Annotated in this window: 119 protein-coding genes, 1 tRNA gene and 1 pseudogene (1 of these 121 cut by a window edge); 57 read left to right on the top strand and 64 right to left on the bottom strand. The window is 33.9% G+C overall.

The genetic code is table 11. The features are described 5' to 3' along the window. Positions 1-341: 341 nt before the first annotated feature. Both SYN6308_RS22410 and SYN6308_RS23430 read right to left on the bottom strand, forming a co-directional pair. Positions 342-1,202: a S1 family peptidase gene (locus SYN6308_RS22410; protein WP_017294836.1), complete on the bottom strand. Its 861-nt coding sequence runs from the start codon at positions 1,200-1,202 to the stop codon at positions 342-344. A gap of 66 nt (positions 1,203-1,268) precedes the next feature. Further along, entirely contained in the window at positions 1,269-2,027 is a 759-nt protein-coding gene (locus SYN6308_RS23430; RefSeq protein ID WP_017294835.1) for a COP23 domain-containing protein, read from the bottom strand. Between the two features lie 168 nt (positions 2,028-2,195). Between SYN6308_RS23430 and SYN6308_RS12740 the strand changes: the two genes are divergently transcribed. After that, positions 2,196-3,374 (top strand): glycoside hydrolase family 10 protein, encoded by a 1,179-nt coding sequence (locus tag SYN6308_RS12740; RefSeq protein WP_017294834.1) that lies wholly within the window; start codon positions 2,196-2,198, stop codon positions 3,372-3,374. 42 nt (positions 3,375-3,416) lie between these two features. Here the strand turns inward: SYN6308_RS12740 and SYN6308_RS12735 are convergent, their stop codons facing one another. After that, positions 3,417-3,734, bottom strand: coding sequence for a putative quinol monooxygenase (locus tag SYN6308_RS12735; protein ID WP_017294833.1), 318 nt, complete (start codon positions 3,732-3,734; stop codon positions 3,417-3,419). A 151-nt stretch (positions 3,735-3,885) separates the two neighbouring features. On the opposite strand from SYN6308_RS12735, the gene folK reads away from it, so the two are divergent. Together folK and SYN6308_RS22400 are read left to right on the top strand one after the other, a co-directional pair. After that, positions 3,886-4,371 (top strand): 2-amino-4-hydroxy-6-hydroxymethyldihydropteridine diphosphokinase, encoded by a 486-nt coding sequence (gene folK, locus SYN6308_RS12730; RefSeq protein WP_017294832.1) that lies wholly within the window; start codon positions 3,886-3,888, stop codon positions 4,369-4,371. 82 nt (positions 4,372-4,453) lie between these two features. Next, on the top strand, positions 4,454-4,672 hold the full coding sequence (locus tag SYN6308_RS22400; protein ID WP_017294831.1) for a hypothetical protein: 219 nt from the start codon (positions 4,454-4,456) through the stop codon (positions 4,670-4,672). Between the two features lie 4 nt (positions 4,673-4,676). Here the strand turns inward: SYN6308_RS22400 and SYN6308_RS12720 are convergent, their stop codons facing one another. The 3 genes from SYN6308_RS12720 to tnpA all read right to left on the bottom strand — a co-directional run bounded on the left by SYN6308_RS12720 (position 4,677) and on the right by tnpA (position 7,776). Further along, on the bottom strand, positions 4,677-5,150 hold the full coding sequence (locus tag SYN6308_RS12720) for an SH3 domain-containing protein (RefSeq protein ID WP_017294830.1): 474 nt from the start codon (positions 5,148-5,150) through the stop codon (positions 4,677-4,679). A 103-nt stretch (positions 5,151-5,253) separates the two neighbouring features. Further along, on the bottom strand, positions 5,254-7,140 hold the full coding sequence (locus tag SYN6308_RS12715) for a DNA-directed RNA polymerase subunit gamma (protein ID WP_017294829.1): 1,887 nt from the start codon (positions 7,138-7,140) through the stop codon (positions 5,254-5,256). Positions 7,141-7,326: 186 nt separating this feature from the next. Further along, entirely contained in the window at positions 7,327-7,776 is a 450-nt protein-coding gene (tnpA, locus tag SYN6308_RS12710) for an IS200/IS605 family transposase (protein WP_017294828.1), read from the bottom strand. Between the two features lie 75 nt (positions 7,777-7,851). On the opposite strand from tnpA, the gene SYN6308_RS12705 reads away from it, so the two are divergent. From SYN6308_RS12705 to thyD, 5 genes are all read left to right on the top strand, one after another. Continuing rightward, entirely contained in the window at positions 7,852-9,225 is a 1,374-nt protein-coding gene (locus SYN6308_RS12705; protein ID WP_017294827.1) for an RNA-guided endonuclease InsQ/TnpB family protein, read from the top strand. A gap of 152 nt (positions 9,226-9,377) precedes the next feature. Further along, a complete protein-coding gene (gene ndk / locus SYN6308_RS12700; protein ID WP_017294826.1) occupies positions 9,378-9,827 on the top strand; it encodes a nucleoside-diphosphate kinase in 450 nt (149 codons plus the stop codon). 72 nt (positions 9,828-9,899) lie between these two features. Further along, positions 9,900-10,436 (top strand): peroxiredoxin, encoded by a 537-nt coding sequence (locus tag SYN6308_RS12695; RefSeq protein ID WP_017294825.1) that lies wholly within the window; start codon positions 9,900-9,902, stop codon positions 10,434-10,436. A gap of 3 nt (positions 10,437-10,439) precedes the next feature. Next, positions 10,440-10,754 (top strand): DUF3593 domain-containing protein, encoded by a 315-nt coding sequence (locus SYN6308_RS12690; RefSeq protein WP_017294824.1) that lies wholly within the window; start codon positions 10,440-10,442, stop codon positions 10,752-10,754. 123 nt (positions 10,755-10,877) lie between these two features. After that, a complete protein-coding gene (thyD, locus tag SYN6308_RS12685; protein WP_017294823.1) occupies positions 10,878-11,804 on the top strand; it encodes a thylakoid membrane protein ThyD in 927 nt (308 codons plus the stop codon). Positions 11,805-12,069: 265 nt separating this feature from the next. Here the strand turns inward: thyD and fabD are convergent, their stop codons facing one another. Beyond that, entirely contained in the window at positions 12,070-12,951 is an 882-nt protein-coding gene (gene fabD / locus SYN6308_RS12680; RefSeq protein ID WP_017294822.1) for an ACP S-malonyltransferase, read from the bottom strand. A gap of 139 nt (positions 12,952-13,090) precedes the next feature. Between fabD and SYN6308_RS12675 the strand changes: the two genes are divergently transcribed. Beyond that, positions 13,091-14,188 (top strand): NAD(P)/FAD-dependent oxidoreductase, encoded by a 1,098-nt coding sequence (locus SYN6308_RS12675; protein ID WP_017294821.1) that lies wholly within the window; start codon positions 13,091-13,093, stop codon positions 14,186-14,188. Positions 14,189-14,328: 140 nt separating this feature from the next. Continuing rightward, positions 14,329-15,798 (top strand): DUF3084 domain-containing protein, encoded by a 1,470-nt coding sequence (locus tag SYN6308_RS12670; protein WP_017294820.1) that lies wholly within the window; start codon positions 14,329-14,331, stop codon positions 15,796-15,798. 154 nt (positions 15,799-15,952) lie between these two features. Here the strand turns inward: SYN6308_RS12670 and SYN6308_RS12660 are convergent, their stop codons facing one another. The 4 genes from SYN6308_RS12660 to glyQ all read right to left on the bottom strand — a co-directional run bounded on the left by SYN6308_RS12660 (position 15,953) and on the right by glyQ (position 19,706). Beyond that, entirely contained in the window at positions 15,953-17,314 is a 1,362-nt protein-coding gene (locus tag SYN6308_RS12660) for an IctB family putative bicarbonate transporter (RefSeq protein ID WP_017294818.1), read from the bottom strand. A 114-nt stretch (positions 17,315-17,428) separates the two neighbouring features. Then, positions 17,429-18,205 carry a type 1 glutamine amidotransferase gene (locus tag SYN6308_RS12655; protein WP_017294817.1) on the bottom strand — a complete coding sequence of 259 codons (777 nt, stop codon included), beginning with the start codon at positions 18,203-18,205 and terminating at the stop codon, positions 17,429-17,431. 103 nt (positions 18,206-18,308) lie between these two features. Beyond that, complete coding sequence (locus SYN6308_RS12650) at positions 18,309-18,728, bottom strand: helix-turn-helix domain-containing protein (protein WP_017294816.1); 420 nt, start codon at positions 18,726-18,728, stop codon at positions 18,309-18,311. Between the two features lie 75 nt (positions 18,729-18,803). Further along, a complete protein-coding gene (gene glyQ, locus SYN6308_RS12645; protein WP_017294815.1) occupies positions 18,804-19,706 on the bottom strand; it encodes a glycine--tRNA ligase subunit alpha in 903 nt (300 codons plus the stop codon). Between the two features lie 210 nt (positions 19,707-19,916). On the opposite strand from glyQ, the gene SYN6308_RS12640 reads away from it, so the two are divergent. The 8 genes from SYN6308_RS12640 (at position 19,917) to SYN6308_RS12605 (ending at position 30,450) form a co-directional block, all read left to right on the top strand. Beyond that, on the top strand, positions 19,917-21,053 hold the full coding sequence (locus tag SYN6308_RS12640; RefSeq protein ID WP_237741214.1) for a response regulator: 1,137 nt from the start codon (positions 19,917-19,919) through the stop codon (positions 21,051-21,053). Between the two features lie 220 nt (positions 21,054-21,273). Further along, entirely contained in the window at positions 21,274-23,013 is a 1,740-nt protein-coding gene (locus SYN6308_RS12635; RefSeq protein ID WP_026102051.1) for a M61 family metallopeptidase, read from the top strand. Between the two features lie 313 nt (positions 23,014-23,326). Continuing rightward, a complete protein-coding gene (locus SYN6308_RS12630) occupies positions 23,327-23,686 on the top strand; it encodes a hypothetical protein (protein WP_017294812.1) in 360 nt (119 codons plus the stop codon). A 182-nt stretch (positions 23,687-23,868) separates the two neighbouring features. After that, a complete protein-coding gene (locus SYN6308_RS12625) occupies positions 23,869-24,213 on the top strand; it encodes a hypothetical protein (protein ID WP_017294811.1) in 345 nt (114 codons plus the stop codon). 67 nt (positions 24,214-24,280) lie between these two features. After that, positions 24,281-25,801 (top strand): stress-responsive protein Ycf46, encoded by a 1,521-nt coding sequence (ycf46, locus tag SYN6308_RS12620; protein ID WP_017294810.1) that lies wholly within the window; start codon positions 24,281-24,283, stop codon positions 25,799-25,801. Between the two features lie 106 nt (positions 25,802-25,907). Beyond that, positions 25,908-26,258 carry a DUF1257 domain-containing protein gene (locus tag SYN6308_RS12615; protein ID WP_017294809.1) on the top strand — a complete coding sequence of 117 codons (351 nt, stop codon included), beginning with the start codon at positions 25,908-25,910 and terminating at the stop codon, positions 26,256-26,258. Between the two features lie 246 nt (positions 26,259-26,504). Further along, on the top strand, positions 26,505-27,698 hold the full coding sequence (locus SYN6308_RS12610; RefSeq protein ID WP_017294808.1) for a pentapeptide repeat-containing protein: 1,194 nt from the start codon (positions 26,505-26,507) through the stop codon (positions 27,696-27,698). Between the two features lie 127 nt (positions 27,699-27,825). Further along, complete coding sequence (locus SYN6308_RS12605) at positions 27,826-30,450, top strand: EAL domain-containing protein (protein WP_192816136.1); 2,625 nt, start codon at positions 27,826-27,828, stop codon at positions 30,448-30,450. Between the two features lie 51 nt (positions 30,451-30,501). Here the strand turns inward: SYN6308_RS12605 and SYN6308_RS12600 are convergent, their stop codons facing one another. Next, positions 30,502-31,197 (bottom strand): response regulator transcription factor, encoded by a 696-nt coding sequence (locus SYN6308_RS12600; protein WP_017294806.1) that lies wholly within the window; start codon positions 31,195-31,197, stop codon positions 30,502-30,504. A 68-nt stretch (positions 31,198-31,265) separates the two neighbouring features. On the opposite strand from SYN6308_RS12600, the gene SYN6308_RS12595 reads away from it, so the two are divergent. The 3 genes from SYN6308_RS12595 (at position 31,266) to SYN6308_RS12585 (ending at position 32,905) form a co-directional block, all read left to right on the top strand. Further along, positions 31,266-32,021 carry a PD-(D/E)XK nuclease family protein gene (locus SYN6308_RS12595; protein ID WP_017294805.1) on the top strand — a complete coding sequence of 252 codons (756 nt, stop codon included), beginning with the start codon at positions 31,266-31,268 and terminating at the stop codon, positions 32,019-32,021. Positions 32,022-32,246: 225 nt separating this feature from the next. Continuing rightward, complete coding sequence (locus tag SYN6308_RS12590; RefSeq protein ID WP_017294804.1) at positions 32,247-32,489, top strand: hypothetical protein; 243 nt, start codon at positions 32,247-32,249, stop codon at positions 32,487-32,489. Further along, the gene (locus tag SYN6308_RS12585; RefSeq protein ID WP_017294803.1) at positions 32,489-32,905 is read left to right on the top strand and encodes a type II toxin-antitoxin system VapC family toxin; all 417 of its coding nucleotides are present in this window, start codon (positions 32,489-32,491) and stop codon (positions 32,903-32,905) included. The genes SYN6308_RS12590 and SYN6308_RS12585 overlap by 1 nt, the downstream gene beginning before the upstream one ends. Before the next feature lie 61 nt (positions 32,906-32,966). On the opposite strand, the gene SYN6308_RS12580 is transcribed toward SYN6308_RS12585, so the two are convergent. The 3 genes from SYN6308_RS12580 to SYN6308_RS12570 form a co-directional block, all read right to left on the bottom strand. Continuing rightward, positions 32,967-33,263 carry a type II toxin-antitoxin system HicB family antitoxin gene (locus SYN6308_RS12580; RefSeq protein ID WP_017294802.1) on the bottom strand — a complete coding sequence of 99 codons (297 nt, stop codon included), beginning with the start codon at positions 33,261-33,263 and terminating at the stop codon, positions 32,967-32,969. A 384-nt stretch (positions 33,264-33,647) separates the two neighbouring features. Then, positions 33,648-33,773: a type II toxin-antitoxin system HicA family toxin gene (locus SYN6308_RS23945; RefSeq protein WP_017294801.1), complete on the bottom strand. Its 126-nt coding sequence runs from the start codon at positions 33,771-33,773 to the stop codon at positions 33,648-33,650. 25 nt (positions 33,774-33,798) lie between these two features. Continuing rightward, positions 33,799-34,692: a phosphatidate cytidylyltransferase gene (locus SYN6308_RS12570; RefSeq protein WP_017294800.1), complete on the bottom strand. Its 894-nt coding sequence runs from the start codon at positions 34,690-34,692 to the stop codon at positions 33,799-33,801. Positions 34,693-35,053: 361 nt separating this feature from the next. On the opposite strand from SYN6308_RS12570, the gene SYN6308_RS12565 reads away from it, so the two are divergent. The 4 genes from SYN6308_RS12565 (at position 35,054) to SYN6308_RS12545 (ending at position 38,462) form a co-directional block, all read left to right on the top strand. Continuing rightward, positions 35,054-36,283, top strand: a complete 1,230-nt coding sequence (locus SYN6308_RS12565) for a methionine gamma-lyase family protein (RefSeq protein WP_017294799.1) — start codon at positions 35,054-35,056, stop codon at positions 36,281-36,283. Positions 36,284-36,484: 201 nt separating this feature from the next. Continuing rightward, positions 36,485-36,898, top strand: coding sequence for a hypothetical protein (locus tag SYN6308_RS12555; RefSeq protein ID WP_017294797.1), 414 nt, complete (start codon positions 36,485-36,487; stop codon positions 36,896-36,898). 97 nt (positions 36,899-36,995) lie between these two features. Beyond that, a complete protein-coding gene (locus SYN6308_RS12550; protein WP_017294796.1) occupies positions 36,996-37,514 on the top strand; it encodes an SH3 domain-containing protein in 519 nt (172 codons plus the stop codon). Positions 37,515-37,664: 150 nt separating this feature from the next. Then, positions 37,665-38,462, top strand: coding sequence for an EI24 domain-containing protein (locus tag SYN6308_RS12545; RefSeq protein ID WP_017294795.1), 798 nt, complete (start codon positions 37,665-37,667; stop codon positions 38,460-38,462). 9 nt (positions 38,463-38,471) lie between these two features. Here the strand turns inward: SYN6308_RS12545 and SYN6308_RS12540 are convergent, their stop codons facing one another. Both SYN6308_RS12540 and SYN6308_RS25545 read right to left on the bottom strand, forming a co-directional pair. Beyond that, a complete protein-coding gene (locus SYN6308_RS12540; protein ID WP_017294794.1) occupies positions 38,472-39,344 on the bottom strand; it encodes a hypothetical protein in 873 nt (290 codons plus the stop codon). 410 nt (positions 39,345-39,754) lie between these two features. Beyond that, positions 39,755-39,880 (bottom strand): annotated as a pseudogene (locus SYN6308_RS25545) (Rpn family recombination-promoting nuclease/putative transposase); the annotation flags it as partial. A gap of 58 nt (positions 39,881-39,938) precedes the next feature. On the opposite strand from SYN6308_RS25545, the gene SYN6308_RS12530 reads away from it, so the two are divergent. Further along, entirely contained in the window at positions 39,939-40,640 is a 702-nt protein-coding gene (locus SYN6308_RS12530; protein ID WP_017294792.1) for a hypothetical protein, read from the top strand. A gap of 62 nt (positions 40,641-40,702) precedes the next feature. Here SYN6308_RS12530 and SYN6308_RS12525 read toward each other — a convergent pair whose 3' ends face one another. Next, positions 40,703-42,763, bottom strand: a complete 2,061-nt coding sequence (locus SYN6308_RS12525) for an AAA family ATPase (RefSeq protein WP_017294791.1) — start codon at positions 42,761-42,763, stop codon at positions 40,703-40,705. A gap of 198 nt (positions 42,764-42,961) precedes the next feature. Then, positions 42,962-43,141, bottom strand: a complete 180-nt coding sequence (locus SYN6308_RS12520) for a hypothetical protein (protein ID WP_017294790.1) — start codon at positions 43,139-43,141, stop codon at positions 42,962-42,964. Positions 43,142-43,297: 156 nt separating this feature from the next. Between SYN6308_RS12520 and SYN6308_RS12515 the strand changes: the two genes are divergently transcribed. Further along, entirely contained in the window at positions 43,298-44,215 is a 918-nt protein-coding gene (locus SYN6308_RS12515) for a cation diffusion facilitator family transporter (protein WP_017294789.1), read from the top strand. 80 nt (positions 44,216-44,295) lie between these two features. Here the strand turns inward: SYN6308_RS12515 and SYN6308_RS12510 are convergent, their stop codons facing one another. Continuing rightward, entirely contained in the window at positions 44,296-46,551 is a 2,256-nt protein-coding gene (locus SYN6308_RS12510; RefSeq protein WP_017294788.1) for a RelA/SpoT family protein, read from the bottom strand. A 250-nt stretch (positions 46,552-46,801) separates the two neighbouring features. Between SYN6308_RS12510 and patD the strand changes: the two genes are divergently transcribed. Continuing rightward, the gene (gene patD, locus SYN6308_RS12505) at positions 46,802-47,167 is read left to right on the top strand and encodes a heterocyst frequency control protein PatD (RefSeq protein WP_017294787.1); all 366 of its coding nucleotides are present in this window, start codon (positions 46,802-46,804) and stop codon (positions 47,165-47,167) included. 102 nt (positions 47,168-47,269) lie between these two features. On the opposite strand, the gene SYN6308_RS12500 is transcribed toward patD, so the two are convergent. From SYN6308_RS12500 to SYN6308_RS12490, 3 genes are all read right to left on the bottom strand, one after another. Then, positions 47,270-47,968, bottom strand: coding sequence for a hypothetical protein (locus tag SYN6308_RS12500; protein WP_017294786.1), 699 nt, complete (start codon positions 47,966-47,968; stop codon positions 47,270-47,272). A 255-nt stretch (positions 47,969-48,223) separates the two neighbouring features. Beyond that, complete coding sequence (locus tag SYN6308_RS23425; protein ID WP_017294785.1) at positions 48,224-49,447, bottom strand: PP2C family protein-serine/threonine phosphatase; 1,224 nt, start codon at positions 49,445-49,447, stop codon at positions 48,224-48,226. 252 nt (positions 49,448-49,699) lie between these two features. After that, complete coding sequence (locus SYN6308_RS12490) at positions 49,700-50,467, bottom strand: transporter substrate-binding domain-containing protein (protein WP_017294784.1); 768 nt, start codon at positions 50,465-50,467, stop codon at positions 49,700-49,702. A gap of 289 nt (positions 50,468-50,756) precedes the next feature. On the opposite strand from SYN6308_RS12490, the gene SYN6308_RS22390 reads away from it, so the two are divergent. Together SYN6308_RS22390 and SYN6308_RS25540 are read left to right on the top strand one after the other, a co-directional pair. Further along, the gene (locus tag SYN6308_RS22390; protein ID WP_017294783.1) at positions 50,757-51,302 is read left to right on the top strand and encodes a transposase; all 546 of its coding nucleotides are present in this window, start codon (positions 50,757-50,759) and stop codon (positions 51,300-51,302) included. After that, a complete protein-coding gene (locus SYN6308_RS25540; RefSeq protein ID WP_237741213.1) occupies positions 51,242-51,511 on the top strand; it encodes a transposase in 270 nt (89 codons plus the stop codon). The genes SYN6308_RS22390 and SYN6308_RS25540 overlap by 61 nt, the downstream gene beginning before the upstream one ends. Before the next feature lie 42 nt (positions 51,512-51,553). On the opposite strand, the gene SYN6308_RS12480 is transcribed toward SYN6308_RS25540, so the two are convergent. From SYN6308_RS12480 to SYN6308_RS12465, 4 genes are all read right to left on the bottom strand, one after another. Next, positions 51,554-51,793, bottom strand: coding sequence for a 2Fe-2S iron-sulfur cluster-binding protein (locus SYN6308_RS12480; protein WP_017294782.1), 240 nt, complete (start codon positions 51,791-51,793; stop codon positions 51,554-51,556). 72 nt (positions 51,794-51,865) lie between these two features. Next, entirely contained in the window at positions 51,866-52,630 is a 765-nt protein-coding gene (gene hisA, locus SYN6308_RS12475; RefSeq protein ID WP_017294781.1) for a 1-(5-phosphoribosyl)-5-[(5-phosphoribosylamino)methylideneamino]imidazole-4-carboxamide isomerase, read from the bottom strand. Between the two features lie 490 nt (positions 52,631-53,120). Next, positions 53,121-53,276 carry a PCP reductase family protein gene (locus SYN6308_RS12470; protein ID WP_017294780.1) on the bottom strand — a complete coding sequence of 52 codons (156 nt, stop codon included), beginning with the start codon at positions 53,274-53,276 and terminating at the stop codon, positions 53,121-53,123. Positions 53,277-53,310: 34 nt separating this feature from the next. After that, positions 53,311-54,627, bottom strand: coding sequence for an ABC transporter substrate-binding protein (locus SYN6308_RS12465; protein WP_017294779.1), 1,317 nt, complete (start codon positions 54,625-54,627; stop codon positions 53,311-53,313). A 181-nt stretch (positions 54,628-54,808) separates the two neighbouring features. On the opposite strand from SYN6308_RS12465, the gene SYN6308_RS12460 reads away from it, so the two are divergent. Both SYN6308_RS12460 and SYN6308_RS12455 read left to right on the top strand, forming a co-directional pair. Continuing rightward, positions 54,809-56,296 carry an AAA family ATPase gene (locus tag SYN6308_RS12460; protein ID WP_017294778.1) on the top strand — a complete coding sequence of 496 codons (1,488 nt, stop codon included), beginning with the start codon at positions 54,809-54,811 and terminating at the stop codon, positions 56,294-56,296. Positions 56,297-56,483: 187 nt separating this feature from the next. After that, positions 56,484-56,750 carry a hypothetical protein gene (locus SYN6308_RS12455; RefSeq protein WP_017294777.1) on the top strand — a complete coding sequence of 89 codons (267 nt, stop codon included), beginning with the start codon at positions 56,484-56,486 and terminating at the stop codon, positions 56,748-56,750. Positions 56,751-56,757: 7 nt separating this feature from the next. Here SYN6308_RS12455 and SYN6308_RS12450 read toward each other — a convergent pair whose 3' ends face one another. Continuing rightward, positions 56,758-57,489, bottom strand: coding sequence for a hypothetical protein (locus SYN6308_RS12450; protein WP_144051438.1), 732 nt, complete (start codon positions 57,487-57,489; stop codon positions 56,758-56,760). A gap of 207 nt (positions 57,490-57,696) precedes the next feature. Continuing rightward, the gene (gene ilvD, locus SYN6308_RS12445; RefSeq protein WP_017294775.1) at positions 57,697-59,385 is read right to left on the bottom strand and encodes a dihydroxy-acid dehydratase; all 1,689 of its coding nucleotides are present in this window, start codon (positions 59,383-59,385) and stop codon (positions 57,697-57,699) included. A 569-nt stretch (positions 59,386-59,954) separates the two neighbouring features. Here ilvD and SYN6308_RS12440 point away from each other — a divergent pair. The 3 genes from SYN6308_RS12440 to SYN6308_RS12430 all read left to right on the top strand — a co-directional run bounded on the left by SYN6308_RS12440 (position 59,955) and on the right by SYN6308_RS12430 (position 62,576). After that, the gene (locus tag SYN6308_RS12440) at positions 59,955-61,436 is read left to right on the top strand and encodes a glutamate synthase subunit beta (RefSeq protein ID WP_017294774.1); all 1,482 of its coding nucleotides are present in this window, start codon (positions 59,955-59,957) and stop codon (positions 61,434-61,436) included. Positions 61,437-61,533: 97 nt separating this feature from the next. Further along, the gene (locus SYN6308_RS12435; RefSeq protein WP_017294773.1) at positions 61,534-61,821 is read left to right on the top strand and encodes a hypothetical protein; all 288 of its coding nucleotides are present in this window, start codon (positions 61,534-61,536) and stop codon (positions 61,819-61,821) included. A gap of 17 nt (positions 61,822-61,838) precedes the next feature. Further along, positions 61,839-62,576 carry a 16S rRNA (uracil(1498)-N(3))-methyltransferase gene (locus SYN6308_RS12430; RefSeq protein WP_017294772.1) on the top strand — a complete coding sequence of 246 codons (738 nt, stop codon included), beginning with the start codon at positions 61,839-61,841 and terminating at the stop codon, positions 62,574-62,576. 190 nt (positions 62,577-62,766) lie between these two features. Here SYN6308_RS12430 and ribE read toward each other — a convergent pair whose 3' ends face one another. The 4 genes from ribE to SYN6308_RS12410 all read right to left on the bottom strand — a co-directional run bounded on the left by ribE (position 62,767) and on the right by SYN6308_RS12410 (position 65,177). After that, positions 62,767-63,453, bottom strand: a complete 687-nt coding sequence (gene ribE, locus SYN6308_RS12425; protein ID WP_017294771.1) for a riboflavin synthase — start codon at positions 63,451-63,453, stop codon at positions 62,767-62,769. Positions 63,454-63,532: 79 nt separating this feature from the next. Next, positions 63,533-64,114: a rhomboid family intramembrane serine protease gene (locus SYN6308_RS12420; RefSeq protein ID WP_017294770.1), complete on the bottom strand. Its 582-nt coding sequence runs from the start codon at positions 64,112-64,114 to the stop codon at positions 63,533-63,535. 141 nt (positions 64,115-64,255) lie between these two features. Next, positions 64,256-64,720, bottom strand: coding sequence for a GNAT family N-acetyltransferase (locus tag SYN6308_RS12415; RefSeq protein ID WP_017294769.1), 465 nt, complete (start codon positions 64,718-64,720; stop codon positions 64,256-64,258). Positions 64,721-64,832: 112 nt separating this feature from the next. Further along, positions 64,833-65,177 (bottom strand): DUF760 domain-containing protein, encoded by a 345-nt coding sequence (locus SYN6308_RS12410; protein ID WP_017294768.1) that lies wholly within the window; start codon positions 65,175-65,177, stop codon positions 64,833-64,835. 329 nt (positions 65,178-65,506) lie between these two features. Between SYN6308_RS12410 and SYN6308_RS24895 the strand changes: the two genes are divergently transcribed. Then, positions 65,507-65,653 carry a hypothetical protein gene (locus SYN6308_RS24895; RefSeq protein ID WP_017294767.1) on the top strand — a complete coding sequence of 49 codons (147 nt, stop codon included), beginning with the start codon at positions 65,507-65,509 and terminating at the stop codon, positions 65,651-65,653. Between the two features lie 9 nt (positions 65,654-65,662). Here SYN6308_RS24895 and SYN6308_RS12400 read toward each other — a convergent pair whose 3' ends face one another. From SYN6308_RS12400 to SYN6308_RS12380, 4 genes are all read right to left on the bottom strand, one after another. After that, a complete protein-coding gene (locus SYN6308_RS12400) occupies positions 65,663-65,890 on the bottom strand; it encodes a type II toxin-antitoxin system HicA family toxin (RefSeq protein WP_017294766.1) in 228 nt (75 codons plus the stop codon). Then, positions 65,887-66,111: a type II toxin-antitoxin system HicB family antitoxin gene (locus tag SYN6308_RS12395; RefSeq protein ID WP_017294765.1), complete on the bottom strand. Its 225-nt coding sequence runs from the start codon at positions 66,109-66,111 to the stop codon at positions 65,887-65,889. Before SYN6308_RS12395 ends, SYN6308_RS12400 begins: the two co-directional genes overlap by 4 nt. A 121-nt stretch (positions 66,112-66,232) precedes the next feature. Further along, complete coding sequence (gene cofH, locus SYN6308_RS12390) at positions 66,233-67,324, bottom strand: 7,8-didemethyl-8-hydroxy-5-deazariboflavin synthase subunit CofH (protein WP_017294764.1); 1,092 nt, start codon at positions 67,322-67,324, stop codon at positions 66,233-66,235. Positions 67,325-67,711: 387 nt separating this feature from the next. After that, entirely contained in the window at positions 67,712-68,653 is a 942-nt protein-coding gene (locus SYN6308_RS12380; RefSeq protein WP_017294762.1) for a glycosyltransferase family 2 protein, read from the bottom strand. Positions 68,654-68,862: 209 nt separating this feature from the next. On the opposite strand from SYN6308_RS12380, the gene SYN6308_RS12375 reads away from it, so the two are divergent. From SYN6308_RS12375 to SYN6308_RS12365, 3 genes are all read left to right on the top strand, one after another. After that, a complete protein-coding gene (locus SYN6308_RS12375; protein ID WP_017294761.1) occupies positions 68,863-69,618 on the top strand; it encodes an SDR family oxidoreductase in 756 nt (251 codons plus the stop codon). 75 nt (positions 69,619-69,693) lie between these two features. Next, the gene (locus SYN6308_RS12370) at positions 69,694-69,948 is read left to right on the top strand and encodes a hypothetical protein (RefSeq protein ID WP_017294760.1); all 255 of its coding nucleotides are present in this window, start codon (positions 69,694-69,696) and stop codon (positions 69,946-69,948) included. Between the two features lie 216 nt (positions 69,949-70,164). After that, positions 70,165-70,470 (top strand): hypothetical protein, encoded by a 306-nt coding sequence (locus SYN6308_RS12365; protein WP_017294759.1) that lies wholly within the window; start codon positions 70,165-70,167, stop codon positions 70,468-70,470. Positions 70,471-70,636: 166 nt separating this feature from the next. Here the strand turns inward: SYN6308_RS12365 and SYN6308_RS12360 are convergent, their stop codons facing one another. Beyond that, positions 70,637-72,055: a TolC family protein gene (locus SYN6308_RS12360; protein WP_071590985.1), complete on the bottom strand. Its 1,419-nt coding sequence runs from the start codon at positions 72,053-72,055 to the stop codon at positions 70,637-70,639. Positions 72,056-72,655: 600 nt separating this feature from the next. On the opposite strand from SYN6308_RS12360, the gene SYN6308_RS12355 reads away from it, so the two are divergent. After that, positions 72,656-74,245, top strand: coding sequence for a glycoside hydrolase family 57 protein (locus SYN6308_RS12355; protein WP_017294757.1), 1,590 nt, complete (start codon positions 72,656-72,658; stop codon positions 74,243-74,245). A gap of 576 nt (positions 74,246-74,821) precedes the next feature. Here SYN6308_RS12355 and SYN6308_RS12350 read toward each other — a convergent pair. Together SYN6308_RS12350 and SYN6308_RS12345 are read right to left on the bottom strand one after the other, a co-directional pair. Next, positions 74,822-75,952: a sodium-dependent bicarbonate transport family permease gene (locus SYN6308_RS12350; RefSeq protein ID WP_017294756.1), complete on the bottom strand. Its 1,131-nt coding sequence runs from the start codon at positions 75,950-75,952 to the stop codon at positions 74,822-74,824. Positions 75,953-76,286: 334 nt separating this feature from the next. Next, complete coding sequence (locus SYN6308_RS12345; protein ID WP_026102050.1) at positions 76,287-76,529, bottom strand: hypothetical protein; 243 nt, start codon at positions 76,527-76,529, stop codon at positions 76,287-76,289. A gap of 267 nt (positions 76,530-76,796) precedes the next feature. On the opposite strand from SYN6308_RS12345, the gene SYN6308_RS12340 reads away from it, so the two are divergent. After that, positions 76,797-77,111: a P-II family nitrogen regulator gene (locus SYN6308_RS12340; protein WP_017294754.1), complete on the top strand. Its 315-nt coding sequence runs from the start codon at positions 76,797-76,799 to the stop codon at positions 77,109-77,111. Positions 77,112-77,183: 72 nt separating this feature from the next. Then, complete coding sequence (locus tag SYN6308_RS12335) at positions 77,184-77,639, top strand: DUF2996 domain-containing protein (protein ID WP_017294753.1); 456 nt, start codon at positions 77,184-77,186, stop codon at positions 77,637-77,639. A gap of 142 nt (positions 77,640-77,781) precedes the next feature. Here SYN6308_RS12335 and SYN6308_RS12330 read toward each other — a convergent pair whose 3' ends face one another. Both SYN6308_RS12330 and SYN6308_RS23420 read right to left on the bottom strand, forming a co-directional pair. Then, on the bottom strand, positions 77,782-80,628 hold the full coding sequence (locus SYN6308_RS12330; protein WP_017294752.1) for a DNA methyltransferase: 2,847 nt from the start codon (positions 80,626-80,628) through the stop codon (positions 77,782-77,784). 157 nt (positions 80,629-80,785) lie between these two features. Beyond that, entirely contained in the window at positions 80,786-82,534 is a 1,749-nt protein-coding gene (locus tag SYN6308_RS23420) for an ATP-binding protein (RefSeq protein WP_017294751.1), read from the bottom strand. Between the two features lie 414 nt (positions 82,535-82,948). Between SYN6308_RS23420 and SYN6308_RS12320 the strand changes: the two genes are divergently transcribed. Beyond that, positions 82,949-84,058: a hybrid sensor histidine kinase/response regulator gene (locus SYN6308_RS12320; protein ID WP_017294750.1), complete on the top strand. Its 1,110-nt coding sequence runs from the start codon at positions 82,949-82,951 to the stop codon at positions 84,056-84,058. 78 nt (positions 84,059-84,136) lie between these two features. Here SYN6308_RS12320 and SYN6308_RS12315 read toward each other — a convergent pair whose 3' ends face one another. Beyond that, entirely contained in the window at positions 84,137-84,814 is a 678-nt protein-coding gene (locus tag SYN6308_RS12315; protein WP_017294749.1) for a hypothetical protein, read from the bottom strand. Positions 84,815-84,895: 81 nt separating this feature from the next. Here SYN6308_RS12315 and SYN6308_RS12310 point away from each other — a divergent pair, with 81 nt between their 5' ends. Then, positions 84,896-86,116 (top strand): potassium/proton antiporter, encoded by a 1,221-nt coding sequence (locus tag SYN6308_RS12310; RefSeq protein ID WP_017294748.1) that lies wholly within the window; start codon positions 84,896-84,898, stop codon positions 86,114-86,116. Between the two features lie 103 nt (positions 86,117-86,219). Here SYN6308_RS12310 and SYN6308_RS12305 read toward each other — a convergent pair whose 3' ends face one another. The 5 genes from SYN6308_RS12305 to recN all read right to left on the bottom strand — a co-directional run bounded on the left by SYN6308_RS12305 (position 86,220) and on the right by recN (position 90,700). Continuing rightward, positions 86,220-86,399, bottom strand: coding sequence for a hypothetical protein (locus tag SYN6308_RS12305; RefSeq protein WP_017294747.1), 180 nt, complete (start codon positions 86,397-86,399; stop codon positions 86,220-86,222). 106 nt (positions 86,400-86,505) lie between these two features. Further along, positions 86,506-87,945 (bottom strand): Fe-S cluster assembly protein SufB, encoded by a 1,440-nt coding sequence (gene sufB / locus SYN6308_RS12300; RefSeq protein WP_026102049.1) that lies wholly within the window; start codon positions 87,943-87,945, stop codon positions 86,506-86,508. 181 nt (positions 87,946-88,126) lie between these two features. After that, complete coding sequence (locus SYN6308_RS12295; protein WP_017294745.1) at positions 88,127-88,411, bottom strand: type II toxin-antitoxin system RelE/ParE family toxin; 285 nt, start codon at positions 88,409-88,411, stop codon at positions 88,127-88,129. Then, positions 88,392-88,604, bottom strand: a complete 213-nt coding sequence (locus SYN6308_RS12290) for a hypothetical protein (protein WP_017294744.1) — start codon at positions 88,602-88,604, stop codon at positions 88,392-88,394. Before SYN6308_RS12290 ends, SYN6308_RS12295 begins: the two co-directional genes overlap by 20 nt. A 362-nt stretch (positions 88,605-88,966) precedes the next feature. Continuing rightward, entirely contained in the window at positions 88,967-90,700 is a 1,734-nt protein-coding gene (recN, locus tag SYN6308_RS12285) for a DNA repair protein RecN (RefSeq protein ID WP_017294743.1), read from the bottom strand. A gap of 245 nt (positions 90,701-90,945) precedes the next feature. On the opposite strand from recN, the gene SYN6308_RS12280 reads away from it, so the two are divergent. After that, on the top strand, positions 90,946-91,170 hold the full coding sequence (locus SYN6308_RS12280) for a type II toxin-antitoxin system HicB family antitoxin (protein WP_017294742.1): 225 nt from the start codon (positions 90,946-90,948) through the stop codon (positions 91,168-91,170). A 37-nt stretch (positions 91,171-91,207) separates the two neighbouring features. Here the strand turns inward: SYN6308_RS12280 and SYN6308_RS12275 are convergent, their stop codons facing one another. From SYN6308_RS12275 to SYN6308_RS23415, 3 genes are all read right to left on the bottom strand, one after another. Then, a complete protein-coding gene (locus SYN6308_RS12275) occupies positions 91,208-92,581 on the bottom strand; it encodes an aromatic ring-hydroxylating dioxygenase subunit alpha (protein ID WP_017294741.1) in 1,374 nt (457 codons plus the stop codon). Positions 92,582-92,643: 62 nt separating this feature from the next. Then, positions 92,644-93,165, bottom strand: a complete 522-nt coding sequence (locus tag SYN6308_RS12270) for an adenine phosphoribosyltransferase (RefSeq protein WP_017294740.1) — start codon at positions 93,163-93,165, stop codon at positions 92,644-92,646. Between the two features lie 90 nt (positions 93,166-93,255). Beyond that, positions 93,256-94,830, bottom strand: coding sequence for a sensor histidine kinase (locus SYN6308_RS23415; protein ID WP_017294739.1), 1,575 nt, complete (start codon positions 94,828-94,830; stop codon positions 93,256-93,258). Positions 94,831-95,308: 478 nt separating this feature from the next. On the opposite strand from SYN6308_RS23415, the gene SYN6308_RS12260 reads away from it, so the two are divergent. Further along, positions 95,309-95,998: a DUF4230 domain-containing protein gene (locus tag SYN6308_RS12260; RefSeq protein ID WP_017294738.1), complete on the top strand. Its 690-nt coding sequence runs from the start codon at positions 95,309-95,311 to the stop codon at positions 95,996-95,998. A 53-nt stretch (positions 95,999-96,051) separates the two neighbouring features. Here SYN6308_RS12260 and pstB read toward each other — a convergent pair whose 3' ends face one another. After that, positions 96,052-96,861: a phosphate ABC transporter ATP-binding protein PstB gene (gene pstB / locus SYN6308_RS12255; RefSeq protein ID WP_017294737.1), complete on the bottom strand. Its 810-nt coding sequence runs from the start codon at positions 96,859-96,861 to the stop codon at positions 96,052-96,054. A gap of 176 nt (positions 96,862-97,037) precedes the next feature. Between pstB and SYN6308_RS12250 the strand changes: the two genes are divergently transcribed. After that, complete coding sequence (locus SYN6308_RS12250; protein WP_026102047.1) at positions 97,038-97,283, top strand: HNH endonuclease; 246 nt, start codon at positions 97,038-97,040, stop codon at positions 97,281-97,283. 247 nt (positions 97,284-97,530) lie between these two features. Here the strand turns inward: SYN6308_RS12250 and SYN6308_RS12245 are convergent, their stop codons facing one another. Then, entirely contained in the window at positions 97,531-98,364 is an 834-nt protein-coding gene (locus tag SYN6308_RS12245) for an alpha/beta fold hydrolase (RefSeq protein WP_017294735.1), read from the bottom strand. Positions 98,365-98,567: 203 nt separating this feature from the next. On the opposite strand from SYN6308_RS12245, the gene SYN6308_RS12240 reads away from it, so the two are divergent. Beyond that, positions 98,568-98,879, top strand: coding sequence for a DUF2499 domain-containing protein (locus SYN6308_RS12240; protein ID WP_017294734.1), 312 nt, complete (start codon positions 98,568-98,570; stop codon positions 98,877-98,879). 32 nt (positions 98,880-98,911) lie between these two features. Here SYN6308_RS12240 and SYN6308_RS12235 read toward each other — a convergent pair whose 3' ends face one another. Together SYN6308_RS12235 and SYN6308_RS12230 are read right to left on the bottom strand one after the other, a co-directional pair. Continuing rightward, positions 98,912-99,727, bottom strand: a complete 816-nt coding sequence (locus SYN6308_RS12235; protein ID WP_017294733.1) for a DUF3598 family protein — start codon at positions 99,725-99,727, stop codon at positions 98,912-98,914. A gap of 142 nt (positions 99,728-99,869) precedes the next feature. Then, positions 99,870-100,700 (bottom strand): carbohydrate ABC transporter permease, encoded by an 831-nt coding sequence (locus SYN6308_RS12230; RefSeq protein WP_017294732.1) that lies wholly within the window; start codon positions 100,698-100,700, stop codon positions 99,870-99,872. Between the two features lie 454 nt (positions 100,701-101,154). Between SYN6308_RS12230 and speB the strand changes: the two genes are divergently transcribed. The 3 genes from speB (at position 101,155) to SYN6308_RS12210 (ending at position 105,305) form a co-directional block, all read left to right on the top strand. Further along, positions 101,155-102,036 (top strand): agmatinase, encoded by an 882-nt coding sequence (speB, locus tag SYN6308_RS12225; protein ID WP_017294731.1) that lies wholly within the window; start codon positions 101,155-101,157, stop codon positions 102,034-102,036. 335 nt (positions 102,037-102,371) lie between these two features. Beyond that, a complete protein-coding gene (locus tag SYN6308_RS12220) occupies positions 102,372-104,276 on the top strand; it encodes a hypothetical protein (RefSeq protein ID WP_017294730.1) in 1,905 nt (634 codons plus the stop codon). 177 nt (positions 104,277-104,453) lie between these two features. Beyond that, positions 104,454-105,305, top strand: a complete 852-nt coding sequence (locus SYN6308_RS12210) for a YaaW family protein (protein WP_017294728.1) — start codon at positions 104,454-104,456, stop codon at positions 105,303-105,305. Positions 105,306-105,662: 357 nt separating this feature from the next. Here SYN6308_RS12210 and SYN6308_RS12205 read toward each other — a convergent pair whose 3' ends face one another. Further along, a complete protein-coding gene (locus SYN6308_RS12205) occupies positions 105,663-106,229 on the bottom strand; it encodes a metal-binding protein (RefSeq protein ID WP_017294727.1) in 567 nt (188 codons plus the stop codon). 45 nt (positions 106,230-106,274) lie between these two features. Here SYN6308_RS12205 and SYN6308_RS12200 point away from each other — a divergent pair. The 5 genes from SYN6308_RS12200 to SYN6308_RS12180 all read left to right on the top strand — a co-directional run bounded on the left by SYN6308_RS12200 (position 106,275) and on the right by SYN6308_RS12180 (position 109,967). Next, a tRNA-Val gene (locus SYN6308_RS12200) sits at positions 106,275-106,346 on the top strand. Positions 106,347-106,557: 211 nt separating this feature from the next. Further along, positions 106,558-107,637: a phospho-N-acetylmuramoyl-pentapeptide-transferase gene (mraY, locus tag SYN6308_RS12195; RefSeq protein WP_040467237.1), complete on the top strand. Its 1,080-nt coding sequence runs from the start codon at positions 106,558-106,560 to the stop codon at positions 107,635-107,637. Between the two features lie 67 nt (positions 107,638-107,704). Beyond that, on the top strand, positions 107,705-109,135 hold the full coding sequence (locus SYN6308_RS12190; RefSeq protein ID WP_017294725.1) for a Ni/Fe hydrogenase subunit alpha: 1,431 nt from the start codon (positions 107,705-107,707) through the stop codon (positions 109,133-109,135). Positions 109,136-109,179: 44 nt separating this feature from the next. After that, the gene (locus SYN6308_RS12185; RefSeq protein WP_026102045.1) at positions 109,180-109,434 is read left to right on the top strand and encodes a (2Fe-2S) ferredoxin domain-containing protein; all 255 of its coding nucleotides are present in this window, start codon (positions 109,180-109,182) and stop codon (positions 109,432-109,434) included. A gap of 32 nt (positions 109,435-109,466) precedes the next feature. Continuing rightward, positions 109,467-109,967, top strand: a complete 501-nt coding sequence (locus SYN6308_RS12180) for a PAS domain S-box protein (protein ID WP_017294723.1) — start codon at positions 109,467-109,469, stop codon at positions 109,965-109,967. Between the two features lie 28 nt (positions 109,968-109,995). Here SYN6308_RS12180 and SYN6308_RS12175 read toward each other — a convergent pair whose 3' ends face one another. The 8 genes from SYN6308_RS12175 to SYN6308_RS12135 are packed head-to-tail and all read right to left on the bottom strand — an operon-like array spanning position 109,996 to position 113,473. Then, complete coding sequence (locus SYN6308_RS12175; protein ID WP_017294722.1) at positions 109,996-111,189, bottom strand: DNA-methyltransferase; 1,194 nt, start codon at positions 111,187-111,189, stop codon at positions 109,996-109,998. A gap of 3 nt (positions 111,190-111,192) precedes the next feature. After that, complete coding sequence (locus tag SYN6308_RS23410) at positions 111,193-111,981, bottom strand: ApaLI family restriction endonuclease (protein WP_017294721.1); 789 nt, start codon at positions 111,979-111,981, stop codon at positions 111,193-111,195. A gap of 17 nt (positions 111,982-111,998) precedes the next feature. Then, a complete protein-coding gene (locus tag SYN6308_RS12160) occupies positions 111,999-112,211 on the bottom strand; it encodes a type II toxin-antitoxin system HicB family antitoxin (protein ID WP_017294720.1) in 213 nt (70 codons plus the stop codon). A gap of 26 nt (positions 112,212-112,237) precedes the next feature. Next, complete coding sequence (locus SYN6308_RS12155; protein WP_017294719.1) at positions 112,238-112,483, bottom strand: type II toxin-antitoxin system HicA family toxin; 246 nt, start codon at positions 112,481-112,483, stop codon at positions 112,238-112,240. Continuing rightward, positions 112,483-112,707: a type II toxin-antitoxin system HicB family antitoxin gene (locus SYN6308_RS12150; RefSeq protein WP_202803906.1), complete on the bottom strand. Its 225-nt coding sequence runs from the start codon at positions 112,705-112,707 to the stop codon at positions 112,483-112,485. The genes SYN6308_RS12155 and SYN6308_RS12150 overlap by 1 nt, the downstream gene beginning before the upstream one ends. A gap of 44 nt (positions 112,708-112,751) precedes the next feature. Continuing rightward, positions 112,752-112,985 carry a type II toxin-antitoxin system HicB family antitoxin gene (locus SYN6308_RS12145; RefSeq protein ID WP_017294717.1) on the bottom strand — a complete coding sequence of 78 codons (234 nt, stop codon included), beginning with the start codon at positions 112,983-112,985 and terminating at the stop codon, positions 112,752-112,754. A 7-nt stretch (positions 112,986-112,992) separates the two neighbouring features. Then, the gene (gene brnA / locus SYN6308_RS12140; RefSeq protein WP_017294716.1) at positions 112,993-113,223 is read right to left on the bottom strand and encodes a type II toxin-antitoxin system BrnA family antitoxin; all 231 of its coding nucleotides are present in this window, start codon (positions 113,221-113,223) and stop codon (positions 112,993-112,995) included. Further along, positions 113,213-113,473 carry a BrnT family toxin gene (locus SYN6308_RS12135; protein WP_017294715.1) on the bottom strand — a complete coding sequence of 87 codons (261 nt, stop codon included), beginning with the start codon at positions 113,471-113,473 and terminating at the stop codon, positions 113,213-113,215. The genes brnA and SYN6308_RS12135 overlap by 11 nt, the downstream gene beginning before the upstream one ends. A 94-nt stretch (positions 113,474-113,567) precedes the next feature. Between SYN6308_RS12135 and alaS the strand changes: the two genes are divergently transcribed. Further along, on the top strand, positions 113,568-113,919 hold the 5' end (the start) of the coding sequence (gene alaS / locus SYN6308_RS12130) for an alanine--tRNA ligase (RefSeq protein WP_017294714.1). The gene runs 2,315 nt beyond the window's last position; the window shows 352 of its 2,667 coding nt (coding positions 1-352); its start codon is at positions 113,568-113,570; the stop codon falls past the right edge of the window.

Here is a 113,919-nt window from a genome sequence, read left to right as displayed (position 1 = left end):
TTATGGTAGTTTACAATATTTTGCTCTCAAGGTAAAGATTTGTAAATAGGAGTTACTGAAAAAACCTGAGTGAACCATAAAATTTTAGATAAGGGTAGGAGATAGGAGATAGGAGACAGGAGATAGTAGTAAAAATTGATTTAAACTTATGTAAAATTCATTTTTGGCAATTATTTACTTTTGTTTAATTATTTTCTTTGACTAAAATTTGAACAGTTATTACTCAATAACCCTTATTTTAAAAGGTTTTTAATCTCGAACTCAGGTGAAAAAATATTTTGATCAAGCAGTTGATTTGATCTAGGGTATTGTTGTTATGTTGACTTAGAAAAAACTAATTTTCAGAATTTATCGGCTAATTCTGGGGCAAATTTGAGAAAACTGGCAATGGGAATTGCCCAACTGGAATGACTCATTTCTGCTTTTTTTTGTGGGTTTGCCATCGAGCCATCTTCAAATATATAAGGATTACCCCAAGCGGGATATTTATGTCTGCCATTAATACCAATAATTTGTCCTTTTGAGTTTAATAAAGGACCTCCACTCATGCCTTTTTTTATATCATTACTATAGCCAATTTGATAACCGCCTCGAAAAGATAAATCACTGATTAAATTAATTTTTCCAGTGGTAAAAGTTAATGTCTCATTCTCTAAATTATTACTTGATGTATAGATAAAACCTGCTCCATAAACGACCTCATCGATCGAGGGAAATGGAACTTTAGAAAGTTCTGCAACTTGATAATGATTTAGGGTGGTAAACTCTAAAATTCCTAGATCATAGTTTTGAAAATTATAATTATTAACTTTTTTTGCTAAGTGAATTTTACCGTCTGAAGTTTTAATTTTATACGCATTATTTTGCTTACCAAATAGTAAAACATGATCGTTAGTTAATACTCGATAAGTGTTATTTTTTCGATCGATAATAATGCCCGAACCTGAATTTTCTCCCGATAATACTTTAACGGTAATTCGTTGGGCATAGCCTTTAATTTCTTCTTCTTTAAACTCCATAGAAGTATCTATATTAGAATCGGAATTTAGAGTTATAGTCTTTGTTTGATCGTATTGGGAAACAGGGATTTCTTGACATTCAATTTGTGTGTCAATACTTTGAACTGGGAGAAGATATTGAGTAAAAATACCACTCCCAAAACAAATTAAACCAAATAACCCCGTTTTCACTATTTTTTTCATTATTTTTTTGATCGATCGTCACAACAATTAACAATTAGCTCCCTAATCCTCTACTTAGTACTATGCTTACCATGCTCTACGAGGTAATGTAGTAGGTGTTACGGTGGGAATATTAATCTGAGGAATTGTCACAGAAGGAACGGGAGACACAGAAGGCACAGGGGAAACACTAGGAGCTGGGGAAACAGTTGGGGCAGGAGAAACAGTTGGAGCGGGAGAAACACTAGGTATATTTGTGTTTTTGTTGTCAGTGCCAAGATTTTGTGAGAAATTGTTTTGAAGTTTAGGAGCTGTTTGAATATGTCGGGTTAAGTTGAGGGCTAAAGAACCATCTGAGGTTCTGCTTAGATTACTTCTTTTAAAGTTATTGAGTATGTTAGAAGAACCATTGAACTGCATAGAGGGACCTCCTGCACCGTCTCTGGTGTTATCAATTTCTTGTAGTACTTGAGCTGGATTTTGATCAGGGCGTAAAGTTAAGAGAATATTACGACCATTTTGATCGCAACTCATACCAGCACAAATAACGTTATAATTATTAACTCGTCCCGTGACTAAATAATCAGGTTGAAATTGATTCATTCTTTGGGTAACTTCTAAACATCTTTGTACGGGAGTATAGGGTCCTTGAAAATAGGTACTTCTCCATTTAAAAATTTCGACAACTCCTCCTTGAGTTTCCACATAGGTTGTAGGAATATCTTGATAATCTGCACCACATTGAAATTGAACTGATTGCGCTTGACTGGGAGGAGCAAAACTCATAAATCCGCCTAACATAGAGCCTGTAATGAGAGTAAGAGCAGTATTTTTTGTAATTTTCATAATTTTTATTTAATTATATTTAAGGTTTGAATAATCTCGATCAATTCGATCGAGTTTGTTATATAGATTCAATTTATTTTCAATTGTTCCCATTATGGGTAAATCCTTCATTTTATTGATTAATTGCTATAGTTATGATGTTTTAATTCTGCATCCTCAATTATTACTATGAAATTCCTGCGATTAATTTTTCTGTTTTTTGTTACTTGTATTTTTATTTATAGCTTCAGTCAATTTTCCCACAGTCAATCCCTAAAAAATAGGGAAATTCGAGGGGTTTGGTTAACCAATATTGATAGTGATGTTTTATTTTCTCAGGAAAAAACCAAAAGTTCGATCGAAACTTTACACCAATTAAATTTTAATACCGTATATCCTGCGGTATGGAATTGGGGTTATACCTTATATCCTAGTCAAGTGGCAAAAAATATCACAGGAATCAAAATTGATCCCACAGAAGGATTACAAAACCGAGATTTATTAGCAGAAATTATCACCGAAGCCCACGATAAAAAAATGGCGGTGATTCCTTGGTTTGAGTTTGGATTTATGGCGCCTGCGGATTCACAATTAGCGAAACTTCATCCCGAATGGTTAACAAAAAGACCTGATGGCAGTACTATTTGGTTAGAAGGAAATGTCCATGAAAGAGTGTGGTTAAATCCTCTTAATCCTCAAGTACAAAGTTTTATCTCCGATTTAATCTTAGAAATTGTGACTAAATATGATATTGATGGTATCCAAGTTGATGATCATTTTGGTTATCCTTCGGAGTTTGGCTATGATGATTATACTGTCGGATTATATCGTCAAGAACACAATGGAAAATTACCGCCTTTAGACAAAAAAAATCCTGAGTGGGTACAGTGGAGAGCAGACAAAATTACTAATTATATGGAGACTTTATTTCACTTAATTAAAAAGGTAAAAAATAATGTAATTGTATCGGTATCCCCTAACCCTCAAGAATTTTCTAAAAATGAGTTTTTAATGGATTGGGCAAAGTGGGAAAGAAAGGGTTTAATTGAGGAATTAATTGTCCAAATTTACCGTAATAATATGGATTCTTTTAATAGAGAATTAGCTCAAAAAGATTTACAATTAGCTAAAGATCATATTCCCACAGCTATCGGTATTTTATCTGGTTTAAAAGGTCGATCGATCGGCTTTGATTTAATTAATGAACAGGTTAATTCTACAAGGGAAAAAGATTTTTCTGGAGTGAGTTTTTTCTTTTATGAAAGTTTGTGGAATTTTGGACCTGAAACAGTACAAGAAAGACAATCTTCTTTTCAAAATTTGTTCTCTCAAAAGCTCGATCGATTGACTATTTACAATAAATCTTAAAATTATTAGACTAAATTCAAGCTAAATTTTACTGGATAAAAATTAATTTAAACCCGTAGAATAATGGGCTACATCATAAATTTTTATATCCGCAGTAGTTTCGATTAAATCAGCAAATTCATCTAATAAAGGGATAATATAAGGTTGTTTTAAATGAGACATTAAGGCTTCCTTATTTTCCCATTCTTCAAAATAAAGAAAGGAGTTAGGAATACCCACTTCTTCAAAAAAAGCATAACTGATATTACCAGATTCTTGACGAGTTGGTTCAAGTCCTGCCATGGCTAATTCTAAAAATCTTTCTCTTTTTTCGGGCTTGATTTTATATCTACCTGCTAACACGATAAATGGATTACTCATTTCGATCGAATTTAATTAATAATTATGGATTATATCAAATTTGGATAATTAGTTATAAAAGCATTTAGTTATAATCTTCATAATAAATCTCATTTTTAATTTTTTACCCTCATCAAGATAAAATTATTTTCTTGTTTACTATATATTGAGTATGAATAGTTCGATCGAACCTAACAAAGAGAAAAATTATTGTGCCATTGCCTTGGGAAGTAATTTAGGAGACAGTTTAAGTATTCTCAACGACAGCGTGAATAGACTAGTAAATAGTGAAGGAATTGAGGTTATTTTGCGTTCTACATGGCATAAAACCAAGCCGATGGGTCCCCCCCAGCCTGATTATTTAAACGGTTGTATCGTCATCAAAACCAGTTATTCACCCCAAGAATTATTAATGTACTTAGGCTCGATCGAACAGGAATTTGGACGAGAAAGAAAAGAAAGATGGGGGGCTAGAACTTTAGATTTAGATATAATTTTTTATAATGATGTAGTGATGAAAACTGATAAATTAGAAATACCTCATCCCAGAATGAGAGAAAGGCTTTTTGTGTTAATACCTTTAGCGGAAATAGCACCCCAATGGATTGATCCCATCACAAAATTAACCGTAAGTCAACTTTTAGATTTATGTTTATAATAGTAAGTTTTATTAATGGCTCGATCGTTATTGATGCTATCTATATCAAAAGTTAAAATTAAAGCAAATTCAGGCGGAAAAAATGAATCAGATTATCGAAGTTAATATTGCTGATGTCTTATTAAGACTTGAGGCAAAAATGGACAAGTTAGAAGGCAAAATAGATCAAGTTTCAAAAGAATTGTCAGACTTTAAAACAGAGATAAAAACAGATATTGGGCGACTTGATGAAAAGGTAAGTGGTATTAGTAAGCGTCTGGATAATTTAGCTCGTTATCTTTTCCCTAACGTTACTTTATAAACCTTTATTCATTGATTTTTTCTACGTTACCCGACTTAACCCAACCTTCTTCCCCACTATTAGGAAGACGGACTTTTTGCCATTGTTTATCGTCACTGGTGCTTAAAATAATAATTTCAGCATTGTAACCTACTCCTCCTACTCTTTCCGCACTGGTATTAGGTTCAGCCCTTAAACTTAAGCCTGTTGACCATGTAACCTTTGCCTTATATGCTCCAGCAGGTAATTTTTCTGTCTCCGAAGGAGAATCTTCTTTTTTGGCTTCCTCTGGTTTCGGGGATTCTTCTTTTTTAGCTTCCTCTGGTTTAGGAGTTACTTTTTTTTCTGGGGTAGATTTTTCTTCCGTAAACAAATGTTTAGGGGGATTTGTCGCTACACTGGTTAAGAAAAAATAAGCCCCTCCGGCGATTCCAGCACCAAATAAGATAATACCTAAAAAGAAACCAACAATAAATTGGAAAAAGCTAGATGGACTCATAATTCACTAATCTAAATTACGCAGAAATTATAACACCTCCCTAAGAATTTCCCCACACTTGTTTAATATTTTCGGAGAAAACAAACTGTGGGAATCTCAGGAATTAAACTAAATCGAAATCTAAGGCATCAATAATGGTTTTATTATAGATGATTCTTCCGGGGGTGGTGTGGACATATTGGGCAATTTGTTCACCGTCGGCAGTTTCTCTTACTTTATGTCCTTGATAGTATTTCCAAACACTACCATCGCTTAAAGTTTCTTCTTTAATGAGTTCATTACTACCCTTTCCTCCATCTACTTCTCCTTCAAAACGTACCCAGATATAGGCGTGTAAATCCACTAAACCTTGTTCATAGGCGCGTAAAGCATCATCCAGATTGGCGTAATAAGTATCCTTACCTTTGACAGCGGCAGGATTTTCGGCGGTTAGGTAATAACAACCTAAAACCATGTCTTGAGATGGTGCAATAATGGGTTTTCCTGTAGCAGGAGATAAAATATTATGACAAGCCATCATTAATAATCTAGCTTCCGATTGTGCTTCGATCGAAAGAGGAACGTGTACCGCCATTTGATCTCCGTCAAAGTCAGCGTTGAAAGGAGGACAAACTAAAGGATGTAACTGAATTGCTCTACCTTCTACTAACACAGGTTCAAAAGCCTGAATACCGAGACGGTGTAAGGTGGGCGCACGGTTTAACAATACGGGGTGTCCTGCGATAACTTCTTCTAATACTTTCCAAATACTTGGATCAGCTTTTTGAATCAGTTTTTTCGCCGCCTTGATATTATTCACAATACCTAAACGGATTAAACGGTTAATCACAAAGGGTTGGAAAAGCTCGATCGCCATTTCACGGGGTAAACCACATTGGTATATCTCCAAATTAGGACCGACTACAATTACCGAACGTCCAGAGTAGTCAACCCGTTTACCGAGTAAGTTTTGACGGAAACGTCCTTGTTTACCTTCGATAATATCAGAAAGAGATTTGAGGGGGCGACTATTACCACCAACAACCGTTCTTCCTCGTCTGCCGTTATCAATTAAAGCGTCCACGGCTTCTTGTAACATCCGTTTTTCGTTACGGATAATAATTTCAGGAGCAAGAATTTCCTGTAAACGATTTAAACGATTATTTCTGTTAATAACACGACGATATAAATCATTCAAGTCAGAAGTAGCAAAACGTCCACCATCTAACTGTACCATCGGGCGCAAATCAGGAGGAATCACTGGAATAACACTTAAAACCATCCATTCTGGTTTAGAACCTGTTGCGATAAAATTATCAATTAAGCGTAATCTTTTAATTAATTTCGCTCTTTTTTGCCCTTTACTCTTAACAATTTCTTCTCTTAATTTTTCCGCTTCTTCTTCTAGTTGTATTTCTTGTAAAAGACGTTCAACCGCTTCTGCACCAATACCGACTTCAATGCCTTCTAACTGAGAATCTTCGGCATAAATTTGTTCTTCAATTTCAATCCACTGATCTTCCGATAGTAATTGACGATAGCTCAAGTTTGTCGCATTACCCGGATCAAGAACTACATGAGAGTTGAAATATACCACTTGCTCTACATCCCGCAAAGGCATATCTAACAAGATACTCAGGTAGCTGGGAATACCTTTTAAATACCATACATGGGTGACAGGAGCGGCTAGTTTAATATAACCCATACGATGACGACGAACTCTCGACTCGGTTACTTCGACACCACAACGCTCACAGACGATACCTCTGTGACGCACTCTTTTATATTTTCCACACCAACACTCCCAATCTTTGGAAGGACCAAAAATTTTCTCACAAAATAACCCGTCCATTTCTGGTTTTTGGGTACGATAGTTAATGGTTTCTGGAGTGGTTACTTCTCCTACCACAATACCGTTAGGTAGTGTTCTTTGTCCCCATTCTCGAATACGATCGGGGGAAGCAATGCCAATTTTAACGTAGTCGAACTGTCTCTCTTGTTGATGATTCATGCTATTTCCGAGCTTACTCAACCCTTTAATTATATTCCGTTAGCTTATAATTTGATATGCAATTATTAGTCACGAAGATCCATAATATCATTTTTTCGACTTTATTTTGTGATATTTTGCTATTTATTTTCTCAACTTAGCTTCTTCGGTGAGAAGCCCCACGCAGTAAACACTATCAAAAAGCAACTATGTTTCGGCGTGGGATGAGTCACCGTCAGGGTTTAATGAGTCAGGACGACTCTGGTTTTCGATATATTTACGAAGTGTTGTTATAGTTACTCCCCCACAAGAGGCGATAAAATATGAACTATTCCAAAAGACTTCTTGACCATAAAACTTTTTGATTTGTTCAGGAAATTCTTGTCTTAATTTTCTACTCGATACACTTTTAAAATTATTGACAAATTTACTTAATTCCATAGCAGGATGGTATTGGAAAAGAATATGGACATGATCTTCTTCTCCGTTTATCTCTACCAACCTACATTCCCACTGTTCTAATAAGCCTTCAGTGATTTCATGGAGACGAGTGAGCATTTCTGCTGTAAATACGTTTCTTCTATATTTGGTAGTTAAGACTAGGTGAGCTTTTAAGTCACTCACGGATCTACCTCGACTATAAAAATCATTTTTCATTTGACACTTTCTTTTTCTTTATGTTATTATCAGTGATAGTAATTATATTAACACTAATATACAGTAATCAAATAAATGATCCTTAATTATCAGTACCGATGCTATCCTGAAGTGCCTCAAAAAAGCCAGTTAAATAACTGGTTACGGGTGTCACAGTATTGGTATAATTGGCAATTAGGAGATCGTTTTCGTTGGTGGCAGGAAAATCGTAGTAACTATGTCATTCCAAGTGGCGACTGCTGTTATATCTCATGTAGTCTCCCACCATTGGAGTTAAAAGAAAAACCAAGTTTTTACTCACAGAAAAAGTTATTACCTGAGAAGAAAAAAGACTTAATTATAGTAAAACATTCAGGGGAATTACTTGATTTATCTACTGTACCTTCTCAGACTTTACAAGACGTATCAAAAAGGGTGGATCAAACTTTTGAAAGGTATATTAAAGGTGATTGTAATGGGAAAAGAAGCGGTAAACCACGTTTTAAAAGTCGTTATCGAACTTTAAAGGTAGAAGCTCAAGCCATTCAGATTAAAAGGGTTGAGAAAGATTGGCTTTATTTGTCTTGCTCAAAACTTAACGGATGGCTAAAAATTAGGCTACATCGTGGTTTACCTCAAGGTTTTTCTCTTAAAAATATCCTTATTTCTAAAAAGGCTGATGGTTGGTATTGTACTTTGTGTTTAGATGCTCCTACTGTACCTATTTTTACACCTGATAAAATTGTGCCAACTTGGGATAATTCAATGGGAATAGATGCAGTATTATCAGGCGATGATTATCTTGCTACTTCTGAAGGACAAAAACTACCTTCTCTCAAGTCTTTTCGTAAACATCAAAAAGAATTAGCAAAGATTTCTCGCCTGAAAAACCATCAGAAAAAAGGTAGTAAAGGGAGAAAAAAACTTGCCTTAAAAGAAGGTAAAAAACATCAACAAATAGCCAGAGCGAGAAAGGATCATGGTTACAAAACAGCCCATAATTTAATTCGTACGGATAAAAAAGTCTTCTTTGTCGAAAACTTGAATCTTAAAGGATTATCAAAACGAAATAAAGTCAAAAAAGATATTGAAGGTAAATACTTACCCAATGGGCAATCTGCTAAGTCAGGGTTAAATAAATCTTGGCTAGATGCGGCTTTTGGGAATTTTTATGAAATACTGTCGTACATAGCCGAAAAAGCTGGTGCAGTGGTAATAAAAGTCAATCCTGCTTATACATCACAAGTCCTTTCTTATCGTGATGAAATAGTATTTACTGATTGTTCTATACGAGAATATTACGATCTTATTGAAGATATAAGGGTTGATCGTGACATTAATTCAAGTATAAATATAAAAAGAGTCGGGCTGGATCTGTTCCTGACTATAAATCGGCGTAGTGGGAAAATAACCAAGTCCAAGACTGGTAGTACCACAAAGCAAGTTCTAGCAGTCCTTAAAAGATACTAGAAGCCTACACTGTCACGAAGTGCAGTGTGGGTAGTTCACGTAATTTACAGAAAAATCAATATACCAGAATTTACGGGATAATTGACAATTGCTCAGGGACAATTGACAATAAAATTATCGAAAAATTATAATTCTGAAGATATAGAAACATTATGGAACGCACTTTTTTAATGGTAAAACCCGATGGTGTACAGCGTAATCTCGTGGGAGAAGTCATCAAACGCTTAGAAAATAAAGGTTTTACCCTAGTAGGTTTAAAATTAATGAGTGTTTCTCGTGAATTGGCTGAAAAACACTATGACGTACATAAAGAAAGACCTTTTTTCAGTGGTTTAGTGGATTTTATTGTTTCTTCTCCTGTGGTGGCTATGGTATGGCAGGGTGAAGGTGTGGTGGCTTCTGCTCGTAAAATCATTGGTGCTACTGATCCTTTAGCTGCAGAACCGGGTACGATTAGGGGTGATTATGGTGTTAATATTGGACGTAATCTTATTCATGGTTCAGATGCGATCGAAACTGCCCAAAGAGAGATAGCATTATGGTTTAAGGAAGATGAGCTGGTTTCTTGGGAAAACGCCATGCACCCTTGGTTATTTGAGTAATGATTAATAAGTAATAAGTAATAAAAAAATTTTTTCCCTAATCTCCTAGCCTCTCATTCTTCCCTGTTAATTATGATTAATTCTAAATTATCTATTCTATTAACTGTCATTATTTGTTTATTCATCGGTTTCGTTAATCCTGTTTTGGCTTTAGGGGGAGTGCAACCTCCTTTAAATCAACCTGCACCACAATTCACTTTATCCAGCAATACGGGAGATGGAGAAATTTCTTTAACCGATTATCAAGGTAAATGGGTAGTTTTATATTTTTATCCCCAAGATTTTACCCCCGGATGTACCCTTGAAGCTCAAAGATTTCAAAAAGATTTGATGCAATATCACGACATCAATACGGAAATTATTGGGGTAAGTGTGGATGATGTTAACTCTCATCAAGAATTTTGCGATGAGGAGGGTTTAAAATTTCCTCTGTTAGCGGATACTGATGGTAAGGTTAGTAAGGCTTATGGTTCATGGTTAAGTGGTCGATCGATCCGTCATACTTATATTATCAATCCTGAGGGCATTTTAGTTGCTCAATTTTTGGGAGTGCGCCCTGCTATTCATTCTCAGGAGGTATTGTCTAAGTTACAAGAATTACAGAGTTAAATCATGGAATCTTTTACCCTCAGTTTTTTCAGCAAAGAAACTTTATTTGCGGTTTCCCTATTTCCCTATCTAGGGTTTTTATGGTTTCTCACCAAGTCAAAGAAAACTCCAAAACTTGCGTTAATGGGTTTTTATCTGTTATTGCTATTTGTGGCGATTACCATTCCTGCAGGAATTTATGCAGAAACTCATTTTCATACTTCCTTAGCCAACGTAGATTGGTTACATGGTGGTGCGGAATTTTTCCTTACTTTATCAAATATTTTTGTGGTGTTAGGATTTCGTCAAGCAGTAATGGAAAAAGAAAAAACTCTTTAATTAATAGAGAATAGAGAATGAATCATTAATAAAAAAAAGTTCAATAAATTGAACGATAAATATTAGCCGTGTAATTCATTGCAGGGTGAGTTATTGATTAACACCTTATTAAGTATAAAATTTATGAAAATTGCGATCGCAGGTGCGACAGGTTTTGTTGGCACAAAATTAGTGGAAAAATTGGCTTCTGATAACCAAATAATTATTTTAACTCGTAATATAGAGAAAGCTCGAGCTACATTCTCTCCGAAAATATTACCTAACTTGGAATTTGTTAACTATAATCCCAAAGAGTTGGGAGATTGGCAACAGAAAATTGATGGTTGTGACGCTGTTGTCAACTTAGCTGGTGCGCCCATTGCTGAAAGGTGGAATGATAGTTATAAACAAGAAATTCTTGATAGTCGCCAGTTAGGCACTAAAACTATTGTAAGCTCGATCGAGCAATCAAGTCAAAAACCAAAAGTATTAATTAACGCCTCCGCCATCGGTTTTTATGGTACAAGTGAAGAACAAACTTATACAGAAATTAGTCCATCAGGTAAGGATTTTCTCGCTGAAGTTTGTCAGGCATGGGAAGCAGAAGCCGAAAAAGTCAAAAATAGTGGCGTGAGATTAGTAATTTTTCGCTTAGGCATAGTATTAGGCAATGGTGGCGCTTTAGCTAAAATGATACCACCTTTTAAGATTTTTGCGGGAGGACCCATCGGGGAAGGGAAACAATGGTTTTCATGGATACATCGAGAAGATGTGGTAGAAATGATCATCCAAGCCCTCAATGATAGTAACCTGAATGGTACTTTCAACGCCACTGCTCCTTATCCTGTCACTATGAATGAGTTATGTCAAACGTTAGGAGATGTGCTAAAGCGCCCCTCATGGCTTCCTGTACCTAGTTTTGCTTTAGAGTTACTCTTAGGTGATGGAGCAAAAGTAGTTTTAGAAGGTCAAAAAGTATTACCTCAAAAAACGATGGATGTTATGAATTATAGTTTTCGTTTTCCCCAACTAAAATCAGCTTTACAACATATCATCACCAACGAATTTTAACACGATTATTGAAACGAGGCAATATGGTATTGAGAAAATTTTATTAATTCCAAAGTCCACAATCTATTTTACCTCAGTTCGACATAAAGAAAATGATGAAAACTAGACAGGTGGACAAGTGGACAAGTGGACAGGGAGAAAAATTCTCAATATTTGATGTACTTTTGAGAGAATTTTATTCATTCATCAGAAATACAATCTTCCTGTCTTCCTGTCTTCGGAGTCTTCCAAGTCAGCCCTCACCTATTTTTATATCGAACTCAGGTTATTTTGCATCAGTACTTATAGTTTCAACGTTAAGTAAATTAACCCCTTTAAGAGTGCGTTTGATTAATCCTGTAAGCACTTTACCAGGTCCTACTTCTACCACTTGAGTTACATTTTCTAGGGGTAATTGCAACATAATCTCGCGCCAACGCACTCCTCCTGTCATTTGTTGCACTAATCTTTGTTTAATGATTTCTGCATCGGTGCTAGGAATGGGGTCAATGTTGCTTAAAATGGGTATAGTCGCATCACTAAAATTAACGGTGTCTAACACTTGGGAAAATTCGGCGGCGGCGGTTGCCATTAAGGGAGAATGAAACGCTCCCGATACTTTTAGTGGTACTGTTAATTTAGCTTTTACTTGACTAACTACCGCATCAACGGCATTAGGCTCTCCAGAAATTACAACTTGTCCTTCGTTATTATCATTGGCAATGACGACATTTTCTGTTTGAGAGACGATCGAATTTAAAATATCACGATCAAACTTCATGAGAGCCACCATTTTACCGCCTTCGGCTTTATCCATCAACTCTCCTCGTTTTTGCACTAACTTTAAACCTGTGGCAAAATCATAAACTCCTGCAGTGTAAACAGCTACATATTCCCCTAAGCTATGCCCAGCAACCACATCGGGGCTTTTTCCCTGTTCTCGCAATAAATCGACTAAAATAGTTTCAATGGTATAAAGACAAGGCTGAGTGTAAAGAGTTCGAGACAATATTTCTTCATCACCCTGACATATTTCTAACACAGACCAACCTAATATTTCCTCTGCTTGTTTAAATTTTTCTAGGGCGATCGAACTATTTTGTAATTCAACTCCCATACCTTGTGCCTGTGAACCTTGTCCGGGAAATACCCACGCTGTTTTAGTCATTTATATTACAATTTCTCTGATACTTTCAACGCCATATTATACCAAGTCTTAGGTATAATATGACCTCAGTTGGACAAAAGAAAAATGGAGTAATCATTAAATCCAAGGGGCATGAAGCAAAAATCCTTTGTTACAATCTATGAGTAAAATTATTGTTATTGGTAGTGGTATTGTTGGAAGTACGATCGCCTATGAATTAAGTCATAATCCCCATTTAGATATTACCTTAATTGATGAAAAAAATCCGGGTACTGGGGCAACGGGAGCGGCATTAGGTATTTTAATGGGTATTATTAGTCACAAAACTAAGGGGAAAGCATGGCGACTCAGAGAAGCGAGTATTAAAAGATATGATACCCTTATCCCTGAGTTAGAAACTTTGACGGGGTTACAGATTCCCTATAATAAACAAGGAATTGTTAAGTTACTTTTTGCTGATGATGATTTAAGCAAGTGGGAAAAATTAGCTCAAGTTCGATCGAATCAAGGGTATGATCTTTTTGTCTGGAGTTGTGATGAGTTAAAAAATCGTTGTCCTGAAGTTAATGTAGATGGTTTGTTAGGTGCTGTATATTCACCGTGCGATCGACAAATAAATCCCACTTTTCTGACAAAGGCTTTAGTCAAAGGAGCGTCCTTAAAGGGGGTACACTGTATTTTTGGGGAAAAAGTGATCAGCTTAACAACAGTGGATGAAGGAAATAATCGATATTGTCGTGAAGTTAAGTTAGAAACTCGATCGATCGACGCAGATTGGGTTATCTTAGCTACAGGATTAGGCACTTCACCTCTCATCGAATCTTTAGGTTCTAATATAATGGTTGCACCAGTATTAGGACAAGCATTATTGCTTAAACATTCCTCATGGCAAATCAAAGATAACTTTTCCCCTGTCATTACTGGGAATGATATTCATATTGTACCGATGGCAAATGATGAATTATGGTTAGGTGCTACTGTTGAATTTCCTGATAATGTAGGGGAAACTATACCCAACGAAGAATTATTAAAGAATTTACAACAAAAAGCCATCGAATTTTGTCCCAGTTTAGCCGATGCTCCTATAATGTTATCATGGACAGGCAAAAGACCAAGACCCGAAGGCAAATCTGCACCCATCATCGAAAAACTAGACAACTACGATAATATTATCCTTGCTACGGGTCATTATCGCAACGGCATTTTATTAGCACCAGCCACCGCCTTATCGATTCTTGAATTACTAACAACTACTTAAAATTTATACTTGGCAAGGGGATAAAGAGTTTTTAGTTTTCAATTCTCAATTTTCAATTCTCAATTCGAGTTTTCTCATTGTTCGTTAGACTAAGAATAGGTGTGAAAAAATCTGTGAGGAGTGTTTAACTCGATAAATTAATGACAAGTGCCTATATTCTGGTAATAGCAGTTTTGATCTTAGGAGGTTTAATTGCGGCATTGGGCGATCGCATTGGAACGAAAGTTGGCAAAGCAAGATTAAGATTATTTCAATTACGCCCCAAACAAACTGCAATAGTGATTACGATCGGTACAGGAATACTAATTTCTGCATCTACTTTGTTGATCTTATTTAGTTTAAGTAGTTCGTTACGACAAGGGATTTTTGAGTTAGATGAAATCTTACAAAAAAGGCGAGAAATTACTCAGCAATTAGAAACTGTCGAAAAAGAAAAAGAAAAAGTTGAAAAAGAATTAATTGAGGCTCAAACTAGACAAAATTCTGCAAGGGAATTATTAACTAAAACGGGCAAAGAATTAACTAAAACTCAAGCTCAATTAAAAAATATTTCTAGTCAGAGTGAACAATTAAAAAAAGAAGTATTAAAAATTATTGCCGAAAAATCATTACTGTTAGAGGAAAAAGAAAATATTGAAAAACAAAGAGAAAAGTTAGAAATTTCCATCGCTCAAAGGGATCAAGAGTTAAAAGATAATCAACTGCAAATAGAAGAACAAAGGGATATTTTAGAACAACAAAAGCAAACTTTAACACAGCAAAAATTAAGTTTAGAAGAACTAAAAAAGCGACAAAATCAATTACAATTAGAGATAAAATCTAGGGATGAACAAATTGCTAATTTAGATAAAAATATTTTGGCAAAAGATCAAATTTTAAAAAATAAAGAGACAGAATTATTATCTTTAGAAAAAGAATTAGCATTTTATCGCCGAGAAGTAGAGATTTTAGAACAATATTACCAAACTTATCAGGATTTGAGGGAAAGACCGATCGCTGTAGTCAAAGGGCAAGTTTTGACGGTAACTCTAGTGAAAACCGATAAAAATACTGATTTAGAAGAATTAATCGATGGTATTTTAAATGAGGCGAATCGTGGTGTCATGTTAATTTTAGGCTATGGTAATCAATCTCCTCATCAAAGATTTGTACAAATTACGAAGGGGCAAGTCGAACAAATGAAGCAACAATTATCTCAGAATGGAGAGTATTTAATCAGAATTTTGTCTGCTAGTAATTATGTGCAAGGAGAAGAAAGTGTGAGGATTTTTGCAGATGTTACTCCTAATCAGCAAGTTTACGCTAAAAATGAGACTATTGCGTCTATTTCGATCGAACCTAAAGATTTTCAAAGTACCGAATTACAACAGAAACTAGATTTTTTAATTTCTGTGACTCAATTTCGGGCAAGGAGAGAAGGGATATTAGGTAAAATTATCATCGGTGATGGTAAGATTGTCTCCTTAATCAACTTTATTCAAAAGTTAGAGTTATCAGATCAAAGCATTACTGAAATTATTGCTATCGCCGCTAATGATACTAACACATCAGGCCCTTTACAAGTCAACTTAGTAGTTATTTCCAACGGGGAAGAAATCCTTAGACTTTAATTAAGAATTAAGAATTAAGAATTAAGAATTAAGAATTAAGAATTTTTTCTCTAGTTTCCCCTTCTTCCTGTCCACTTGTCCACCTGTCCACTTGTCCACCTGTCCACCTGTCCACCTGTCCACCTGTCTCCCTGTCCACCTACCTATCCATCGATTACTCTTTGCTTAACTGTAAGGGAAAAGAAGCCACTACGGCTATACATAACCACCATAAAGTGTTAACTTGTGGGCGATACCACACAGTATCAAATAATCCTTGAGTAGCTAAACCGGCGATCGCACCTAATGCACCAATTACCCACATAGCTAGTAAATTGTTCTCAGGTTTAAGATTTTTAATGACTTGTATGCCCCGTTGAAAAGTGCTTGTAACGATACCTAGAAAGGCAATAAGACCGATTAAACCAGATTCGATCGCAATTTCAAGTAAAACGCAATAGGTACTTAAAGCCGTGAATTTTGTTTGCATATAAGTAGGATAAATTTTATTAAAAACCTGATTACCCAACCCAATGCCCGTTAAAGGATAATCAGCTAACATTTTTAGCCCAGAAGTCCAAACATTAATCCTAAAATTATTACTACTGTCACCACGCCACGAAAAAAGACTTGTGATTCTCAATCTTAAAGGTTCACTAATTAAAGCACCCATTAATACAAGTAGAATAAAACTACCGATTACGATGGGAATCAACCACTTACGCCAAAAAGGAGTTAGATATTCACCCCACCAAAACTTAAACGCCAAAAGAAAGACAACTCCCGTTGCTATCAATGCTAACCATGCACCACGACTTCCTGTAAAATAAATACAGGCACTGTGCATAATTAAGCTAAAACCAGCAAACACTTTTAACGGGATAGTTTGCCAGATGATTAAACCCACCACGGAAAAAGCCACCGCAGGAATTAAATAACTACCCAATAAATTGGGATTACCTAAATAACTATAAACCCTAGTCGTATCCGCAAGGGGAGAAGTGGGATCAGTCCATGTAGCAAGAGGTTTTACACCTATAAATTGTTGCCTCACTCCATAGGCACTAACGATTATAGAGACTAATAAATAAACTCCCGTCACCCAAGATAACAGTTTCGGATGTCGAAAAATACGACTAGCTAAGGCAAAGAAAAGTAAGTATAAAGTAAATTTGAATAACCCTGATAATGCTTCCATTTTGAGGGGAGAAAAAGCCGTTGCCACCACCGAAATTAACCAATAGGCAAAAATCCATAGATGAATTGGAGTAATTTGATTTTGTTTCACTTCCGCAAGGGTTAACAATGCCCAAAATCCGCTACTTGCCATTAAGATAATACCGACTAAAGTATTATTCGTAAAAGGGGCGGCAATGATGACAAGACAAATTAACACCGTTGCAATGACATCGGAGTAACTAAGTAGATAACTACCTGATTCCCAAGGGGAAACAATGCCGATTATTTTGCCTAATAAACTGGTTTTGCGCCAATTTAATAGGGGTGATTTTTCTTCTTTTAAAATTCCTTGATTCATAATTAGATGATGTTTTATGATGTTTTGGCAAGAGTGTCTGGAAGTGAGAGAATTACAGAGTTGGGGAAGTTATTAATTCTTAATTCTTAATTCTTAATTCTTAATTCTTAATTCTTAATTGCTTAAAATGCGTTTTAACATAGTTTTCCTGCCCTGATGGGCTAAACTGTCATCTAAGGGAGTTAAAGTAATTTTTTCTTGGTACTTATGTTCGATCGACTTGATAATTAACCAGTCAGCAAGAAAGGGATTTTTCGGTAAAAGTGGCCCATGGGCATAGGTTGCGATCGCATTCTGATAAAAAGCGCCTTCAAAACCATCCTCTCCATTATTGCCATAACCACTAACTACTTTACCTAAGGGTGACACTTCCCCTAAATATGTTCTTCCGCCGTGATTCTCAAAACCGATGACAGTGGGAGACTCCCCTAACATTTCCTTTAAATCTTGGGCTAAAGGTTCGGCTACAATATCAAAAGCAACATTCCCAATACAGCGAGGCACATTTTGCCCCGGATGTTTAGTAACTAAATCTAAGATACCTAATCCATCAATTCTTTGACCAAGGGCTGGTTCGTAGTATTTCCCTAGTAGTTGAGGAGAACCACAGGTAAAAACCCCCGGAATCCCCTCACTAATTTTGGTTTTCATTATTTCTGCTTTTTCGCCTTGCAAATCTCGCATGACAATTTCTTGTTGTCTATCCTGCGCACCTCCTCCTACGATAATGTCAAATTCTTGAAAGGTTTGAATATCGGTGTCTTGATCTAGCGGTAATATAGAGACATCTAAATTGCGCCATTGACATCTGCGTTCTAAACAGATAACATTACCTCGATCGCCATAGGTACTCATTAGTTTAGGATAAAGCCAACCGATAGTTAAGTGCATAGTCATTTGCTGATAGAGAATTTAAGCTCTGATATTTTTACAAAAAAGCAATTTTATTGTACAACAAAACCTAAAAACTATTAAAAGAAGTTATCAAAAAATTTTAAATAAATAATTCTGCTGGTACATTTAAAAAATTGCCTAAGGCTTTAGCCTGATTTATGCTAATATTTCTTTTTCCATTAATAACTTCAGAAATTACTCCACTCGAACCAATAATTCCTACTAAATCAGCTTGACGAAGATTATTAGAATCCATTAAATGAAGTAAAATTTCCTGGGGTTTTGCTTTTTCGATCGAGTAATTTTCTTGTTCATATTGTTCAATTAATAATACCAACAATTTTAATAAATTTAACTCTTCTAAAGTTTTATTTTTCTTAAACGTTAACTGTTCGACTTTTTCTAAGGTTTGTTGATATTCTGTTTCTGTTTCGATAATTTTTGGTAAAGTTTTACTTAAAAGATGACTATATATTTTAGTATCAATAGTAGGGATCATTTTTCCAATAGTTTTTGTCATAATAACAATTTTAACGTTAATAAAAATGTAAGTTGAATTAACACACTTTGTAACCCAACCTAAGATAATAAAATGTTAAGTATTGACTAAAATTTTTGCTGAATTATCTCTCATTAAAGGAAAATTTAACGACTCTCTTTGACTTAAATATTGTTGAGCAACTTCACGAGCTAAATTACGGATTCTGCCAATATATCTAGTTCTTTCTGCTACCGCAATAACTCCCCTAGCATCTAATAAGTTAAAGCAATGGGAACATTTTAAAACATAGTCTAAACTAGGCAAAACAAGATTTTTTTCGATTAGTTGTTTCGCTTCTTGTTCGTATAAATTAAACAGTTTTAATAATAAATCTGGATTGGATGCTTCAAAGTTGTAGATACATTGTTCAACTTCCCCTTGTAAAAATATATCGCCGTATTTTATGTCATCATTCCATTGAATATCATAAATGCTATCCACATCTTGTAAATACATCGCCAATCTTTCTAAACCGTAGGTAATTTCGATCGAAACAGGATGACAGTCAATACCGCCACATTGTTGAAAATAGGTAAACTGCGTAATTTCCATACCGTCTAACCACACTTCCCAACCGACACCCCAAGCGCCAAGGGTAGGAGATTCCCAGTTGTCTTCCACAAAGCGAATATCATGATCTTCCGTGTGTATTCCCAATGCCTTCAAAGAATCTAAATATATCTCTTGAATATTGTCAGGAGAGGGCTTAATTAACACTTGATATTGATAATAATGCTGGACTCGGTTAGGGTTTTCGCCGTAACGCCCATCGGTGGGTCTTCTACAAGGTTCTATATATGCCACAGACCAAGGTTCAGGACCGATCGCGCGTAAGAAGGTATTATGACTCATAGTACCTGCCCCTTTTTCGGTATCATAGGGTTGAGCAATGAGGCAGTTTCTGTCACTCCAAAATTGATTTAAGGTAGTGACGATCGATTGAAAATTAATACTCATGAACTATAGTTAAGATATTTTAAAATATATATAGAATATATAACAATCATCTTTTAGAATAAGAATAAATGCTCAAGAGTTATGACTTAGAAATCAGACAAACTCTGAATTTTATACTAAGATCAAAAAAATGATTATCAGCTTACTTCTAATTTATCATTGATGGATACGCCAAATAAAGAAAACTATAGTATTCCAATCAAGGGGTTTGTGGCTTCAAAACAAACCTATCTTTTCAACACCCTCAAAAAACATCAATTTAGTGGACTCGTAAAATTAGTGTATCCGGGGAAAACCCAATGGCATTTTTATCTGTCTATGGGGCGCTTAATTTATGGTACAGGGGGAGAGCATTCTGTCAGACGGTGGCGGCGCAATTTAGCCGCTTATCTTCCTAATATCGCTACCGATGCCAGTTATTTAGAAACAGAAATTCGATCGATTTCTGCCGATACCATTAAATTTTGTTGGGAATATGAATTAGTGCGCCGTTGGTTAGTCAATGGTAAAGCCGACAGAGAAGGAGTTATGAAGATGATTAATGGTATTCTCACAGAAATTTTTTTCGATCTCAATCAAACCACAGAAATTACTTTTCATCTCGATAATAAAATTCAAATTCCCCTATCAGAACAAATTTTTCTGGTGGATGCCAATCAATTCATTGTACCAGCTTGGCAACAATGGCAAACTTGGATTAGTATTAGGTTAGGAGATCGATCGCCCAATAAAGCCCCCGTAATTCGATCGGGCGAACAATTACAAGAACATACATCCCCCAAAACCTACGCCGCTTTCACAAAATTATTTAACGGTAGAAATACCCTCAGAGATTTATCCCTACAATTGAAACGGGATTTAAACCAGTTTAGCAGTTCCTTATTACCTTACATTCAGCAAGGCTATATCGATTTAGTCTCCGTAGCTGACTTACCCGCCCCTATTTCCCCTCCCACAGTCATACAAGTTGACGAAAACGCGCCTATCATTGCCTGTATTGATGATAGCCCTCTCATTTGTGACACTATGAATAATATCCTCAAAAAAGCAGGATACCAGTTCATCGGTATTACCGAACCCATGAAAGCGATCGCCAAAGTATTGGCAACGAAACCAGATTTAATTTTTTTAGATTTAGTAATGCCCCATACCAACGGTTATGAAATTTGTGCTAGTTTAAGAAAACTGTCTTTCTTTCGTCAAACTCCAATTATCATTGTAACATCTAATGATGGCATGATCGAACGAGTGAAAACAAAAATGGCAGGCGCTTCCGATTTTATTGCAAAACCCATTAATCCTGATGAATTATTAAATATAGTAACTAAATATTTGTCTTCTAAATAGGAACAGGAAGATTATATTTTGCTTGAATCAATAAAATTATTTTAAAGGACATCGAAATATTAGGAATTTTTCTACCTGTCCACTTGTCCACTTGTCCACCTGTCTCGTTTTCACCACTTTTCTTATATCGAACTGAGGTAAAGTTGGCGGAATTAAAAGGGGGATTGTCCAGAAATCATTTAGAACTGTTATAACAACCACAATTATTATTAAATAAACGATGAATAAATTTAGTCCAAATATCCATTATTTTGTTTCCATGGCTTGTCCAGAATCTCATTTATTTACCATCACATTAAATATTGAAAATTGGCAAGAAAATATCTTAGATTTAAAAATGCCTGTGTGGACTCCCGGTTCTTATTTAGTCAGAGAATACTCACGACATCTACAAAATTTTAGAGCAAACTCTACAGAAAATCACAATAAATTAAGTTGGCAAAAAAAAGCTAAAAATCACTGGCAAATTAACACAAAAAATCAAGAAAATATCACCATAAAATATCAAATTTATGCTAATGATTTAACCGTTAGAACTAATCATTTAGATGCAACCCATGGTTATTTTAATGGGGCAGCATTATTTTTTTATCTTCCTGATTATGAAAAATTACCATTCAAAATCTCGATCGAACCACCCTTTCCGCACTGGCATATTAGCACCTCATTACCAAGAATTTCCGACACAAAAAATACATTTTTAGCGGAAGATTTTGATACCTTAGTCGATAGCCCTTTTGAAATTGGTACACAAAAAATAGCTCATTTCACCGTAGAAAATAAACCTCATCAATGGGTAATTTGGGGAGAAGGAAATCTTAAACTAGGCAAACTAATTCAAGACACCATCAAAATTATTGAAACTGAAGCAAAAATATTTGGAGAATTACCCTATGAAGATTATTTTTTCTTGTTACACTTATCCGCTAGTGGTTTTGGTGGACTAGAACATAAAAACTGTTGTGTCTTAAATTATCCCCGTTTTGGCTTTCAAAAAAAAGAAAAGTACGATCGATTTATTCAGTTAGTAGCCCATGAATTTTTCCACCTTTGGAATGTCAAAAGAATCCGCCCTAAAGCCTTAGAAACCTTCGATTATGACCAAGAAAATTATACTTCTTCTCTGTGGTTTTCAGAAGGCTCAACTAGCTATTATGACATGATTATACCCCTAAGAGCAGGTATTTATAACCGACAAACTTTTTTTGAATTATTAAGTAAAGATATAAGCCAATATTTAAGCACTCCCGGCAGACAAATTCAACCTTTAAGCGAATCAAGTTTTGACGCTTGGATTAAATTATATCGCCGAGATGCTTATAGTAATAATTGTCAAATTTCCTATTATTTAAAAGGGCAATTAGTCACCTTATTATTAGACTTATTAATTAGAAAAAATAGTGATAATGAGAAATCTTTTGATAATGTCATGTTAACCATGTGGCAAAAATTTGGTAAACAAGAAATCGGCTTTACTCCCGAAGATTTAAAACAAGAAATAGAAGTAATTGCCAATACAGATTTAACCGAATTTTTTAACTTATATTTAGAGAGTACGATCGAGCTACCATTTAACGAATATTTTGAACCCTTTGGCTTAAAATTAGAAGCAAGAATAGACAATAATATGCCCCCCTATTTAGGTTTAAAAACTCAAAAAGATGGAGGTATAGAAAAAATAACCTTTGTCGATGCCAATTCTCCCGCAGGAAAAGCAGGAATTGATGCCGACGACGAATTATTAGCCATCGATAACTTTAGAGTCAATAGCGATAATTTAATGGACAGATTACAAGACTATCAAACAGGAGACATCATCAAATTAACCTATTTTCACCAAGAAGAATTAAAAACCGTAGAAGTGACATTAGAAACACCTCAACCCCTAGGCTATCAAGTCAAAATCATTGATAACCCCTCGAAAAAACAACAGGAAATGTTGCATAAATGGCTTAAATAATTGAGAATTGAAAATTGAAAATTGAGAATTAAACCACCCTCAAAAATTTTTATTTTGTTTGTAGTAAGGGCTTTAGCCCTCATTCTTCATTCTTCATTCTTCATTCTCCATTCTTTTATGTTGTTTTGTTAAGAAAATTAACATTTTCTTACACTATGTTGGTAAAAATACCAAGTTTTTTAATGTTTTTTTAAGATTCTTGACAAAGTGATGACAAATCAGGATTTTAGCTTTAATCTAAATAATAGTTAGTATAAAAAAATGCTATGACCTTTTAAATTTTAGAACTTCCGTGTTCAAGGAAGTAAAAGCAATGAATATATGGCTATCTCTATTTTTCTCCCTTTTCTTAACTACCCTTGTTAGTTTCGCTGTACCCGTAGTTTTTTGCACTGCAATATTAGCGGGTTTAGTTGTTCTATCTCATTTACCATTAATCGGTATCTGGGGAACAAATCTTTATGAACAAGTGTGGAATTTCTTAGCAGTTTTTGGGGAAGGTTCTGGTACAATCGGTATCTTAACCATCGCGCTTACCTGTGCTATTGTCGGATTTTTATTTGAATCCTTAAATTTTTACCGTTATCGTATTCTCATCAAACAGCCTCTCAACACCTCATGGCAAAAAAAAGCTCCCGAAATGATCTCTAAAATTACTAATTATCGACAATGATCGATCGAACCGAAAAATCAACACAATCAACGTCACTCAAAAGGTTTGAGTGATTTTTTTTCAAAACAATTGTTAAGAAATGTAACAATATTGCCATTAAAATGGGGTAACGTCTTGACAGTAGAAAAAAAAGAAGTTAAAGTAATGAATATCGCACTAGGGCATATTAAATAAAAGCGAATATGCAAGAAAAGCAAAAAGTTACTCTTTATCTTCCACCAACACTGCATCGTCAACTCAAAGTAAAAGCGGCGATCGATACTGATTCTATGTCAGCATTAGTCGAGAAAGCCATTAGTTTTTATCTGAGACATCCAGACACAGTGGAGGAAGTAGAAGCGAGTTACGGAAAAACCCATCAAGTCCATGTTTGCCCTGAATGCGATGCCGCAATGGTAATGCGTGACGGAGAAATGATTTCCCTGAAAAATCAACCGAATATAGTGGATGAACAATTCCCCTTAATCGGTGAAGGAAGCGAAATCAATGCAGATAAGGAAGCACAAGAGGAGTTAATCCCCTGCTGATAACTGGCAACAGTAAATAAAAATCAGTGATTACCGCCAACCGCAAAACTCAAGAGAGGCAGACACCATGAAAGAAGAGTTAAACATTCTCATCAAAGCTCAATATCCTCTGATTTACCTAGTAACATCAGAAGAAGATAGAGCGGAAGAATCCATAGCAACTATAGTAAATGAGTCGTCCTCTCAAGAACATCGTCGAGTGTATTTGTGGACTGTCACTAGAGGAATTGTTGAATATAGTCAACAAGGTAATCAGTCAGTACAACATAATACTGTATCGCCCGAAGCAGCGATCGAGTGGGTAATCCGTCAAAAAGAAGCAGGAATTTACATCTTCAAAGACTTACATCCTTATTTGGAATCGCCCCCTGTAACCCGTTGGTTAAGGGATGCCATCGCCACCTTCAAGGGAACAGATAAAATCATTATCTTAATGTCACCCTATCAGCAAACACCCCTAGAACTAGAAAAAGATTTAGTGGTGTTAGATTTTCCCTTACCTCAAGCTCACGAGCTAGACGAAGTATTGGAAAGAGCCTTAAAGCAAAGCAGAGGCAAACGTCTCACTCCCGAAGTCAAAGAAAAATTACGCAGAGCAGCTCTCGGTTTAACCATCGATGAAGCAGAAAAAGTCTATAGAAAAGCTCAGATTAAAGCAGGACAATTGACAGAAAATGAAGTGGAAATCGTCCTGTCTGAGAAAAAACAACTGATTCGGCGTAATGGCATTCTTGACTATATGGAAGAAGACGAAACCATTAATGGTGTCGGGGGTTTAGAAGAACTCAAACACTGGTTAAAACAACGATCGGAAGCCTTCAGCGAAAAAGCTAGAACCTACGGATTACCGCAACCGAAAGGAATGTTAATCTTAGGAGTCCCCGGCTGTGGAAAGTCTCTCATTGCCAAAACTACCTCGAAACTATGGGGTTTACCCCTATTAAGGTTAGACATGGGCAGGGTTTATGACGGTTCAACAGTAGGAAAATCGGAAGCAAATCTGCGCAGTGCCTTGAAAACTGCTGAGTCTATTTCACCCGCAATCTTATTTATTGACGAGTTAGACAAGGCTTTTGCAGGAAGCTCAGGATCAGCCGATTCCGATGGTGGTACATCTAGTCGCATTTTCGGCTCATTTTTAACATGGATGCAGGAAAAAACCTCCCCCGTGTTTGTAATGGCAACGGCAAACCGTATCGAAAAGTTACCAAGTGAGTTTTTGCGCAAAGGTCGTTTCGATGAAATCTTTTTTGTGGATTTACCCAGTGTTGCGGAACGGGAAGCAATTTTTAGGATACATCTTACTAAACGTCGATCGGACATCGCCCGTTTTGATACGGAGGAGTTAGCTAAGACATCCGAAGGTTTTTCTGGGGCAGAGATTGAACAAGCAATTATTGCAGCTATGTATGAGGCTTTCGCTCAAGATCGAGAGTTTCACCAATTAGATATAATTGCCGCTATCAAGTCCACACTACCTCTGTCCCGTACTATGACTGAGCAGGTAACAGCGCTACGAGACTGGGCTAGACAAAGAGCCAGAACTGCTTCAGCCTCCATTGCGGAATATCAACGCATGGAGTTTTAACAGGCTTTCTCTATCAGGGAAAGATTAGCTTTAGGGCTAATTAATTTCAAGCACTTTATGTGCATCTATCATACTATTGTCTTTAATCTCTTAGGAGGAAATTCCAATGTCTCACTTTAGCACTTTACGCACCAAGATTACTTCTGCCGAAATTTTAACCAGTTCCTTACGGGATTTAGGTATCAACGTAACCACCGATGCTGATGTGCGCGGTTATAACGGTCAACGTCTTCGTGCTGATATTGTAGCCGTTTTAGAAGGTGAATATGATCTCGGTTGGTCTCGCAATGCTGATGGTAGCTTTGATTTAATCGCTGATCTCTGGGGTGTTGCTAAAAAACACAATCAAACTGAGTTAATCAATTCCATCAACCAAAAATACGCAGTAAACAAAACTTTAACTGAAGTAAAACAAAGAGGATTACAAAACGCTAATGTTAAGTTAGTTCTCAAATAATGGAGTTTTTTTACTAAAAGTGTATTTTCCATTAATTATTCAAGGGTTAATCGATCGAATTCGGTTAGCCCTTTTTTTCTTCAAAATATAAAGTTGGGGATTTAGGGGCGGATAAAATAACTTGAGGGACTAACGGAAAAGTATTGGAGTTCGATCGTGAAATAATAAGGTTAAAATCTTTACTAGCAACAAATAAAATTTTTTTTGAAAGCTATTTATTTGTTATCCACTATTCACTAATTTTGCATGACTGAAAATAACGATCGAACTCTAAATAACTTAGAAGTTGTAGAATTAAATACCATTCCCCCTAAGCAACTTACCTACGTTAAACGAGAGAAAACATCTTATTCTACCTATATTCTTATTGCTCTGATCAGTTCGATCGTAGGAATTTTTTCCAACAATACTTGGTTAGGATTAACGGGTGCTTTACTAGCTTTTACCTTTGCCGTTATTCAAGTTATACCTCATGCTCTTGAGTGGATTCGTTTTTTTCTGACTCCCCAAGAAAGAAAAACCTTAGTGGGTTTTGTGGGTTTAATTTTAAGTACGGCTATTTTATTCAAGTATTTAGGAGTTTATCACCGTATCGGTTTATGGTTAAATCAGTTCAAATATGATGAATTTGGTTCTTGGGCGGAATGGGTAGGCGCACTCGGACAAATTTTGATTGCCGTGTTAGCGGTATATGTGGCGTGGCAACAATACGTTATTTCTAAGGATTTAACTATTCAACAAAATCGCATTACTCAACAACAAACCATTGATGCTTATTTTCAGGGTATCTCAGATTTAGTTTTAGGTCCTGATGGATTGTTGGAAGACTGGCCCCAAGAAAGAGCGATCGCAGAAGGAAGAACGGCAGCTATTTTAGGAAGTGTGGACTCATCAGGTAAAGCAAAAATATTACGGTTTTTATCTCGATCTCGTTTAATTACTCCTTTACGCAGAGATGCCCATTTAGGAAGACCGATTTTAGACGGCAGTGGCGGTTATGAAGAAGATCGTCAATTTGGCATGAGAGTTATTAATTTAGGAGTAGTGTTAGCAGGATGTAATTTTCATAAGGAAGATTTACGGTGGATAGATTTAAGTGAAGCGAATATGGTAAGGGCAGATTTATCTTTATGTGATCTAATCAAAACTAATTTATCTCGTACTATACTTTATGAAGCCAGTTTAAAAGGAGCAGATTTAAAAGCGGTAAGATTATTTTATGGAGATTACAAAACGGCTAGTCCTCGTAGTCGTACGGAAGAGCCGAACTATAAAACGGGAGAATATACGGGAGTTGTCATCGAAAAAGCTAATTTAACGGGGGTAAAAAATCTCAGTGAGGAGAATCGTTATTACTGTTGTTGTTGGGGTGGAGAATACACTCGATCGACCATACCGGGAGGATGTCAGGGTATTCCCGATCGATCAACAGAAGAATAGGAAACACTAAAATTAAATTATTCCTGTGGTAAGTATAATTAATCATTTTTTAAGCATTTTAGAATTAGAATTAAGATCAAAAGTCTAACAACCTTTTTTATCAACTAAGCTCAAAGCTATGGAAATAATGAATCGTAGTCGGGTTGTTAATTTCATCAAATATTTAGGATTATTAAGCACGATCGTACTATTAATTTTTACCCATGGACAAACACAAGAGATGATAGGAAAAACAAAATCTCCTACACTTGTGACGGTGGGAATTTATCAAAATAATCCAAAAATTTTTATAGATGACAACGAAAAACCCGCAGGTTTTTGGGTAGAGATAATAGACGGCATTGCTCAAGCAGAAAATTGGTCTATTACTTACATCCCTTGCCAGTGGAAAGAATGTCTGAGGAAAGTTGAACGAGGTGATATAGATTTGATGGTAGATGTGGCTTATTCCGACAAGCGAAATCAACTTTTTGACTTTAATAATGAAGTTGTGTTAGCGAGTTGGTCACAAGTATATGCTCGTCGTGACTTAAATTTAAATTCCATTCTTGATTTAGATGGGAAAAAAGTAGGTATTCTTAAATCAAGCATTCAAAAAGAGGTTTTACAGGAACAAATTAAGGCTTTTGGTATCACTCCAGAATTGATTGAAGTTGATGATTTTAATGATATTTTTGTTTTGATAGAAACAGGGGAAATAGACGCTGGTATTGTTAATAATTTCTTTGGGAAAAAATTTGATAATGGTTATAATATAGTTAGAACAAATATTTTAATTAATCCCGCCCGTTTACATTTTATTGTAAAAACTGGAGACCCTCTTTCTTTACTACCAAGGATCGATCGACAATTACAATTATTAATCAAAGATTCTAATTCTATTTATTATCAAGCACAAAAAAAATGGCTTGAACCTAATGTAAAATTTGGTTGGAAACAGATTAAAGATATTATCATTAATTCTTTTATTTATCTTCCTTTTTTTGTTTTAATTTTTCTTTCTCTTTGGAATTATTTATTAAAAAAAGAAATAAATTATCGAAAAAAAATTGAGTTTAATTTAGAAGAAAGTAAACAGCGTTATGCCAGTCTTACTTCTGTCGTTCCCGTAGGGATTTTTCGCACAAATATTGGTCATAAATGTATTTATATCAATGATTATTGTTGTGAATTGATGGGATTGTCACCGGAAAAAGTGATCGGAGAAGGGTGGCTAAATGGGATATATTCTGAAGATAGAGACATGGTCTTACAATATTGGCTTAATTGTATTGAGGAAAATCAACAGTTTAAATTAGAATATCGTTTTCAACGTCCAGATGGTGAAATTATTTGGGTTTATGGGCAATGTATTGCTGAATATGATGCTCAGGGTAAACTCAAAGGATATGTCGGTACAATTACAAATATCAGCGATCGAATTAAGATAGAACAACAATTAAAACATAACGCACTCCATGATAAATTAACAGGTTTACCAAATCGTCATTTATTAATAGAAAGGCTGGAGTTAGCTTTAAAAAAACAGAAACGCTATTTAGACTATAACTTTAGCTTACTATTTTTAGATTTGGATAATTTCAAAATCGTTAATGATAGTTTAGGGCATTTGGTGGGAGATGAACTATTGATAGAAGTGGCGAAAATACTTAAATTTTTTATTCGTGATACAGATGTAGCTTCAAGGCTGGGAGGGGATGAATTTGTTATTTTATTAGAAGACATTGAAGGAATAGCTGAAGGAGTTAAGATAGCTCAAAGAATTTTAGAAGGTTTACAATCGCCCTTGATTTTATCCAATCAGGAAGTTTTTGTTAGTACCAGTATTGGTATTATTTGCGGTGGAGAAAGACATCATTCAGCCTTAGATTTATTACGGGATGGAGATATAGCCATGTATCGAGCTAAAAAAAATGGTAAGGGTAAATATGCCATTTTTGATCCTGTCATGGATTCTCAGGCAATGGAGAGATTACAGATTGAGAATGATTTGCGCATTGCCATTGACAAAAATCAGTTTATCATATATTACCAGCCGATTGTCAATCTTGAGACAAATTCCATCGAAGAATTTGAGGCTTTGATTCGTTGGCAACATCCCGAAAAAGGACTTTTATCTCCCATCAAATTTATTGATATTGCGGAAGAAACAGGATTAATTATCCCCATTGGTACATGGATGTTAGAAAACGCTTGTCAACAATTATTAACATGGCAAAAACAATTTAATCATTCCTTGAAAGTGAATGTTAATCTTTCCGTCAGGCAATTACAAGAATCTCTGTTATCTTTACTCGATCGACTATTGGTATCTTATCCACTACAACCTAATACTTTAGGATTAGAAATTACTGAAAGTATGTTAATTCAAAATATTGATATAACAATTAATTTATTGAATCAAATTAAAATGAAGGGTATTTCTATCAGTATTGATGATTTTGGTACTGGTTATTCTTCTTTCAGTTATTTACATCAACTACCCGTTGATGCTTTGAAGATCGATCGAAGTTTTGTTAATGTTTTAGACTTAGATAATCGTCATCGAGTCATTGCGGAATCAATTATTTCCTTATCCCAATCCATTGGCATTAAAACTGTTGCGGAGGGTATTGAAAATGAAAAACAGAAACAATGGTTACAAAATAAAGGATGCCGTCTAGGGCAAGGATACTTGTTTTCTCCCCCCGTCACTGCCATAGAAGCGACAGTATTTTTACAAAAACAAATATATGTAGAATCTGCTGAATAAGTATTTTGATGGAGAGGAGGTGTTAGGTTAAAGAATGAAAAATCACCCCACTTATTCTGTTAAACCGTGTTTTAGAGCAAATCTTACCAATTCTGTACGGCTGTTGGTGCCTGTTTTACTAAAAAGACGACTCACATATTTTTCTACATTGCGCACGCTAGTTTCTAGGTTTTTGGCGATTTCTTTATTCATTAAACCCAATGCTACTAAGTCTAATACACTTTGCTCTCTGGGAGTAAGATCGATCGCCATAGGAAGATCGGTTATAGTTAATTTAGAGGTATTTTCTAGTTTATCCTTGATGTCTTTCACTTCCCTAACTAATTCATCTAATTGCAAATTTCCCCCAGTATTCTCTTTCTGTTGCTTTTTCTTTGCCAACAAATTGCTGACAATGGCTTCCAATTCGTCCACATCAAAGGGTTTCGGTAAATACGCATCACAACCTGCCGTATATCCTTCAATGCGATCGCCCGTCATACCTTTTGCCGTTAAAAAGATTACTGGTACATCTCGAAAACGAATATCATCTTTTAATTGTGCCAGAAATTCTAAACCGTTAACCTCTGGCATCATAATATCTGAGATAATTAAATCAGGAATATCTTGCTGTAACTTTTTCCATGCCTCTTTCGCATTACTAGCAACTTCTACCTGCCAATTTTCGTTATCATCTAAATATGCTTGTACTGATTCTCTAATACCCGGTTCATCATCTACTAACAATATTTTATCAACTTCAGCCATAGGAATTATTACAATAAATTTAACGAAAAAATCTCAAAAGATTAATTTTTAATAAAACTATAAACATTATGACATCATATTGGCATTTATCTCAAACTCATTTAAAGACTTTAGAAACTTGCCCTCCTTTATTTCAAAAACGTTATTTACAACAGTTAAAATCTTTACCGAATTTAAAATCTGAAGAAGGGAAGCAATGGGGAAATTTATTTCATTTGAAAATGCAACAATATAATGCCGGATTATCTTTAGATAAAATTCTCACGGATAATGAAGAGTTTAATCAATCTTTAAAGGCTTTAATTTCTGCTACTCAAGATATATGGACTTCCTCTGATATTATTACGAAACAAGCGGAATATAAACTTAATTATTCGATCGAGCAATTTATTTTTACAGCCGTTTATGATTTAATTGTTTTATATCCTAAAAAAGCGATAATTTTTGATTGGAAAACTTATGAAAAACCTGAAGATCAGAAATTAATTAATGATTGGCAAACTAAATTATATCTTTATATCTTAGCAGAAAAACTTAATTATAAACCTCATCAAATTGAATTTACTTATTGGTTTGTTAAGTTACCCCATGAGCCTCAAAGTTTTACGATTAAATATAATAAACCTAAGCACGATCGAACTAAACAAGAATTAAATTATTTGTTAAATAAACTGAAAAATTTTACTGATGAATATATAGAAAATAATGTAGATTTTCCTCATCATAATCAATGTGATACTTGCGAAAATCGACATCTTTTTAGTGAGGAATTTGCTAAGTTAAATACGGATAAAAATATCCCGACATCCCTTGATGAAATTTGAGAGAAGGCACTATCAGCAATCCTTAAATAAGTAATAGACATCAACGATATTTTCGGTAGAGACGTAAAATTTTACGTCTCTACAATAGTTTGAACAGTTCAAAATTGAATTTTTCCCAGAAGTCTAATGATTAATAAAAGTTTAGGAAGTTCATACATTAGTTGATCAAAGTTCTAAAAACTTAATATAATGTTAATAATATTAGTTTAATTTTACTGTAAAATTATGACTCAAGCTATAATTCAAGAAAATATCTTGTTAGATAAATTTAGAAATCTCACCATTGAACAGCAACAAACTATTATAGAATTTGTTGAATTTATGGATAGTAAAAAATCTAAACCTCAGTCAACAGAAAATCACGAATTTTCGGCGTATGATCAATTACAAGAATTTATTGGTTGTGTTGATGGTGGTAATGGTGATTTAGCAACAAATAAAAAATATCTTGAAGGATTTGGTAAATAATGAAACGCAATATTATAATTGATACGGGAATAATTGTTGCTTTAGTTAATCGTAATGAACAAACTCATGAATGGGTAAAAAATAATCTTAAAAGTTTATCATTACCATTTTTCACCTGTGAATCTGTAATAACAGAATCTTGCTTTTTGCTTCAAGATATTCATGGTGGAGAAGATGCTGTGCTTAATTTAATAAGTAGTAATAAGTTACAAATATCTTTTAATTTAAGTGAAGAAGTCACAGCAATTAATCAATTAATAAAACAGTATAAATCTATCCCTATGTCTTTAGCTGATGCTTGTTTAGTAAGAATGAGTGAATTAATTCGAGGAAGTAGTGTTTTTACTTTAGACAGTGATTTTAGAATTTATCGCCAATATAAAAATCAAGTTATTCCTGTGATTATGCCTGAATAATATTGTCTAAATTTAACCTAATACCTTCATTGACTTATTACTTCTTGAACTGATATAAGTTTTAAACTTTCACACATAATTCTTGATGACTAAAAATAGTGCCTGATATTTCTATGGGCATAAAAGCCACTGCATCTTGATGATCTCGATCGATTAAAATGGTTTCGAGAGTGCTAGGGTGAGGAATTTCATCTCCGTCTGCTAACATAAGCGCAATATGACTTTTTAACGCTTCCGTAGCCATAGTTTTTGCTTCTTCGATAGTTTCCCCTGCACTAATACAACCGGGAAAGTCATAAAATTGCACTCCATAATCGCTATGATTATCTTTATGTACAGTAACTAAATAAGTAATCATTGAGTTTCTCCTTTCTTTATCGTAAGTTAACACCCGCTTGTTTTTCAATACTAGCTAAAGTTTTAATGGGAATATCTTTTTTAGGGTGAGCTTTTAACTGTTAACTAATAGTTTATTATAGTTGTTTATACCTACTCACGGGATAAAGGTTGACATTTTTTTTAAATATGTTAGCTTTTAATGAAGTCGATAACCAAGACTGTTAAAACTATTTAATTTAAAGATTAAATTAAATAAAAAATTAGTTATTATTCAAGATTAATCAATTAATTAGAATAATAAAAGTAGGGTGGGTTACACCCGAATCAACGCTTGTGGACAGTATCAAGCCGACTTGACTGGTAGAAGCAAGAAGTAAACGTCATAGGTAACTATGAGTAAGTTTTATATAACAGGTAGAGTCACTTTACCTTTTTTATAGGGATGTTTAAAATGATGATGACTTCCTGTTGTGCCAACTTGATACCATCCATCATCTTTTAGTTTTTTGATAATATCTCGACTATCCATAATTGATAATTTCTCCTCACCCCCCTTAATTAAACACAGGCAATAAAAGAGTTACGAAATAATATACCAAAGGGGCAGTAAATATATAACTGTCTGTTCGATCGAGTATGCCCCCATGGCCCGGAATCAATTCTCCAGAATCCTTAACTCCTGCATCTCGTTTCATCATAGATTCGAGTAAATCACCAAATAAACTCACAATACCGATGAGTAAACCTAACAATAACCCCGTCACTTGCCAATATGCCCAATCTAAAAACCACGCTCCACCCAAGCCTACTAGCATACTTCCTGCGATACCAAAGAATGAGCCTTCAACAGTTTTTTTCGGGCTAATATTAGATAGTTTTGTCTTACCAAAATTTTTACCTATCAAATAAGCACCAATATCCGCCGCCCAAATACAAGCCATTGCTAAGAATGTAATAGTTAATGCGTCAGGAAAACTATGGACATCAAAAATATTAGTAGGGAAATAACCATCTAACGGCAAGTTGTGAATATTTGGAATATTATGCGCGTATGCTTGATCTTGCCCTAAACTTACTCTTAATCGTATCCAATAACTAGGCAAATATCCAGCATAAAATAATCCTAAAATCGAGCTAGAAATATCGGCAATAGTCGCTAATTTTGGTAAAAATAAGAGGTAAAAACAAATTAACGCCCCTGCTAAGGCAAAAGTTGCATCGGTTAAACTAGGCACAAATGTCGCAGTAATTAATAAAAATTGTGATACTACCATCGTAGTTTTTACCGCAGGTTCAATGCCTTTAGCTTTAACAAGACGAAAATACTCAATTTGGGCAAGATAGACGAGGATACCAAAGCAGATAGTAAAATAGAATCCCCCCAGTATAATCATAACTAAAGCTAGGGCGATCGCCACGATCGTGCTAATGGTTCGTGCATAAGGCATATTTAAAAATAGACAAATATTTGTAACTAATCTTCTATTTTAACCTAAAATCATTAGACTTCTTGCAAAAAATAAAATATTATTAAGTGTATTTTTTGTTAAAGCATTTAGAGTACGATCAATTTTCAACCCATATTCATCACAAACATATAATCAATATGAGCAACCATTAAATGATTAATCTCCCAGTCTAATAGTTCAAAAAAAAATATAGTCAAAGGAAGTAATCACAATTCTGTGTTACTATAAAATCGAGAATAGTTCTGCTTTTTCTCTGATTTTATGCTGATATTTGACATTATTTGTCTATGTTTTCATTAAAGTTTTTTAATACTTTTTCATGAACCTTTAATTAAAAAATATGAACGTTGATTTATTAATAGAAGAAGCCGAAAAAAAATTATTACCAACTTTTGCACAGATCGATCGACAAGTCAAACAACATTTACAAAAAATACTCATCGCTTTTCGAGATAATAGAGTGGGAGTTCATCATTTTTCCAGTGTAAGCGGTTATGGTCATGATGACTTAGGCAGAGAAGTTTTAGACAAGATTTTTGCTCAAATTTTCCATGCTGAAAGTGCTGCCGTGAGAGTTCAATTTGTCTCAGGTACTCATGCGATCGCATCCTGTCTATATGGAATATTACGACCTAACGATGAAATGTTAGCCATAGCTGGACATCCCTACGACACCTTAGAAGAAGTAATCGGATTACGAGGAGAAGGACAAGGTTCACTACGAGATTTTGGTATCAGTTACCGAGAGTTAGACTTAACCCCAGAGGGAAATATTGACTGGGAAGTCTTAAATACAGCTATTAAACCTAAAACAAAATTAGTCTTAATTCAACGATCGTGCGGTTACTCATGGCGATCGAGCCTTAGCATAGCACAAATTGAGAAAATTGTCAAGATAGTTAAACAACAAAATCCTGATACCGTGTGTTTTGTGGATAACTGCTATGGAGAATTTATCGAAAACCTTGAGCCAACGGCGGTTGGGGTGGATTTGATGGCGGGTTCATTAATTAAAAATCCGGGGGGTACAATTGTTACAGCAGGAGGTTATGTAGCAGGAAAAGAAGACTTAGTGGAAAAAGCCTGTTGTCGTCTCACCTCCCCCGGTATTGGTAGCAGTGGCGGCGCGACATTTGATCAAAATCGCCTCCTGTTTCAAGGGCTATTTTTAGCACCTCAGATGGTAGCCGAAGCCATGAAAAGCAGTCATCTCATCGCTTTAGTCTTTTCTGAGTTGGGTTACGAAGTCAATCCTTTACCTTTTGTACCTCGTCGGGATATTATTCAAGGGGTAAAATTGGGAAATCCTGATAAATTGGTGGCTTTCTGTCGATCGATTCAACGTAACTCGCCTGTAGGTTCATATCTTGATCCCGTTCCTGCACCCATGGCAGGTTACGAAAGTAATTTAGTTATGGCAGGAGGTACTTTTATTGATGGTAGTACTTCCGAATTTTCTGCTGATGGTCCTTTACGAGAACCTTATATTGTATTTTGTCAAGGGGGTACTCATTGGACACATATTTCGATCGCACTTTCTGAAGCAATTAAAGCAATAATGGAGAATTAGCAGGGCATATAATTTAATTTCCTGATGAATAAATTTTATCATTCAGATTAGATAAAGATATATTAAGATTATTTTATAGAACACAATCATTGAGAAATACAACCGATAATGAACCTTAAATTTTCTTCGCTACTAACATCATTAATCTTAATTTTTACCTCTATAGCGGTAGAGGCACAAACAGTCCGAAAGTCTCTCCCCATGACTATTTCTACTTCAGAGGGTTATTATGATTTAACCGTACCTGATACTCAAACCACCAAATCAGCCTTTGGAGGAAAACTGCGTCTTTATGACGTACATATTGCTAAAATGTTCGAGGTTACTTATACAGAATGTGAAAAATTTGGAGATGGGGGAAATCGAGAGTGGACTTATTTTGCTGGTAATGGCAATATTAACATGGGTACTTTTTTTCTTTCTTGTAAATTAGTTTATGATATTGTGACCGCCTATGGTTTAGGTGCTTCTAAAAATACTCCCATTATCTACGGGCAAGAAGAATCAGGTCCTCCTATTACTAGAATGGTATCTGTACCGACTCTTAATTTAACCGGTGGAAAAGAACAAAAATGGATAAACTTTACCAAGAATTTTAAACCAATTTCTCGTTAAAATGTTCTCGACAAAAATAATCTAAAAATTAACAATTTCAGCTTAAAAATTCTTGCAAAAAAAATAAATATATAATCATTAATTAATCTTAAAAAATATGACTAATTATTTTTCTGTTAAGACTTTCTTAAAAATTGGCATTACTTTTGCTACTTTAACTATTTCTCAAAACTTTTCACCGCCGAAAGTTATCGCTCAAAGTGCCAGAGCGGTAGTTTTTGCTCCTCCTTCCAATGTGCGAGTTTCTCCTAATGGACAAGTTCTTTGTAGCGTTAAATCTGTTACTTCTATTAATACCTATGGCTCAACTAATGGTTGGTATATAACGGATGTTTGCGGTAGAAATGGTTATATCCATCATAGTCAAATTCGTTTTCAAAGTACTTCCGAATCTGTTAACAGTTCATCCTGTTTTGTTACTAATATTAGAGCAGGACAATTAGCCGTACGAAAAAGCCCCGGAGGAGAGTCGATCGTAGGATTAAATAATAATAACTTAGTTCAGTATATTAGAGGAGATTTTCCTTGGTACTATATTAAAGTAATTGAGGGTCCTAATCGAAGAGTAAATGGCAGAACAGGATGGGTAAATGCTAATTATTTAGAATGCCCTTAGAATTAATAATAAGTAGTTAATATCATCAACTTGTTAATTATAATTGGAGTTCAATTTATTTAATATTATTTTGTTAGCTGTATAATTCATTTCACGGCTAGTTATTAATTCACATTCTAAGACCTAATTTCTCAGTTTAATTTAGCATTAATGAGTAATCAAATTATCAAAAAATTTACCTTTTTTACTGGTATTGGCTACCCTTTATTAGCCATAAAATTTATAGCGAATCATAAGCAATTATGGCAATATCTTATTATCCCTATCATTATCAATATTGGTGTGGGAATCACTACCTATATTTTATTACTAAATCCTAGTCTAAATTTATTCGATACCCTCACTAATAATCTGATTATTTGGGTGGACAATGCGATCGATCGACTTCCTGAATGGTCAAATATCTTAATAACTATTTTACTATTTATTAGTCAAATATTCAAAATAATTTTATTTCTGATTTTATTAACTATAATTGGCTTCATTATTGTGCAATTTGGCTCAATATTAGGTGCGCCTTGGTATGGTAAATTATCAGAAAAATTAGAGATTTTATACACAGGAAAACTAGAAATTATTGAACTTAATATTATTCAAGATATATTTAGAGCGATATTATTTGAATTGAAAAAATTATTATTAATCATAGTTGTTAGTATTCCCTTATTTTTACTAAACTTTATTCCAGCTATGGGTAATTTTATTTCTTTAGGAGGAGGAATAGCTTTAACTACAACAATTATTTGTTTAGATTTTTTTGACGCAACCTTAGAAAGAAAACGTTTACATTTTCGACAAAAACTTAAATTTGTTTGGGGAAAATTTCCCACTACCGCAGGATTTGGTTTAATTTGTTTAACCTTAATTAGTATTCCCTTATTGAATTTAATTATTATTCCTTTATGCGTTTCTGCTGGTACTCTTTTAGTCTGTGATAAAAATAGATAATCTGGTTTTTTATTTAACTTTAGTTACCACTTGAACATTTAAAAAATTAGCAATTTCATCCGCATTAGCTTGAATCATCGCCAGTTGAGAATTTCGATCACAAAGTGGCACTGCTCGATCGAGCTTATATTCTGTTTTATTATTAATAGATACAATTAAAGAATAAACTTTATCTCCATCGCTATCTTTGTCCACTTCTATAATAATAGAATTAATATGTTGAAGACGATAATTTTCATGTTTTTTTTCTAACAAATTAACCTTCTCAAAACTAAACTTAGAAGTTGACTTATCAAAAATAAATTTTTCATATCCTATAGAAATAATATCCATAATTAACACAGTACATCCAATGAAAATAAACACACTCAAAAATAAAAAAATAACTAAATTTGCCCAACGCCAACGATTATCATAATTGACTATTAAATAAATATCTTGACTATTTAAAAAATTCTGTAGTTTTGATGTTATTAATCTCATTTTCTTTTCTTTACCTTTGACTCCATTAATAAACATCGCATCTTCAATTAATAATTGTTCACCGTATTTATTCTCAAGAATTATTGTATTATTGATCGTTCTTTGTCCATCACTATCAACTCCTTTAATTTGTTCAAATTGTACCTTAATAAGATTGTTAAAACTCTGTAAATTTTCTATTTTTAACCCTGCAAATTTAGTTCGTTCAACTTGACAATTAATGTTATTTATTTCCACTTTTTCACAGTCAATATTTATGACTCCCAATCCTGCAAAAAATGCCGTCAAGATGAATAAGGGTATTCCCCCAAAAAACACCCCCCAAATTAAGAGAAAAAAATTAAATCCTATTTTCGTTTCTACAATTAACTGACGAGAATCATGTTTAATTATTTTCATTTTTTAATACTTGTGCGATTGCTAATATGATTTGATTTCTGAGCAAATTTAAAGCGATTTCCTATTTTGCTTCAAGTTTACCTTCTAATTTACCTTCGATTTTACCTTCAAGTTTGCCTTTAATTTTTCCTTCTCGAAGTATTTCTTGATAAATTACCACTTGTTTCATTTATTTTTGAGGATAACGGCGATATACCCTCAATCTATAATCACCTGAGTTTGACATAAAATTTTTGGTGCTGTAAAGGTGTCAGGTATCGGAAAGGGTTAAAGAATTGACAAAAAATATATCCTAATTGATTTTTTTATCTTCAATTCTTTGAGCGAATTATATAATCTTCTGAAAATTACACCTGAAACCTGCAACCTGAAACCTGCCCTTATCAAACATTCTTGCATCGAACTGAGGTATAGTCAATCATGGGAAATGCCATTGTTTCATCTGTGTCTGTTTGAAATTCCAGATGTAAAACGAGGTTTTCTGATTGTAATAAAATGAGAGAATCCACTCTAATCGGTTGTAATGATAATTTGATCGAATTTAATTGCTAAGATATTGAAGATGATAGAAATCACAAGCTAGTATTAGTAATTATGAGAAAAAGAAGAATTAGAACAAAAAATCAACCTAGTCAAAACTTAGATTCATTCTTAGATATTTTAACTAATACCGTGGGAGTTTTAATGTTTATTGGTTTATTTGTGAGTTTATTAGCGGTGGAAGCTGGTACAATTATTAAGACTCCTTTACGTTCAGAAACTAAGAAAGTAGGCAATTTTTTTGAAGTAAGAAATAACCAAGTTTTTTTAGTTAGTGATCCTAAATTAGAAGAAGAAATAGACAAATTATTAGTAACTTTACCTAACTGCAAAACTCCTCAAATTCCCAATAATATGCCCTCTTATTTATATAACTTTTATATGGAAGAAATAGAAAAATATGAACAATGTATTATAAGCAGAAATAATAGGTTAGAAAAATTTTATTATCAAAATCAAAATTATACTGTTAGTTTTGTTAATAATGGTTCTTTAAAATACGATCCCAAGGTATCATCTATGGGAGAAAATAACAAGGAATTGAAAGATAAAAACTCAGATTTTATGAATACTTTAAACAAGTTAAATCCTGATGTAAATTATATTGCTTTTTTAGTACGCCCTGACAGTTTTGAGACTTTTAGAGTTGCTAGAGAAAAGGCTTGGAGTTTGGGTTATGAAGTCGGTTGGGAACCCATTACTCAGGATAGAATATTAGTATTCGGCTCTGGTGGGCGCTCGATCGGGGTACAATAATAATGGAGAATTGAGAATTGAGAATGGAAAATTAACTATTGAAAATAATGATGAAATATTCCTTAATTAATTTCAATAATTTCTGTATATTCAAATTGATTATCGCTTTTTTTAACAAGGGGATATTCTATGTTATTAATGTTGATAAAATCTTCTTGACAATCTTCTTTGGGCGATCGATATACTAAAATATATTGTTTATTGATATAAGGATTCATTTCTGTTTCTACCTCATTTCGCCATTGAGTTTTTGTTACTAAAACTACTAATTGATTAGCTAATTTTGGAATGGATTTAGCTACTTGACGGCGATAAATTTCGTCTAAACTGCCAAAGGGTGAATCCATAATTATCGGGAATTTACTTGAGTCTAAACCGACTAAATTACTTTGTTTTGACCATTCTCTTACCATGTCAATAATAGCACCAATAAAAGATAAACTCAAAATTTGATTTTCTCCTGTTGATGCGGCTACTGGTAAAGCCATTCCTGATGTATTTTCGATTAAATTTAACTCATAATTTTCGTTTAAGCGCGGTTGATAAGGAGTAAAGGAAATAGAATTAAAAATTTCTTGCACTTTCTTTTCTAAGGCTAATCTAAATTGATTTTCTAGTCTTTTTTGTACCTGATTAATACATTTTATGGCTTCTTCTGTTGCTTCTATTCTTCGCATAATTAAAGTCTGTTTTTCAACTTTAGCTTCCTGTTTTTTTATCTGTTTTTCTAAGTTAATTAATTCTTCTTCAATGGTTTCTAATTGTAAATTGATTTCCCCTTGATTTAGGGTTAGTTGTCGAATATGTTGCTCAATATTATCTAATTGCTTTTGTGTATCTTGAATATTTCGATCGGGATATTGTCTTAATTGTTGATTTATTTTATCTAATTCATCTTCAATTTGTCCTAATTGATTACGCCAATTATTAACATTTTGCTGATGTTTATTTATTTCTAACCAAAATTGATTTTCTTGAGATTCAAGGTTATTAACTTGAGTTTCTAAACGAATGGAGGCTTCTTCTATTTCACTATTTCCTGCAATATTCATCCAGTTTTTTACCTGTTGATAAGGTTCATTTTCTGGATGTAATTCTGTACCGCAAATACATTTATTTTGTTTTAATAATTGAGCTACAAATTGCTTTTTTATACCACTAGGTAACTCTCCTTTTTCTCTTAAATCTTCAATAATAATTTGAAATTGTTCGATCGAACTTCCTAAAAATGTGATATAACTTCGAGTAGATATTTCCTTTTTTATAACCTGTTGAGTATTGACTAAATTTTTTCTAACTTCCTTTTCTTCTGATAGTAATTTCTGTTTTAATAATTGCAAATTTTCTATACCAGACATCGCTAACATTTGTTGAGAAAGACTTTGTTTTTCTATCTCTAATTGACTTAATCTTGTGGTTAATAAATTATGATCTTCTTTTAATTTTAGCTGTAAATTTTCTTGCTCTTTTTGTTTTTTTACTAGGGTTTTAATAGTTATATCTCCTAAAATATTTAACTCTTCCCTGAGAGTTTTTTGAGCATTTTTGAGGTGAGAAATTGCCCTTTCTAAAAGTTTTACGCCGATTAATTCTTTGGTATCTTCAGCAATTTTATGTCTTTCTTCTACTCGAAAAAGATGATCAATATGCTCACCATCAAAGAAAAAATATTGATGTAAACTTCGTGGTAAAATTCTTTCAATTATATCCATAGGTTGTTCAAGGGGATGTTGCCATTTTCCATCATCTCCTGCTACCATCATATATAATTGAGATTGATTAATAACTATTTTATTGTCTTTATTTCGATAGGCAAAACATTTTCTTTTTAACTGATAAGTTTTATATTCATGATCAAATATTATCTCAACAAAACATTCGATCGAACTGCCAAATTCTACCTCATAAATAGCTTTTTTATTAACTAATAATTCTGGGGAGGCAAAAGCGGAAGTAAATCTTTCATAAAATACCCAAGTAAAGGCATTTAATATAGTAGTTTTTCCTGCACCATTATTACCATGAATAATAGTCGTATTTTTTTCTCCATTAGCAAAATAAATTACGGGGGTTTTACCATAAAATTGTCTAAAATTTAAAAACTGTAAACTAATAATTTTCATGTCAAAATAGGTGATTAATTATTTTAATTTTGAATCATAATTACAATTATATAACTTATGTCGAAGCATGAAACAATTATTTTTAAGTAAGAAGTAAGTAAATAAATTTTGAATCAGTAATCAGTAATCAGTAATCAGTAATCAGTTATTAATTCTTAATTCTTAATTCTTAATTCTTAATTCTTAATTCTTAATTCTCTATAGTATATTTTGTTTAATAATGTTTAACACATCATCATTAATATAACGAATATTTTTTTGAGATAATCGATCTTTTTCTAATTGTAACACTTCTTCGACGATCGAGCGAATTTCTGGTTTTGCTTGGGTAATAGGTTCGGTAATTTTATCCAAATTATAATAATTATGATTAATCATGATATTAATTCTCAACAATTAAGTTAGTTTTATTATAAATTATTTTTCTTAAAACTTAATCTTAATATCGACTAAATTTACAAAAATTAATACCACTAAAAAAATAAAAGATTTAGAATAGAAAAAAGATTAATTTTTCCTCCTAAATGATTTATTATGGCTCAAAATAAACAAAAAAAAGTTCGTGAAGTACTAATTATTACCTTAATTTTAAATATCATTGTTTTAATATTAAAAGCTGTAGTTGGTACTATCACAGGTTCATTGAGTTTACAAGCAGATGCTTTACATAGCGTAACAGACAGTGCCAATAATATTTTAGGTTTAGTAACTAATCAACTTTCATCTCCAATACCCGATCGAGATCATCCGTACGGACATCATAAATTTGAGGCAATTGGTGCATTAGGTATCGCCGCATTTTTAGGTATTGCCTGTTTTGAAATTTTAACCAGTGCGCTTAACAGGATAATTTTTGGCGGAGAACCTGTTAAAATTGGAGGTGGAGAATTATGGGTTTTAATTATTATCTTAGGTATCAATATTTTTGTGGCTTTTTATGAGCGTAAAGTAGGAAAAAAATTAGGTAGTAATATTTTAATTGCCGATGCAACTCATACCATGAGTGATGTATGGATAACTATCAGTGTTTTACTTGGTTTAATCGGCGTTTGGCAATCAGAAGCATGGAATTTGCCTTGGTTACAATCCCTCGATTATTTATTAGCTTTTCCTGTGGCAATTTTAGTCATAAAAAGTGCTTGGGAAGTGTTAAAAGGCAACTTACCTTGGTTAGTAGATCAAATGGCGATCGCACCTGAATTAATCCATGAAATAGTAATGGAAGTACCGGGAGTAATTAACTGTCATAATATCGCTTCAAGGGGATTATTAGGAAGACAAATATTTATTGAAATGCACTTAATTGTTAATACTGAAAGCGTAAAAACTGCCCATGATATAACGGAAGAAATAGAGGCAAAATTAGAGGCAAAATTTGCTCCCGTGAGAGTATTAATTCATGTTGAACCTTTGGAGTATGAATCATCAGAAATTACCTATGAAAATAATTGAGAATTGATAAAAAAGTTTGTAGTAAGGGTTTTAACCCTTTCATAAATGGCTAAAGCCATCACTACAAACTAATAATTTTTCTAACTGTGGCTAATGCTAGAAACTTCGCTAATACGGCGAATATTTAAAACATCGCTCATATTTTTAATTTGATTGATAACATATTGATATTGCTGTGAATCTTGTACATCAATAGTTAAAGAAATTAACGCTGGTTTGCCAAAATCTGTTTTGACTCCTGCGTTACTAACATTAATATTTTGATCTGTTAATCTTCCTAAAATGTCTCGTAAAATACCCACTCGATCGATCGTTTCGATGACTATATCCACAGGATAAGTAGCATTACGACTCTTTTGATCACAACCATTCCATTTTACAGGAATTAAACGCTCTCCGGGGATGGTTGTCAAATTCGGGCAGTCGTGATGATGAATGGAAATACCTCGCACATTAGTAACAACTCCGATAATATTTTCCCCGGGTAAAGGGCGACAACATCCAGCAATATGATACATTAATCCTTCGATACCGCAAATAGGATATTTATTACCGTTAATTTCTTTATTAGTTTTAGTGGGAGTAGCTAATAAAGGGGTTTCTCCTAGGGGTTTTTCTTCTGTTTTTTCGGGATGTTGTAGCTTATTTTCTTCTCGCAGACGATTGATAATCTGCATACAAGTTACTTCTCCATAACCCAAAGAAGCTAATAAGTCATCTACCTTAATAAAGTTACATTTTTGAGCAACTTTTTGCATGGTATCGGATTTTAAGAGAGATTCTAAGCCATTTTTACCTAACTCTTTCTCTAATAACTCTCTCCCTCTGGCAATATTTTCTTCTCGGTGTGATCGTTTGTACCATTGACGAATGCGATTTTTAGCACTCGGTGTCACCACAAAATTTAACCAATCGAGACTAGGATGACTATTATTGCTAGTAACAATTTCTACTATATCCCCATTATGTATAGATTGATCAAGAGGACTCCATTTTCCATTAATTCTCGCCCCTTTCATGTGATTTCCCACTTCCGTATGAATACGATAGGCAAAATCTACCACTGTGGCGCCTCGTGTTAAGGGAATAACTTCTCCTTTAGGAGTAAAAGCATAAACATCATCATCAAATAAATTTTCCTTGAGATTATCCACATATTCTTGGGCATCTTGTAAATCTTTTTGCCAATCTAGCAGTTGACGCAACCATGTAAATTTTTCTTCATCACTGGATAAATTGGTATTATTAGAATTTCCAGCTTCCTTATATTTCCAGTGCGCAGCGATACCATATTCAGCGATATGGTGCATTTCTAGGGTACGGATTTGTATTTCTAACGGTCTGCCATTAGAATTAACGACAGTAGTATGGAGAGATTGATATAAATTGGGCTTGGGTAAACCGATATAGTCTTTAAATCTACCGGGGATGGGGCGAAAAGCATCATGAACGACAGCTAAAGCACGATAACATTCATCTTTATTATTAAGAATAATTCTGATACCTGCCATGTCATAAATTTGTTCAAACTCTTTATTTTGTTGCTCCATTTTATGGTATATTCCATATAAATGTTTTGGTCTGCCTTTGAGTTCTAAAGGATGAATGCCTAACTTAGCTAAACGTTGATTGATAATGTTCGTTATTTTTTGGATTCGTGCTTCCCTATCTTTTCTTCTTTCGGAGACTAATTCTTTAATATTTTTATAAGCTACGGGATTAAGATATTTAAAGGATAAATCTTCTAACTCCCATTTGAAGTGCCAAATACCGAGACGATTGGCTAAGGGGGCAAAAATTTCTTTGGTTTCTTCGGCAATTAGTCGTTGTTTTTCTGGGGATAAAAAGTCAAGGGTACGCATATTATGTAACCTGTCTGCCAATTTTACCACGATCACTCGAATATCTTGAGCCATTGCCACAAACATTCGCCGAAAATTCTCTGCTTGTCTTTCGGTTTTGCTCGAAAAGTTAAATTTTGATAACTTTGTCACGGCTTCTACTAATTGACGCACATTTGCTCCAAAAAGTGCTTCTATTTCATCGGGAGTGACTTCGGTATCCTCTACTACATCATGTAAAAATCCTGCGGCAATCATTTCACTATCTCCGCCTAAATCCCTCAATAACTCTGCAACGGCTACGGGATGGGCGATATAAGGCTCACCTGATTTGCGATATTGCCCTTCGTGTAAGGAATAAGCGAATTGAAATGATTTACATATTAGGCTATTATGGGGATCGTTTTGATCTCCTATTAAACAGTTATTTAACCAATTGGGAATATGTAATTTGGCAACGGCTTTTTTTTCGGGAATAAGTAGTGTTGTATTCATAATGATTTGGGATGATTGGGAATAAAAAATATAGCTAAAATGACTGAGATAAGTTATGATCTTGAACGGTTATGATCAAGTTATAATTTAAGAAACTAAAATCGTTCCTTCCAAGAGGGTTATAATTTTATTTTAGTGGATAGGAAAATTTACTCTTACTCAACTGTTTTCTTTCATCTACAGTTATCCTTAAGAGCTTATTGATCTTAGTTATAGTTAATGCTTTTAATTTTAACTTAATTTAGAGAAAATGTTATCAAAATCACATCAAGAAGAATTGTTAAGTTGGATAGAATTACTCAAAAATTTTGATACATTATTCTGTGATGATGTGAATAATCTTGCTTTACTTAAAGACAAATTCAGAGGAATTCAAACTTATTTAGACTCTCAAATTATGTCGATCGAACCGACTAATTTAGATAGTAATATTAGAGCGTTATTTCAGTCATGGCAAACAGAAACTCATCGTTATATTCGGCTTTTACAAACAGATTTTTTATTCTATCAATCTGCTAAACAATCTAGCACTAAGCTCGATCGAATTTCCTTAATTCAACAAAGGTTAAAAGATGCTATAAAATTAACCGAAAATTATCTAATGAATAATGAATAGTGAAGACTTTTAATTGTTAATTGTTAATTCTTCATTCTTAATTGTTAATTCTTAATTGTTAATTGTTAATTGTTAATTCTTAATTCTTAATTCTTAATTCTTTTAAGATGCTTTTTTAGCGATAGTCATATCTTGTTGACGGGGAGGCGGAGTAACTTGTGGCACAACTTGTTGTCTATTTGCCTGAACTTGTTGACGACCATTAGTTACAACCCTCAACATATCACTCAGGTCTTTTTCCAGTTTAGATAGAACCGAATCGGCATACATATCAGCTTCATTTTGAATTGCTTCAGCTTCCAGAATCGCCTCTTGTCTGCTTTTGATGACTTCCTGTTGAATCCGTTGTCTAATTTGTTCAACTTCAGTGATGGTTTTTCGTTGTAAATTCTCGCAGTCTTGTTGTACTTGTCGTCTAATCTGATTCGCTTGATTTTCAGCTTCTTGAACAATACGAGAATCATCTAATAGTTGTGCGGCTTTTCTTTGGGCATTTTCTACAACTTTTTGGGCATAGTTTTGGGCTTCTGCTAATATTTGTTGACGTTGTTGTAAAATTTGGGTAGCTTGTTCTAAGGAGTCTGGAACATTTATCCTAATTAAATCTAGTTGTTTGATTAATGTATCTTCATCAATGAGAGTTTTACCCATAAATGGAATACGGGTGCTATTAAGAATAAAATCTTCTAATCTTTCTATTTCTTCCACCATATCTACCGCCATTTCTTCAATTTGAGGCGGTTTATCGTTAGGTAACGGTAAAGTGTTTACTTGTAACTGATTTGTATAATTATTAGTCATAATCGATCGAAAATCTCCTGAACTGTTGTTAATATAATAATTTAAGATTATTGTAAATAAAATAGTGATTAGTGATTAAAAGCTATCAAAAAAAATTTTGATAATTACCTTTCAATAAATTGTACTATAGCAGTTCCAAATCATTTGTGTAAAAAATATTTAAAACAAAGCCGTTGACGGGAGAAGATAGTTAATAGGCAACACTTATGCTAGTTATTAAAAAGGCTTTGGGATGAGAAATTTCTTAATATCCTATTATTGTTGATGAAAAACTACTTTTAAAATAGATAAATCATCGTCAAAATTGTTAGATTTATTGATAACATGAACTCGATCGATCACCTGTTCTAAATTTTTATGAGATTCTTCAGTTGTTTCTAATAAAACATCAGTAAAATTGTTTAAGCCCCAAATATCCCCATTATCTAATTGAATTTCGTAAATACCATCACTAAATAAATATAAAGAATCTCCATTTTCCACATGACATAATTGTTGATCAAATTCAAAATCTAACATCATACCGATAGGAATATTCGGAGTGGATAACTTTTGATATTTATTCCCTGATTCAGATACAGAAACTAAAATTGCTGGAGGATGTCCGGCAGAAGAATAGACTAATTCGTTAGTGTTTTTGTTATAAACACCATACCAAATAGTAAAATAATTATTTCCATCCTCCATTTGAAAAAGACGATTTAATTCTGTTAAAATAGTCCAAGGCTGATAAGGATCGGTGTTATAAAGAGAGTTATTTCTAACTAAATTTAAGATAGAAACGGATAATAAAGCCGAATGAATACCATGACCTGCTACATCTAATAAATAAAAAACAATATGCTCTTCATCTAACCAATAATAATCAAAAATATCTCCCCCTAATTTGGCACAAGGAATAAATTTTTGCTCGATATTTAAGCCTTTTTGTTCATCGGGAGAAGGTAATAAGGAAAAGACATAATCGGAGGCTAAATTTAATTCGGCTTGGAGAGATAAATTTCTTTGTCTTAATTCTTCTTCCGCTTGTTTCTTTTTGATAAATAATCCAATTTGATTGCCCATCATGGCAACATTTTCTAATAAGAGAAAATCTTTTTGATGATTTTTGGAAGATAAGAAAAACATCACCCCTAAATGTTCTTCTCCATTATTAACAGGAAAGGCAAATATTAGTTGGGTATTTTCTTTCGTTTCTAAGACGCTTTCGATCGATTTTATCTCATGCCACCAATGCTCATAATTCTTAAAAGTCCAATTATCCCATACTATTGTTTGAGTAGTTTCTTTATCCTTGCTCGTAAAGTTATCATTTTCTGTTTCGTTGCTCAACCATAGATTTTGATAATGAATCAACTGAGTGATTTCATTAAAGCTCCAATATTCTCCCCTTTCCCAACTAAAATTAAGGGCGATGGCACTTAATACTCCATTAATGCCATCATCAACACCATCAGATTCTGCAAGAATCTTAATCACATCCCGTTCAATGTTTTGGTAACGTTCAATTCTTTTACGTTCTGTAATATCATTTAAAGTACCTGATATTCCAATCTCAAGTTGCTTTTTTGTCTCATAAAAATTACCTATTTTGGTAAAATTTCATTTATTGTTAATATTTTACAAACATTATAAACATTATTAAGTTTTATGAAGAAAATTATTAAGTAGGAGAGTAGGAGAGTAGGAGAAACTGTTAATTATTAATTATTAATTATTAATTATTAATTATTAATTGCTTATGGGTAATCCCCAAAATTGTGCTTTTTCCCTTAACCATCCTTCCTGATTTAATTTTCTGATGACTTGATTGACTTTAGTGCGTAATTCCTGATATTGTCTTCCTTTCGGTAGTACGATCGAGAGAGGATAACCACCATAAATAGTGGGTAAGAGTTGATAATCGGGGTTTTCTTGTACCCAACCGACTAAGACAGTAACGTCTCCTGCAAATCCATCAATTTCTCCTGATTCCATCAATTCTAAGGCTTTTTGATAGGATGATACTCCTTGTAATGTAATATTAGGTAAACTATATTTTAGCTGATCGATCGATCGAGAATTAAGAAGAATGCCGATTTTGCCTGTTAAATCAGTTTTTTGACCTTTTTTGACAATAATTGCTGTACCATCTAAATAGTACTGTTCACTAAAGTCCACTATTCTACGGCGAGAAGTGTTAGCCGTGACAGATGCGATCGCCAAATCCACTTCCACATCAGAGACAAGTTGCAACCTTTCTTGATTCGTTACAGGAATAAATTTAACAGCGGTTTCTTCCCCTAATAATTCTAAAGCTAAACGACGGGCTAAATCAATTTCAAATCCCCGTAAATTTCCTTGTTCATCACGATAACCTAAAGGGCGTAAATTGTCTTTAACAGCGATGGTTAATAGTCCTTTTTTTTGAATTTCTTGCCAATCTCCACCATAAACTGGAACATGAAGGAAAAACACGGTAAAAATTACACTTAAAGATAGCAATTTAGGCAAAAACATTTAGATTTTAGGAAAATACATTTTAGGTTGAGATTTTCAATTTTAAAAATTAGTAAAAAATTTAAGTTAAATGTGTCGATCTCTTAATCATAGTTTAAACTTTCGCTGTCGATCGAATTTTACAGTAATGATTTTACCAAAGTTTTTTGGGTTGAAAGCCTCGCACTTTAGGGCGACTTTCTATTATATTATATTCTTCTTTCCATTCCCTCTTTCTTTTTTTCTTCCCCCCCTTGTCAAAATGTGATCGGGAATACTAGGATATTATCGTCAACGCAAAAGATAATCCATGATCATCTACGAAACAAAACTAGAAGGGACAAACGACCAATACGAAAGGCTAGACAACGCTATTCGTACGGGTCGTTTTGTGCGGAATAGCATAATTCGTGGATGGCAAGATGGTATTATCAAAAGTCGCAATGATGCCTACAAATACTGCAAAACGTTAGCAGATAATCCCGAATTTCCTTGGGCAAAGCATTTGAACTCGATGGCAAGACAAGCTCACGCTGAAAGGGCTTGGGCTAGTATTGAGAGATTTTATCGCAACTGCCAAAAGGGAGTAAAAGGGAAAAAAGGCTACCCAAAATATGCAAAGCATACCACGAGAGATTCGGTCGAGTATAAAACGACAGGGTACAAGCTCTCAGAAGACCGAAAATCTATCACTTTCACCGATGGATTTAAGGCAGGCACCTTCAGAATGTGGGGGAGCAGAGATTTGCACTTCTATCAACTAGAGCAAATTAAACGGGTCAGAGTGGTTCGTCGATGCGATATTTCACTTCCCAAGAATGCAGTCAGTGTCATCAGATTGTCCCTAAAGCTCTAAGCACTAGGACTCATGACTGCCCTCATTGCGGACATAAAGGCACTCGTGATGGTAATGCGTCTAATAATATTTTGCAAAAAGCACTTCGTCAATTAGCAAATACCGTGGGGCACACGGAAATCAACGCCTCTGAAGAGAATCCCCTCTGCCCTCCTCTAGCGATAAAGGTTGGTAAGGGAACTCGTCGAAAGAGGAAGCTCTCCCAGTGATGAGAGAATCCCCGTACCTTTAGGTCGGGGCGAATGTCAAAATTACCACACAGGATCAGAATAGAGATTAATAATAAATTCTTCCCTATGGGGAGGAATGGCACTAATACAAGCACAAATAGGAGTCCCATCTTCTAGTTCAACTTCACAAGCGTGACATGAACCCATAACGCAACCAGTAGGAATAAAAACCCCTCCTCGTTTGGCTACTTCTAATATTGGTTCACCAACTTCTGCTATAACAGTTACATCATCGGGTAAAAATTTTACTTTGACACTCATAATTTAATTAGGGGTTGTCTCATCGTCTTTAGGGAGAAAGGAGAAAGGAGAAATACTTAGAAAGTAAACTACTTAGACAATCCTGCTATTATCAATAATAACATCCTGTAGTCGTCCATTGCCGATCGAGCCGATAGCTTCTTTTAAATCAACTTTACCCGTATAAAGAGCTTTACCCACAATAACACCAGTCACCCCCAAGGATTCTAAGGATAACAGACTGAGTAAATCCGTGAGAGAGCTAATACCCCCAGAAGCAATGACAGGAATTTTCGATACTTGTGCCAATTCTCTTAAGGATTCGAGATTAGGACCGACTAGAGTACCATCTCGACTAATATCAGTATAAATAATGGCGGCGGCTTTGTCAGAAATTCTTTGAGCTAAATCGGTGGCTTCCACAGTGGAAGTTTCTAACCAACCTTTGGTGGCAACTTTGCCGTTACGAGCATCGATACCCACCGCAATTTTATGAGGATAGGCTTCACATAATTCTTGTACTAAATCAGGATTTTCTACAGCTACAGTACCCACGATCGATCTTTCCACCCCTAAATCGAACAAACGTTCTACGGAAATTCGATCGCGCAATCCTCCTCCTACTTGTACGGGGATAGTTAAATGCTGTACGATCGATCGAATAACATCTAAATTGACGGTTGTACCCTCTTTTGCACCATCTAAATCCACTAAGTGTAAACGAGTTGCCCCTTGAGACTCCCATTGTAAAGCCACTTCTAAGGGATTTTCATTAAAAATCTGAGACTGTTCATAATCCCCTTGATATAATCTCACACAACGTCCAGCGAGTAAATCAATGGCGGGTATAACTTCCATAAAAAATAAAATTGCGTCCTAAAATTAAGAGAAATTTTATTATATCAAATTTACACCACTTGAGTTTAAGGGAGCTTTTAACTGTTAACTAATAGTTTATTATAGTTGTTTATACCTACTCACGGGATAAAGGTTGACATTTTTTTAAAAATATGTTAGCTTTTAATGAAGTCGATAACCAAGACTGTTAAAACTATTTAATTTAAAGATTAAATTAAATAAAAATTAGTTATTATTCAAGATTAATCAATTAATTAGAATAATAAAAGTAGGGTGGGTTACACCCGAATCAACGCTTGTGGACAGTATCAAGCCGACTTGACTGGTAGAAGCAAGAAGTAAACGTCATAGGTAACTATGAGTAAGTTTTATATAACAGTTAAGCCACAACTTTTTTTAACCAAGTAATTAGGCTTTATAACCTAAAATATCTTAGCGTCTTTGCGTCTTTGTGTGAGAAAAAATTAAATTTTAAATATATAGAGAAACCTTAATTAAACTTAGCTTTAGCTTCCAAATAAAGTTCTACAGTAATTAATGTTTCCCCCTTATCTTGAACAAATTTTTCAATTTTTTTCCTAGCGGCAGGGCGTACAAAAAAAGGTATTTCTTTTAATTTAGCTTCCGCTTCTGATGTCCATTCCATAATTTTAATGATGTTTAATGATTATAAATTTAATTTATTGTAACTGTAATTGCAATTTTTTTTGTGATTCTTCTAAGGCTTGAATGGGTGTTTTTTGTTGTAGCAACGAAGATTCGATCGAGCGTCCTAAGTTTTCTGAAAGAGCAGGATAATCTGTAATAATTGGTCGAGATTTAGCGAATTTCATCTGTTCTAAAAATACTTTAATCACTGGATTTTCTTTAACAAAATCTTGATATTCAGAACTATTTTGAGCATTAAAATTAATAGGTAAATATCCCGTTTTTAATGCCCATTGAGTTTGAAATTTCTCTCCTAAAATAAACTCTAAAAATTTTAAAGACGCTTCTTCTCGTTGAGCATCAGTCTTAAAAACAAAGAGATTTTCTCCGCCTAAAACTGTGGCAGGTTGATTAATAATCGGAATCGGAAAAACATCATAATCAATGTTACTTTGTTTTAATTGTGCTAAAGTCCAAGGACCTGTAATTTGCATAGCTACTTTACCATTAATGAAATTATCTAACTCATAACCTCGATCGGGCTGTGATAAAATAGCACTATTTTCTTTGACTAATTCCACTGCTAAATTTAAGGCTTTTTCTGTACCTTCACTAACTAAATTAGGTTGATTATTTTGGATAATTTCACCATCAGCACTGAAAATAAAAGGCAACCAAACAAAGACAGTAAACTCTCCTTTTCCAGAAGCAAATAACATTCCATTTTGATCAATTTTGCCATCATTATTAGTATCTTGAGTTAATTTTTTTGCAACTTCAGCAAACTCATCCCAAGTTTTTGGAGTTTCGCTAATTCCCGCTTTTTGAAATAAACTTGGACGATAAAAAACCGCAGTATTATTAGTCGCAAAAGGCACAGACCAGATGTTATTATCTAAAGTCATAGTGGATAACATAGCTGGATCAATTTCATTTTTTATATCTGAATTATTCCACCATTCTTGTAAAGGTTTTAAGGCTTGTAATTCGACTAATTTTCCTGTTAATTGGGGTACATACCATAATATATCAGGAGGTTGATTTCCTGCGATCGAGGCGATGATTTTCGGTAACTGTTCATCAGGTTGCCCCACATATAAAGCCTCTACTTGAATATCTGGATTTTCTGTGTTAAATTGAGCTAATAATTCATTAAAAATTTCTCTATTTTCAGGAGGATTAATTCCATGCCAAAAAGTAATTTTAGTAACTTGATTATTGCCCGATGAATCAGAATTTAAAGCGGTATTTTGACAACCACTAATAAATAATAAACTAAAAATGAAAACAAGACTAAGAGATTTTACAAAAAAATTGCGTCGAGAAAATATAATTTGATTTAATAACATTAATGCTTAACAATAGAAAATTAATCGTCTTATTATACCAATTTTGTGATCCTTGTAAAATAACAAAATAATCTCATTTACCCACCCTGTAATGAATTACACGGCTAATATTTTTACGTTCAATAAATTGAACTTGTTTCTTCAATTCGACTTCTCCATTTTCAATTCTCCATTATTTACTATGAGTCAATTTAATCAAGAATTTTCATTATTATTAAGAGCCTGTTATCCTCTTATTTATATCCCTACTCAAGAAGAAGAAAGGGTAGAAAAAGCTATTTCATCCATCGGCAAAAATATCAATAATCGCAATATTTATACATGGGATTTCGTTGACGGTTATCAAGATAATCCCAATAATGCTAACTTTGGACGGCGTAATCCGTTACAAGCCCTTGAATTTATCGAAAAATTGCCACCTAATACGGCAGGAATCTTTATTTTAAGGGATTTTCAACGATTTTTAGAAGATGTCTCCATTTCTCGAAAATTGCGTAATTTAGCACGAACATTAAAAGCACAACCGAAAAATATTGTTATAATTGCACCGGAAATCAATCTACCGACAGAATTAAAAGAAGTTTTTACTATCATCGAGTTTCCTTTACCCCAAGCCGAAGAAATCAAAACGGAAATTCAACGGTTATTGTCATCCACAGGGCAGTCTTTATCTGATAAATTTTTAGCAGAGTTAGTTCGATCGAGTCAAGGGCTATCCCTAGAACGCATTAGAAGAGTGCTTACAAGGGCGATCGCCCAAAATGGCAAATTAGAAGAAGAAGACGTAGAACTGATATTAGAAGAGAAAAAACAGTCCATACGGCAAACACAAATCCTTGACTACTACCCTGCCAAAGAACAAATCTCCGACATCGGCGGTTTAGACAACCTCAAAGAATGGTTATTGAGACGGGGGGGCGCTTTCAGTGAATCCGCACGGGCTTATGGTTTACCCTATCCTAGAGGTTTACTACTTGTAGGTATTCAAGGTACGGGGAAATCTTTAACGGCAAAGGCGATCGCACACCATTGGCACTTACCTTTACTACGACTAGACGTAGGGCGACTATTTGGGGGGTTAGTAGGGGAATCGGAATCTCGCACCCGTCAAATGATTACCTTAGCAGAGGCGTTATCTCCTTGTATTTTGTGGATTGACGAGATAGACAAAAGTTTTGCAGGTGCAGATGGTAAAGGAGATTCAGGCACAACCAGCAGGGTTTTTGGCACATTTATCACATGGTTAGCAGAAAAAGAAAGCCCCGTTTTTGTGGTGGCAACGGCTAACAATATTCAAAATTTACCCCCAGAAATCCTCAGAAAAGGGAGATTTGACGAGATATTTTTTGTGGGTTTACCCAGTCAAAACGAGAGAGAAGCAATTTTTAATGTCCATTTAACTCGATTACGCCCCCATAACATCAACGCCTACGATAGCAAAAGATTAGCCTATGAAACCCCAGAATTTTCGGGGGCAGAAATTGAGCAAACTATAATTGAAGCTATGCACTTAGGTTTTAGTCAGAATCGAGACTTTACCACCGATGACGTATTAAGCGCCGCTAGTCAGATTATACCCTTAGCGCGAACTGCGAAAGAACAAATCGAGTTTTTGCAAAATTGGGCAATGTCTGGAAAAGCGCGTTTAGCCTCCCGTCATCAGATGTAAGTGAAGATTTCATCACAATTAGATATATTGTAGGTTGGGTTGAGGATACGAAACCCAACAAAATCACCTGAGTTTTATCTTAAAAATGTATGTATAATAAGACTATTGGGGTATCGGTTAAAATAAAACAAAAAAGAGTAGCGGACAACTACTCCTTTAACACTTATTAAGATAAGGAAATTTTACCATGAGTACAATCATTGAAACCGACTTAAAAGAAATCTTAGGTCAAATTAACACTAAGCTAGACAATTTAGCAGAAGACGTTAACGAAATGAAGGTAGATATAGCTATCTTAAAACAAGGTCAAACTGATATTAACAAAAGACTGGATACGATCGAAGTTAGTTTAACAAAAAGAATAGATGGTATCGACACTCGTTTAAATACCTTAATAGCTGTAACTTTCACCGCTTTATTAGGCATTATTGCAAAATTAATCTTCATCAAATAATCAAAAATTACGATCGAACTATCAAGGGAGTTTTTTGCTTAATTCGTTGGGGAAAATTAAGGGGTTGCATTTCTTTTGCTGAAATTTTTTCAAGGATATTATTAAGTTTATTGATGATAATAATTTCTGTTTCTAAATCTCTTAATAAGCTAAAATATTCTTGAGTTTGTCTCATTTCTTCGGAGGTAAGTTGATTATTTTCCCAGAGTTTAATAATTTCATTTATTGCCCATAATCTTTGTAGGGGAGAATTGGCATTTAATTCTTTAATTAAGTCAGCAAATTTCGATAAGTTAGGTATTTTTGGAGAAGATTTTTGATTCAATTTCCACCCTAAAAAGCCAAGTCCGATCGAACTAAAAATAATTTGCCAAATAATGCCAAAGGCTAACCATTTATTATCAATTTCTGTCCAAATATTTAAGATTAAATAGCTACTAATCGCTAAAATTCCTGCTCCTGATACCGATAAAATTAGTTGTTTATTTTGAGGAGTTAAAATATCTTTAAAATATTTATAATAATTTCTCCATTTTATATTTTTTACTCTATAAGTAAATAAAATTGTTCCCGTAAAAATACCAGTAGCTAAAATTAATTTTATATCCCCTACGGTTAAAGTTAAACCTAAAAGAAATAAATAAGTTTTTCGAGTATTTAAACATCTTAAATACTTACTATTTAATAAAATATTTTGATGGGAAATATTCGATCGATTCATGGACATTTTAGCTACCAAAGTGATTTATTTTGAAAAAATTATCGTGACAATCATCAAATATTATAATCAATAATGGTGCAATAAATATTGTAATAGTAGGGTGGGCATTGCCCACCACAAATCAATAAACTACTCATTTTTATCGTTAACTCAATGTAGGGGTGATGCACCGCCTACCAAAAATGAATAAACGGCTAAAGCCATTACTACAAACTTCTTTTATTCTTAAGAGAATAAGTTTAAATCAGTTACTGCACCTAAACTACTAGAAGAAACTAATTTCGCATATTTACCTAAGACACCTCTAGGATAACGAGGTTGGGGCGGTTGCCAAAGAGTACGACGTTGGGCTAATTCTGCGTCTGAGACATTGATTTGTAACAGTTTTTGATGGGCATCGATCGTAATACTATCACCTTCTTTGACTAAGGCAATATTACCTCCCACGGCCGCTTCAGGTGCAACATGACCAACTACTAAGCCATAAGTACCTCCAGAAAAACGTCCATCAGTAATTAAGCCGACTTTATCCCCTAAACCTGCTCCAATAATTGCACTTGTAGGGGCTAACATTTCCCGCATACCGGGTCCGCCAACAGGTCCTTCATAACGTACAATGACAACATCCCCTTCTTTAATTTTTCCTGCTAAGATAGCGTCTAAACATTCTTCTTCTGACTCAAACACTCTAGCAGGTCCTGTTATGGTAGGATTTTTTACACCGCTAATTTTGGCAACTGCACCTTCGGAGGCTAAGTTTCCTTTTAAGATAGCTAAATGCCCTTCTTGATATAAAGGATTACCCCATTGACGGATTACGTCTTGGTTTTCGGGAGGATTTTCGGGAATATCTGCTAATACTTCCGCTACGGTTTGCCCACTGATAGTTAATGCGTCTGGGTGAATTAAGCCATTGACTAATAACATCTTCATAACTTGAGGAATGCCTCCCGCTTTGTGTAAGTCAACAGTAACATAACGCCCTGATGGTTTCAAGTCACAAATGACGGGTACTTTTTGACGAATAGTCTCAAAATCATCTAAAGTCAAGGGTACACCAATAGTATTAGCGATCGCAAGTAAGTGCAATACAGAATTAGTTGAGCCACCTACAGCCATAATCACAGCGATGGCATTTTCAAAGGCTTTGCGAGTGAGAATGTCACGGGGTAAAATTTGTTTGCGGATAGCTTCCACTAAAACTTCGGCAGATTTGCCTGTACTTTCTAGTTTTTCTTGATCTTCGGCTGCCATGGTGGAAGAATAGGGTAAACTAATACCCATCGCTTCAAAGGCAGAAGACATAGTATTGGCTGTAAACATACCGCCACACGAACCTGCACCCGGACAGGCTTTTTTCTCAATGGCAAGTAATTCTTCTTCGTCAATTTTTCCGGCACTATATTGCCCAACGGCTTCAAAGGCACTAACTACTGTTAAATCTTTACCATTGTGATGTCCGGGTTTGATTGTACCACCATAGACGAAAATAGCGGGAATATTCATACGAGCAATGGCAATCATCGCCCCTGGCATATTTTTATCGCAACCACCAATGGCGATTACCGCATCCATACTTTCGCCAGTACAAGCGGTTTCGATCGAATCGGCAATGACATCTCTGGAAACGAGGGAGTATTTCATGCCTTCTGTACCCATGGAGATACCGTCACTAATGGTAATAGTACCGAACATTTGGGGCATTCCACCTGCTTGACGTAAACTCGCTTCTGCCTTTAAAGCTAAGTCATTTAAACCCATATTGCAGGGAGTGATGGTACTAAATCCATTGGCTATACCAACAATAGGCTTGGTAAAATCATCATCCCCAAAACCAACGGCTCTAAGCATAGCACGATTGGGCGATCGTTGGACTCCTTGGGTAATAGCTTTACTTTTTAAATTTTCTGTCATAGGATTTACAATATTGAGATTTTTTTATTTTCTCATGATCTGTAGTGACAATGCACAAAAAAATTAAAAATTCATCTAAGTACTGATACAAAATAGATTGTGGACTTTGGAATTAATAAAATTTTCTCAATACCATGTTGCCTCTTGCCTTTCTTAAAATACAATTAATTCTGCTCACTCACTTATCGTTTTAAGTTAATCTTACTGTTGGTTTCTCAACAGTCCGAGGTATTAAGGAAGTTATCAGCTCGATCGAAATATTAAGAATCATTAAAAAAAGTTTAAATTAATCTCTAAAATAGTGAATAAATCGAGTAAAACGCTACACTTATGATTAAAAGGTTAAGTTAAAATTAGAGAAAATATTGTCAGATTAATCAATATCATAATTCTTAGTTATAGACTTTTTCAGGTCATTATCTCGCCGTCGATCGACCATAGCAGATAGTTAATTATTAATAGCATTTTATGATACTAAATAGCAAAAAAGTTGATAAAATTTGTTATGATTTTCTGACAAAAAACAATTAATTTACCTTGACAAAAGTTCAATTTTATAGGATAGAAATATGGGAAAACCCACAGGATTTTTAGAATTTACTAGAGAATTACCCGTTGACAAAGAGCCTCTCGAAAGAATCCAAAATTGGGATGAATTTCATCTACACCTCCCCGAAGAAACATTACGCAATCAGGGAGCTAGATGTATGGACTGCGGTACTCCTTTTTGTCATACTGGAGAGTTAATCAGTGGCATGGCTAGTGGTTGCCCTGTTAATAACTTGATTCCTGAATGGAATGATTTGATTTATCGAGGGTTGTGGAAAGAAGCCCTCGATCGACTTCACAAAACCAACAACTTCCCCGAATTTACTGGTAGAGTTTGCCCTGCCCCCTGTGAGGGTTCTTGTGTACTAGGTATTAATAATCCTCCCGTAACCATTAAAAACATTGAATGTTCAATTATTGATCATGGTTGGGATCAAGGCTGGGTAACATCTCAACCCCCCGAAAAACGCACGGGGAAAAAAGTTGCCATCGTCGGATCAGGTCCTGCTGGATTATCGGCGGCGGCACAACTCAACAAAGCTGGGCATACTGTCACGGTTTACGAAAAAGACGATCGACCCGGTGGATTGCTTATGTACGGTATTCCTAACATGAAACTCGATAAAGAAGAAGTCGTCATGCGCCGTATTGGAGTTTTAGAAGAAGAAGGTATTAAATTTGTCTGTAATACTACCATCGGGAAAGATATTTCTGCGGAAACTTTAGTTAAAGAAAATGATGCTGTCATCCTTGCCATTGGGGCAGGAAAACCCCGTGATTTGCCCATAGAAGGTCGATCGTTCAAAGGTATTCATTTCGCTATGGAATTTTTAACGGCTAACACTAAAGCGGTTTTAAACAGCAATCAAGAAGGTGTAATTAGTGCCGAAGGTAAAGACGTAGTAATCATTGGGGGAGGAGACACGGGAACTGACTGTGTAGGTACATCCGTTCGTCATGGTTGTAATAGTGTTACTCAATTAGAAATTATGCCTCAACCGCCCCAAGTAAGAGCAAAAAACAACCCTTGGCCCGAATATCCTAAAATTTATCGCCTCGACTACGGGCAAGAAGAAGCTGCCGCTAAATTTGGAGATGATCCCAGAGTTTATACTACCACTGCGACTAAATTTGAAGGTGACGCAGAAGGCAACGTTACCGCAGTCCACACCGTAGAGGTAGAATGGGCAAGGAATGAACAAGGGCGCTTTATTCCTAACCCCATGGAAGGCACAGAAAAAAGACTTCCTGCACAATTAGTGTTATTAGCTATGGGTTTTTTAGGACCAGAACAATTCCTTTTAGAACAAATGGGACTAGAAAAAGACGATCGTAGTAACATTAAAGCTGAATATGGAGAATATGCTACCAGTATTCCCAATGTATTTGCAGCAGGAGATTGTCGTCGTGGTCAAAGCCTTGTGGTATGGGCGTTTAACGAAGGGCGCGGAGTAGCTAAAGAGTGCGATCGATTCTTAATGGGTTACTCTGATTTACCATAGGTTAGGAGATAGGGAGATAGGGAGATAGGGAGATAGGGAGATAGGGAGATAGATGATAGATGATAGAATACAAGTATAAGTTTATGAAAAATTTATTATGAGTACTATTACGGATAACGATTTAAAAGAGTTAAAGGATTTAATAAATTCTAAATTTGAGAAAATCGATCGAAAATTAGAAACAATATCTAATGATATTATCGAGTTAAAAATTGATGTAGCGACTATCAAAACTGAAGTTAATGCAGTAAACAAAAGATTAGACGATACTCAATCAAACATGAATAAAAGAGTTGATGGAGTTGAAGCAAGATTAAACATCCTCATATCGGTAATGTTTATAGGTTTACTCGGAATAATTGCTAAACTTGTTTTCATCAAATAACTTCAAATTTTAAAAAATTGCTGTATCGTATAGTTATTAATTCCAGTCAAAAACAAGATAGTCTGATTCATCTACAGTCAGATCAAGAACATTATTTGCGTAGGGTAGTAAGATTAAATAATGGAGATAATTTCATCGCCCTTGATGGTAAAGGCAAGGGGTGGCAAGTTAAATTAACTGCCGATGGTGGTGAAATAGTTGATTTTCTTCAGGACGATCGAGAGTTGTCTTGTGATGTAAACTTAATTATTGCTTTGCCTAAAGGTAACGGTTTTGAGGATATTATTCGTTGTGTCACGGAATTAGGGGTAAATTCATTACAACCTGTCATCAGCGATCGAACTATTGTTAAACCGAAGGAGAATAAGCTCGAAAGATGGCGTAAAATTGCCATAGAAGCCTCAGAACAATCCGAACGCTTAATTGTGCCTTATATTGCTTCTCCTATCCCTGTTAAAGAGGCTTTTTCCTCAGTTTCTACTGTGAATATTCCTAAATATATCGCTGTAGCTCGATCGAACGCCCCCCATTTACTGCATTTTCTTCCCCAAGATTTTTTCCCCCAAAAAATGATTATTGCCACAGGTTGCGAAGGTGGTTGGACTCCTGATGAAGTACAGAGTTCGATCGAACAGGGCTTTCAAGAAATCTCGTTAGGGAAAAGGATATTAAGAGCCGTGACTGCACCGATTATGGTAATGTCTTTAATTGCTAGTGTTGAAGAAAATGTAGGGGTTGCCGAAAAAGTCTTTTGATGAGGGTAGGTTTCGGAAAGGGTGTTAGGTTTTAGGTTAAGAGTTAGTTAGGGTTTGCTGAAAAAGTGTTTTGATGAAGTAGGGAAAATTGTACATTAGACTTCTCCATTAATTCTGATTTAGAGGGCTGAAGCCCTTACTACAAACCAATAAAAAATCTTTTCTGGAGATGTCTATTGTTCATTGTTCATTAATAACCGTGTTGTAACAAAAAATCTAGGGTGATATTTTCCTGAATCGTTTTATTTCCTAGACGATGACTAATTAATCGATCGACATATTTGCCTAGTATATCACTTTCTAAATTCACTTCATCCCCCGATTGCAATAAAGATAAATTCGTTTCCTGATAGGTATGGGGTATTACCGCTACTGTAAACCATTTACCCTCTCGATCGCAATCCGCAATAGTTAGACTAATACCATTAACCGCAATACTAGCTTTAGAAACAATGTAAGGGGAAATATAATCATGCCACTGAGTTTGTAGGTAAGAAGGTGCAGTAAAAGTCATTTCCCACGCTTTTTGACTATTTACCGATTCTAACAAACAACCAACTCCATCCACATGACCACTAACAAAGTGTCCTCCTATTTTACTCCCTACGCGCAAAGAAGTTTCGAGGTTTACTTTCTTATTTTTCTTGGTACTTTCACTTAAAGTGGTACGTTGTAAAGTCTCAGGGGAAGCCGTGGCAATAAAACCATTACCAGTAATTTTTTCCACCGTCAAACAGATACCATCTACCGCCACGCTATCACCGATGGCTAAATCTGTACAAATCACATTTTTGGCATTTTTATCGATGTCAATGACAAATAAATCATTTCCCAACGTTTTGATATTTCCTAAACCTTGTATTAATCCTGTAAACACAAATTAATGAATAATGAATAATTAATAATGAATAATGAATAATTAATAATGAATAATTAACAATTAACAAATTTTTAGTCTAAGAATGTGTTTCTGAGATTGCCTTAGCGGCGACAATACCGCCAATAAAACCAAATAAATGTCCTAACCATGACACATGAGGATTAGAAGGCAATACTCCCCAAACCATACCACCATAGAGAAAAACTACCATTAAGGATAGCGCGATCGAGGGTGCATTTTTTTGAAAGTAACCCCGTAATAGTAAAAAACCTAAGTAACCGAAAACCACTCCACTAGCGCCCACGGTAATAGAATTAGGTTGAGCAAATAGCCAAACTCCCATACCACTAAAAAAGATGGAGTAGAGGGTGACAGTAAAAAAATCTTTGGTGTTTTGCAACATTACTAACCAACCCAATATAGCAAAGGGAAAGGTATTAGCGATAAGGTGAGTAAAATCGCCATGGAGAAAAGGAGCAAGAATTATGCCCCTTAAACCTGTTATATTGCGAGGAATTATGCCAAAATAATCGAGACGAGCATTAAAGAAAAACTGATCGATAATTTCGATAATCCAAAAAATGGCGATGAAACTACCAAGAATAGAAAATTGGGTTTTCAATTCCTTCGTAAATGCTTTAAAACTATTTTCACTCATGGATTATTACCATTGATTAGGGGATTAGAGGATTAGGGAGATAGAGAGACTAGAGGATACTTTCTTAATTCTTAATTCTTAATTCTTAATTCTTAATTCTTAATTCTTAATTCTTAATTCTTAATTCTTAATTCTTAATTCTTAATTCTTAATTGTTTTCTCCATTTTATATCGATCGAAGGAAACATCACCATATTTTACAGTTTCCATTGCCACAATCTCAAAACCACAACGGGAAAAAACTGGTTGAGAAAAAAAACTAGCCTCGGTGTAAAATCTTTTAAAGCCTTGTGAGATGCCTTTTTCTAACACATGAGTTAATAATGTCGTGCCATAACCCTGACGAGTAAAATCAGGGTGAAGGTAAAAAGAGGCAATATGCCCGTCTGATTGTAAACCACAGAAACCTATAATTTGTGTCTGATTTTTTAGTAAATATGTATCAGCTTGAAAAATAAAGTCGTGAAATTTAGCAAAATTGTCAGGGAAAGCAGACCAAGCGATGACTTGATCATGAGAATATAAACTAGGGGCTAATTTTTGGATACTTAGACGATATATTTCTCTTAAAATCTCAAAGTCACTGTCAACGGCTAAACGAAACATTAACAAAATCTCACAAAAATAAAAATCTAATCTTGACAAATAACCATAAATAATAGAGAATAAAGTTACTTATTACTTATTACTTATTACTTCGTCCCGATCGTTCTTAACCTTAAGTTCGATCGGGATTTTCATCATGATCAACACTGAATAAAGCCTTTTCAAAATCCATTCTTTGTTCTGCGTTTCTGAGAAAATAACCACTCATCATAGCTGAAGCTAATAAACGCCCTAGATTTTCCCGATTGGTACTAACCATAACTCCAAAATGTTCTGAGGGCAAACTACCAAGCATTCCCATTATATTTCTCTCCATCACCTGAAACACCTCTTGAGATTGAGGTTTAGAAAGTTGACTTATGGTTTCAGGAGTTAGTGACTGTAAATACTCTAAAAAATTATTATCCTCGTCAGGTTGGTTAAAAAATCTACTATTTTGATTTGTTCTATTATTCACTGCTTTTCTCCCTTAATGTTTATTTACAACAATTAATCTAATATCTATAATGTAGCAATTTTATTGGAAACTGTAGTTGAGTAAAACCGAACTTCTCAGAATTGAGAGATATAATTTAATCATCTTAACAAAAAATTTTAAATGGCGGCAAAAGATAAATTTCATGATATAGTTAAAACAACTTTAACTGTTCAATATCTTTGATAAGTATAAAATCTTGTTAGCAAGTAATATTTTGTAATATAACTTTGCTTGAGCAAAAAAATGTGTGGACATTGTACGAATAATTAAGGTAAACTAAAATTAAGCTGAATATCCATATACAGATTATGATTCAAAGTAAGAATAATTATGAGAAATTAGTATTATCAAATCAAGATCAAGATTTATTGTTATCTGTCATAGAAAATCCTCCTCAATTACAAGGAAAATTAACAACAGCAATCAAAAAATATCGTCAAAAATATAAAAAATAAATGAAAAATTTATAGTAAATTAGTAAACTCATCAACTTTTAAATTAGCATCATTTAAGATACTTTTTAAAGTTTTAACTTTCAAAATTTCTGTGGCGTGATAAGGAATTGTCACCCTTTTTCCTTCAGAATTTTTATAAATTTTATGACTCCCACTCTGTCTTACTAAAATAAATCCTATTTTTTCTATTACCCGAATAACATCGTTAGCGGTAACTCTAGGAAAACGATTACTCAAGCGACTACCTCCACAGAAGTTAAACTTATTTGTCCAATATTGGGTAATTCCTCTCCATTAGCAATACGATCTTCAAGATGTAGTAAAATAGCATCTTTGATATTGTCGATAATTTCTTCATAAGAATCCCCTTGAGTATAACAACCTTGAAGTGAAGGGCAGTAGGCGAAATAACCTTCTTCATCTTTTTCAATAATTACTGGTAAATTCAGTTTTTTCATAAGACTTTTTCTAAAGTTTGATTATATTGATTAACAATTATTACTTTTTTATGAAATTTTCTTCCCCTTTCTTTTCCTTACCCTAACCGACAATTTTATGGTTTACTGAGGTAAAAATGACTCATTCACTCTGAACTTGATACAAAGTATCTCGTTGACGATAAGGACGATCGATCGAACTGATGGCATTTTGTATGGTATCCTCCTCTAAACAAGTACCTCCTTTCGCCCCTGCCATAGTGGTAATATGTTCTTCCATCAGAGTACCGCCAATATCATTACAACCCCATTGCAAAGCATCTAATGCACCATCTAAGCCTAACTTTACCCAACTTGGTTGATGATTGGGTATTACATCCCCTAAAAATAAACGGGCAACGGCGGTTAATTTTAGGGTAGCTTGTAAATCGGGTTGATTTCTGCCTACACGATTTCTTAGGGGTGCTGGTGCTTGTTCTCCCACGAAAGGGAGTAAAATAAATTCTGTTATCCTTGCTGGATAGTTTTTTTCTAAGGCTTTTTCTTGGATCGATCGAATTTTACTTAAATGTGACAACTGTTGTTCTGGAGTTTCGATATGTCCACATAACATGGTGCTAGTGGTGGGCATTCCTAAACGATGGGCGGTGGAAACAATCTCTAACCAAGTATCGGAGTTGAGTTTTTCAGGGCAAATAATTTTTCTGACGTTATCATCTAAAACTTCCGCAGCAGTGCCGGGCATTGAACCGACTCCGTGATCTTTTAAGGCTAAAATGACATCACTATAGGTTAAATTATCTTCTCTGGCGATAAATTGCACTTCTTGGGGTGAAAAAGCGTGTAGATGTAACTGAGGAAAGTTATTTTTAATTCCTGTGACTAATTGGAGATAGTATTGCAAACTACTACCGTTGATTTTTGCTTCAACATTTAATCCTCCTTGCATACAAATTTCTGTGGCATTTTTTTCGATCGCACCCTGACATTTTGCTAAAATATCTTCTAAATTAAGCCAAAATGAGCCTTCTTCTTGGGCATCTCGTCTAAAGGCACAAAAACTACAATGTTGCTCACAAATATTGGTAAAGTTGATATTGCGATTAATTACATAAGTTACTGTGTCGCCTTTTTGTTGTTGTCTAGTTCGATCGGCTTTTGTCTTCAGATAGGATATATCTTCATCCGCAGTAGATTTAAGTAAATAAAGGGTATCAGCGATAGAATTTGACATAAATAATTAATGGAGAATGAAGAATGGAAAATGAGAGTCAATCAATAACTCTCGTTGAAATAAATTTTAATTTAAGAATACAAGTATGCTGAAGTTTTAACCTTATTTTCTTCAAATTTTATTACAATCTTTCTGTATATAGGGTTTGCTGAATAACTCAAAAAGCTATTAGAATCAAGGGTTTAGGCATAATACATTAAGAAAAAAGTGCGCAGTTTTAAGGATTTTTATTCAAAAATTCGACACTTTTGACCTTATTTTTAATAATATCTCTATATTTTTTTATATTATGCAAAGCCTCAAAACCTTGATTTTTCATTCTTTAACCTAAAACCTAACACCTAAAACCTAACACTTCCCCTCATCAAAATACTTTTTCATCAACCCCTAATTATTTACTATTTCTCTGATTCTGTAGATAGGGCGTTGTTGAGATTCGTGATAGGTACGCATTAATAATTCTCCTAGCAAACCAAAGCAAAATAATTGCACTCCTGTTAAGATTAATAATACACATAATATCAATAAAGGTCGATCGGCGATACTTTTACCTAATCCTAGTTTGATAAAAGTAAGATAACTACCAATCATAACACCTAATATCAAAGAAAATAGCCCGAAAAAGCCAAAGACGTGCATCGGGCGAGTAAGAAATTTTTTGATAAAAAAAACTGTTAGTAAATCCATTATTACTCGAAAAGTTCTACCTAAACCGTATTTACTTTTACCAAAACGCCTTGCATGATGATTAACAGGAATTTCTGTGATTTTTGCTCCTTCAATATAGGCTAAAGCAGGTAAAAAACGGTGTAATTCACCGTATAAATTAAGATCAGCGATCAATTCGCTACGGTATGCTTTAAGGGAGCATCCATAATCGTTTAATTTTACCCCTGTTATTTTACTGATGATCCAATTAGCAATTTTTGATGGTAAAAGACGAGTTAAGGTGTCGTCTTGACGGTTTTTGCGCCAACCGCTAACTAAATCATAGCCTTCCTCTAATTTCGCTACTAATAAGGGTATATCCGCAGGATCATTTTGTAAATCGCCGTCAAGGGTGATAATTATTTTTCCTGTGGCTTTTTCAAAACCTGCTGCCATAGCGGGAGTTTGTCCATAATTACGTCTTAAGATAATGGCTTTGACATGACTATGGATTTTAGCAACACTTCTTAATACTTCGATCGAACCATCGATCGAACCATCGTCAACACAAATAATTTCATAAGTAAAATTTGTATCTTTTAAACTATTAGTAATAGCAGAGATAAGCAGGGGTATATTTTCGGCTTCATTATAAATGGGGATAACGAGAGATAAATCCATAAAATTAGGAGTAAAGGGTAAGGAGTAAGGAGTAAGGAGTAAGGAGTAAGAAGTAAGAAGTAAGAAGTAAGAAGTAAGGAGTAAGAAGTAAGAAGTAGGAAGTAAGGAGTAAGAAGTAAGGAGTAAAGACAGGAATCTCGTTATTGGTAGGTAAGTTCTATAATAAGATAATATTTTGGCATTCTCAATTTTAGGTTCAATTTGTAAATATGACAAAAAAAGTTTTAGTAACAGGCGCAACGGGTAGGACTGGTTCTTTGGTGGTGAAAAAGCTACAATCTAATGATTATGGTTGGCAAGTTGTACCCTTTGCTCGATCGAGCCGTAAGGCTCAAGAAATTTTTGGCAATACTGATAATTTTATCTTCGGGGATATTCTATCACTGGAGGATGTTTCGATCGCACTGGAAGGATGCGAAAAGTTAATTATTTTAACGAGTGCCGTGCCAAAAATGATTACTCCTCCCTCGGAAGGAAAACCCCCTGAGTTTGATTTTGAAACTAACGGAAAACCCGAACAAGTCGATTGGTTAGGGCAAAAAAACCAGATAGATAGTGCTAAAAAAGCTGGAATTAAACATATTATCCTTGTCGGCTCAATGGGGGGTACAAACGAAAATCACCCTTTAAATCGTCTTGGCAACGGCAATATTTTAATCTGGAAAAGAAAAGCTGAACAATATTTAATGGATTCTGCCATAAATTACACCATTATTCGGGCAGGAGGGTTACTGGATAAACCAGACGGTAAACGGGAGTTATTGGTAGGCAAAGACGATGAATTTTTAGCCTCTCCTCCCAACGGCATTCCTACTTCTATCCCTAGGGGAGATGTGGCAAATATGGTAATTCAAGCCTTAAACAATCCTTTTGCCAAAAATAAAGCCTTTGATTTGATTTCTCAACCTGAAAATGATGATACCTCAATCTCGATCGACTGGGATGCACTGTTTCAATTAGCTTAAAGTAAACTAAAATGAGGTTTAGGAGTAACGGGTAATTACTCCTAAGCAATGACTTAAAACTAAGAGGATTTTACCATGAGTACAGTAACAGATAATGAGTTAAGAGAGTTAAAAGATTTAATTAACTCGAAATTTGAGAGGGTATTTGAGGAGTTAACAACGATTAAAGTTGATATAGCTACCCTCAAAAGTGATGTAAATGGGATTAATAAAAGATTAGATAGTGTCGAGACTCGATTAAATACTGTTACCCTCGGAGTATTTGGGATTATCGGAGTTTTAGTCACTGGGTTATTAACGTTTGTCGGTAAATTTGTATTTTACCCTTAACATTTAATCAAACTTAAGAGGCTGAAATATAGCCTCATTATTAATAAAGTTTCAGGTACGCTATTAAAAATGAGTTAGTAGGTACTAAATTGAAGATATTTGAGGCAAGGGTTAAGGCTTATAAATTATTCTACTTAGAGTGAACTAAAATAAAGTTTAGGAGTAACAGCCAATTACTCCTAATCAAAATACATTCATAACTAAGAGGATTTTACCATGAGTACAGTAACAGATAACGATTTAAGAGAGTTAAAGGATTTAATTAACTCGAAATTTGAGCAAGTCGATCGAAAATTCGAGCTAGTTAATGAAAAAATAGACTCTCGTTTTGAGCAAGTAGATAATAAGTTAAACGATATGAGAGTAGAAATAGCCTCAATTAAGGGTAATCAAGAGGGTTTTAGCAAAAGGTTAGATAATCTTGAGTTTACAAATAGAGGTATTTTGATTAGTGTAGTTAGTGGATTATTAATCGCAACAATTACGTTAATAGTTAAATTTTTAGCGCCGTCCTTCGGATAAATTTTAATTCCTAAAGGTAAAGGGATTTTCGAGACTTGAATCATGGCTAATTCTTTAAACCTCATCGTAAAAAGACAACTTGAAAGTTTAACAACATAATATCACAATAAATACATTGTTTAAAAGTTAATACAAAAACAAGTTGTCTGGAGATTATCAAAGAAAATTATCTTAGTTCAAATAAGTTACCGTCGGGTAAATTACTAACGGCTCTTTGTAATTCGTTTAAAGATTGGTTATAACCGATAATAGCTTGTAAAAAGTTACCCCTAGCTTCCGTTAAACTTCTTTGAGCGTTGATAACATCGGTTTGTGTACCAACCCCCGCTTGAAATCTTAATCTTGCTAAACGGAGACTTTCTGTGGCGGTAACTACGGCTTTTTCGGTACTACCAATATTTTCTTTATTGGCAATCATGGTATTGTAAGCAGTTTCTACTTGTAGCCTAATTTTATTCCGTTGATTGGCAAAATTAGTTTCATCAATCTCCATATTACGGGTTTCTTGATCTCCCCTTGCCCTAGCTGTGCCACCATCATAAAATCGCCAACGGAGTCTCGCACCAAGGTTATAACCATTAGCAAAGCCTGTATTGTTTAAGGTATCCGCAGCTGTGCCAGTAAAATTATAACCGGCAAATAAGCCCACTTGAGGGCGAGTTTCCGATAAGGCAATTTCTCGATTCTGTTCGTTGATTTCCCTTCTGACTAATAATTGTTGTAATTCGGCTCTATTCTTAAAAGCCATAACAATACTATCTTCTAGGGTATATTGCCATATTCCTTTTTCGGTAATTTCATCGGCGGCGGTTAACTCGACATTTTGCCCAACACTTAATACTTCTGCTAGGGTGCGTCTAGCGTTTCTTTGATTGGAGATAGCCACAGTTAAAGCCTGATTGGCGTTGGCTAAATCCACTTCGGCTTGTAAAACGTCAAATCTTGTGCCTAACCCCGCTTGTTCTAATAATTGCGCATCTCTGAGGGTTTGGGAAAAGTCTTCGATCGCAGCTTGGGCAATGGCGACTTGAGCATCTCTATTTTGTAACTCATAGTAAGAGTTAGTTACATTGAAACGGGTTTCTTCGGAGATACGCTCTACATCTAGTTTATTAAAATAGATTTCTCTACGGGAACGCTCGATCGAGGCACTACGACGACCACCGCTATACAAGTCATAACCTACCTCCAAACCCCCTAGAAATTGGCTTTGATGACGAAAAACATCCCCTCCTTGGGGGCTTGTATCTTGCCCCCGTTGGTTAAACTCCAAATTTCCGTCCACCGTAGGTAATTCTGCCCCTTGGGAAGCCCTTAAACCGTCTTCGGCTTTTTGTAGTTCAATTCTGGCGGCTTGTAAATCTTTGTTATTTTTAAGCGCAATTTCGATGGCTTCCTCTAAGCTGATGGATTGTTGTTGATCAATTTCTACCTCTTTGGGCTTGGTGGGAAACTGTAAAGGGTTGGCGTTGGGGTTAAATCGATCGAGATTAGCATCCACCGATTGAGCCAAGATCGGGTTTATATAGCCTATGTTTAAACATAACGTACTCAGAAGTAACGGAAAACTTTTTAGATAAGACATTTGTATATAGAAAATGATTACTTTTAATAGTGATTATAAAATATAGTTTTTATAGTTAAAAATATAATACTGGATTTAGGTTCGATCGCACAGCGCCGCCTTTGGCGATCGAAAATTTTGAATGACTAAAGGGGATCATATCCTATTACCCTGAAATTGAATCAAAAATTATCTGAGTTTGATGCAAGAATATTTGATCTAGGTAAGTTTTAGGTTTTAGATTTTAGGTTAATTTTTCAACTTTTGTTCCATTATTTAATTAAATTAATCGAGAGGGAAATCAATTATTAATAATTTTTGATCCATAGAAACGAGTGCAAAATAAAAAGTAGAATCTATTTTAGGGTGGAAAACATAAATTTCTTAACTTATTACTCATTACTCGACTTTTGCAAGAAGTCTAATTTTTTACCTAATACCTAACACCTAATACCTAACACCTAATACCTAACACCTCATCTTTAGCAATAAATTTTAGATTGAACTGAGGTAAAAATGCAAAACATCGCTCATTTTAGCTTAAAATTCTAATGACAGATAGTATTTATTATTAAATAATCTGCTCACCTGTAAAAACTAGCAAATAGTTATTGACATATTATGGCTCTTGGCTACCTCGCCCTCGTGCTACACGCACATTTACCCTTTGTTCGCCATCCCGAAAGTGATTATGTCTTAGAAGAAGAGTGGTTGTATGAAGCAATCACCGAAACTTATATCCCTTTACTCCAAGTTTTTGAAGGCTTAAAACGAGATGGAGTTGATTTTAAAATAACGATGAGTATGACACCTCCTTTAGTGTCCATGCTCAAAGATAAATTATTACAAGAAAAATATAGCGAACATTTAGAAAAATTACAAGAATTAGTCGAAAAAGAAATTGAATTTAATGAGCATAATGGCCATATAAAATACCTAGCTGAATACTATGCTCAAGAGTTTAGTGAAACTCGTCAAGTATGGGAAAAATACAAGGGAGATTTAGTTGGAGCATTTAAGAAATTTCAAGATAGCAACAACCTTGAAATTATTACCTGCGGTGCAACCCATGGTTATTTGCCCTTAATGAAAATGTATCCTCAAGCCGTATGGGCGCAAATTGAGGTTGCTTGTCAGAGTTATGAAGAAAATTTTGGCATTCGCCCTCGTGGTATTTGGTTGCCTGAATGTGCCTACTATGAAGGTTTAGAAAGAATGTTAGCTGATGCTGGGTTAAGATACTTCTTAACCGATGGTCATGGTTTATTATACGCTCGTCCGCGCCCTCGTTTTGGTACTTATGCACCGATTTTCACAGAAACAGGAGTAGCAGTATTTGGGCGTGATCATGAATCATCTCAACAAGTTTGGTCATCGGAAGTAGGTTATCCGGGTGATCCAGTATATCGAGAGTTTTACAAAGATTTAGGCTGGGAAGCGGATTATGATTATATTAAACCCTATATCATGCCCAATGGTCAACGGAAAAATGTTGGGGTAAAATACCATAAAATCACCAGCCGTCAAGCAGGTTTATCAGATAAAGCCTTATATGATCCTTATTGGGCAAGGGAAAAAGCCGCAGAACACGCAGGAAACTTTTTATATAATCGTGTTCAACAAGTGCAACACCTTGCAGGAATGATGCAACGAGAGCCGATTATTGTTTCTCCCTATGATGCTGAGTTATATGGTCATTGGTGGTATGAAGGTCCTCAATTTATTGACTTTTTATTCCGTAAAGCGTGGTTTGATCAAGATTCCATGTATATGATTCACTTAGCGGATTATTTGAAAGGACATCCCACTCAACAGGTGGCGATTCCTTCTCAATCGAGCTGGGGTTATAAAGGTTTCCATGAGTATTGGTTAAATCATACTAACGCTTGGGTTTACCCTCATCTACACAAGGCGGCGGAAAAGATGATTCATTTGTCAACCAAAGAACCAGAAGACGAGTTACAATTACGGGCATTAAATCAAGCGGCACGGGAATTGTTATTGGCACAGTCGTCAGATTGGGCATTTATTATGCGCACGGGAACGATGGTACCTTATGCGGTAAGACGAACTAAGAGTCATTTATTGAGACTGAATAAACTCTATGATGATATTTGGGCAGAGCAAGTAGATTCTGGTTGGTTGGAAAAAGTGGAAAAAATTGATAATATTTTCCCTAACATCGATTACCGTGTTTATCGCCCTCTTTAAGACCTGAGTTCGATAAAAGAATTCTTGAGGTTAATAGGTTGCAGGTTGCAGGTTGCAGGTTAACAATTTCTTTGTTTAGATCAATTAATTACTTAATTTAATTTTGATAAAATCAATTTTTGTTCAACTTTTTCACTAATTCTTTACCTGATCCCTAACACCTGATACCTGACACCTTATCTTAACCAATAATTTTATGTCGAACTGAGGTTCTTTAAGAGATTTTTCCAGAAAAAATTTTTAATAGCTAAAACTATTGTAGAGACGTAAAATTTTACGTCTCTATCTCAAATATGAAAGATTGTTAATCATTTCGTAGTTAGGGTTTACTGAATAAGTCAGAAAGCTATTAAAATCAAAGGTTTAGACATAATACATTAGTGAAAAAGTGCTCCGTTTTAAGAATTTTTATTCAAAAATTCAACACTTTTAACCTTATTTTTTTAAAATACAACTATACTTAGTCTATCTATTAACAGCATCAAAACCTTGATGTTTCAGTCTTTCTCCTAACTCCTGTCTCCTGACTCCTGACTCCTCTCTCCTACCTTCATCAAAATACTTTTTCAGCAAACCCTAGTTGCCCATAAGTGCTTGAGCAAGACCAATGAAGAAGGGGATACATATACCGATCGCAATGGGTGTTCCGATGGCGGTAGAAGCACCGATATAAGCGGATGGGTTCGCTGTGGGGATACCAGCTCGTAAGGTAGGAGGTCCAGAAATATCGGAACTGGAAGAAGCGATGACAGCGAGGATTACAACACCCCCCATACTAAAGTTCATAGTGTAGTGAGCAATCAGACCTAAACCGAAAGCGATAAGTCCATGGATAAAAGGTGCAATAGCACTATAAACAACATACCACTGAGCAACTTTACGCAATTCGCCAATTCTTGACCAAGCCTCCATGCCCATAACTAACATCAAGATAGAAAGTAAACCACGAAAGGCAGGATTGTAGAAACCTTCATAGACGCTTTCTGGCTTGGTCAATATACCAAGGGCAAGACCGAGTAACATTGCCGATAAAGCAGGACCTCGGAGACTTTCCTCGATAATAGGCCATATTTGAACACCTTTGTTTGCCTTGCTTTGTTGCTGATTAAGATACTCTTGTCTGGTGGCAGGGTACTCAGGGTTACTGTGATACTCTCCTGCCATAACCGCCTCTTTAGCGAAAGATTCTTCTGCGCTGAATTCCTCACTCATAGGACTTTTCTTTTTGTTGAGATAAATATTCGCTATTACGATCGCAGTCACTAAAGCGGGAATGTCCATGAAGGGATAAAGAGCTCCTGCCCATGCCTCGAAGGAAATTTTCTGTTCTTCGAGTACGGTCAAACCAGCCGCCATGGTAGAACCACTCACCGCACCAAATAATCCACCAGTGGCGATGGCATCTACGACTTTGACTTTTGGCAATTTACCCAATGTGTAACGGGCGATAAAAACAATTACAATACCTATTACTACAGCAAATATTACAGGTAAAATCATGTCCGCAAGATTGGAATTGCGGATGGCAATGCCACCAGTCAAACCGATTTTAGTCAGCAACATGAAAACGATAATTGTAGAAATTGACTCTGGAATTACTAATTCACTACCAAGAGCAGCAATGATCATTCCTCCAATCAAAAAAGCGAGGGTTGGGGACTGTAACTGCTTGATGAAGTCCGTCAAGAAAAGCGATAAAAAATCCATTAATTTCTCCTTGTGCCCCTTCTGGGGCAATTATAATAAGTGGGCTTTTTAAAGTCAGGGTGATTTTTTTCACCCCCACGGTACAGGTACTACGGAATGTCCTGTTTATAGGGTATTTAAACATAACTGTTCTAGGAACAGGGCTAGAAGATGATGCTGGAGGGCTATCATTATCTATAGTTTTTATTCTATAAAGAATTAAATATTGATTTATATAAGTCTATAGTAAAATCAACTTATTTTCAAACTATTTAACATAAATTTAAAACTTAATATTTAATCTAAATGATAAGTTTTTCTTTTATTTGACCAATAGTTTATGATTGAAGTGTAATTAATCCACTTGCAATGCTGGAGATTCCTTTGGGGAAGTCGGTTCTAAGGGAGGACTGTAACGAGCGAGGTTAATCCAAACTACTGAAATTAGTAAACCAACACCGCAACCGATCAGGAATACCCAACCGTGGGAGGGTTCTAAAACCCAGAGTAAACGGCGATTACTGCTATATACCTGTACGCTCCAACCCTCCTCTGTAGGCAACTTTGGTTTTGACTGCCTAGATTCAAAATTATTCATAGTTTTTTTGTCTATGGTTCGAATAAATACCATATATTTAAGTATATGAGAAGGTGGGCTAAGAAGCAACATTTGTGACAAAATATTGTTTTAGACTTATTAAATTTTAAATAAGTGAAACTTATATTTAAAATCGACTCTGCTATGGGTGTATCTCCTTGACTGATCGATAGTCTGATGCTAGAATGCTCACTATGGTAAGCGCGCAGTGTTGGCGTTTTCCTGAGTTTTATTAAATTCGATAACTATAGGTATAAAGAGGTAAATATGATCAAGAAAGCCAGTAAGCTCGTTATCGTCACAGAAAAGTTGTTACTGAAACCGATCTCTAAAATTATTGAGGAAGCGGGGGCTAGTGGTTATACGATCGTAGCCGCCGGTGGTAAAGGTAGTCGTAATGTTCGATCGTCTGGACACCCCAATGTTTCTGATACTTACTCAAATATTAAGATTGAGGTGCTGACTGCTGATCGAGATACGGCGGTGAAAATTTCTGATAATGTGGCAACAAAGTTTTTTGAAGATTACTCTGGCATCAGCTATATATGCGATGTCGAAGTACTTCACGCTCATGATTTTTAAGTACTAGGTATTATAGTAACCTAAGATATATAATTATTATATTAAGATTTTTGATAATACAAACTTAAAATTATGAGCGAAGAAGCTAAAACAGCATCATCTATCGAGAAACCGCCGGCGGAAACAAAAACCCCTCCTGCGAAGAAGGTTAAACCTCCAGCTTTGGAAGATAAGCCTTTTACGGAGTTTATGGAGCAACATTTTACTCCAACTCTCAAAACGGCTTTAGAAAAACAGGGGTTGGAAGATATACAACTGGATTTTGTCAAAGCGAAAATTCCGATTAAGGGTTTTGAGTCTAATCCTGAGTGTTGGCAAGTGTTGGGTAATCTTAAAAATCGTCAATTTTCTTTCTATTTTCTTGAGGAAAATATTAATGGACAAAAGGCTTTTTCTTGTGCTACAGACAATCAAAAACCGAGTACGATCGAATCTTTTATGATTGATGAGCGCAAGGCGAGTCTTGATTTGATGGTATTATTTGCCCTCAAGCGCCTAAATGGTCAAAAATGGTTAGCTAGAAATTAAATGAAGATATTTACCACCGTAGAATAGGCATCTTGCCTGTTTTTCTCCTAGATGTTTATTTGGGTTTTAGGGTTTAGAAGGGTTGAACAGTGTTCAACCCCTACATTTTCAAAAAAGTGTACAGTTTTAACAATTTCTGTATTTATTTTTTCCTGCCTTTTTTCTTCTCAGATTTTAATAAAGGCGTGTTGATTTGTTCATATAAATTAAACAAAAATTCGATGCGATTTAATTCACTGGAAAAAGATTGTTTTGTATAGCATAAATCCACCGCTTTGTCAAGGGCTTGATGGACTTTTAATAAGTCCCTTGGCATGGTTAATCGATCGTACAAATCGGCTAAACTACTATCAGGATATTGTGTTCTAATATCAAGGATTTTTTGAGCTAAATTGGCTACTTTTTCCCTCTGTTTTTCCGTCACATTGTCAGGGAAAGGATAGTTATTATAAACAATAGAATTAGAGTAACGATAATCGCTTTTTAGTCTTCCACAGACATATTTAACCCATGTCATGTGCATTTCTGATGTTAATATTCCGAATAAAAATAAATCAGCATCAGGGATAATTAAACAACTATCTCCTGCAATAACTTCTTGATTAAAAAAGCCAATAGGAATATATTTTCTATTCTCGGAGGAAACACGAGGTAATAATAAATAATTAGTATTAGGTTGTCTAATTTCGCCAAAAAGAGTCGGAAAATTAGCTAATTTTTGTGTTGCTTGTCTTTTACTTTCTAATCTTAATTGTTGAACATTTTTAACTCTTTCACTAACATATTTTAATAGTTTTAATTCTTGAGGTTGAATATCTACTAACCATAAACAATAACGTTTTTCATTATTAATAAATTCCTTTGCACTCAAAAAAGGTTTAATAATTTTTTTTGCTAAAGGTTCGATTTTCAAAAATTCTTCTTTTTCTGTTTCAGTAAATAAAAAATTGCCTCCATCATTAGGCATATTACCAAAATTAATTTCAGGTACATTAGAAAGAGGTTGTTTACGACTTGAGATAATTAAATCATTACCTTCTACTAAATAAGGATTGATATTTTTTACGTTAATTTCTGTTGCTTCACCTTTAATATTTTCATAGAAAAAAAGTCGCTTATTATCGATATTTTCTAAGCCAAAACCTATAATAACACAATGGACTCCAGCATTATTTTTTGCTTCATTATTCCAAGAAAAAGTACGATGAGCGAAGTGAATTTTTATCTTATATTTAGTATATAATTCCTGCCATAAAATGCCCACTTGTTCACCTTGAGAAATAGAATTTGTACTCACAAAAGCACAACGAATTTTAGTATTTTGAATAAATTGGGAGGCTTTTAAATACCATGCACAAACATAATCTAAAACTCCTGCATTTTTTACGCCATTAAAAACTAAACCCATGTCAGCTTTTTGCTGTGTATTTTGATAAGTTTTTCCCACAAAAGGAGGATTACCAAAGATAAAATTAAAGGAAAAATTCGATCCCCCTAAATCCCCCTTAATAAGGGGGACTTTTCCATTTTTATCCCCCTTTAATAAAGAATTATCCGTATTCTCCCCCCTTTCAAAGGGGGGTTGGGGGGGATCAATTATATTTTTCCAGTCAATTTGTAAAGCGTTACCATGAACAATAGTAGCAGATTTATTGAGAGGTAAACGGACAAAATATTGACCAAATTCATTACTAACTTTAATATTCATTTGATGATCAATTAACCACATGGCAACCTCCGCAATTCTTACCGCAAATTCATCGTATTCAATGCCAAAAAATCGATCGACATCCACTTTAATAATATTGCTAATATCTAACTCTAATTGTCCTTGTTTATTTAACTCTTTTAAAATTAAAATTTCTAAATCTCGTAACTCTCGATAACTAACAATTAAAAAATTACCACATCCACAGGCGGGATCAAGAAATTGTAAATTAGCGATTTTTTCGTGAAACTCTTTAAGTTTATTGTGATTAGTTTTTATCTTTTCAAACTCATTATATAATTCATCTAAAAAGAGAGGTTTAATGACTTTTTGAATATTTTTTTCTGAGGTATAATGAGCACCTAAATTACGTCTTTCTTGGGGATTCATAACCGCCTGAAACATCGAACCAAAGATAGCAGGGGAGATTTTTCCCCAGTCTAAACTACAGGCTTTTAATAACATTTCTCTCATTTCTCGATCGAAAGAAGCGTTATCTAATCTTTCGTCAAATAACTTACCATTGATGTAGGGAAATTGGGCTAAATTTTCATCTAAATTCTTAAGTCTGCTGGTTTCTGACTTATTTAAAATTTGAAAAATTGAGTCTAAATGAATGGCTAAATCGCTACCATCTTCTTTAGTGTGTAAATCGATATATTCGTGAAAAATTCCTTGATTAAAAATGCCAGTATCGTCAGCAAATAAACAGAATAATAAACGGACTAAATAAACTTCTAATTGATGGCCTTCATAACCAATTTCTTTTAATCGATCGTGTAATTGTCCCATTAATTCGGCGGCTTGAATATTAACGGGATCACTATCTTTATATTCTCGTTTTTTATACCCTGCTATAAAGTCAAATAAATGAACATGATTAACAAATTCAGAAAGTAAAAATTCGTGATTTATCTCATTTTCTAAATCGTATAATTTAAACCTAGCAAAGTCAGAAACCAAAATATATTTAGGCAATTCATGATCTTTTAATCCGGGAAAATATTCGATCGCTTGTTGATAGGCTTTATCTAAATTTTTGCCCTTAGATTTATGTTCAACTAAGATGACTCCTTTCCATAATAAGTCAATAAATCCTTGTTTATTATCTAATTTTTTAACAGATTTTTCAAAGGTAGCGACACGCCTTCTTGGTACTCCAAAAACATCAAAAAAACTATCCCAAAATGATTTTGCTTCGGCATTTTCTGAGGTTTCATTAGCCCATTCGTAGGTAAAATTAATGGCTCGATTTTTGATGTCATTCCAACTTAAAGGCATGGTTTTAAATAATTAAGAATTAAGAGTTAAGAATTAAGAATTAAGAATTAAGAATTAAGAATTATTTTAAAGTAGTTTCCTCCCAATATTTCTTATCAATTATAGTTTCCAGTTAAATCAAATTTGGAGAATAAAAACGCCCTGCCCTCTCTCATCTTCAACATGGTATATTGATAGAGATTGTTGTACCTTGATTAACTTTACTTTTGACAGAAATTGTACCTTTAAGCAAGTTTACACATTCCTTGACGATCGATAATCCTAAGCCTGTACCTTGAATATTACCAACATTTTCGCCCCGATAAAAAGTGTTAAATAAAGAGGATTGATCTTCTAAGGGAATCCCGATACCTCGATCGACAATTTCTAAGATAATATTTTTAGGTTCTATGGTTAATAATACCTCAATTTTTTCGTGGTGAGGAGAATATTTAACACTATTAGAGATTAGATTTGTGATAATTTGAGTTAAGAGTTTTCTATCTAACGATCGTTGATATTTTTCTATGTTTAATGGTTCTTGATTAGTCAATTGAAAAATTATTTGATTATGGGGATAAGTCTGGCAAATTTCCTTAACAATAGTTTGACAAAAATTATAAATATTAATACTTTCGGGTAGATAACTTAATTCTTTAGCTTCCGCTCGATTGATTAATAAAATATCATCTAATAATTTGGTGGTATGCTCTATATAAGTTTGAATAGTTTTAAAATGTTCTTGTTTATCTTCATAGGATAATTTATTTTCAAAGGTTTTTAAGATTCCCACAGAAGAAGAAATTACCGTTAATGGAGTGCGAAATTCATGGCTTGTGAGGGTGATTAAACGGGATTTTAATTCGTTAACTTCCTCCGCTTTTAATAATGCTTGTTTTAAGATTTTTTCTGATTCTTTTCTTTTAGAAATATCTCGACAAACACAAATTAAATAATTTTTATCAGTTAAAGTTAAAGATAATTCTAAGGGAAAAGTTGATTGATCTTTTCTTTTGGCAATCCCTTCTCCTCTCCATACTTTATTCTTAATTAATGAGGGTAAAATTTGACTTTCAAAATGTTGAATTTGATCATCAAAATAAAAATTTCGCCAATTATTTGTCGGTAATTCTTCCAATTTTTCATAGCCAAACATGGTTAAATGTGCCTTATTCATGTAAATATATCGATCGTCCTGTAAAATGGCTAATCCATCCACGGCAACATCAAAAGTGGCTAGATTTTGCTCTACGACTTCCTGAGATTGTTTTAATTTTTCATTGGTTAAATATATCTGCAATCTTTGACATTCTAATTGATTTTCTTTTTCTTGTCGTTCAATGGCACTTAATAAAGGTAACATAAAAACATCATTAGGAATAGTTTTATTTCCTAAATAATATTGTTTAACTAAATAATCCTGCGCACCCATTTTAATCGTTTCTAAAGCTAGTTTTTTTTCATAATCTCCTGTTAAAACAATCACCGCAATATGTTTAAATTTAGCCTTAAATTTTTTTAAGGTATTTAACCCATAACTGTCGGGTAAGTTTAAGTCTAAAATCACTAAATCAAAGTAATTTTCGCCATATTCTTCAATACTTTTAAATCCTTTTTCTAAACTATTTTTATGGATTAAATTAAATTTATATTCTGTTTCTAATAATAATCTATGTTCTAAAATTTTAACAGATATAATATTATCTTCAATAAATAAAATATGAATATTTTTTAAACTATCAAGGGTTTTAGTTAAACAAGAAAAATCATTAATTTTTTCTAACTGATTATCTAATATTTCTAGCTTTTCTTGTAAAAATTTGATTATCTTTAACGTTTGAGCAGAATTATTAGTATCACTGATAAAATTCAGTAATTCTTGTTCATTATCACAAGAAACTAAATGTTTTATATACTTATCTGACATGAATTTTGTCACCTTTAAATATTTTATTATTGACAATATTTTGAGTTGTTATCGCTTGGTGAGCTTAGTCTAACCAATGCCTTTTATCTATCTTTATTAGTTAACTTAAATAAGTCAAGTGTTTATATAGAAAAAATAAGTAACAGTAATTTTATCATTGTTGTTATTATAGATTGACTTTTCTATTTTGAGTAGGATCAATGATTCCTTAAAAAAATGTTAAGTAGTTAAACTGATGTTAGATTCAATGCTAGATTAAATTATAATAATCAATATATAAAAAATCGATGAGCAAATTCTTTTCATCTCTCTAATGCAATAATTGTAACAGTTATTGATTCAAAATTCATGAGAATATAGAAAAATTAATATAAATTATCTTAAAAACAAACATAAATATAGTAAGTTTTAAAAATGCTAAAAATTTTAGTTATTGAAGACGAAATAAACATCGCTAAAAATATTAAACAAATTTTAGATTTATCAGATTTTTATACGATTATAGCTCAAGATGGTCAGGAAGGAATTGAGTTAGCAAAAGAAGAAAATCCTGATCTAATTTTATGTGATATAATGATGCCAATTTTAGATGGCTATCAAGTATTAAAAGAACTAAAAAAAGATGCTAAAATTGAGAGTAAACCTTTTATTTTTTTAACAGCAAAATCCGATCGTCCTGATTTTCGTAAGGGTATGGAATTAGGTGCTGATGATTATTTAACTAAGCCTTTTTCTCCCGAAGAATTGTTAAATGCGGTAGAAATTCGTTTACAAAAACAAGCTAAAATTCAAGAAAAAAATAAACAAGAATTAAATAATCTTAGTTTAAAAATTCAAAAATCTTTACCCCATGAATTATATACTCCTCTCAATGGCATGATTTTATCAGCGAATCTTCTCAATGAATATGCGGAATCTATGTCGGTGGAAGAAATTAAAGAAATAGCTCAAACTTTATTGGAATCTTCGAGAAGGTTACATACTATTGGGGAAAAATTTATTCTCTATATTTACTTAGAATTAATCCTCACTAACTCTGATAAATTAAAAGAGATTCGCTCTCACAATCATCAATGTTTAACTAAAACTATTTTATCTACTTTTTCTCAGATTCAAGCCCAAAAATTACACCGAGAAGAAGATATTGTTTTAGAGTTAGAAGAAATGACGATTAATATGGCAGAAACTGATTTTTACAAAATAGTTACAGAATTATTAGATAATGCTTTTAAATTTTCTCAGCAAGGGGATAAAATTAAGATTTTAACGAACATTAGTGATGATAATTTATGCAATCTTTTTATCATAAATCAAGGACAAGGAATGTCGATCGAACAATTAAAAAAAATTACTAATTTCCTTCCTTTTAATCAAGGTTTAGATTATGCTGACGGCTTCGGATTAGGCTTAGTTATCGTCAAAAAAATACTAGAAATTTATCAAGGTTCAATGATGATTGAAAGTTTTGTCAACAATGAAACTATTGTCCATATTATTTTACCCCAAGGATCGCTATTTGATTAAAATATTTTCACCTTGAGAATTATTTTCTGATTTTTTGAATAAAGTGAGGGCATATTTTTCAACAATTAACTATTTTTTTTATTGATGGTATTCGGCAATAATATCTTGACATTCTGTTACTGATTTACGTTGTTTCATAGCTTCTACTAAAGCTAAATAAGCATCTTTATTTTGTTCAATAATAGTGGTTGCCTGTAAAATTGCTAGTCTTTGTTTCATCTGAAAATTAGTAGCGGTGAGGGTGATATTGCGATTAATTTCTTGAAATTTTTTAATATCTTCTTCTCCCCCTTGACTATTATTATAAATAACTTTTTCTCCTGCTATTCCTGCCATTAATACTACTCCAAATCGATCGAGCAGTCGATTAAATTCTCTCATATCCTGAGATTTTTTTTCGAGAAAAGAGGTATCAAATATTACTCCCCCTAAACCAGAATTATTATTTTTAATGGCTTCCCATGCTGTTAAAGTATAGCCAGTAACAGGAATTTGAGATAAATAAGCGGTTAAAAAATGTCCTGCTTCGTGATAAATAATACGCTGTTTTTGTTCTTCTGAAGCAAAAATATTTAATAATAAGTTTACTCCTTGATTTTTCCATGATAAAGTATCGATCGTAACTAATCCTAATAAAACAAATGTTATCCCTGCCGGAATATAAGGAGAAAAATGTAAAAGGGGAGATAATAATGCAGATAAAGTAATTGTAAAAATGGTAATAGCGAGAATATTTAAACCAGTGTCTTCTTCCATAAATTTAGCAATAAAATAATTGAATTTTTTGATTAATAATTTCTTAATATAACTATTATATATCGCAAACTTAACTAATTTATGACATTATCGATCGAACAAATTTTTATCATTGTCGGTATTTTATTATTATCCAGTGTTTTTGCCAGTAAAATCTCGAACAAATTTGGGATTCCTGCATTATTGTTATTTTTATTGATTGGTATTTTGGCAGGAAGTGAAGGCATCGGAGGCATCAAATTTGATGATTATATCATTGCCCGATACTTAGCGGATACCGCTTTAACCTTAATTCTGTTTGCTGGTGGTTTAGACACAGAATGGAAAAAAATAAAACCCCTCTTAAAAGAAGGCTTAATCCTTTCTACCGTGGGAGTAGTGATAACGACATTATTAGTCGGCACTTTTGCATGGTTGATTTTGGGGAGTTATACTAGCTTTTCTCTTGGCACTATGGGTATTACTTGGATTGATGGATTATTACTAGGCGCAATTATTTCTTCCACGGATGCGGCGGCTGTCTTTTCTATCTTAAAATCCAGTCAAATTAAACTCAAAAACAATATACAACCCTTGTTAGAGTTGGAATCTGGCAGTAATGATCCTGTAGCGATACTTTTAACTACATCGATAATTGGCATTATCACTATGGGAGATTTTTCTCCTGTGCAATTCGTAACAAATTTAGTGATTCAAATTATTTTAGGGATTTTATTTGGTTGTATCACAGGTTTTGTTATTGTCAAAGTCATCAACCGTATTAGATTAAATTCCCCCGGATTATATCCCGTTTGCAGTGTTGGCTTACTGTTATTAAGTTTTGGCATCACCGCCTCTTTTAATGGCAATGCCTTTTTAGACGTTTATATTGCTGGAATAATTTTTAGGGAAGAAGTGGTGAAAAACAAAGATTTAATCGTCAGTTTCCACGATAGTTTATCATGGCTCATGCAAATTATTATGTTCTTAACCCTAGGCTTATTAGTGCTTCCTTCCCAATTTTCCCCTGTCGTGGGTGTCTCAGTTTCGATCGCACTTTTCTTGATTTTCGTAGCTCGTCCTCTCAGTGTATTTTTATGTTTATCACCCATCAAAAAATATAACAATAGGCAAAAACTATTTATTTCGTGGGTAGGGTTAAGAGGTGCAGTACCAATTATTTTATCATTAATGCCAGTGATTAACGGTATCGAAAACGGCAAAGAGATATTTAACCTAGTATTTTTTCTTGTAATTACATCTATCTTAATTCAAGGATTATCCCTTGTGCCGATGGCAAAATTTCTCAAAGTTGTCGATTAGATGCTAATGTTAGTGTTAGTAACATATAGCAAACTTAAATCATTTATGACATGATCGATCGAATAAATATTTATCATTGTTAGTATTTTCCTAGGAAACCACCTTAGTGTTTAACCAATAATGGCATTTTAGGGATAAATTCACCAACTTGCAGAAATTGAGCTTCTGCTAACATAGCATCGGTTATTTCTGGTATATCCGAACAATCTATATCATCATCATCTTTGTATATTTCACGAAGAATATCCGCTTCTTCTTTCGTCATCGGTTTTATCTCACTCATCTTTTTTATTATAGTTGTTAAACATAACCCCACGTTCGTATTTTTCGATAAAAGAATACCACAAAAATCGGCGTGGGATTAACAACCATCAACTATTCATAATTACCTAACCCACACTACCTTCTAACTTGAGACTGAGAAGTTTATCAGCTTCCGCCGCAAATTCCATGGGTAACTCGTTTAACACATCTTTACAAAAACCACTTACCAACATTGACACCGCATCTTCTTCGGAAATGCCCCGTTGAGCAAAATAGAACAGTTGATCTTCGCCAATCTTAGAAGTAGAAGCCTCATGTTCGACTTTAGCACGACTATTATCCACTTGAATATAAGGGAAAGTGTTGGCTTCGGCATTGTCACCAATTAACATGGAATCACATTGAGAGTAATTTCTTGCACCAGTGGCTTTATTACCCATTTTCACTAAGCCACGATAGCTATTTTTCGAGTTTCCTGCGGATATTCCCTTAGAAATAATTGTACTGCGGGTATTTTTGCCAATATGTACCATCTTAGTTCCAGTGTCCGCCTGTTGCATATTATTTGTCAAGGCGATCGAATAAAATTCTCCCACAGAATTATCACCCACTAAAACACAGCTAGGATATTTCCATGTTATCGCAGAACCAGTCTCCACTTGAGTCCAAGAAATTTTTGAGTTAACTCCTTTACATAAACCGCGCTTAGTCACAAAATTATAAATACCACCTTTACCTTTTTCATCTCCTGCATACCAATTTTGTACTGTGGAATATTTAATATCAGCGTTATCCAAAGCCACCAATTCCACCACCGCCGCATGAAGTTGGTTACTATCATACATGGGTGCAGTACAACCTTCTAAATAACTTACGGAAGCCCCTTCTTCAGCTACAATTAAAGTACGTTCAAACTGCCCCGTATCACCGTTATTGATACGAAAATAAGTCGATAATTCCATAGGACATTTTACCCCTTTCGGAATAAATACAAATGAACCATCACTAAAAACTGCACCATTAAGCGCCGCAAAATAGTTGTCTGCTGAAGGTACAACACTACCTAAATATTTTTGAATTAAATCAGGATGCTCTTGCAATGCTTCGGAAATAGAGCAGAAAATAACACCATCTTTAGCTAGTTTATCCTTAAAAGTGGTTGCGATCGAGACACTATCAAAAATAGCATCAACGGCGACATTTCCTAGGCGCTTTTGCTCAGATAATGGGATACCTAACTTTTCAAAGGCTTCTAATAAAGTGGGATCAACTTCATCAAGACTATCCAATTTTTTCTTTTGTTGTTTAGGCGCGCTGTAATAAATAATATCTTGATAATTAATACTAGGATAACCCACATGAGCCCATTCTGGTTCAGTCATTGTCAACCATTGACGATAAGCCTTGAGACGAAATTCTAACATAAATTCAGGCTCATTTTTCTTGAGAGAAATCAATCTCACCACATCTTCACTTAAACCTTTAGGAATAGTATCCGACTCAATATCTGTAATAAATCCGTATTTATAAGGCTGATTAACTAAAGTTTTAACAGAAGCGCTCATATTTTTTAATAATAGTAAATTTGTTTTATAGTTAAACAACATTTTTGTTGTTTAAGTCCATTGTACAATGAATCGTGAATAATAGACTTCCTCAAAAAAGATATTTTATTAGTTCGTAGTCAGGGTTTTAACCCTTACTATGTAAATTGATGGACAAGTCTAATTATGGTGATAATGCTTTTCATCGATAAACATCATCGTGACTGCCAATATCAATTAACAAAATCATCATTTCTAATAACTTCCCGTCTTCAGAAAAACTAAAAATAATTCTACAGTCATAAGCGACAGAACAAGACCAAAGTCCTGACAAATTTCCAGTTAATTTATGAGATTTAATCGAAGGAGTAAAAGGATCGTTTGCCAATATTTTAATTACATCCGCAATTCTTGATTTTAACTGGGGATTTTTTTGAATGACTTTCTGATAAGAACGCTTAAAACCTTTACTCCATAATATCTTCATCTTCAACCTCATTTAAATCTGCGATCAAATCCTCCACTGTACCAACTTTAGCAGTACCCAGCGCGATCGCCTCTTTCAATTCACGGACATTAGCTAAAATTTCAGCTTCCCTCATTTTTGCCCGATGATTGCGGAGAATTTCTAACAAAGAATCTTGCTCATCTGGAGATAAACTCTGAAAAGATTTAATCATGTCAACTATGCTCATCATTACACCTCAAGAGCTTTTAACTGTTAACTAATAGTTTATTATAGTTCTTTATACCTACTCACGGGATAAAGGTTGACATTTTTTTAAAATATGTTAGCTTTTAATGAAGTCGATAACCAAGACTGTTAAAACTATTTAATTTAAAGATTAAATTAAATAAAAATTAGTTATTATTCAAGATTAATCAATTAATTAGAATAATAAAAGTAGGGTGGGTTACACCCGAATCAACGCTTGTGGACAGTATCAAGCCGACTTGACTGGTAGAAGCAAGAAGTAAACGTCATAGGTAACTATGAGTAAGTTTTATATAACAGAAAAACTTATCTTTACCTAATTGTAGTTTAATCGGACGATCGTTTTTTGAGTTGACGAGCCGTTTCTAGGATAGAATCAGCAAAAGCGATGGCTTCCTCCGCCGAATGCCCTCCCGTCAATTCTGCTAACTCATCTCTACGGTGTTCTTGATGTTCTAAATGTGTGACTTGCACGATCGTTCTTACCTCTTGGGTTTGTGATGATTGAGTCAAATGTTTTTCCACCCGAAAATGATCATCTGCCATAGCCGCTACAAGGGGTTGATGGGTGACACACAACACTTGATGCTGAGAACTTAATTTGTGTAACTTTTGGGCGATCGATTGAGCTACCTTCCCCGAAACTCCTGCATCAATTTCATCAAAAATCAGAGTTTTACCATTAGTTTGAGACTCCGTAAAACAAGACTTGAGCGCCAAAAGAAAACGACTCATTTCCCCCCCCGATGCCGTCATAGCTAAGGGTTGTAAATCTTCCCCCGGATTTGGACTAAAATAGTATTCTACATGATCTGCTCCCATACTATGGGGATTAACGGGGGTAACTCGACATTGAAACTGTACTTTTGCCATACCTAGGGGTTTTAATTCTTGGGTAAGCTGGGTTTCTAATTTTTGAGAGGCAGTTTGCCTTAATTGGCTTAATTTAGTACACAATTTGATTAATTTTGTGTGATGTGCTAGGTACTCTTGTTCTAGTTCGTCGATCGATTTGCTATTATCGGTTAACTCGATTAACTCTTTCTTCAAACTATCATAGTATTCGATGACATCCCCTAATTTTGGTCCATATTTACGACAAATCCGCTTTAAGAGTCTAACACGTTCTTCTACCTCCTCTAATCTTTCTGGATCGGCTTCTAACCCTGCCCCATAACTATAGATTTGTTGCCCTGCCTCCACTACTTGATTTAAGGCTTCTTGGATAATTTCCAAAATGGGGGTTAATTCTTTGTCATAATTCGCCATATCTCGCACAATGGGCTCAACTTTGGCTAAAATATCCGTTACGGCAGGATTTTCATCTGATTCACTCTGATAGAGTAATTGATAGGCTTGATAGCTTAATTGTTGTAATTCTACCACATGGGTAAGTCGATCGCTCTCAATCTCCAAATGCTCTAATTCATCGGCTGATTGTAAATGAATTGTACTCAATTCCTTGATTTGATGTTGAATCAAGTCTAACCTTTGTAACCTTTGTTGTTCAGATTCCCTACAATGTTCTAAAATTTCTAAGGCTTGTTGAGTGTCGATAAATGAGCGACTGACAAGGTTTCGTTGAGTAATTAATTCTTTACCGCCATAGTCGTCTAACAAATCTCGTTGACTACTAGCAGAAAGTAATTGCCCTGTTTCCCCTTGCGCTGTCACTTCCAAAAGTCGATCGCGCAAAAGAGTTATAATTTGTTTATTCACTACAACCCCGTTGACTCGACAGCGAGAGCGAAAATTATCTTTACCAATAGTTAACTCTCGACTACATACGATCGTACCATCTTGAAAAGACTCAACCTCTTGAGATTCCAACCATTTTTCTAAATCCGCATTGGTTTGAAAACTAGCTTCTACAATAGCTTTTTTTGCACCAGTGCGAATCATTCGTTGATTAGCTTTTCCTCCTAATACCACATCAATGGCATCAAGAATAATCGATTTTCCAGCCCCCGTTTCTCCCGTGAGGACATTTAAACCAATACCAAATTCTAACTCTAAGTGATCAACTAAAGCAAAATTATCGATGCGAATAGCAATTAACATTTATCAGCAATGGACATTATCGAATAATCACTATTGTATAATTTCTGAGGAATGAGTAATGAGTAATATCAAGTTCTGATAATTACTTACAATTAGATATATTGTAGGTTGGGTTGAGGATACGAAACCCAACAAAATAGACATCTCCATAAATTGAGAAAAGAAGGGTTAAAACCCTTACTACGAACAAATTAAAAATCTTTTTTGAAAAAGTCTAATAAAAGAAGTAAAAAGGAGAGAAAAAAATGGATAATTTAAAGTATAAAATGGTAATTAAATGGTCTGATATTGATAATTGTTACTTAGTTGGTTTTCCTGATTTTAAAGGGCAACAATGGCGCACCCATGGTGATACTTATGAGGAAGCCCTTAAAAATGGAATCGAAGTTTTAGAATTATTAATTGAGGATTATCAACTATCGGGAGAAACTTTACCAATCCCTAGTATTTTAAAAGAAAAAGTTGCTTAAATTCTACCGCTTTGTCATCACTACATTTTCCCTTATTTTATATATTTCTTGGTGCGATCGACTGTCCTTCATAAAATTTTTTCTCTAGTTTACCTAAGTATAAATAAAGCAATAAATTAAGGATACTTACGGAAGAAGATACGATCGAAACCAAAGAAGGTAAACTATTAATATAGAGAGAAATTAAAGGAGTTATTGACCATAAACTAGCAGTAAAAATCAACAAAGTCAAACGAATATTTTTGATAGTTTTTAAGGCTTGACGACAACTGCCACATTTTTCGGTATGGGAATAATATCTTTCTAATAAAATATCATGATTAGGAGTATCAGGAAAAGATTGATTAGGGAATAACTCATCAGTATATTTATTAACCCATTTTCTTAATTCACTAACAAATAAATCGGCTTTGGTGGGTAAATAATAGGCTTGGGCAAACTTTTTACTACCTCCTAATTCTGCTAAAAATCTCTCTTGATAATGTAAAAAAATTTGGTCATCTTCAAGGATAGCATTTTGATTAATATGGGAATACCAACGAGGAGTTATTTTAATAAAAAATTGCGGTATTTTAGAAGAAAATTGAAAAGGAAATAAGGCAAATAAGCGACATTTTCCCTTACTAATAGGCGTGGCATAAACTACCGTCATTGTCCTCCCAAATTGTTTTGATGTCAAGTCGTGCCACATTAAATTTGGAGCGACAAAAGTTGTGTATTGTGTACCTAATTTACCCTTTCTTGGTCCTTCTTGCCATACCCCTTTAAAACCCTGTTTATCGGCACTAATAACCTCTAATTCTACAGGTGAAACGTTCGATCGATTTCCCACTGAACCATGATGAGTGTAGGGAATATGGCTAGAGTCTAACACATTTTCTAACAAAGTTAAAGCATCATAGGGAATATCCCTAAAAGTATTTAATATCACCCAATTATCTTCATTTTCTGCTAAAGGTTCGATAACAGGTAAAGGAGTTAAAAAAGCATTATTAGGATTTCCTGCATAGGCAAATAATAACCCATGTTTTACCGTACAAGGATAGGATTTAACACAACTACGGGGAGATTTTTCGGCATTATTTCCTATTACTTGTTGAGGGATTAATTGACAGTTTCCATCATGAGAAAAAGTCCACCCATGATAAGGACATTCAAGTAAACCATCTTCATTAATTCTACCTTCGCTAAGGGGTGCTAATCTATGGGGACATTTATCTGCAAATACGCACCATTTTTCTTGACTTTTATCCCACCAAATAACTAATTTTTCTTCTAATAAAGTAAAAGAATTAGGTTTGTTTTTATCTAAATCTTCTATAAAAAAAAGAGGATACCAAACCTCTTGATAATCAAATTTATTGTCTTCAATTCCCCCAATGGGTAATGATTTTACGTTACTAATATTCATGATTAAAAATTAAGAATTAAAAAGTTTCCCCAATACCCCAACACCCCAATACCCTATAACTATTAACTATACTTAACTAAGCTAATCATCGGTATATCTGGTAATTTTTTTCTACCTTGTAAACCTTCTAATTCCACAATAAAACCACAGGCGACAATATTACAACCAATGCGAGTTAATAAGTCGGCGGTAGCTTTTGCCGTGCCTCCCGTAGCGATAACGTCATCAACTATCATGACTTTGGCATCAGGAGTTAAAGCGTCTTGATGAATTTCCAATATATCAGTACCATATTCTAAATCATACTCGATCGAGTGAACTTTGGCGGGTAATTTGCCTTTTTTGCGCACAGGCACAAAACCAGCATCAAGATGATAGGCTAAAGCGGGAGCAAAAATAAATCCTCTGGACTCAATGCCGATGATATAGTCTGGTAATATATCTAATTTTTCTGTTTGTACTGATAAACTATCGATGACATACTTTAAACCTTGAGGATTGCGCAGTAAAGTTGTTATGTCACGAAAAATGATACCGGGTTGCGGAAAATCGGGTATATCTCGAATAAGTGCTTTTAAATCCATAGTCATTAATTATAGGTGAAAGGAAGTTCGATCGAACCTTATAATTATAATGTCCCAATGGAGACAAGGAAGCAATCTTCTTCTCTCTAATTATTCTATACCAAGAATAAAATAAAAAGTTGCCCCTTGATTTAATTCTGATTCTGCCCAAATAACTCCATGATGAAGTTCAATTATTCTTTGTACAATAGATAAACCAATACCAGTTCCTTCATAGGAAGAACTTTTGTGTAACTTCTTGAAAGGAACGAATAATTGATCTATCAATTCCGGATTAAAACCGATACCATTATCTTTAATAAAATAGATGTTTTTATTTTTAAATTGAAAACTAGAAAAATCCCCCAATTTTATTTTTTCAGTCCATAATTTTTCTGTGAATTTAATTTCCCCAAATTCGATAATAGTTTGTTCATTTTCTTGAGTATATTTCCACGCATTTTTTATTAAATTTTCGATGGCAACATTGATTAATTTTCGATCGCCCATAACGGTAATATTATCTTGAATAGTAGTGATAAGATTAATTCTCGGCTGATTACTCTGAAGATAATTTAAAATTTCTGTGATTAATTTAGAAAGATTAAAAGGAATAGGTTGAATCGGCTCAGAGTTTAATTGTGACAACTGATTTATCCCTTGTAAAATAGCCATAGTTCGCTCACAAGAAACATTAACAATGTCAATTAATTCTTTTTCATTATCAGAGCCATTTAATTGAATTTCTTCGGCTAATAAAGTACCAGCAAAATTAATATTATTAATATAATTTCTTAAATCATGGACAACACTACGAGAAAAAGTTTCTAAATCTAAATTAATTTTTTTTAACTCTAATTCTGTTTCTTTTCGACTGGTAATATTTTTTACGGTAATAGCACAACCATCACCTAATTTTACCGCAATAAAGTGAAACCAATATTTCAAAGAATCATATTGATAAAATAAATCTGTGGCTAAAGGTTTTCCTGTTTCCACTACTTGAATAATAGAATCAAACAAATTTTGATCAATTTGATTAATAATTTTGCGGATGCCAGTTTTACCAACTAAATCAGCTTTATTTTTTCCAAAAACTTTAGCAATAACAGGATTAACAATCAAACAACGAAAATCTATTATCTCTCCTGTGGAGATATTTCTGATAGCTTGTATTGCTAAAATACCATCAAGAGAACTATTTAAAACACTAGATAAAACTGCCCTTGATTGATGTAAAATTTCCTCTGCATATTTTCTTTGTTTAATCTCTTGTTGTAATTGTTTTTTTTGTCTCTGAATAATTAATTGAGTTTCAATTCTTGCTACGACTTCTTCCACATGAAAAGGTTTTGTTATATAGTCAACTCCCCCTACTTCAAAGGCTTTTATTTTATCTAAAGTATCATCTAAAGCACTAATAAAAATGATCGGAATTTCTGCCGTTATTTTATTAGATTTTAAGATTTGACAAACCTCATAACCATTCATTTCAGGCATTTTTATATCTAAAAGAATCAAATCAGGAGGCGAGACTTGTGTCGCCCTAATAGCAGTTTTTCCGTTAATTGCTTTTCTTACTTGATAATTTTTTTCTACTAAAATTTGAGATAAGACTCTCAAATTATCTGCTAAATCATCAACGATTAAAATATCTCGTTTATTTTGGTTATTATTTTTGGTCATATTTAAAATTAAAATTATTAACTTAGGTTTATTTTTTATATCTGATAGTTATTTGTTCTAAAAAAATCTTTAAAAAATAATGATAAAATACTGGTCATTATATATGACTAATTTATCATAACTACTGTAGAAGAGCGACAATTTTATGTTGATTAAAATTAAGATTGATGAGAGTATTTTTTTCAGCTAAGTTTGTTACATTAAGGTCAATTTTTTGAATATATCAATAGTAAAATACTGATTAATTCTTATTCTATACTATTATTTTTTGAAAAAACTACCCCTGATTAATCTACATTAGAAATTTTCACGATTTAAATCCAAGATAGTTATACTGGTAAAGATGATAATTTAATGTTGCAAAAAAAACTATTGCCTATTGCCCATTCTCCATTCCCTACTTTCATTAATATCAAATTATTCCCATAGTTCGTATATAATTGATGCTTACATTATTATTTTAAACCTAAAATCATTGATGAATACTTTTAAAACTTTTATGATTAATCCTCGTCTATTTAAAACTACAATGTTTTTAAGTGGTAGTGGTTTTACTTTAGCTATTCTTCTGGGTTTATTTGGTATCTGGAAAACTACAGATAATTTTATTCAAGGAGTGAGTAATCTTTTTCGTCATGAAGTTACCTCTCCTAATGTCACCAATCCTCATGTTATTGTTAAACAAGTACAAATGGTGAGTGAATTAACTACTAGCGTATTTGTCATGGATTCGATCGTACCTACATCCTCAAGTCGTAAAATTGGTAATTGGGTAGTAGGAGAAACTAATTTACTCTATGTAGCCAGAGGAGAGGTTAAAGCAGGATTAGATTTAAGCGCCATAACCGTTGATGATGTTGTCATTGACAAAAATAAAATCACCATCACCTTACCCCCCGTCAAAATTTTAGATGAAAAAATAGACGTAAATCAATCTCAAGTCTATAATTACGATCGAGGTTTTCTGAATTTAGGTCCTGATGTTGCTCCAGAATTACAGATAAAAGCACAACAGGAAACCTTAATAAAGATAAGAGAGACTGCTTGTCAACAGAAAATATTAGATCAAGCTAATGAAAAAGCCGTTATACTCATCACGGAGTTAATGAAAAATAGTGGTTTTGCCACCGTAGAAGTGAAAACAAACCCCAGTGATGATTGTCAGTAAAAATTTATGGTTTTATCGATTTTCTCATAGTCAATTGTTAATTGTTAACTCTTTTAGCCAAAACGCCCACTAACGTATTCTTGGGTAGCTTGTTCGACAGGATTTTGAAATATATTCTCAGTTCGATCGTACTCTACCAGATAGCCTAGTTTTCCACTACCGCCATCGATACTTTTGGCATTGAAAAAAGCAGTATAATCTGATACCCTTGAGGCTTGTTGCATATTATGGGTAACAATAATAATGGTATAATTTCTTTTTAGTTCATGGATAGATTCTTCTACTTTAAGAGTGGAAATAGGGTCTAATGCAGAACAAGGTTCATCCATTAAGATAACATCAGGTTGAATAGCGATCGTTCTTGCAATACATAAGCGCTGTTGTTGTCCTCCAGACAAAGCTAAACCGCTTTGACGTAACTTGTCTTTAACTTCATCCCATAAAGCTGATTTCCGTAGAGATTGTTCTACTAAATCATCCATATTACCTTTATAACCGTTAATTCTCGCACCCCATGCAATATTTTCATAGATAGATTTAGGGAAAGGATTGGGTTTTTGAAATACCATGCCAATGCTACTTCTTAGTTTCACGGGATCAACATTAGCATTATAAATATTTTTACCTCTAAAAGTAATTCTACCTTGAATTTTGGCACTAGCAACTAAATCATTCATGCGATTAAAGCATCGTAAAATAGTACTTTTGCCACATCCCGAAGGACCTATAAATGCGATCGCCTTATTAGTAGGAATGTCTAAATTTACTCCAGCAACGGCTTTGTGAGAGCCATAATACACATCGACATTTTCTGTCCTTAAAACTGCCTCGTCTATCAAATCTGGGGAGGATAAATTACTCATAAATAATACTCTAAGCTAATATAAATTAAAAATTATTAATATACCAATACTGGATTAATTATAATTCTTATGGGAACAGTATTAAGTTAAGATAAGATTAACAATTTTTAAAAGAGTTCGATCGAGTAGCAACCTTTCACGATCGAGCAATAATCTAAGGGTGACTAATGGATAAAATGAAAAAAACTCCTCGTATTCCTATCCCGATCGAAGTGAGAAAATATGTATATAATAGGGACAAAAATCAGTGTCAAAGTTGCGGAAAAAAATTGACAGAAACGACTTTGAATATTGATCATATTATCCCTTTAGCTAAAGGAGGAAGTAATGATATAAGTAATTTACAAACCCTTTGTCAAGACTGTAATCAAGAGAAAAAAGCCAAGATTGATCATCGTTTTCGCCGTCATTTTACTAACTAAATTTACTGGAATAAACATCTCTAATAATCGAACAATAAAGGTTAAAACTCAATAAAGTTTGAATAATATTAAACCCTTACAGGGGAAGAATAAATAAGTTAATCAAAGTAAAATAGTCTTTTTTTAAGACAGTTTAAATTCCTTTTCCGTACCTTTAAATCAAGTTCAAAAAATTATGAATCATAAAACTTTGCGCCTTTGCGTGAAATTATACAAATTATTTAATTAAACCTGATTAACTTAATAGTTATAAAAAGTTAATTAATTTCGGTGCTATTTCCTTAGAAAAATGTTCTTGAGGATAGTGTTTTGCTTCTTCTAGGGTAATTAATTTAAGATTTTTATTACTTTTAACTAAGGTTTCTACAGGCTCAAAATCTAACCAAGGATCATCTTTTCCCCAGATAATTAAACAAGGTTTTTCCCATTGTTTTAAACCTAATTCAATGTCAGTAATTACTTGTTTTAAGTTTAATTTTTTTACCACTGTTACTAATGTTCTACCTGCTAAAGATGAGGTAACAATAGGTTTACGATAAAAGGCTAAATTATTGTCAGAAATCACAAAACCTGAGCCTTTTTCTAAAGTTCGATCGACAATTAACGGGTCTTGTGTTACCATATCACCTAATAGGGGAAAACCACATTGAGCAATTTGCCAAGGTAATTTTGCTGTAGAATAAATAGGAGTATTTAAGATAATTAATTTATCAATTTTATCGGGATATTGCAAAGCATATTGAATGCCAACAGTTGCTAAAAAACCTTGCACCACTAAAGATATTTTTTCTAAATTTAACTCCTCAATAAACTCTTTAAACGCCGTTACATAAGCGGAAGGAGTATAGGCAAAATCTCGTTTATCGGGTTTGTCTGATAACCCCCAACCTAACCAATCAGGAGCGATCGATCGATAACCATATTCTGCTAAAATAGGCATAATCTCAAGCCAACAAAAACTTTGAGACATCAAACCATGAAGTAAAACTACGGGAGTTTTATCACTATTTTCTGACGGTAAACCTTCCCGATAAAACCACTCTAAAGAGGAAACTTTGATCTTATTTTCTTGAATTTTCATTTTTAATAACTAAGATTTAAACAAATTATGAAATTTTTATCATAACCACTTTAGCAGATTTATGCCCAACCCTTTGAGATTGCTTTATCACTGTTCAAATAATGACATAAATTAAAGGTTTTTTGAAAAAAAATCCTCACTTTTTACATTATTGATTAAACTATAAATAAAATCAGCAAAATAAATTTTAAAAGTTAAATATTATGCACAGTTTATCAATTCCCACATGGATAGTTCATGTTTCTAGTGTTATCGAATGGATTGCAGCAATTTGGTTTGTATGGCGCTATGGAGAAGTTACCAAAGATAGTAGTTGGTATTGGTTAGCCTATGGAATGTTACCAGCTTTAATTAGTGCTATGTGCGCTTGTACATGGCATTTATTCGACAATGCAGAATCTTGGGAATGGTTAGTAACAATTCAAGCCTTAACTACTGTTATCGGCAATATTACTTTGTGTTTGGGGGCGTGGAAAATTTGGCAATCTTCCCTTAAAGTTATTGATAATGAGTAATAAATTTTAATTTTTTTTACCCATTAATATTATTAACATTTAGTTAACTTTTTTTCTTTAATTAAAGTGACGTTAACCCATGCCCCCGTATTGTCATATTGACGAATTAAACGGAGTCTTAAATTAGGTTCAACTAACCAAGCACATTCCACAAAAAATTGTTGACGATGACTTATTTTTAAGGGTGTTGTGGAAGACGCTCCATCGGGTAATAATATTACTCTAATATCTTGATTATTTTGGGAAAAAGTGATTTTATTTTCTTCAATTATTCCCTCATAATTTAAGTTTAACTCAGGAGTTTTTACCTGTTGAATTATTCTATTACCTTCTTTTTTTATGGTTAAATTAGTTGAATAAGGTTGAGTATTTCGCCAATCAGGATACAAGGTTAAAGCCTCTCCTTGCCATTCCCCCTCTAATTGTTCTATAGTAAGGTTCGATCGTTCTTTACCGTTACCATGCGATCGAAATTCTCTAATCAAGGTAACTTGTTCTAAATTACCCTCTTTATCGAATAATTGTACCATTCTTAAACGTCGATCGAGTTCTAAAAAGCCGTATTCTGCACCAAAAATGGCAAAAGGGCTAAGTTGTTGAGAACCTTTCGCAAAGTGACCTTCTTCAAAAAGAAAAATATTACGATTAAGGGCGGTAAATTCGTTAATATGAGGAGGCTCACCGCTATCGAGGCGATTAACGGTTAAACGTATGGTTTTATCGTTGTTTAAGCCTTCTAAAGTGAGTTCCGTTGGGGTGTTTTTAATCAGGATTCCATCAGGAGAAAACTGAGTAAATGATCCCTTCCAAATGCCAGAATTTTTTAATAAGTATGACCACTGAGACATAATTAAGTAATGGGTAATAGTTTTTAGGGTGTTAATCAATAACCCACCGTGTAATAAATTACACGGTTAATATTATATCGTTCAATAAATTGAACTTTTTTTATTCATTCTCCATTCTCCATTCTCCATTCTCCATTCTTTATTATCCCTTGACACCACTACTGGCAGCGCTGGGAATAATATATTTTTGCAGTAATAAAAATAATAGCAGAACGGGGACGATCGAGATAATCGAACCTGCGGCGATAAAGCGCCAATTCAAATCCAGAGAACTTGCTAATCCTGCTACCCCTAATGGTAGAGTATAATATTCAGGTCGATCGAGGATAATTAAAGGCCATAAAAAATCACTCCATGAACCGATAAACACGAAAATTGCTAAGGTAATAGTAGCAGGACGCACAGCAGGTAACATGATATGCCACCAAATGCCTAATTCACTGCAACCATCGATTCTTGAGGCTTCTTCTAATTCTTTGGGTACACCTTGAAAGGCTTGTCTTAATAAAAAGATACCAAAAGCAGAGGCAATTTGAGGTAAAATAATGCCTAAATAATTATTTCTTAAACCTACTTGAACAGCAAAAATATAGAGAGGAATCATTACTATTTGAAAAGGGATCATAATTGTGGCAATAACTAAGGCAAATATGAAATTTTTTCCCTTAAAATCTAATCTTGCTAAGGGATAAGCCGCTAAAGAACAAAATAGTAAATTTAAGACTACCGTTAAAACTGCAGTAATTGTGCTGTTTAATAAATAACGTCCAAAGGGATAATTTTGCCAAACTAAAGTAAAGTTTTCTAAGGTAAATTGTTTCGGAATAAATTGAGGAGGAAAAGAAAAAATATCTTCTCCCGCAGACTTAAAGGAAGTACTTAATAACCAGAGTAAAGGAAATAACATTAATAAGGCTATGAGGATTAATAAACCATAAATTAAAATATGTTCGATCGTCCTTTTATTAACCATAGAATAAAAAACTTGAGATAGTAATTATTGCTCATTTTATTATATTTTGTTTGATCGAAATAAACAATACTTTCTCCTATAGACTTCTTCAAGAAGTTTAGTAATGAGTAATAAGAAAAAAAATATGTTTTCTATCATACAATAGATTTTACTTGTTATTTTGCAAGAGGTCTAATTTAGATTATTTACTCTTTAGTAAAAATTAAGATTAAATATAATTCAACAGTTTAGTGTGAGAAATTGACTTAACTTCTGTTAATATAATTATCTTAGAGATGAAATTTATTTCATTGTAAGTTTTTTAAATTTTTCCTCATAAACTATGCTCAATATGGTATAATATAATCACAAAAATTAGTTATTATAAAGAGTAAATAATTATTAAATTATTCTTGATTAATAAGTTTTATTTGTTCTGAAAATTATTATAACAATTAGAAAATAAACATCAACTATGAAACAATTTTTAGAGTCAGAAATTCAGTCCACCTACGAAGAATCAAAAGTCGTTATTTTACCTATTCCTTATGAAGCTACTACCACCTATCGAAAAGGTTGTGAACATGGGCCAGATGCTATTTTAAGCGCTTCTGATCAACTAGAATGTTATGATGAAGAATTAGACATAGAAACTTGTTTTAAAACTGCCATTTTTACCTCTAATTATATTGCGGATACAAGGCTAAATAATTTGCTGACTGCTGATGAAATGTTGAAAGTTACTACCGATACGGTAAAACAATTTATTCAAGATGGAAAATTTGTCATTGCCTTAGGTGGTGAACACGCTATCACGACAGGAGTTGTTCAAGCCTATCAACAGAGTTTAGATGAACCTTTTACAGTGGTGCAAATTGATGCTCACGGTGATATGCGTCATGAGTTTGAAGGCTCAATTCATAATCATGCTTGTGTGATGCGTAGAGTTTTAGAGTTAGGATTACCGACTTTACCCGTAGGAATTCGTGCTATTTGTCAGGAAGAAGCTACTTTAATTCGAGAACAAAATATTCCCGTTATGTGGGCAAGGGATATATACTATAACTCGGATTGGATGGAAAGATCGATCGAAAATATTAAGACGAAAAAAGTATTTATTACCATTGATTTAGACGGAATTGATCCTAGTTTAATGCCGGGAGTTGGCACACCTGAACCGGGTGGTTTAGACTGGTATCAATTATTAGCATTTATGCGATTAATTTTCGCTAAATTTGAAGTTATTGGCTGTGATATTATGGAATTAGCGCCAACAAAAGACTCCGTTGTTTCTGAATTTACGGCGGCCAAATTAATCTATAAATTAATTGGTTATCAATTCTTAAATCAACATTAGATATCCACTATATTATCTTTACTTTTTCTTTTTCATGTTTTATTGTTAAACTAAAAATGGGAACAATAAAGGGGGAGTAGCTCAATGGTAGAGCAGCGTTTTACTTTCCGCATGATGCACAGAAAGTTCCTTAATTTTGGCTTTTTTCCAATCATTACTTTCCGCATCATGCAAAGCAAGTTCCTAAATTTGGCTCATAACCCGCTGGTTGCAGGTTCGATTCCTGCCTTCCCCAACAAAAGGGGGCAAAAGAGATTCCTTATAGTGGCGTAAGCCATTAGTATTAAGAACTAATTTTATCTCTCGCCCTCTTTATAATTCAAGGATATTGAAAGATGAATAAAGCAACGTTAAGATTATTTAATGCGATCGAGCTGCACCACTTCGTGATCGAAGTTAAGAATAAGGAAAAGAAAAACTTACCTGAGTCAGTATTGGTGAGAACAATTCAAAATGGTTATATTCTTGAAGATACGATCGAACCTAATAAAAACTTGTTTGAAATAATTGAAAGTGTTGTCGGTATTTCAGGAATTAAAGCCAATTCCGCCTTTCATAAATCTTGGCAAATAATTCAAGAATCGGATTTAGAATTACTGGTTACGCAACAAATCATTCATTACATTACCACCTATGGCTTTGAAAGACTAGGTATTTATCGAGAAGACGCAGTTTATATCCCCAAAGAAATATTAGAGTTACCTGCTATCACCGATGATATTCCGTTGGTGGTGATTAAAGCCATGACGGCAGATGAAATTCTTGAGCAGATTATTAATTTAGCCAATGGTATTGCCTTAGCACAAGAAACCCTCGATGATATAATGGACATCATCAAAAGTCATCAATATAATCCCTCCTTTGTGGAAAAAATTGGCAACCGAGAATTAAAAGCCTTACTCTATGACTTTTATGGCATTGTACCATCAGAACCCGTAGAATTTTTGCGTCATTTGATCAGTAAATTAACTGATGAATCTTTGCTAATAAAAAATAAATATCTCATCGATAAAATCAAACAATCTAACGGTAAATTTTTGGATACTTTGCTCAAAAACGCACCCGATGATTTAGCCTCAATTTTCTTTCGCTTCAAACCATTATTTTTAGCGATGAAATCCATTTCACAAAATAAAACATATTTTAATCAGTTAAGAAAAAAAGCGAAAAAATTACATAAACCCCTTCCTGTTGACTATCTAAATAATATCACCAGTCAAATAAAATATGAAAAATTAAACCTAGAAACTTTAGCCCAAAAAATCAAAAAAGCAACTATTTTTCGCAAAATTCGCCTCGCTTATGCCTTAAAATACCGCTTAGAGATTACAGATGCCATCGTTTATCGAGTGAGAAATGGTAAAGGTTGGGCAACAGAATTTGATTTTGAATGGTGGGATATGGTTAAAGATAAAACTCAACAAGCCTTAGATATTGTCGTCAATTCTATTGTGGAAGATGTGAAAAAAAATGTTGAGGGCAAAACTATTTATATTCCCCATAACGTTCATTATGCTTTACCCGCCACAGAAAAACAATTCACAGGATATTTTCCCACAGGTACTTATGTTACCACTACGGAAGATATGATTGTCGGGATTCATTGGACAAATACGAAGAAAAACAGAGTTGATTTAGACTTATCTGTAATCGGAGAATTAGGAAAAATTGGTTGGGATGCCAATTATTATGCAAAAGAAAAAGAGATTTTATTTTCAGGGGATGTTACGGATGCACCGCCTCCGAATGGTGCAGTTGAGCTTTTTTATTTTAAACAAGCTGATTACGAAGCGAGAATTTTAATGGCAAATTATTATAATTTCATAGAAGGAGAAAAAGTTGAAGCTAAATTTTTAGTAGCACAGGAAAAACCAGATGATTTTAACAGAAATTATATAGTAGATGTTAATAAAATTATTGCCTTTGCTAATGTAACTATTACTAAAAAGCAAAATATTTTAGGTTTAATTGTTAATATTAATGAAGAAAATAGAGTGTATTTTGCAAATATAAGTATCGGCAATTCTATTACTTCTAGTCAAAATAAACAGTCTCAAAAAACAAAGCAATATCTAGCCAGTAAATTGTTTAATTCTATTGATTTTCGTGAAATTTTAATTATGGCGGGAGCAAAAATTGTGGATAGAATACCATCTAATAAAGAAGAAGAATATATTAATCTTTCTCCGGAGACGTTAGATAAAACAACAATTATTAATTTAATGAGAGGTGCTGAATAACTCAGTCGGAAAAAAGAAAAAGGGAAAAGTGATAATTGAACTTCCCCCGTACATTTGTACAGATTATTCTGGTTCATCCTATCTAATATTTTATTTTGCAAGAGATCATTTTATCGTTACGGAATTTTCAAAAGTCTATATAATGAAAAAGTATGTTTTATGGTGTGAGATAGACAAATGGTAGATGAATTAAGAACCGTTTTAGAATTAGCAACCGAAGATGAATTGCAACAAGTCACCAATATTCTTTTTTCTCGTCGATTAAATCCGTTAGATTACTTACAAACTCCAGAACCTTTAGATGTGCAAAGCTACGATTGGCATACTTGGTTAGATACTTTAGAAAATCGTTTCCGTTTTTTAGCGGCTGATGGTATAACTGTATTGCGTGGACAAACTCAGAAGATTGGCTATCGAGATGTTTTGATTCAAGTATGTCGTTATCTCAAAATTTCTTATGCTCAACAAATGAGTACGATCGAAATTGAAAGTGAAATATTTTTAAATTTGCTCCAAAAAGCATGGCACAAATTACCGCCATCAGAGCAAAAATCCCTCAAAAATAAGGTAATTTCTTCTTTAGCAGACAGTACAAATCCCGAACCTTTACCGCTAAACTTACAACATGATCCTCTAAAAATTTTACTACAAGGGGGAAGTTTAGTCGCCGTGAGTTCTATCTTAAAACCTTGGCTACTACAAAAAATTGCCCAACAATTCGCCCTACATTTTGCAACCTATCAAGTAGCGAAAACAAGTCTTATTCAAGGAGGCATCGCTACGGCAACCCAATTACAACATCAAATTGCTTTACAAATGGCAAAGCGAGGTATGATAATTAGTACCGCTAGATATACCGCTGTTAAAGGTATTTTTGCCTTTTTAGGTCCTGTTTTGTGGGGTTGTTTCCTGGCTGATTTGGGGTGGAGGACGATCGCAGTCAACTATACAAGAATTATACCCGTCATCTTCACTTTAGCTCAAATTCGTCTAACCCGTGGCTACGACTGGGAAGAAATTCCTTGTTAATTAGATTCCAAAGACAGAAAACAGGAAGACAATAAATATTTAATCGATTTCTGTTATATAAAACTTACTCATAGTTACCTATGACGTTTACTTCTTGCTTCTACCAGTCAAGTCGGCTTGATACTGTCCACAAGCGTTGATTCGGGTGTAACCCACCCTACTTTTATTATTCTAATTAATTGATTAATCTTGAATAATAACTAATTTTTATTTAATTTAATCTTTAAATTAAATAGTTTTAACAGTCTTGGTTATCGACTTCATTAAAAGCTAACATATTTTAAAAAAAATGTCAACCTTTATCCCGTGAGTAGGTATAAACAACTATAATAAACTATTAGTTAACAGTTAAAAGCTCTATTTTTTTGTTTTAACCCTTCTGGGATTTTTTCTCACGGATTTTTGACGATTTTTGGTAGGTTTATTTTTCGACTTCCACCAACTACCAATATTATCCGCTAAATAATGGCTCATTGCCCCTAACTCTAAACCGATAAATAAAGATAACACTTCTTGCCAATATTGATTTTTAACGATAGTTATACCGTAAACTATAAATTTTTGCCAATGCCAAGAAAAACCTAAAATTAATTGAGCAATAGCCACAAAAAAAATAGCCAGAATAAACAGTATCAGACTTAGATATAAAATTCTGACGATCGTACCTATGATAAAACCATGAGAGATGATCGATCGATGTTTTAATTTTTTTTGATAGGGAAGCCAAATAAAGCGCAATACTCCCCAACGCTGAAATTGTACCGAATAAATATCTAAATCAGGTCCAAACATCAACCCACTAAAAATAAAACCGATACTAGCTAATAAGGTTAAATCTAGTTGTCGGGTAATGATGGCAAAAAGGATTATAACTAAGGGTAAACTGTACCATGTGATTCGATCGTGAGTTTTTCCCGAAGGCATATTGCATTTTTAAAAATTAGTTGCTATAATAGAAAACGTGATTAAGGGCGATTAGCTCAGTGGTAGAGCGCCTGCCTTACAAGCAGGACGTCACTGGTTCAAATCCAGTATCGCCCATATTATTATAAATGATGTTGATTGAAATTAGATTTTTTTCTGTAAACTAACAAGCTGTTTGTGATCAGAAATACCTATGGGATCATCTTTTCTATGTAGTTATCGAAGGAAAAAGGAAAATAACCTCCCAATGACAGAAGGAAAATATTTTTGTCAAGAAGAATCGGATCATTGATAATAATTAATGGTTTATTGTTTATTCTTTTTTGCTATGGAAACTAATACCTCCTCTGTTAAGCGCCTTTTTAATCCGTCGGGATGGTTTTTGCTGGGTTTTTTAGCCTTGATTTTAATTGTCGTTGCTTTCACTTTCCTTGATGCTGTAGCAATTTTACCTCTGTTTTTAAGCTCGATCGTCAGTGCGATATTAGGTTATATCGTTGTACCTGTTTTACAAAAAATTAAAGCATCTCAAATAATACAAGAAGATGGACCTCAAAGTCACCTCAAAAAAGCTGGTACACCTACTATGGGGGGAATTTTCTTCATTCCTACGGCGGTAATTATCGGCTTAATCATGGGAAGATTTACTCCAGAAGTTATAGCTGTGGCTTTAGTAACTCTTGCCTATGGATTTATCGGTTGGGTAGATGATTGGCAAATTTTGCGCAAAAAAACCAATATGGGATTAACTCCTAAGCAAAAATTAGTTTTACAAATCGCTTTTGCCGTGGTTTTCTGCTTTTGGATGTCTATAAGTCAACCTGATTCTATTACTAACGTTAGTTTACCCTTCAATATTATTTTACCCCTGAGTTTTCTTTTCTGGTTTGTAGCTATTTTTGTTATCGTAGCGGAAAGTAATGCCACTAACTTGACTGATGGTGTTGATGGTTTAGCAGGAGGTACAGGTGCGATCGCATTTTTAGGTTTAGGTATTTTAACAGGTGTAAATCACCCTGACTTACTCGCTTTTTGTTTGGCTATTAGCGGAGGATGTCTTGGTTTTATCGTTCATAATCGAAATAAAGCCTCGGTATTCATGGGAGATACTGGTTCATTAGCACTAGGGGCTGGATTAGCGGCAGTGGGTATTTTGAGTCAAAATTTATGGGCATTATTTATTATTAGTTTATTATTTTTTATTGAGTCTTTATCGGTAATTGCTCAAGTAAGTTATTATAAAGCGACAAAGGATCAACATGGAAAAGGAAAAAGACTATTTAAAATGGCGCCGATTCATCATCATTTAGAATTAAGTGGTTGGACAGAAACTCAAATTGTGGGGGCATTTTATGTTATTAACACGATCTTAATTTTATTGGTGTTGATGAAATTAAAAATATATTAAATACTATGTCTAAATGATTTAGGATTGAGGTATAACCACTTTTCTCTAACTAAAAGAGGTAACAATTATGTCAAAAACAGTTATTATTGATCCTGTTACTCGTATCGAAGGACACGCTAAAATTTCTATTTATTTAGACGATCGAGGAGAGGTAAATAATGCCCGTTTTCATGTAGTAGAATTTCGGGGTTTTGAGAAATTTTGCGAAGGTCGCCCCATGTTTGAAATGGCGGGAATTACTGCCCGTATTTGTGGTATTTGCCCTGTTAGTCACTTATTAGCATCTGCGAAAACTGGAGATAAAATTTTAGGAGTAAAAATCCCTCCAACAGGGGAAAAATTACGCCGTATGATGAATTTAGCGCAGATAACTCAATCCCATGCTCTTTCGTTTTTTCATCTCAGTAGCCCTGATTTTCTTTTAGGTTGGGACTCCAATCCCTCTACCCGTAATGTTTTTGGCTTGATGGCGACTGATCCAGATTTGGCTCGTGCCGGTATCCGTTTACGCGCTTTTGGTCAAAACATTATTGAAATACTCGGGGCAAGAAAAATTCATGCCGCTTGGGCTGTACCCGGAGGAGTGCGATCGCCCTTAACCGAACATAATCGCCAGTGGATTGAAGATAATTTGCCTGAAGCGAAGAAAACCACCGCTTTAGCTCTAAATCTGTTTAAAAAGCTCTTAGATAGCGAATTAAGCTCAGAAATCGATATATTTGGTAAATTTGACTCTTTATTTATGGGTTTAGTTGCCCCTGATGGCACTTGGGAACACTACGGCGGACATCTACGATTCATCGACAGTGAAGGCAATATCGTTGCCGATGGTTTGAGTGAGGATAACTATCAAGACTTTCTAGGGGAAGCGGTGGAAAATTGGTCTTATCTCAAATTCCCTTACTATAAACCTTTAGGCTATCCTAATGGTATCTATAGGGTAGGTCCTTTGGCAAGATTAAATGTGTGCGATCGTATTGGCACACTCCAAGCAGATCAGGAGCTACAAGAATTTCGTCATCGTGCTGGTAGTCGTGTCGCTACGTCTTCATTCTTTTATCATTATGCCCGTTTAATTGAGATTGTCGCCTGTTTAGAAGCCATTGAAAAGTTAATACACGATCCCGACATTTTGTCAACCAGAGTCAGGGCAGAGGCAGGAATTAACTACTTAAAAGGAATAGGAGTAAGTGAAGCGCCCAGAGGTACACTTTTTCACGATTACGAAGTTGATGATAATGGCTTAATCAAAAAAGTTAACTTGATTATTGCCACAGGGCAAAATAACCTTGCTATGAATCAAACCGTTACCCAGATTGCTAAACATTATATTCATGGAGAAGAAATACCCGAAGGAATGTTAAACCGTGTAGAAGCAGGTATTCGTTGTTTCGATCCTTGTTTAAGTTGCTCGACTCATGCCATCGGACAGATGCCACTACACATCGAATTATTAAATTATGAGGGGAAAATTATTAAGGAAAAATACAAAAATTAAAAGTAGGGCGATGCACCACCCTTCATCTTAAAGGAGTTCAAATTATGGTCAAAGAAAACTTATATTTGTGTATGGGTTCAGCTTGTCACCAATTAGGGGTTTATGAAGTTTTACCGCAAATACAATCATTAATAAACCAATACGATCTTAACGATAAAGTAGAACTAAAAGGCTCATTTTGTTTAGAAACTTGTAGCTCTGGAATTGTGATGAAATTTAGAGATAAACACTTTATTCATATTAGCCCTCAGAATTTAGAAGACAAATTTTTAAAAGAAATATTACCCATGATCAAATAATAAAAATACTCTAAAATTTATTACTAATAATTATGTTAGAAAGTAGTCAAACTAATCTTTATAAATTGTTGTGGGAATATGATCCTAATGCCTTAATTGCTATCGATCGTCACTTAGTAATAAGATTAGTAAATCCATCATTTTGTCAACTATTTAAAATAGAAAATGAGCAAATAATTGGTAAACCAGTAACAGAAATATTAGGAGATATTCGTCATATTAAAGAGGCATGGGATAAAAAACAGGTAATCAAAAATAGAGAAACAGAATATATCACCCATAATATTATTGTCAAAGAATTTATTTTTCCTATACCAGAAGAAAATTTTATTTTGTGCATTATGACAGATATAACATCAGAAATTTTGCAACAAAAAGAATTAAAAGAAATGCAGGAAGAAATGATTAGTAAAGTTAATAAAGTTGTTCATAATCAAATGAAAGTTGCCCAAGAAATAGCAGGTTTATTAGGAGAAACTACCGCAGAAACTAAAGTAACTTTATTTAAACTTTTAGCACTTTTTAATAAGTAGTCATTACTAAATTTCTTATCTTGTTTATTTAACTTGCCAGAATATTTATTTTACTTAATTCTTCATTAATCAATAATTCAGAAGATTTAATAATGATAATTTTATTATCTTCTAAAGAGAATAACTGATGATAATTGTTAGTTTGAATAACTATTTTAAAATCACTTTTTTTTGCTTGTTCTGAATTATTAATAGAGGCGATCGCATCTTCTAAAGTTTCATCTTTTTTCTGTATTCTAACGGGTATAGGTTTATCATTAAATTGTCTTTTCAAAAAACCATCAATGCCGTTATTTCTTTGTACAGGAATAGCATTAATACTTTTCAATAAAAATAGTTCTTCTTCTGATTTTTCCATATAACTTGTTTTTCCTTTTTCCAGAAGTTCAGACTTAGTTATAATCATCTCATTTAATCTTTTTTTAGTAAGTTCGATCGCATCCTCCGATATATCTATTCCAATAAATCTACGATTTAAAGACTTTGATGCGACGCAAGTTGTACCACTACCACAAAAAGCATCTAAAACTAAATCGTCTTCATCGGTAGAAATATTAATAATTTGTTGTAAAAGTAAAACAGGTTTTTGTGTAGGATAACCAACTCTTTCTTTTGCTTTTGGATTTAAAAAAGGTATTTCCCAAACATCCGATAAAGGAACACCTTTTTTCTCTTGAGCTAAAATTATATTACCATTTTTATCCTTTTTATAAACAGATTTACCATTACCATTTTTTTCTCTTAATTGCCATATTTGATCAACATTTGTTGTGGGAGAATAATCAGTATAAATAGTGTTAAATTTAAAATCATCTGTTTTGGAATAAAAATAAATAGTTTGATGAGAATTAAGTAAACCTTTTTTAGAATTTGACCATCTTTTATAAGACCAAATAATTTCACTTCTAAAATTATCAGAGCCAAATATTTTATCTAATAAAATTCTTAAATGATGAGAGGCTGATTTATCACAATGTAAAAAAATGTTTCCCGTTTTTTTTAACACCCTTTTACATTCAATCAAACATTTTTCCATCATTAATAAATAATCATTTAGACTATTCCAAACATCATTAAACTCATAATTAATGTTATTATCACGAGTTGTTAAAGAATGTTTTTTTTGAGTAAAGAATGGCGGATCTAAATAAATTAAATCAATTATTTCTGAGTCAATATTTTTCAATTCATTAATACAATTTCCCTTAATTATTTTGTCCATAATTTAACTTTTTTCTGGTGTTTTTTGATCCGCAATATTTATTAAAATCTGTTTTAAATCAAATCCTGTACGATTTTTGATAAAATTCCATGCTTCTTCTCCTGCATAATATTCCCCATTTACTCCCTTGTAAACCGTTTCTAAGGTTTGTTGAATATTGATAGCTTGTTCTCTTTGAGGATAATAAAACATTACTCTAATGGGTTTATATCCATGATTTTCGATCGCTTTTACCCTCGTATGCTCTTTGGTGATATGGTCTCCATCAGTAGTGGCATCTCTCCATTTAATTTCTATAGCGTCATTACCATCTAAAAAATCAATTTCAAAGGCTTTCGGTTTTGTACCAAAAGAATTTTTAACAGTAGTTTTTCTTCCTTGAGGATTATTAAATAATAAACATAAAGAGGCAACTTCTTCTAAAAAAGAACCAGCATAATTATATAAAAACCTGCCAATATTTTGATATTCGTCTATTTTTTGACCTTCTTGACTGGTTATTCCTAAAACTCTATAAATTAAATAATGGGAAGTATCATCATTCTTCATTTCTTTTTTTCTCAAATCAATTTGTATTTTTAATTGAGAAGCATATTCTTCAGAAAGTAAATGAATTTGCGATATTAACAATTCTAGTTGTTTTCCTTGTTTAATAGCATTATTAATTTTGTTAAATTTATCCTGATTAATTAATTCTAATAACTGTTGTTTTGTATTTTTACCTTGTATTTTAATACCATATTTTTGACAATAATTTTCAAGCTCTTTTTTCTTTAAAGATTCTATTTTCATTTATTTATAACTAAAATTTAAGCAAAAATAAAGGTTTTAGGCTGAGGTAAAGTTTTACCATCTTCTTGATATTCTTCCATAATTAATTCTAAAACTTCTTGCCCATTTTTTAAGGCTTCTTCATAGGTTTCACCATGAGTAATGGGTTGCATTTCATTTTTAAAATCAGGAAGAAGCACGACAAAACAGTTATCTTCATTACTCCATTGAATAACGATCGTATATTTCATAATTAATTGTTCTCCTTATCAATAACTTATAACAACTTTATTAATTCTTCGATCACGAAGTGGCGCTGCGCGATCGATAATTCCGAATCTCGTAGAATTTTTGTAAACAACCCTTTTCCTAGAATTTTACCACTATGTACGGGTATCGTAACAATTCTGTTATCTGGATGTTTTAGTCGAAGATGACTTCCTTTTTGTCTGATTTCAACAAAACCAATTTTTTTCAATGCCTTAATAATTTCATTGGCAGTGACACTAGGTAATTTAGGCATTAGACTCTAATTTTTTGTACTCCTATAAATTCATTAAGACTGACTAAATTGTTATTTTCTTCTAATTCTTCTAAACACATAGTGATAACTTCCTTCATATTTTCCATTAATTCATCAATGGTTTCTCCTTGGGAATAACAGGCTTTTAATTGTGGCACTTCTCCCACATAAAAACCATCCTCATCTTTTTCAATTACTACATAAAATTCTCTTTTTTTCATTATCTTAATTTAGAAATATTTACTAATTTGTACTTTCTTAATAAAATTTAAGCAAAAATAAAGGTTTTAGGTTGAGGTAAAATTTTACCATCTTCTTGATATTCTTCTATAATTAATTCTAAAACTTCTTGCCCATTTTTTAAGGCTTCTTCATAGGTTTCCCCATGAGTGAGAGGTTGCATAACATTCTGACTAAATTCAGGTAAAAAAACCACAAAACAATTATCTTCAGTTGCACGAGGCTTAATTTTTAGAGTAAAATTTTCGTTATGATTGTTCATAGGAATATTATATTTTAACGGAATCTAAATGTTGAGCAATCCAGACTTTAATTAAAGATTGAGACTCAATACCTAATCTTTTCGCTTCTTTATCTAAGGCAATAATCATCCATTGGGGTAAATCTAAATCAATTTTTGTCTTTTCTAAAGCGGGACGTTTTGCCGTTGATAAATCAAAATATTCTAAAATATCCTCTTTTCCTTCATCAAATAATAAATCTAATTCTTCAGCTTTCATAAAAATTTACCTCTTGTTTTCTCGATCGTCTAACAGATATAATTCTAATTTTATTTTGACGATATGTTATTATTGCAGACCAATATTTTTCTCGAATTTTACCAATTATTATAATCCGAAATTCATTGGTTGAATTTGTTTTTATCTCAATACGATTATTGTCTAACCATAATAATTGGGCTTCTTCAAAATCAATTCCATGTTTTTGTTTATTTATATTACTTTTATTTTCATCATACTCAAATTCCATACTTTCGCAGTAACAAAGACTCTTAAAAACACTTTCTTATGATAGCAACAAAAATCAGCAATAATAGGAGATAGACCATTATTGATAATATTTTATGACTAATATCCCTCCCTCCCTCACGGGAAACGAAATCAGAGAGAAATTTTTAAACTTTTTCGAGCAAAAACAACATAAAATCTTGCCTAGTGCCTCATTAGTGCCAGAAGATCCCACTGTTTTACTCACGATCGCAGGAATGCTCCCCTTTAAGCCCATTTTCTTAGGACAGAAAACCTCTGAATTTCCCCGCGCAACCACTTCTCAAAAGTGCATCCGTACTAATGATATTGAAAACGTAGGGCGCACTGCCAGACATCATACTTTTTTCGAGATGTTGGGTAACTTTAGCTTCGGTGATTACTTTAAGTCACAAGCCATCGCATGGGGTTGGGAATTGTCAACTCAAG

Source organism: Geminocystis herdmanii PCC 6308, assembly GCF_000332235.1.
In the GTDB taxonomy this organism is placed as follows: Bacteria; Cyanobacteriota; Cyanobacteriia; order Cyanobacteriales; family Cyanobacteriaceae; genus Geminocystis; species Geminocystis herdmanii.
The sequence above is the reverse complement of the archived record's forward strand: the minus strand, read 5'-3'. Positions and strand labels throughout refer to the sequence as shown.

What these genes read in the sequence shown, in the direction of transcription:
- SYN6308_RS22410 (WP_017294836.1), bottom strand. Translation starts at nt 1,202, where the DNA reads ATGAAAAAAATAGTGAAAACGGGGTTATTTGGTTTAATTTGTTTTGGG.
- SYN6308_RS23430 (WP_017294835.1), bottom strand. Translation starts at nt 2,027, where the DNA reads ATGAAAATTACAAAAAATACTGCTCTTACTCTCATTACAGGCTCTATG.
- SYN6308_RS12740 (WP_017294834.1), top strand. Translation starts at nt 2,196, where the DNA reads ATGAAATTCCTGCGATTAATTTTTCTGTTTTTTGTTACTTGTATTTTT.
- SYN6308_RS12735 (WP_017294833.1), bottom strand. Translation starts at nt 3,734, where the DNA reads ATGAGTAATCCATTTATCGTGTTAGCAGGTAGATATAAAATCAAGCCC.
- folK (WP_017294832.1), top strand. Translation starts at nt 3,886, where the DNA reads ATGAATAGTTCGATCGAACCTAACAAAGAGAAAAATTATTGTGCCATT.
- SYN6308_RS22400 (WP_017294831.1), top strand. Translation starts at nt 4,454, where the DNA reads ATGAATCAGATTATCGAAGTTAATATTGCTGATGTCTTATTAAGACTT.
- SYN6308_RS12720 (WP_017294830.1), bottom strand. Translation starts at nt 5,150, where the DNA reads ATGAGTCCATCTAGCTTTTTCCAATTTATTGTTGGTTTCTTTTTAGGT.
- SYN6308_RS12715 (WP_017294829.1), bottom strand. Translation starts at nt 7,140, where the DNA reads ATGAATCATCAACAAGAGAGACAGTTCGACTACGTTAAAATTGGCATT.
- tnpA (WP_017294828.1), bottom strand. Translation starts at nt 7,776, where the DNA reads ATGAAAAATGATTTTTATAGTCGAGGTAGATCCGTGAGTGACTTAAAA.
- SYN6308_RS12705 (WP_017294827.1), top strand. Translation starts at nt 7,852, where the DNA reads ATGATCCTTAATTATCAGTACCGATGCTATCCTGAAGTGCCTCAAAAA.
- ndk (WP_017294826.1), top strand. Translation starts at nt 9,378, where the DNA reads ATGGAACGCACTTTTTTAATGGTAAAACCCGATGGTGTACAGCGTAAT.
- SYN6308_RS12695 (WP_017294825.1), top strand. Translation starts at nt 9,900, where the DNA reads ATGATTAATTCTAAATTATCTATTCTATTAACTGTCATTATTTGTTTA.
- SYN6308_RS12690 (WP_017294824.1), top strand. Translation starts at nt 10,440, where the DNA reads ATGGAATCTTTTACCCTCAGTTTTTTCAGCAAAGAAACTTTATTTGCG.
- thyD (WP_017294823.1), top strand. Translation starts at nt 10,878, where the DNA reads ATGAAAATTGCGATCGCAGGTGCGACAGGTTTTGTTGGCACAAAATTA.
- fabD (WP_017294822.1), bottom strand. Translation starts at nt 12,951, where the DNA reads ATGACTAAAACAGCGTGGGTATTTCCCGGACAAGGTTCACAGGCACAA.
- SYN6308_RS12675 (WP_017294821.1), top strand. Translation starts at nt 13,091, where the DNA reads ATGAGTAAAATTATTGTTATTGGTAGTGGTATTGTTGGAAGTACGATC.
- SYN6308_RS12670 (WP_017294820.1), top strand. Translation starts at nt 14,329, where the DNA reads ATGACAAGTGCCTATATTCTGGTAATAGCAGTTTTGATCTTAGGAGGT.
- SYN6308_RS12660 (WP_017294818.1), bottom strand. Translation starts at nt 17,314, where the DNA reads ATGAATCAAGGAATTTTAAAAGAAGAAAAATCACCCCTATTAAATTGG.
- SYN6308_RS12655 (WP_017294817.1), bottom strand. Translation starts at nt 18,205, where the DNA reads ATGCACTTAACTATCGGTTGGCTTTATCCTAAACTAATGAGTACCTAT.
- SYN6308_RS12650 (WP_017294816.1), bottom strand. Translation starts at nt 18,728, where the DNA reads ATGACAAAAACTATTGGAAAAATGATCCCTACTATTGATACTAAAATA.
- glyQ (WP_017294815.1), bottom strand. Translation starts at nt 19,706, where the DNA reads ATGAGTATTAATTTTCAATCGATCGTCACTACCTTAAATCAATTTTGG.
- SYN6308_RS12635 (WP_026102051.1), top strand. Translation starts at nt 21,274, where the DNA reads ATGAATAAATTTAGTCCAAATATCCATTATTTTGTTTCCATGGCTTGT.
- SYN6308_RS12630 (WP_017294812.1), top strand. Translation starts at nt 23,327, where the DNA reads ATGAATATATGGCTATCTCTATTTTTCTCCCTTTTCTTAACTACCCTT.
- SYN6308_RS12625 (WP_017294811.1), top strand. Translation starts at nt 23,869, where the DNA reads ATGCAAGAAAAGCAAAAAGTTACTCTTTATCTTCCACCAACACTGCAT.
- ycf46 (WP_017294810.1), top strand. Translation starts at nt 24,281, where the DNA reads ATGAAAGAAGAGTTAAACATTCTCATCAAAGCTCAATATCCTCTGATT.
- SYN6308_RS12615 (WP_017294809.1), top strand. Translation starts at nt 25,908, where the DNA reads ATGTCTCACTTTAGCACTTTACGCACCAAGATTACTTCTGCCGAAATT.
- SYN6308_RS12610 (WP_017294808.1), top strand. Translation starts at nt 26,505, where the DNA reads ATGACTGAAAATAACGATCGAACTCTAAATAACTTAGAAGTTGTAGAA.
- SYN6308_RS12605 (WP_192816136.1), top strand. Translation starts at nt 27,826, where the DNA reads ATGAATCGTAGTCGGGTTGTTAATTTCATCAAATATTTAGGATTATTA.
- SYN6308_RS12600 (WP_017294806.1), bottom strand. Translation starts at nt 31,197, where the DNA reads ATGGCTGAAGTTGATAAAATATTGTTAGTAGATGATGAACCGGGTATT.
- SYN6308_RS12595 (WP_017294805.1), top strand. Translation starts at nt 31,266, where the DNA reads ATGACATCATATTGGCATTTATCTCAAACTCATTTAAAGACTTTAGAA.
- SYN6308_RS12590 (WP_017294804.1), top strand. Translation starts at nt 32,247, where the DNA reads ATGACTCAAGCTATAATTCAAGAAAATATCTTGTTAGATAAATTTAGA.
- SYN6308_RS12585 (WP_017294803.1), top strand. Translation starts at nt 32,489, where the DNA reads ATGAAACGCAATATTATAATTGATACGGGAATAATTGTTGCTTTAGTT.
- SYN6308_RS12580 (WP_017294802.1), bottom strand. Translation starts at nt 33,263, where the DNA reads ATGATTACTTATTTAGTTACTGTACATAAAGATAATCATAGCGATTAT.
- SYN6308_RS23945 (WP_017294801.1), bottom strand. Translation starts at nt 33,773, where the DNA reads ATGGATAGTCGAGATATTATCAAAAAACTAAAAGATGATGGATGGTAT.
- SYN6308_RS12570 (WP_017294800.1), bottom strand. Translation starts at nt 34,692, where the DNA reads ATGCCTTATGCACGAACCATTAGCACGATCGTGGCGATCGCCCTAGCT.
- SYN6308_RS12565 (WP_017294799.1), top strand. Translation starts at nt 35,054, where the DNA reads ATGAACGTTGATTTATTAATAGAAGAAGCCGAAAAAAAATTATTACCA.
- SYN6308_RS12555 (WP_017294797.1), top strand. Translation starts at nt 36,485, where the DNA reads ATGACTATTTCTACTTCAGAGGGTTATTATGATTTAACCGTACCTGAT.
- SYN6308_RS12550 (WP_017294796.1), top strand. Translation starts at nt 36,996, where the DNA reads ATGACTAATTATTTTTCTGTTAAGACTTTCTTAAAAATTGGCATTACT.
- SYN6308_RS12545 (WP_017294795.1), top strand. Translation starts at nt 37,665, where the DNA reads ATGAGTAATCAAATTATCAAAAAATTTACCTTTTTTACTGGTATTGGC.
- SYN6308_RS12540 (WP_017294794.1), bottom strand. Translation starts at nt 39,344, where the DNA reads ATGAAAATAATTAAACATGATTCTCGTCAGTTAATTGTAGAAACGAAA.
- SYN6308_RS12530 (WP_017294792.1), top strand. Translation starts at nt 39,939, where the DNA reads ATGAGAAAAAGAAGAATTAGAACAAAAAATCAACCTAGTCAAAACTTA.
- SYN6308_RS12525 (WP_017294791.1), bottom strand. Translation starts at nt 42,763, where the DNA reads ATGAAAATTATTAGTTTACAGTTTTTAAATTTTAGACAATTTTATGGT.
- SYN6308_RS12520 (WP_017294790.1), bottom strand. Translation starts at nt 43,141, where the DNA reads ATGATTAATCATAATTATTATAATTTGGATAAAATTACCGAACCTATT.
- SYN6308_RS12515 (WP_017294789.1), top strand. Translation starts at nt 43,298, where the DNA reads ATGGCTCAAAATAAACAAAAAAAAGTTCGTGAAGTACTAATTATTACC.
- SYN6308_RS12510 (WP_017294788.1), bottom strand. Translation starts at nt 46,551, where the DNA reads ATGAATACAACACTACTTATTCCCGAAAAAAAAGCCGTTGCCAAATTA.
- patD (WP_017294787.1), top strand. Translation starts at nt 46,802, where the DNA reads ATGTTATCAAAATCACATCAAGAAGAATTGTTAAGTTGGATAGAATTA.
- SYN6308_RS12500 (WP_017294786.1), bottom strand. Translation starts at nt 47,968, where the DNA reads ATGACTAATAATTATACAAATCAGTTACAAGTAAACACTTTACCGTTA.
- SYN6308_RS12490 (WP_017294784.1), bottom strand. Translation starts at nt 50,467, where the DNA reads ATGTTTTTGCCTAAATTGCTATCTTTAAGTGTAATTTTTACCGTGTTT.
- SYN6308_RS22390 (WP_017294783.1), top strand. Translation starts at nt 50,757, where the DNA reads ATGATCATCTACGAAACAAAACTAGAAGGGACAAACGACCAATACGAA.
- SYN6308_RS25540 (WP_237741213.1), top strand. Translation starts at nt 51,242, where the DNA reads ATGCGATATTTCACTTCCCAAGAATGCAGTCAGTGTCATCAGATTGTC.
- SYN6308_RS12480 (WP_017294782.1), bottom strand. Translation starts at nt 51,793, where the DNA reads ATGAGTGTCAAAGTAAAATTTTTACCCGATGATGTAACTGTTATAGCA.
- hisA (WP_017294781.1), bottom strand. Translation starts at nt 52,630, where the DNA reads ATGGAAGTTATACCCGCCATTGATTTACTCGCTGGACGTTGTGTGAGA.
- SYN6308_RS12470 (WP_017294780.1), bottom strand. Translation starts at nt 53,276, where the DNA reads ATGGAATGGACATCAGAAGCGGAAGCTAAATTAAAAGAAATACCTTTT.
- SYN6308_RS12465 (WP_017294779.1), bottom strand. Translation starts at nt 54,627, where the DNA reads ATGTTATTAAATCAAATTATATTTTCTCGACGCAATTTTTTTGTAAAA.
- SYN6308_RS12460 (WP_017294778.1), top strand. Translation starts at nt 54,809, where the DNA reads ATGAGTCAATTTAATCAAGAATTTTCATTATTATTAAGAGCCTGTTAT.
- SYN6308_RS12455 (WP_017294777.1), top strand. Translation starts at nt 56,484, where the DNA reads ATGAGTACAATCATTGAAACCGACTTAAAAGAAATCTTAGGTCAAATT.
- ilvD (WP_017294775.1), bottom strand. Translation starts at nt 59,385, where the DNA reads ATGACAGAAAATTTAAAAAGTAAAGCTATTACCCAAGGAGTCCAACGA.
- SYN6308_RS12440 (WP_017294774.1), top strand. Translation starts at nt 59,955, where the DNA reads ATGGGAAAACCCACAGGATTTTTAGAATTTACTAGAGAATTACCCGTT.
- SYN6308_RS12435 (WP_017294773.1), top strand. Translation starts at nt 61,534, where the DNA reads ATGAGTACTATTACGGATAACGATTTAAAAGAGTTAAAGGATTTAATA.
- SYN6308_RS12420 (WP_017294770.1), bottom strand. Translation starts at nt 64,114, where the DNA reads ATGAGTGAAAATAGTTTTAAAGCATTTACGAAGGAATTGAAAACCCAA.
- SYN6308_RS12415 (WP_017294769.1), bottom strand. Translation starts at nt 64,720, where the DNA reads ATGTTTCGTTTAGCCGTTGACAGTGACTTTGAGATTTTAAGAGAAATA.
- SYN6308_RS24895 (WP_017294767.1), top strand. Translation starts at nt 65,507, where the DNA reads ATGATTCAAAGTAAGAATAATTATGAGAAATTAGTATTATCAAATCAA.
- SYN6308_RS12395 (WP_017294765.1), bottom strand. Translation starts at nt 66,111, where the DNA reads ATGAAAAAACTGAATTTACCAGTAATTATTGAAAAAGATGAAGAAGGT.
- cofH (WP_017294764.1), bottom strand. Translation starts at nt 67,324, where the DNA reads ATGTCAAATTCTATCGCTGATACCCTTTATTTACTTAAATCTACTGCG.
- SYN6308_RS12380 (WP_017294762.1), bottom strand. Translation starts at nt 68,653, where the DNA reads ATGGATTTATCTCTCGTTATCCCCATTTATAATGAAGCCGAAAATATA.
- SYN6308_RS12375 (WP_017294761.1), top strand. Translation starts at nt 68,863, where the DNA reads ATGACAAAAAAAGTTTTAGTAACAGGCGCAACGGGTAGGACTGGTTCT.
- SYN6308_RS12370 (WP_017294760.1), top strand. Translation starts at nt 69,694, where the DNA reads ATGAGTACAGTAACAGATAATGAGTTAAGAGAGTTAAAAGATTTAATT.
- SYN6308_RS12365 (WP_017294759.1), top strand. Translation starts at nt 70,165, where the DNA reads ATGAGTACAGTAACAGATAACGATTTAAGAGAGTTAAAGGATTTAATT.
- SYN6308_RS12360 (WP_071590985.1), bottom strand. Translation starts at nt 72,055, where the DNA reads ATGTCTTATCTAAAAAGTTTTCCGTTACTTCTGAGTACGTTATGTTTA.
- SYN6308_RS12355 (WP_017294757.1), top strand. Translation starts at nt 72,656, where the DNA reads ATGGCTCTTGGCTACCTCGCCCTCGTGCTACACGCACATTTACCCTTT.
- SYN6308_RS12350 (WP_017294756.1), bottom strand. Translation starts at nt 75,952, where the DNA reads ATGGATTTTTTATCGCTTTTCTTGACGGACTTCATCAAGCAGTTACAG.
- SYN6308_RS12345 (WP_026102050.1), bottom strand. Translation starts at nt 76,529, where the DNA reads ATGAATAATTTTGAATCTAGGCAGTCAAAACCAAAGTTGCCTACAGAG.
- SYN6308_RS12340 (WP_017294754.1), top strand. Translation starts at nt 76,797, where the DNA reads ATGATCAAGAAAGCCAGTAAGCTCGTTATCGTCACAGAAAAGTTGTTA.
- SYN6308_RS12335 (WP_017294753.1), top strand. Translation starts at nt 77,184, where the DNA reads ATGAGCGAAGAAGCTAAAACAGCATCATCTATCGAGAAACCGCCGGCG.
- SYN6308_RS12330 (WP_017294752.1), bottom strand. Translation starts at nt 80,628, where the DNA reads ATGCCTTTAAGTTGGAATGACATCAAAAATCGAGCCATTAATTTTACC.
- SYN6308_RS23420 (WP_017294751.1), bottom strand. Translation starts at nt 82,534, where the DNA reads ATGTCAGATAAGTATATAAAACATTTAGTTTCTTGTGATAATGAACAA.
- SYN6308_RS12320 (WP_017294750.1), top strand. Translation starts at nt 82,949, where the DNA reads ATGCTAAAAATTTTAGTTATTGAAGACGAAATAAACATCGCTAAAAAT.
- SYN6308_RS12315 (WP_017294749.1), bottom strand. Translation starts at nt 84,814, where the DNA reads ATGGAAGAAGACACTGGTTTAAATATTCTCGCTATTACCATTTTTACA.
- SYN6308_RS12310 (WP_017294748.1), top strand. Translation starts at nt 84,896, where the DNA reads ATGACATTATCGATCGAACAAATTTTTATCATTGTCGGTATTTTATTA.
- SYN6308_RS12305 (WP_017294747.1), bottom strand. Translation starts at nt 86,399, where the DNA reads ATGAGTGAGATAAAACCGATGACGAAAGAAGAAGCGGATATTCTTCGT.
- sufB (WP_026102049.1), bottom strand. Translation starts at nt 87,945, where the DNA reads ATGAGCGCTTCTGTTAAAACTTTAGTTAATCAGCCTTATAAATACGGA.
- SYN6308_RS12295 (WP_017294745.1), bottom strand. Translation starts at nt 88,411, where the DNA reads ATGAAGATATTATGGAGTAAAGGTTTTAAGCGTTCTTATCAGAAAGTC.
- SYN6308_RS12290 (WP_017294744.1), bottom strand. Translation starts at nt 88,604, where the DNA reads ATGATTAAATCTTTTCAGAGTTTATCTCCAGATGAGCAAGATTCTTTG.
- recN (WP_017294743.1), bottom strand. Translation starts at nt 90,700, where the DNA reads ATGTTAATTGCTATTCGCATCGATAATTTTGCTTTAGTTGATCACTTA.
- SYN6308_RS12280 (WP_017294742.1), top strand. Translation starts at nt 90,946, where the DNA reads ATGGATAATTTAAAGTATAAAATGGTAATTAAATGGTCTGATATTGAT.
- SYN6308_RS12275 (WP_017294741.1), bottom strand. Translation starts at nt 92,581, where the DNA reads ATGAATATTAGTAACGTAAAATCATTACCCATTGGGGGAATTGAAGAC.
- SYN6308_RS12270 (WP_017294740.1), bottom strand. Translation starts at nt 93,165, where the DNA reads ATGGATTTAAAAGCACTTATTCGAGATATACCCGATTTTCCGCAACCC.
- SYN6308_RS23415 (WP_017294739.1), bottom strand. Translation starts at nt 94,830, where the DNA reads ATGACCAAAAATAATAACCAAAATAAACGAGATATTTTAATCGTTGAT.
- SYN6308_RS12260 (WP_017294738.1), top strand. Translation starts at nt 95,309, where the DNA reads ATGAATACTTTTAAAACTTTTATGATTAATCCTCGTCTATTTAAAACT.
- pstB (WP_017294737.1), bottom strand. Translation starts at nt 96,861, where the DNA reads ATGAGTAATTTATCCTCCCCAGATTTGATAGACGAGGCAGTTTTAAGG.
- SYN6308_RS12250 (WP_026102047.1), top strand. Translation starts at nt 97,038, where the DNA reads ATGAAAAAAACTCCTCGTATTCCTATCCCGATCGAAGTGAGAAAATAT.
- SYN6308_RS12245 (WP_017294735.1), bottom strand. Translation starts at nt 98,364, where the DNA reads ATGAAAATTCAAGAAAATAAGATCAAAGTTTCCTCTTTAGAGTGGTTT.
- SYN6308_RS12240 (WP_017294734.1), top strand. Translation starts at nt 98,568, where the DNA reads ATGCACAGTTTATCAATTCCCACATGGATAGTTCATGTTTCTAGTGTT.
- SYN6308_RS12235 (WP_017294733.1), bottom strand. Translation starts at nt 99,727, where the DNA reads ATGTCTCAGTGGTCATACTTATTAAAAAATTCTGGCATTTGGAAGGGA.
- SYN6308_RS12230 (WP_017294732.1), bottom strand. Translation starts at nt 100,700, where the DNA reads ATGGTTAATAAAAGGACGATCGAACATATTTTAATTTATGGTTTATTA.
- speB (WP_017294731.1), top strand. Translation starts at nt 101,155, where the DNA reads ATGAAACAATTTTTAGAGTCAGAAATTCAGTCCACCTACGAAGAATCA.
- SYN6308_RS12220 (WP_017294730.1), top strand. Translation starts at nt 102,372, where the DNA reads ATGAATAAAGCAACGTTAAGATTATTTAATGCGATCGAGCTGCACCAC.
- SYN6308_RS12210 (WP_017294728.1), top strand. Translation starts at nt 104,454, where the DNA reads ATGGTAGATGAATTAAGAACCGTTTTAGAATTAGCAACCGAAGATGAA.
- SYN6308_RS12205 (WP_017294727.1), bottom strand. Translation starts at nt 106,229, where the DNA reads ATGCCTTCGGGAAAAACTCACGATCGAATCACATGGTACAGTTTACCC.
- mraY (WP_040467237.1), top strand. Translation starts at nt 106,558, where the DNA reads ATGGAAACTAATACCTCCTCTGTTAAGCGCCTTTTTAATCCGTCGGGA.
- SYN6308_RS12190 (WP_017294725.1), top strand. Translation starts at nt 107,705, where the DNA reads ATGTCAAAAACAGTTATTATTGATCCTGTTACTCGTATCGAAGGACAC.
- SYN6308_RS12185 (WP_026102045.1), top strand. Translation starts at nt 109,180, where the DNA reads ATGGTCAAAGAAAACTTATATTTGTGTATGGGTTCAGCTTGTCACCAA.
- SYN6308_RS12180 (WP_017294723.1), top strand. Translation starts at nt 109,467, where the DNA reads ATGTTAGAAAGTAGTCAAACTAATCTTTATAAATTGTTGTGGGAATAT.
- SYN6308_RS12175 (WP_017294722.1), bottom strand. Translation starts at nt 111,189, where the DNA reads ATGGACAAAATAATTAAGGGAAATTGTATTAATGAATTGAAAAATATT.
- SYN6308_RS23410 (WP_017294721.1), bottom strand. Translation starts at nt 111,981, where the DNA reads ATGAAAATAGAATCTTTAAAGAAAAAAGAGCTTGAAAATTATTGTCAA.
- SYN6308_RS12160 (WP_017294720.1), bottom strand. Translation starts at nt 112,211, where the DNA reads ATGAAATATACGATCGTTATTCAATGGAGTAATGAAGATAACTGTTTT.
- SYN6308_RS12155 (WP_017294719.1), bottom strand. Translation starts at nt 112,483, where the DNA reads ATGCCTAAATTACCTAGTGTCACTGCCAATGAAATTATTAAGGCATTG.
- SYN6308_RS12145 (WP_017294717.1), bottom strand. Translation starts at nt 112,985, where the DNA reads ATGAACAATCATAACGAAAATTTTACTCTAAAAATTAAGCCTCGTGCA.
- brnA (WP_017294716.1), bottom strand. Translation starts at nt 113,223, where the DNA reads ATGAAAGCTGAAGAATTAGATTTATTATTTGATGAAGGAAAAGAGGAT.
- SYN6308_RS12135 (WP_017294715.1), bottom strand. Translation starts at nt 113,473, where the DNA reads ATGGAATTTGAGTATGATGAAAATAAAAGTAATATAAATAAACAAAAA.